We start from the raw sequence: 115,343 nt of genomic DNA on the forward strand, positions 1-115,343 counted from the left end.
CCGCAACTTTTTCCTGCGCCGACTTCCGGTCCAAGGACCATGCAACGAGCGAGAGAAAGGGGCCAGACGCCCCTTTCCGGATCGTCCGGTCAGGCCTGGTCGAGCCAGACCTTACCGTAGTCGCGCTCGAAGGTCGGGTGCATCTTGTAGTTCTGCACCGCCTTGACCGAATGGCTGTAGAGCTTGCGCCAATAAGGCTGGATGATAATGCCGGAATCCTGCAGGATCTGCTCGATATCCTTCATCATTTCCTTGCGCTTGGCGGCGTCGGCAACTGCCAGCGCAGCGTTGAGCTTGGCATCCCACTCGGGATTCGACCAAGCCGTCTCGTTCCAGGCTTCACCTGTACGATAGCCGATCGCCAGAACCTGGACGCCGAGCGGCCGCATGTTCCAGTTGGTCATCGACAGCGGATACTTCGTCCAGTCGTTCCAGAAGGTCGAACCCGGCAGCACCGTACGCTTTACCTTGATGCCGGCGTCGCGCATCTGCGCGGCGATCGCATCGCCGGTGTTCTTGTGCCAGTCTTCGTCGACCGTGATCAGCTCGTGCTCGAAATCGGCTTGGCCGGCTTCCGCCATCAGCGCCTTTGCCTTGGCCGGGTCGCGAGCAACCTTCGGCAATTCGTAGTATTCCGGATGGATCGGGGCGACATGGTGGTTCTCGGCAACCGTGCCGGCATTGCCGTAGCCGAGCTGGAGGACGACAGCGTTGTCGACCGCGAGCTGCAGGGCGTTGCGAACCTTCTGGTCGCCGTAAGGCTTGTTGGTCACATTGGTGCGGCAGACGATCGTCGAGGCGGTGACGACCTCGGACTTCGCCAGGTCCATGCCGTCGAGGATCGACACATAGTCGGCCGAGGTTTCGAAATTGGTGTGCACTTCGCCAGCTTCGAAAGCGCTGACCATCGCCGCCGGATCGGTGCCGTAGTCGATGAACTCGATGCCGTCGAGGAAGACCTCGCCATCCCACCACTTGTTGTCTTCACGACGCTTGTAGACCACTTTCTGGCCGACATCGTAAGAGACCAGCTCGAACGGCCCAGTGCCGATCGGGCAGGACTTGAAGTCGCCGCCTTTTTCGTCGAACGTCTTGTGGACGATGAGGCCGGGATAGTCGCACACGTTGGGAATGAGGGCGATATCGGGCTTGCTGAGCGTCAGCTTGATCGTGTGGTCGTCGACCTTGGTTACCGCGCTCTCATCCAGCTTGTCGTCCTTGACCAGCGAACCGAGGCGACCGGGCATAGAATTGCCTTCGGCCTTCTTGTCGGCCCAACGCTTGAGGTTGAAGATGACGTCGTCTGCGGTGAACGGATCGCCGTTGTTCCAGGTGACGCCTTTGCGCACATGCAGCGTGTATTCGGTAGCGTCGTCATTCACGTCCCAGCTCTCCAGCAGATAGGGGCGGAATGTGTATTCGGTGGTATATTTGACCAGCGGCTCGAGCGCCTGACGCTCGGCATTGGCGATTTCCGACCAGTCGGACTTGCGCGGATCCTTCGGATCCTTGATCCACTGCGCGACCTTCAATACGCCGCCTTTCTTGCCCTGGACCTCTTCCGCCTTGGCCGGCGTGGGGTCTGCAAGGCCAAGTATGCCATATGCCATCGCCGTCGACGCACCGAAGACGCTGGCGAGAGCCAGAAATTCGCGACGATCCATCTTGCCTGCCTTGGCGTCTTCGGCCATGGCCAGGATGTGATCGGGAACGCGGTCGCCGTTACTCTTGTAGATCGTCATGACTAACTCCCATTGTTGGCTTTCTGCCTTTTAACATTCCGCATTCGCGCCATGATGTCAAAGACGGCACGGATTGGGAACATGCCAAGGAATGTGCAACTTTGAAAGCAGGGCGGTTCGCGCGATAACGACAGTCTTGGCGCAAATTTGCTACTGCGCCAGGGATTTCGCGCGAAATCTCCACGGACAATTAAACCGGGACATTTGCTGCTGCGCCGCTCGTTCTTCGGGCAACCAACTGTTCTGCGCGAACAGCCGTTTCAATATTCCCGTTCATAGAAAACACCGCCTTTGGCTTCGCCGGCGTCGGTTGCCTCACCACGCAGCTTGACGCCGCGCCCGACGTCGAGATCGACGGTTGCCTTGCCCGAGCCGGGCCTATCGCCCTTCTGGATCGTCACGTAAGTGCGGTCGTTGAGATACTTGCCCGCCGAGACGGCGGTGCCGCCCTCTTCGTCGGTGATTACGTCGAGATCGTCGACGCCGATCGCGCTGCGCAGGTTCTGCAGCAGGGAGGTCGAGCCGCCGACGCCGGCCAGTTGTCCGGCAGCCTCGGCAAGCTGCGCGATCTGCAGCGGCGACAGGTTCGACATCGAACGGCCGAAGATCAGCTGCGCCAGCACCTCGTCCTCCGGCAGCGCGGGTACCGAGGAGAAGGTGAATTTCGGGTTGGTCGCCTCGCCCGACACCACGATGGTCACGGTGGCGCTGGTTGTCTTGGATTGCGCCGTAAGGTTGAGGTAGGGCACCAGAGAGCCCGAGAAGCCGACCGTGCCTTCGGTGAAGGTCAGCCGCTTGGCAAGGATCGTCAGCCGCCCGCGCCGCAAGGTGAAGGTGCCGACCGCCTGGGGTGACGATGCCGGACCGGTCAGCCGCAGCGAACCGCCGAGCTCGGCGTCGACGCCCCTGCCCTGGATGAAGATCTGGCTCGGCGCATTGATCGTGACGTCGAGGTTGAGGCCACTGCCGCCGCCACCGCTGCTTGCAGCGGCCGGGCGCAACGCCTTGTCCTGCGCACGCACGGCTGCCGGCGCATTCTTGTGCTTGACGTTGAGCTCGGCCAGCGAGCCGGGCAGCTTTTCGGGTACGGTGATGACGGTCTTGGCCAGGTTGACGGTACCGGAAATCACCGGCCCGGAGGTGAGCGGTCCCTTGATGGTCAGGTCGCCGCCGAGGTTAGCAGTGACCACCTTGCCGTCGGTATAACGGCCGTCGACCAGTTTGACCGACAGGTCGGCTGGGAAACCCTTAGCCGGATCGATGCCGACGGTGCCGCTGGCCGAAAGGCTGCCACGCGTCGACAGCGTGCCGGTCAGGCGGTTGATCCTGGCCACGCCACCACCGATAGCGACATCGGCGGTGATGTCGTTGATCGCAAGCCCCGAGCGCGCGTCGACCAGGCGGGCGCCTGACGTACGGACCGTGCCTGAGATCACCGGCGACGTCGCCGGGCCGCGCACCTGCACATCGACGTCGGCCGTGCCGCTCAAGGACAGGCCTTGCGCGGCGAGTGTCCTGGTGAGGAAGGCGAACGGCACCTTGCCGGAAAAGTTGAGATCAAGGGTGGGCGCGCCTGATGTCGTCATCGTGCCGCCGCCCTTGAGGCCAAGGCCGGCGGCATCGCTCATGTTGGCGTCGAAGGTCAGTCTGTTGCCCGAATACGTACCTGAAGACGAAACGCCCATGCCGCCGAAACCTGCACCGCGGGTCTGCGACGTCTGAACGCCTGCGGCGTCGATCTTGAAGGCGACGGCCGGATTGGCCGGCGCGCCCGTCACCTTCACCGTGCCCGAGACGGAGCCGGCGGCATCGAGGCCAGGCGAAAAACTGTTGGCTATCGAGATCGGGACGCGGGCCAGCGTCGCGTTGAGGTCGAGCGCCTGCCCAGCCGTGCCCGTGACCGTCGCCGTTCCGCCGCCGAGGTTGAGCACCAGCCTGTCGAGGCTGATCACTCCATTGGCGATGTTGATGGTCGAGGCCTGGGCGATAGCCGCCTTGATGCCGCGAATGGTCGCCTCGCCGGAGGCAAGTTCGACCGTCGTCGTGCCCTTGACCGCCCTGACCCGGCCGCCGGCCTTCAGCGGAATATCCTTCACGGTGGCGCCACCGGAGAAACCGGTCCATTCGCCGTCGCGCTTGAGATCGACGTCGACACCACGGATAACCGTGCCGCCGGAAGTGACGCTGTCGGCACGGATTTTTCCGGAGATCACCGGTGCCGCCAGGTAGTTGGCGATCAGCGCATCGATGGTCACGGCCTTGGCCGAGACATCGCCGCGCGAGATCGAGCCCGTCGTCGCCTTGATGGCGACCTGCGGCACGGCGCCAGCCTTGGAGAAGGCGATCGTGCCGCGCACATCGCCATCGGCCTTTTCCAGTGCCAGGGCAGCAAGCGGACCGATATCGGGCAGGTCCAGTGCTACCGTACCGACCGGCACGAAGGCATCGTCGAGCGCCAGGTCGCCGGAAATACGGTTCTTGCCCAGCGACAGCAAAAGCCCGTTGATGGCGCGTTTGCCGTCCGATGTCGCCAGCACGGCACTACCCTGCAGCGACTGGCCCGCGACATTTCCGGTGAGTTGTACATTCGCCGCCGGGTTGGCGGCATCAGCCTTGCCGGTGGCGGTGAGCTTCAGTCCGGTGATCTCACGCGCCGCCACCGAAAGCCTATCGCTGTTGACAGTCAGCGACAGATCCGGCGCGGTGCTGGCGCCTTGCGCATTCAGCGCGAAAGAAATAGCGCCTTTGGCATCCTTGGATAGCAGCGAGACGTCGCCCAGCGCGCCTTTGACGTCGGCGCTCAGCTTGTTATCGGCAAGGCTCGCCTGCCCGTCTGCGGTCAGCGCGCCTGATGACAGCCTGATCGCGTTGGCGGTGACATTGCCGTTGGCGTCTCGCTTCAGCGCGGCACTGAGTTGCGTCCGCTCGGCGAGCATGCCACGCGCCGCTACTGGCAGCGCCGCCGACGCGGCATCCGCCTTGAGATTTAGATCGATGGCGCCGTCGGCCAGCGAGACCCGCCCGTTGAAGCCGCTGTTCAACGCGTCGCTGGTCACGGTGCCGCTATCGATGATGACAGCGTCGGCGGCAAGGCTGCCGGCGACTTTGGCAGTGACCTTGCCGGCGATCAGCGGCGCGACGGTCGGATTGTCGAGGCCGATTTTTTCGGCGGTCACCGAGCCGGAGATCGGCCCGCTCCGGGCTTTCACGTCGAAGCGGTCGGAGTGCAGCGCAAGCGTGATGCCCTCGATCTTAGCTAGATTGGTGGCGGCCGATGGCAGCGTCGCGGAGATGTCGAGCTTCGGCTGGGTGCCCTGCCCGGCCGCCTTTAGCGACAGCGTCTGCAGCTCGAGCTTGATCGGGCTCTCCTTGCTGCCGAGCGAAAGCGGCAGGCTCGGGCCGGTGGATGCGAGGTCGAGCGAGAAATCGCTGGCACCGTTCGGATTGATGGTGCCGGCTGCCTTGCCGGAGATTTTCTCGCCGGCAAGCGTCGCATGCTCGATGGCGACGCCGCTGGCCGACGAGAAACGGCCAGCCGCATCGAGATTGAGCGGCCCGAGCCCGGCCCGCCGGGTCTGGCTGGTTTCGCCGCCGCTGAGCCGGGCGTTGAAGCGAATGTCTGGGGCAGCCGACGATCCCGTGACTTGCGCGGTGCCGCTGAGCGTGCCCGCGGCATCGAGGCCCGGTGAAAAATCATTGGCAAGTGCTGCCGGCACCGCCGACAAGGTGGCAGCGAGATCGAGCGTCTGGCCAGCCGTACCCGACACGGCAACCGAACCACCGCCGACACCGAGCGCCAGTTTCTCTATGCTCACCATGCCATTGGCGATTGTCAGCGCCGATGGCTGCGCGACCGCTGCCTTGATGCCGCGGATGGTCGCCTCGCCGGAGGCAAGCTCGATGCTGGTGATGCCGTTCGCAACCCTGACCCGCCCGGCCGCGCTGGCCGGAATGCCGGCGACCGTGGCGCCGCCGCTAAAGCCGGTCCAGTCGCCATCGCGCTTCAGGTCGACGTCGATGCCGCTGATCACCGTGGTTCCGGAGGTGATCGTGTCGGCCTTGATCTTGCCGGAGATCGCCGGGGCTTTGAGATAATTGGCGACCAGAGCGTTGACGGCGATTGTCTTCGCCGCCAGTTCGCCGCGCGAAATCGCGGCGCTCGTCGCATCGATCGCGACCGTCGGCGCACCATTGTCATTCGCGAAACGGATCGTGCCACGCACGTCGCCGGCTACCGTTTGGCCGGCAAGTCTGGCCAGCGGAGCAATATCCGCGGCATCGAGGTTCAACGTGCCGAGCGGCAGCAGGTTGTCGTCGAGCCCGAGGTCGCCGGAGACCTTGTTGTCGGCCAGTGAGACGGCAAGTCCATTGATGGAGCGCTTGCCGTCGGTGGTGACCAGCGATGCCTTGAGGTCGAGCGGCTGGTCGTCGACCGAGCCGGTCAGCGAGACATCGGCGGCAGGGCTGGCAATGTCGGCCTTGCCGCTCGCGCTCAACTTGATCTGCTTCACCGCATGGCCGGACGCCGTCAGGCTGTCGCTGTTGGCCGAAACCGAGAAATCCGGTGCGCTGCGCGCGCCGCTTGCCGTCAGCGCGAAACCGACGGCGCCGCCGACCTTCGCGCCGACCAGCGGCGACAGTACCGACACGTCGCCGAGCGTGCCCTTGATATCGGCCCGGATATCGGTGCCTTGCGCACTGGCGGTGCCGCTGGCACTAAGCGTACCGGAGGTGAGCTGCAATGCGTTGGCGGCGAACGCACCGTCCGGGTCGCGTGTCGCGGTTGCGGAAAACTGCACACGCTCGCCGAGAACCGAGCTGATCTGCGGCGGCAGCGCCGCCGAAGCCGCGTCGGCATTCATCTTGAGCGTCATCGACAGATCGGCCAGCGCCACAGTGGCCGTCACGGACGCATTGAGCGCGTCGCTGCGCAGCGTGCCTTGGTCGACAACGACCTGTTCCTTGCTGACCGAGCCGGCGAGACCGGCGCTGACCCTTCCCGTTATCAGCGGCGCCAATGTCGCAACGTCGGTGTTCAGGCCGGCCGCCGTCAGCTTGATGGTGACGGGCCCGCTACGGTTCTGGATGTCGAAGCCATCAGAATGCACTTGCCCGATCAGGTCGTCCACCCGCGTGCCGCCCGCCACCACGGAGACCAGCGACGCGCCGATATCCACCATCGGCGCCTTGCCATCGCCGAAAGCGCGGGCCGTGGCGTCCTTGATCGCCACGGTTATCGGCTGTGCCTCGCTGCCGAGGCTAAGCACGATCGGCGGTCCTTTCGCGGCGAGTTTCACAGAAAGATCGCTGACGCCGTTCGGATCGACAATGCCGGCGGCGGTCGCGTGCACGGCGCCGCTGTCGATATTGGCGCGCTCGACATCGACGCCGCCGGCCGCGGTCGCTGTGCCGGCGAGGTCGAAGCTGGTCTTGCCGGCAAACAGCGGTTTCAGGGTTTCGGGCAGGAAGCGCTCGAATTCGCCATCGCCGTTGGCCTCGACATAATGACCCTTGTCGGTGAGCTGATGGCGACCGGTCAGTTGAGTGACGATCCGGCCGTCGACAACGAAGGTCCCAATACCATTCCAGTTGGCGAGCGGTCCTGTGCCGGAAACGACAATGTCGACTGGCGGCGTGCCCGGCAGCTTGAGCAGGTTGGCGATGATGCCGCCGGCCGGCTCGGATGCCTTGAGGTCGAGGTCGAGCTTGTTGTCGGCCGGCGCGAAATGGGCTTTGGCGTCGACTGTGCCTTGCTTGCCGTCGTGGCGAACGATGTTGAGATTGGTCTCGATAGCCAGCGGCGAGGCATCCGCCTTGAGCGCTCCCTTGGCTGCCAGCTCGGCGACACCGCTGCCGGCCAGAGCCTGCCCGAGTGCGATTTCGGGAAGGTCGAGCTGCTTGACGTCGATGGAAACCGGCAGCGTGGTCGCCCCGCTTTGGCTCGGCTGTGTGCTGGCCACCGGCAGCCGTGCCAACTCGACCCGTTCGGCCCCAATGCGATCGGCGTTGAAGCTCTTCGACAGGAGTGCCAGCGGCGACCAGTCGACGGCCACCTTGCGCGCCACCATCCAGGCGCCTTCGCGATCCTCCAGAACGACATGATCGACCCTCAGCGCGCCCGACCAGATACCGTCGATGCCGACGACAGTGACCTTGCGATCGCCGGTCGAGGCCATGGTCGAGATGATGCCGGCAAGGTTTTCGCGACCGCGCTCGGTTTTGGTCAGCACGACGAGCGCCCCCACCGCCGCTGCCACGACGATGAGCAGCGTGTAGAAAAGGATACGAAGGATGCGCCTGAATATTGCCATCAGAATGCCTGGCCGATGCCGGCATAAATGCCGAAATGAGGATCGTCGGGGCCGCGGTTGAGCGGCACTGCCGCGTCGATCCGCAGCGGCCCGAACGCCGTCAGATAGCGCAAGCCTACACCCGCGCCGACCTTCATGTCCGAAAAATCGGGGACCTGCCTGGTGGACACCGTGCCGGCATCGACGAACGGCACGACGCCGATCTTGTCGGTGACGGCGATGCGCATCTCGACCGAGGTCTCGAAGAAGGAAAGCCCGCCGATCGGCTCTCCGTTGCTGTCCTTCGGGCCGATGCCCTGATAGGCATAGCCGCGCACCGAGCCGCCGCCGCCGGAGTAGAAGCGGCGGTCGGCCGGAACATCCTGAAGACCGGCGCCGATGATCGAGCCGATGGCGACACGTTCGGCGAAAACGAATTTCGAGGCCGAATCGAGCGACTGGTAGGCCAACCCCTCGCCCTTCAGCTTGACGAACGCAGCCCCGCTCAAAATGTCGTAGCTCGGCTCGGCATAGGCCAGCACCCTGAAGCCCCTGGTCGGATTGAGCTTGCTGTCGCGATTATCGTAGACATATTGCAGCGGAATGCTGGCGATCAGATAGGTGTGCTTGCCGAAAGCGTCGTGGATCCTGGAATAGTCAAGCGCGACTTGCGCGGAAACCGTCTGCTTCTTGTCGAGTTCGTAGGACAGGCCGGTGCTGCCCTTGACCGAGAAATGGTCGTAGGCGTCGGGGTGCTCCAGCACGGTGTTGACACTGGCAATGAATTTCGACGCCGGCCCGACCACGCCCGGCTTTTCGAACATGACGCCGGCATTGTAATTGAGCTGGGTCAAGTCGTTGCTGCCGATGCCGCTGATCTTGCCGTCGATGCGCAGCTTTTCGGCGCGGCCAAACAGATTGCGGTGGCCCCAATAGCCTTCGAGGCCCAGCCCTTCGGTGTTTGAGAAGCTGCCGCCAATGCCGAAATAGCGCGGCTTACGTTCGCTTACCTGGACACCGATCGGGATGTTGCCCTCGACGTCGAGGGCGTCGGCTTCCTTCACCGTCACGCTGTTGAAGACCTCGAGCCCGAGCAGCCGGTCGCGCGCATCGTCGATCTCATCGGGCGAATATTGGCGACCGCGCTTCAGGCCGGTCATATATTCGGTGAAGTCGCGGTCGACCTTTTCGGTGCCCTCGACAGTGGTGTCGCCATAGCCGGCGACCGGCCCGGCCGCGACGGTGAGCCTCACGTCGAGCGTCGACCCGGCGTGCTCGGCGACGATCTCGCGGCCCGTCACCTTGGCCAACGGCCTGCCTTGTTGCTTGAGTGCCCGCACGATCGCCGCCTCGGCCTTGAGCACGGCGCCCGAACCGGCGTCACCGCCGGCGATCAGGCCGAAATCGGCACTTGCCAGCCCCGCTGCATCGCCTTTCAGTCTGATGTTGCCAAGCGTGAATTTCGGCCCGGCTGCTATGCTTATCACCACCGGAATCGGCTGCGGGCCGGAAAACTCGGCATCGGGCGGCAGATCGTCGAGCGGCTTGCCCTGAATAGTGATGGTGACGACACCCTCGTAGCGCGCGTCCGCGTAGAGCGCGGCGACAAGTTGCTCACGGTCGCTGCGCGCCTTGGCCAAAAGACCCAGCGAACCTGATACCGGGTGTTCCTCGTCGGCTTTCAGCGCCGAGGCGTTTTCGAGCTTCTCGGCGAGATCCTCGTCGGCGTCGGGCGCTTCTATCGTCACGGCATAGCGCAGTGGGTCGACGATGTCGGCATCTTCGTCCTTTGACGACCCCCAGAGCTTGATGCCGAAAATCTCGAAGGCTGCCGCACTTCCGGTTTCGGCAACAAGTGCCGTCGAGCACAACAAAGCGAAAAGCAGGGCGCGCGAAAGCGCGCGCTGTGGCGCGGTTCCTCCCGACATCTGCCTTTCATACGCCGGCATTATGCTCCTAGCCTAGCTCGCAAACCTAAAATTGGAATGAAGTTCTGAAGCACTCGTAAAGGGGCCACAATCCAATTGCTGAAATAGACAGGGCTTGGAACTCACACCTTCTGCGTCGCCGCAAGAAAGCGTGATCCCCTGTCCTATGGAGCTACTACCGGTCACCGACCGGAAAGCAAACCGTTGGCAGGCGGATCCTGCCGCGTCCTGATGTTGACAAGCGCGACTGAAGCTTGAAGATTTCTGGACGTAAGCACTTGTCTGGAGGGGTTTATGGCAATGCGCGCGGCTCGTGGTCTATCGATTCTTTTCCTTCTCTTTTTCGCCTGGAGCGGTGTCGCGCAAGCGGCCGAAGCCCGGCGGGTGGTGACATCGGATAATTCCGACTATTTTGGTTTCGATCTCAGATCCGACCAGAATGTCAGCCTCGATCAGTGCAAGACCACCTGCCTCGGCGACCCGGCCTGCCGTGCCTTCACCTACAACCTCAAGGCCAAATGGTGCTTCCTTAAATCCGATTACAACTCGTTGAAACCCTTCGGCGGCGCCGTCGCCGGCAAGGTCGTCAACATCGATGGCGATCCCGACATCGGCGCGCCACCCGAACTCGCCTTCTTCCCCAACTGGATGGCCGACCAGGCCCAGCAATACCGCAACAAGCTCACCGGCCCGACCTACACCAAGCCGACAGAGGGGCTGACGGCGCTGAGGGCCGCCGCCGAACAGTCGGCGCTGACGGGCGATCATCGCTCGGCCATGCACAAATACGAAGCGGCGGTTTCGGTGCTGCCGGACGATGGCCAGCTCTGGCTCGAGCTGGCGCGCGAAACGCTTGCCGTCCATCCGACCGCCAACAGTTCGGAGCCGTCGACCCTACCGGCGAACGCCACTTCCGCCGCCTTCAACGCCTACAAATTGCTGCGCACCACCAAGACGCGCGCCGACGTGCTGGCGCTGCTCGGCGACGGCCTTGACCGCCGCGACCTCTACAGGCCGGCCCTGCAGGCCTACGAGGCGAGCCTCGCTTTGGTCAATTCGCCGGCGGTCAGGGCCGCCTATCAGGATCTCAAGGCCCGCAAGGGCTTCCGCGTCATCGATCATACCGTCGATGCCGACACCAGCGCGCCGCGTATCTGCGCGCAGTTCTCCGAGGAGTTGGTCAAGACCGGCGTCGATTATTCCCAGTTCGTCACCGTCGACAACGCCGCTCCCAAGGGCGTCGAAGCCAAGGACAAGCAGATCTGCGTCGAAGGGCTCGAGCACGGCCAGCATTATGACGTGACCTTCCGCGCCGGCCTGCCGGCCGCCATTGGCGAGGTCACCGCGGCACCGGTGGTACTGTCGATCTACGTGCAGGACCGCGCGCCTTCGGCCCGCTTCACCGGCGACAGCTTCGTGCTGCCCGCCGGCGCACGCCGCGGCATACCGGTCGTCACCGTCAACATGAATGCCGCCGAAATGAAGCTCTTCCGCATCGGCGACCGCTCGCTGGCCCAGCTTCTGTCGGGGTATCAGTTCCTGCGCCAACTTGACGGCTACGACATTTCGAACATCTCCGAACAGATGGGCGAGCCGGTCTGGCAAGGCCAGCTCGACATCGCCAACGACCTCAACAAGGAAGTCACCACCTCCTTCCCCATCGACGAGGCGTTGCCGAAGCGCAAGCCCGGCGTCTATGTGCTGACCGCACAAGCCGTCAACGATCGCAGCGACGACTATGATTCGCACGCCACGCAATGGTTCGTCGTCTCCGACATCGGCCTGTCGACCTATACCGGACAGGATGGGCTGAACGTCTTTGCCCGTTCGCTCGCAACCGCCAAGCCGATTGCCCGCGCCGAGCTGACGCTGCTGGCCAGGAACAACGAGATCCTTGGCACCGCGACCACCGACGCGGAAGGGCGGGCGGTGTTCAATCCCGGCCTGACGCGCGGCGACAGCGGCATGGCACCGGCGGTGCTGATGGCCAAGCAGGGCGACGACGACTTCGTCTTCCTCGATATGGGCCGCGCCGGGTTCGACCTGTCCGACCGCGGCGTCGCCGGACGTGCGGCGCCGGGCGCGCTCGACGTCTATGCCTGGACCGAGCGCGGCATCTACCGCGCCGGCGAGGACGTCCACGTCTCGGCTCTTGCCCGCGACAGTGCCGCCAAGGCGGTCGAGAACCTGCCGCTCACCTTCATCTTCTCGCGGCCCGACGGCGTCGAGGACCGCCGCATCGTCAGCGACGGAGCATCGGCCGGCGGCCACGCCGTCGACCTGCCGCTGGAACCCAACGCCATGCGCGGCACCTGGACAGTGGCGATCCACACCGATCCCAAGCAGGCGGCGGTTGCCAGCCAGATGTTCCTGGTCGAGGACTTCGTCCCGGATCGCATCGAGTTCGACCTGTCCGCCGACAAGCAGGAGATCGCCCAGGGCGAGACCGCCAACATCACCGTCGACGGCCGCTTTCTCTATGGCGCGCCGGCCGCGGGCCTCGCGCTCGAAGGCGAATTGACGCTGTCGACCGCCCGCGACTGGGACCGCTTCAAAGGCTATTCCTTCGGTCTGGCCGACGAACAGTCGGCCGAACCAACGGTGACGCCCTTCACCGGCCTGCCGGTGGTCGGCGACGACGGCAAGGCGACCTTCCCGGTTTCCGTCGATCAATTGCCATCCACCACCAAGCTGGTCGATGCCAAGGTCACGGTCCGGTTGCGCGAGACCGGCGGCCGTGCGATCGAGCGCTCGCTGAATATCGGCATCCGCCCGCAGGGCCACATGATCGGCATCCGCCCCGATTTCGACGGCGACGAGGTGCCGCAAGGCGGCACGGCCAAGTTCAGCCTGATCGCCGTCGACCCCGACGGCAAGCGTGAGGCGCTCAAGGGTGCGCAGTGGTCGCTGGTCAAGGTCGAGCGCAGCTACCAGTGGTACCGCTCGAGCAATTCCTGGAACTATGAGCCGGTCATCTTCACCAAGGCGGTGGCCAACGGCCAGGTCGACCTGAGCGCCGATGGCGAGGCTACCATGTCGCTGCCGGTCGACTGGGGCCGCTACCGGCTCGATATCGAGACAGCCGATCCGGAAGGCCCGGCGACCAGCTATGAGTTCGACGCCGGCTGGTATGTCAGCTCGACGACCACCGAAACGCCTGACGGGCTCGAGATAGCGCTCGACAAGGACACCTATGCGGCGGGCGAAGTAGCCAAGCTCAAAGTGTCGCCGCACTTTGCCGGCGAATTGCTCGTCACCATCGGCGCCGACAAGCTCTTGAGGACGGTCACCGCCAGCGTGCCGGCCGGCGGCAGCACCGTCGACATCCCGGTCGGCGACGATTGGGGTGCCGGCGCCTACGTCACGGCAACGCTGTTCAGGCCGGGCGATGCGCAAGAGACGCGCATGCCGGCGCGCGCCATCGGCGTCAAATGGCTGAAGCTCGATCCCGGCTCGCGGAAGCTTGCCGTCAGCTTGGCGCCGCCGGACAAGACCATGCCGCGCCAGCAGCTGTCGATCCCGGTCGCCGTCGCCGGCGTGCAGCCCGGCACCAACGCCTATGTCATGGTCGCGGCCGTCGACGTCGGCATCCTCAACGTGACCAACTACAAGGTACCGGATCCGGAGAACTGGTTCTTCGGCCAGCGCATGCTCGGTCTCGAGGTTCGCGACATCTATGGCCGGCTGATCGACGGCTCGCTGGGCACGACCGGCAAGCTGCGCACTGGCGGCGATGGCGCCAACATGCAGTCGCAAGGCAGTCCGCCGACCGAAAAGCTGGTCGCCTTCTTCTCCGGCCCGGTCCAGCTCGACGCCGACGGCAAGGCGCGGATCGACTTCGACATACCACAGTTCAACGGCACCGTGCGCGTCATGGCCGTCGCCTGGACCAAGGAAGCGGTCGGCCATGCCCAGTCAGACGTCATCGTGCGCGATCCGGTGGTGATCACCGCCGGCCTGCCGCGCTTCCTGGCGCCCGGCGATTCCGCCGTCATGCGGCTCGACGTCGCCGACACCGATGGCCCCGCTGGCGACTACAAGCTGACCATCGACACGACGGGCGACCTGTCTACCGGCAGTGCCGCCTTGCCTGAAAAGCTGACGCTGGCCAAAGGCAAGCGGCAGACACTGACCGTGCCGTTGATTGCGCAGACCGCGGGCAACGCCTCGATCACCATCAAGCTTGCGCATGCCGATGGCACCGCCGTCGAGCAGACGCTCTATGTGCCGGTGCGCCCGGCGCAACTGCCGGTGACCACCCGCATGGTCGTCGACCTCAAGGGCAATGGCGGCGCGCTGCGCGTCGACAAGGAACTGTTGGCGGCAAGCCTGCTCGATGGCGCTTCGGTGAGCGTCGGCGTTTCGCAGTCAGCTGCCTTCGATGTGCCGTCGCTGCTGATGACGCTCGACCGCTATCCCTATGGTTGCGCTGAGCAGACCACCAGCCGTGCCATGCCGCTTCTATACGTCAACGAGATGGCTTCCGGCATCGGCATGGCCAGCGACCCCGATCTGCATGGCCGCGTCCAGGACGCCATCTACAAGGTGCTGAGCTACCAGGCCTCGGCCGGCAGCTTCGGTCTGTGGGGTCCGGGTTCCGGCGATCTGTGGCTCGACGCCTATGTCACCGATTTCCTGACCCGGGCGCGCGAGCAGAAATACGACGTGCCGGCCCTGGCGATGAACCAAGCGCTGAGCAATCTGCAGAACGCGATCGGCTACGACCAGGACGTCCAGGATCGCGGCAGTGAGATCGCTTATGCGCTCTATGTGCTTGCCCGCAACAAGAAGGCCTCGGTCGGCGATCTGCGTTATTACGCCGACACCCAGCTCGAAGCCTTTACCAGCCCGATGGCCGTCGCCCAACTGGCGGCCTCTCTCGCGCTCTACGGTGACACGCAGCGCTCGGAGGCAACCTTCCAGGCCGCGTTGCAACTGGCCAAGTCGACGCCGGAATATGACTATTACCGGTCCGACTATGGCTCGCCGCTGCGTGACGGTGCGGCGATCCTGGCGCTTGCCGCGGAAAGCAAGCCGGTGCCGACCATCGTGCCGGCGCTGATCCAGCTGGTGACCAGGGAACGCGCCGACGCCAGGTGGACCAGCACCCAGGACGAGTCCTGGATGCTGCTGGCGGCCCGCGCGCTGAAGGCCGGCAATGATTCGATCGCGCTGACCATCAACGGCGCACCGCATGCCGGCGGCTATTCGGACCAGATCGCCGGTGGCGAACTGGCCGACAGTCCGCTGACCATCGTCAACACCGGCAGAAATCCGCTGCAGGCGGTCGTCACCACCGTGGCCTCGCCGATCCAGCCTCTGCCGGCCGGCGGCAACGGCTTTACCATCAGCCGTACCTACTACAAGCTCGACGGCACAGAGGCCAACGTGACGGAGGTCAAGCAGAACGAACGCTATGTCGTCGTGCTCAAGGTTTACGAGCAGAACACCTGGCCTTCGCGGCTGCTGATCACCGACCTGTTGCCGGCCGGCTTCGAGATCGACAATCCGGGCCTGGTCTCCAGCGCCCAATTGACGAACTTCTCCTGGCTGGCGCAGACCGATGCTGCCCATCTCGAATTCCGCAACGACCGTTTCGTCGCGGCCTTCAATCCGAACGACGGCGACGGCGACCGCAACATCACGCTCGCCTACGTCGTGCGCGCGGTGACGCCGGGCATCTACGCCCACCCGGCGGCAACGATCGAGGACATGTACCGGCCGCAATATTCGGCCCGCACCGCCACCGGCATGATGGAGGTCAAGGCGCCGTAACGATGGAGAGGGACGCAGACCGGTTGACTGCAGGTAACGACGTGATGCCGCGCCGCCCCTCACCCTTACCCTCTCCCCGTGAAGGACGGGGAGAGGGGGTCGCCAGCGTTGCGGCCATTCACCTTCTCCCCGTCCTCCACGGGGAGAAGGTGCCGGCAGGCGGATGAGGGGCGGCGCCGTGCTCTCCAAAAGATTCCTCCGCCGAGCGGCCATTGCGGGCATTTCCTTCGCCGCAATCACCGCTGTCGCCCTCTGGCAGCTCGACCGCGCTTTTCCGCCGCCGCTGCCGGCTGCGCTGACGGTCTCGACCGAGGTGCAGGACCGTGACGGCCAGCTGTTGCGGGCCTTCGCCACGCCGGATGGCTATTGGCGGCTTGCGACCAACCTGGACCAGGTCGACAACCAGTTCGTCGACATGCTGGTCACCTATGAGGACAAGCGCTTCTGGGATCATCAAGGCGTCGACGTGCTGGCACTGGCGCGTGCGGCCGGACAGTTCGCGACCAGCGGCCATATCGTCTCCGGTGGTTCGACGCTCTCGATGCAGCTCGCCCGGCTGATCGAACCGCGCGACAGCCGCAGCCTCGGCTCGAAGATCAAACAGATGCTGCGCGCCGTCCAGATAGAACGGCGGCTGTCCAAGCGCGAGATCCTCGAACGCTACCTGACGCTGGCGCCCTATGGCGGCAATCTCGAAGGCGTGCGCGCCGCTTCGCTCGCCTATTTCGGCAAGGAGCCGAAGCGGCTGACGGTCTCTGAGGCGGCCCTGCTCGTCGCTTTGCCGCAATTGCCGGAAAAGCGACGCCCTGACCGCAACCTCGAAGTCGCTCATGCCGCCCGCGACCGCGTGCTGACCCGCATGGTGTCGGCAGGCCTGCTCGGCGAACGCGAGGCCGCGCGAGCCGCGCTCGACGATGTGTCGGGGCTGCGGCGGACCTTGCCGGCGCTCGCTGCTCATGCTGCCTATGCAACGCTGCCCAAGGCCATTCCCGGCCAGAAGCTGCAACTAACGATCCGCAAGAGTGTCCAGGAAGGGCTGGAGCAGGTGGCCAAGGATGCCGCCGCCAAGCTCGGCCCTCGCCTCTCGGTGGCCATGGTGCTGGCCGATGCCCGCACCGGCGATATTCTTGGCGAGGTCGGCTCTGCCGATTTCTTCGATGCCAGCCGTTCGGGCTGGATCGACATGACCAAGGTCGTTCGCTCGCCTGGCTCGACGCTGAAGCCGTTCATCTACGGCCTCGCCTTCGAGCAAGGCCTGGTGGCGCAGGAGATGCTGATTGAGGACAGCCCGGCCGATTTCTCCGGTTACCGGCCGAAGAACTTCGACATGGGCTATCAGGGCGATGTCAGCATCAGGCAGGCGCTGCAATTGTCGCTCAACGTGCCGGCGATCCGCGTGCTCGACGCGGTCGGCCCGGCCCGGCTGATGGCGCGCTTTCGCCAGGCAGGCGTGATGCCGATACTGCCCGTCAACGAAGCGCCTGGCCTGGCGATCGGCCTCGGTGGCGTCGGAGTGACGCTGCGCGACCTCGTCCAACTCTATGCCGGCCTTGCCAATGGCGGCAAGGCACACACGCTGCATGACGGCACGGAGCCGGCGAACACCGAACGCTCGACCACCACCATCCTCGATGGTCAGGCGAATTGGCAGATCACGGACATCCTGTCGGGCGTCAAGCCGCCCCAGGGTGCCGCCCAACGCGGCATCGCCTACAAGACCGGCACCTCCTACGGCTATCGCGACGCCTGGTCGGTCGGCTTCGACGGCCGTTATGTGCTCGGCGTCTGGGTCGGCCGCCCCGATGCCGGCGCGGTGCCCGGTCTGTCCGGCTATGTCTCGGCCGCGCCCATTCTGTTCGAAGGCTTTGTCCGTTCCAGCCTAGCCGCCGTGCCGCTGCCAAGCCAACCGTCCGGCGTCCGCCGGCCAAAGCGTGAAGAATTGCCGGTGACGCTGACGCGCTTCGGCGCCGGCGTCGACGGGCTGGTGCAGGCGACGCCGACCGAACCTGCACCAACCATCGTCTTTCCGCCTGACGGCGCCCGTGTCGATCTCGGCACTTCCTCGGCCGACGCCTCGCCGCTGGTGCTCAAGCTGCAAGGCGGCCGCGCACCGTTCCGCTGGCTGGCCAACGGCAAGCCGCTGGTCGGCATCGACCGGCGGCGCACCGCGACCTGGCAGCCGGACGGCGCCGGCTATTCCACCCTGACCGTAATCGATGCGGCGGGGCGCGCGGCCAGTGTGAAGGTTTTTGTCGAGTGAAAGTTTCCCTTGAATAGTTTCCGGCAGGTGATTCAGCGGATTGGGTTTTACGCCTTGCTTTCGGCCGCCGGTATTTCCTCGGCCTCTGCTGACGCCCTCCCCGCCGGCTTTGTTCGGCTGGCCGACATCGATCCCGGTATCCGGCAGGATATCCGCTATGCCGGCCTCGAAAACTTCCTGCATCGCAAGGTAAGCGGTTACGATGCGCCGGTATGCGTCCTCACCAGCCAAGCGGCGCAAGCGCTTTCCGCAGTGCAGAAAGCGATTGCTGCCGGAGGGCTGACGCTGGTCGTGTTCGACTGCTACCGCCCTGCGCGTGCTGTCTCCGACATGGGTGACTGGACAAAAACGAGCGGACCACCGGACCCGCAATGGTACCCAAAGGTCAAGCGCAAGGATCTCATCGCCAAGGGCTATATCGGCGAACTGTCCACCCATTCGCGCGGATCGACGGTCGATGTCGCCATCACGCGAGCGGACCGCAAGAGCGCTCCGAAACCGGCCTGCGGCGCGACCGATGCCGACACGCTGGATTTCGGCACCGGTTTCGACTGTTTCGATCCGACGAGCGAAACGGCTCACCGACCGATCGCCAGTGAAGCGGCGGCAAACCGCAAAAAACTTGTCGAGGCGATGCGCGCCGGCGGCTTCAAGAATTACGCACGCGAATGGTGGCACTTCACGCTGGAAAACGAGCCGTTTCCAAGAGAGCGCTTCAACTTTCCCGTCACCGCCGAATAGTCCGCCAAAACCTCGTTCGGACGCGACGCCGCCATTGCCGAAGAGCTAGCCGTCTCTAGATAATCGCGTCGGGAGCGCAGGTCCCGTGCAAGGGAAAATAGTTCCTCCCATCGCCGAAAGTAGGCGAAAAATTGCTTCAATAGGCCAAAAAAGGCAACATTGAATGCATCTAAATTCTATCAATTCGGTAGATTTGGCGCGAGTTCAACGGAGGCGGAAATGACCAAACCTCATTTCAGGAAACTGCTCGGCGCACTGGTCGCCACATCGGTCCAGTTCGGCACGCTCGGTTTCGCGTTTGCCGACACCACCATTCTCAACGTGTCCTATGACCCGACGCGTGAGCTCTACAAGCAATTCGATGAGGCCTTTGTCGCCCACTGGAAGGCCGAGACAGGCGAGACGGTGACCATCCAGCAGTCGCATGGCGGATCCGGCGCCCAGGCGCGCGCCGTGATCGACGGGCTCGACGCCGACGTGGTGACGCTGGCGCTCGAAGGCGATATCAACGCCATTGTCTCGAAAACGAAGAAGATCAATCCCGACTGGCGGACGAAATTCGAAAACAATTCGGCGCCTTACACCTCGACCATCATCTTCCTCGTCCGCAAGGGAAACCCCAAGGGCATTCATGATTGGGGCGATCTGGTCAAGGATGACGTCCAGGTGATCACGCCCAATCCGAAGACCTCCGGCGGCGCGCGCTGGAATTATCTTGCCGCCTGGGCCTATGCCAGCGCCAAGGATGGCGGCGACGAGGCCAAGACCAAGGGATTCGTTGGCAATCTCTATGCGCATGTCCCGGTTCTCGACACCGGTGCGCGCGGCGCCACCGTGACCTTTGCGCAAAAAGGGCTAGGCGACGTGCTGCTCGCCTGGGAAAACGAGGCCTATCTGGCGCTCGACGAGTTCGGCGCTGACAATTTCGATATCGTCTACCCGCCGACCTCGATCCTGGCCGAGCCGCCGGTCGCAGTGGTCGACGCCAATGTCGACGCCAAAGGCACACGCAAAGTTGCCGAAGCCTATCTGAGCTACCTCTATTCCAAGGAAGGCCAGACGATCATCGCCAAGAACCATTATCGCCCTTCGAAGCCCGACCTGGTGCCGGCGGAGGACCTGGCCAAGCAGCCTGAGATCAAGCTGGTCACCATCGACGACCCACTTTTTGGCGGCTGGAAGAAGGCACAGCCTTATCATTTCGGCGACGGTGGTATATTCGACCAGATCTATAAGCCGGCCCAGTAGCATTTAGATCAGGACGACATGACCACAGCACCCGCCAAGGCGGGGTGGCGGTTCAGGCAGCCGAGCGTCATTCCGGGTTTCGGATTGACGCTCGGCTTCTCGCTTGCCTACCTCACCCTCATCATCCTCATTCCCCTGTCCGGGTTGATCTGGCGCTCGGCGGCGCTCGGCTGGACCGACTTCTGGGCGATCGTCACCGACCGCCGCACCATCAACGCGCTTGAAATCAGCTTCGGCACCGCCTTCATTGCCGCCGCCGTCAACGTCGTCTTCGGCACGATCGTCGCCTGGGTGCTGGTGCGCTACAGCTTTCCCGGCCGCCGCATCGTCGATGCCATGGTCGACCTGCCCTTTGCGCTGCCGACGGCGGTTGCCGGCATCGCGCTGACCACGCTTTACGCACCGAACGGCTGGATCGGCAGCCTGCTGACGCCGCTCGGCATCAAAGTCGCTTATACGCCACTCGGCATTGTCATTGCGCTGATCTTCATCGGGCTGCCCTTCGTCGTGCGCACCGTGCAGCCGATCATGGAGGAGATCGACAAGGAGGTCGAGGAAGTGGCCGCAACGCTCGGCGCCAATCGCTTCCAGATCATCAGCCGCGTCCTGCTTCCCGGACTGGCGCCGGCCATCGTCACCGGTTTCGCGCTGGCCTTCGCGCGCGGCGTCGGCGAGTACGGCTCAGTCATCTTCATCGCCGGCAACCTGCCCTATAAATCCGAGATCGCACCGCTTCTGATTGTCATCAGGCTCGAGGAATATAATTACGCTGCGGCGACAGCGATCGCGGCGATCATGCTGGCGCTGTCCTTCGTGATGCTGCTGGTCATCAACCTGGTGCAGACGTGGAGCCGCAAGCGCTATGGCTGACCCGGAGATCAAATCCTACGCGCCGCACCACGAAAGCCAGTCGCCGGCGGTGACCGAAAGCCGCACGGCGAGAACCGTGCTGATGATCGTGACCTTTGCCTTCCTCGGCATTTTCCTGCTCTTGCCGCTGATCATCGTCTTCAAGGAAGCTTTCGCCAAAGGCATCGAGGCCTACACACAGGCGCTGTCGGAACCGGATACGCGCTCGGCGATCCGCCTGACGCTTCTGGTCGCGGCGATCTCGGTGCCGCTCAACGTCGTCTTCGGCATTTCCGCCGCCTGGGCGATTGCCAAGTTCGAGTTCAAGGGCAAGGCGTTCCTGACCACGCTGATCGACCTGCCGTTTTCGGTCTCCCCGGTCATTTCCGGCCTGGTCTATGTACTCCTCTTCGGCGCGCAAGGCCTGCTCGGTGCCTGGCTCAAGGCGCATGGCATCGTCATCCTGTTTGCCGTGCCGGGCATCGTGCTGGCCACCATCTTCGTCACCTTCCCCTTCGTCGCCCGCGAATTGATCCCGCTGATGCAGGAGCAGGGCAATGGCGACGAGGAGGCGGCCCTGTCGCTCGGCGCCAATGGCTGGCAGGCGTTCTGGTACGTGACGTTGCCTAACGTCAAATGGGGATTGCTCTACGGCGTACTGTTGTGCAATGCCCGCGCCATGGGTGAGTTCGGCGCGGTCTCGGTGGTGTCCGGCCACATACGCGGGTTGACCAACACCATGCCGCTGCATGTCGAAATCCTTTATAACGAGTACAATGCCGCCGCCGCCTTTGCCGTCGCTTCGCTGCTTGCCGGCCTGGCGCTCGTCACACTGGTCTTGAAAACACTTCTCGAGATGCGCTACGGCGCCGAGATCGCCGCGACGCGCGGACACTGACAAAATGCATGTCGCCCAAAAGTGGGAACCGGTTTTGGGATAACGACATGCATCAACTACAAAAGGGATTTGTATGGAAGTTCGCGTTGCCAACGTGCGCAAGGAGTTTGAGCGGTTTCCGGCCCTTCACGACGTTTCGCTCGACATCAAGTCGGGTGAGTTGATCGCGTTGCTGGGGCCATCCGGTTCCGGCAAGACGACGCTGCTCAGGCTGATTGCCGGGTTGGAGCGGCCGACCCGCGGAAAGATCTTCTTCGGCGAAGAGGATGCCTCGCAAAAGTCGATCCAGGAGCGCAATGTCGGCTTCGTCTTTCAGCATTACGCGCTGTTTCGCCATATGACGGTCGCCGACAATATCGGCTTCGGACTCAAGGTCCGGCACGGGCCGTCACGCCCGTCGGCGAAGGAAATCCGCCGCCGCGCCTCGGAACTCCTCAACCTCGTTCAGCTTTCCGGTCTGGAAAAACGCTATCCGGCGCAGCTTTCGGGCGGCCAGCGCCAGCGCGTGGCGCTGGCCCGCGCCATGGCGATCGAACCGGCCGTGCTTTTGCTCGACGAGCCGTTCGGCGCGCTCGATGCCCAGGTGCGCCGCGAACTGCGCCGCTGGCTGCGCGACATCCACGACGCCACCGGCCACACCACGGTCTTCGTCACCCATGACCAGGAAGAGGCGCTGGAGCTTGCCGACCGCGTCGTGGTGATGAGCCAGGGCCGCATCGAGCAGGTTGGCACCGCCGACGAGATCTACGACACGCCGAACTCGCCCTTCGTCTATGGCTTCATCGGCGAATCGAGCTCGATCCCGGTCAAGGTCGAGGACGGCCAGGTCTGGATCGCCGACCGGCCGATCGGGCTTTCCGCGCCGCACGCACCGCAAGGTGAAGCGACGCTGTTCTTCCGCCCGCACGACGTCGATCTGGTGGAAGAATGCAACGGCTGCATCGCCGGCACGGTTGTCGCCAGCCGCCGCGTCGCCGGCACCAGGCGGGTCGAGCTCGAAATCGGCGGCGAACGCCAGCGGGTCGAGATCGAGTTGCCAGTCGACCATCCGGCGGCGCAGAAAAGCCGGGTGGCTTTCAGGCCGCGGCGCTGGAAGCTTTTTCCGGCTGCTTGATCCTCTTTTAGGCGCTACACCAGCCAGTTCTCGACCTTCAGGCCTTTGATCCGGTTGAACTCGCCGGTGTTGGCGGTCACCAGGGTAGTTCCCAGTGCATAGGCGTGGGCAGCAATAAAAAGGTCGTTTTGGCCGATGGTCTGGCCCCTGCCTTCCAGCTCTGCGCGAATCGCGCCGTACTCGGCATCTACCGGCACATCGAGCGGCAAGACAGGAATCTCAGCCAGCAATTCCTCGACCTTCTTGAGCAACTTGGCCGACTCTTTCCTGGCGCAGCCATATCGCAGTTCCGAGGCGACCACGATGCTGGTACACACGGCGGCGTCTCCCACGCGCAGGGCGGCGGCGGCGGCTTTCCCGGCCGGATTTCGGATCATGTCGCTGATAATGTTCGTGTCCAGCATGAACCGCATCAAAAAAATTCCTCGGATTTGACAGGCATATCCTCGACTTCGGGAAAGTCCTCCTCGGAACCGGGGGGCGGCTCTTTCGCCCATTGCGCGAGCAGCGCCGTGAGGCCGGGTTTGCGAACCGGCTCGATGATCAGGCGGTCGCCTTCACGACTGATCAAGACCTTTTCGCCGGGAAGTTCGAACTCGACAGGAATGCGCACCGCCTGACTGCGATTGTTACGAAACAGCTTCGCCTCTTTCGGCGGGGTTGTCGAATGGCGGCGTTGAGGCATGACGATAGCTCCTTGTATATACCATTTGTATATGCCAGACCGCGCGGCGATGCAATCGCCATCGCGTTGGCCGGCCGGGAACCATCGTGCACGCCGACGGCATCGGCACCGCTGCCAAGCTGCCCGGAAGACTCTGCCTGAAAGAAAAAACTAGAAATCCTCCACAGCGGGAATATTTCTTCCATCGACAACGTGGAGCGGCCGCTCTGCCTGCCTCGTCGCGCACAATGCCTTGCCGCTATAGTCCGGCAATAAGCGCACGCATTGGAGCCTTGTTTTCATGAAGCGATTTTTGCTTGGCGTCGCCACATTGGCCGGCCTGTTCCTCGCATCCTCCCAAGCCTGGTCGGCCGACAAATTGCTGAACGCTTCTTACGATGTCGGCCGCGAGCTGTTTGCGCAGGTCAACAAGGCGTTCGTCGCCGGCCACCCAGGCGTCACCATCGATCAGTCGCATGCCGGGACGTCTGCGCAGGCACGTGCCATCGCCGAGGGCCTCGGCGCCGATGTGGTCACCTTCAACCAGGTCCTCGACATCGACTTCCTGGTCAGGAAGGGTCTCATCTCCGCGGATTGGCAGAAAGATTTTCCCGACAACGCCTCGCCCTTCTATTCGCTGCCCTCCTTCCTGGTGCGCGCCGGCAATCCGAAGCACATCAAGGATTGGAACGATCTCGTGCGCGACGACGTCCAGGTGATCTTCCCCAATCCGAAAACCTCCGGCAATGCCCGGTACACCTACCTTGCGGCCACCGCCTACGCCAAGGAAGCCTTCAAGGGCGACGACGCCAAGGTGAAGGAATTCGTCACCAAGCTGTTCAACAACGTACCGATCTTCGACAGCGGCGGACGCGCCGCGACCACCACTTTCGTGCAGCGCGAGATCGGCGACGTGCTGATCACCTTTGAGTCGGAAACGCGCGGCGTCCGCAAGGAGTATGGCGAGGACAAATTCGAGCAGGTGACGCCCTCGGTCAGCCTTTTGGCCGAGTTTCCGGTGGCGATCGTCGACACGATCGCCGACGAGCATGGCACGCGCGACCTCGCCAAGACCTATCTCGACTTCCTTTATACGCTGGAGGGCCAGGACATCGCCGCCCGCAACGGCCTGCGGACCCGCGACGCGACGGTCGCCGCCAAGTACAAGGCTGAGTTTCCCGATGTCCGCCTATTGACGGTGGAGGATGTCTTCGGCGGCTGGGCCAAGGTCCAGGCCGAGCATTTCGCCGCTGGCGGCCTGCTCGACCAGACTTACGGCAGCCGCTGACGTCTGCAACCTCGTGAACTGATTGAAAGCGGGCGTTTGCCGGCTTTCTTCATTTGCTCGCCGAAAACGTGGCCTCCGCCCGTTCCGGACGCCCGCCCTCCAAAACGTTACGAAGAATCAACGCGTTTGCGCGCAATATGTCTTCGGGCGGCCTGTCTGCGCGAACGGCATCGCACGGCCAAACCGTCATTATTTGCACACAAACAGCCGCCAGATGCGGGTGGTTGGGGCTTAATGGGTTGACTCGGGCATGCTTACCAAAAAAGGCAAATACGGCCTCAAGGCTCTCGTGCATCTGTCCGGCCTGCCGGTCGGCCAGCTCGCATTCGTCAACGACATTGCGGTCGCCAACAACATCCCCAAGAAATTCCTGGATGCCATCCTGGGCGAGTTGCGCAATGCCGGCTTCGTCCAGAGCCGCAAGGGCAAGGAAGGCGGTTACCGCCTCGCCCGTCCCGCTTCCGAAATCAAGATCGGCCATGTCGTGCGTGTCCTCGACGGGCCGCTGGCGCCGATCCCTTGCGCCAGCCGCACACAATACCAGCGCTGCGAGGATTGCGACGAGGCGACCTGCCAGGTCCGGCACATGATGCTGGAGGTGCGTCAGGCGATCGCAGAGGTGCTGGACAACCGCAGCCTCGCCGCCATGCGCGACGCCGACAATGACGATTTCCCGGTCGAGCTGACGTCGCAGATTTAAATCTAGCATCAGGCCGGGCGCTTCACCGCCCCTAGCGGCGAGCGTGCCACTACCGGCGTCGACTGGATGATCGCCGTATTGGTCATCGCATGGGGAATGATCCGGTCGATCACCCGCTCGAGCTCGGCGACCGAGCCGACATGCGCCAGCGCGATGAAACAGTCTTCGCCGGTGACCCGGTCGCATTGGGCGATTTCCGGCAGGTCGCGGATGATTTCGGCCACGACGGCGAGTTGCCCCGGCACCGGCCTGATGCGCAGCCATGCCGACAGCTTCATGCCGAGCGCGGCCGGATTAATCCGCACCGTATAGGCCTCGATCACGCCGCTTTCCTGCAGCCGCTTGATGCGCTCGGCGACGCTCGGCGCCGACAGGCCGACTGAGCGCGCCAGTTCGGCAATACTGGTGCGCGCATCCTCCTCCAGCAGGCGCAGGATTTTTAGATCCGCCGGATCCAGATCGGTATTTTCATTTCGAAGGCGTTTCAGCGGAATACTCCTTGCTTTCGAAAAGGGAATAGCCGCAATGCCCGGCCATCATCCATATCAACGGCAAAAATCGCCTGCGATACTGACCCCATGGAAGATCGGACGCAAGCCCCAGCAGCAAGTCCGGCACTCGCCGGCCCGGCTTTTACCTTGGCAAGCTCGGTGCCGCCCCATCTGTGGTTCGGCGTCAGCGCCGTGTTCCACTATCTCGGCCCCGCTTTCGCAGTCCTGCTTTTCTCGCATGTCGGCGTGCTCGGCATGGCGTGGCTGCGCATCGCCACCGCGGCACTGGTTTTTGCCCCGCTGACCCGACCATGGGCGGTCTTCGCCCGCGCCGATCGCTCGACGCGGTTGTTGCTTGTGGGTTTCGGCGTCTGCCTTGGGGTGATGAATTGCTCGTTTTACCTGGCGCTCGACCGGCTGCCGATCTCGCTGGTAGCGGCGATCGAATTCGTCGGCACCATCGGCGTCGCGCTTGTCGGCCTCAGAAGCCCGCGCAATCTCGCCGCCCTTGCAATCGCCGTCGCCGGCACCTTGCTGCTCATCGACGTCAAATGGTCGAGCGATCCTGTCGGCCTGTTCTGGGCCTTCCTCAATGGCGCGCTGTTCGTCTTCTATATCGTGCTCGGCCACCGCGTCGCGCGCGCCGACGCTGGCGATGGCATCGCCGGGCTGGGTGCCGCCATGGCGGTCGCCCTTCTCGTCGTTCTGCCGATCGGTCTTGCCGATGCGCTGCCGGCGTTCTCGACGCCGCCGCTGCTGCTTGCGGCGGTCGGTGTCGGCATCTGCTCGTCGGTCATTCCCTATATTTGCGACCAGCTTGCCATGTCGCGGCTGCCGCGCTCCAGTTTCGCGCTGATGCTGTCATTGCTTCCGGTTACCGCGACGTTTATCGGCGTCATCGTGCTGCGGCAGGTGCCGAGCCTCACTGACTGCCTCGGCATCGCGCTGGTGGTGGCCGGCGTCGCCCTTCACAAACCGGCGCTGGCGCCCGCCTGATCAGGCCAACTTCTCCTTGAGGAAAGCGATCGTCCGCCCCCAGGCGAGGTCAGCCGCCTTCTTGTCGTAACGGGCCGCCGATGTGTCGTTGTTGAAGGCATGGTTGGCGCCTTCATAGACATAGACCGAATATTCGATATGGGCCGCGTCGAGTTCCTTCTTGAAGGCGTCGATGCCGGCATTGGTGCGGGTGTCGAGCCCGGCATAATGCAGCATGAGCGGCGCCTTGATCTTCGGCACGTCCTCGGCCTTCGGCTGCATGCCGTAATAGGCAACGGCGGCTGCAAGATCCGGCGCGTTGACGGCCAGCATGTTCACCGTGCCGCCGCCCCAGCAGAAGCCGACGGCGCCGACCTTGCCGTTGCCGTCCTTGTGGCCTTTGAGGTAGGCGACCGTTGCGACGGCATTGGTGGCGACCTGTGCTGGATCGAGCTGGGAAAACAGGTCACGTGCCCTGTTTTCATCGGCCGGCGTGCCGCCGAGCGGTGTCATGAAGTCCGGGGCAAGCGCCACGAACCCCTCCAGCGCCACGCGCCGCGCCACGTCGCGAATATGCGGGTTGAGCCCCCGGTTTTCGTGCACGACGATGACCGTGCCCAGCTTGCCGGCCTGACCCGCCGGCTTGACCAGATAACCCTTCATCTCGCCGCCGCTGCCTGTATAGCTGATGTCCTCGCCTTTCACGCGCGGATCGTTTTCCGCGACGATTGCCGCCTGGGCCGAATTCGCCGCCAGCAGCGGCGAGATCGCGGCCGCTGCCGCACCCGACCCGGCAAGCCTGGTCAACTGCTCCATGAAGCGCCGCCGGTCGAGCGTCAGATGCGTGTATTCATCATAGGCATCGATCATCGCCTGGGTAATGACAGGCTTGGCGGGGCCGGCAGGTGTTGTCATGGCGCGCTCCTAGGTCTTCGGCCCCCGGCAGCAACATAGGGTCGAAGCCTGGCTGGTCCAGTCACGGCTGAGTGAGGGCTGCCATAAGTCTCTGCACGATGGCCTTGATGCCGCGTTGGTCCAGCAGGCCGAGACAGCCGCCGGCCCGCAGCTGACCAACGAGGTACTTGCATCGGTACCCGACCTGAAAGGGCATCTCGGGCTCTGAGGAACTTCTCTATTTCGGCAGCGTATAGGCCATCACATAATCGCCCGGCTTGGTGCCGACCGAGCCGTGGCCGCCGGCAACGATGACGACGAACTGGCGTCCGTCGGCTACCGTGTAGGTCATCGGTGTCGACTGCCCGCCGGCAGGCAGCCGCGCCTGCCAGAGCTGTTTGCCGGTCGTCAGGTCATAAGCGCGCACATAGTCGTCGACCGCCGCACCGAGAAAGGCGACGCCGCCGGCAGTGATCATCGGCCCGCCAATGCCCGGCACGCCGACCTTGAACGGCAGCGGCAGCGGCGTCATGTCGTAGACGGTGCCGTTGCGATGCTTGTAGACGATCTTGCCGGTCCGAAGGTCGGCGCCGGCCACATAGCCCCACGGAGGCGCCTGGCAGGGAATGCCGAGCGGCGACAGGAATGGCTTCAATATCACTGCGTAAGGCGCACCGTCATTGCGGTTCAGGCCTTGTTCGCTGCCCTTGGTATCGCCCGGCGGCGGCACGTCGGCGCGCGGCACCAATTTGGAGATGAACGCCAGGTATGTCGGCATGCCGAACATCACCTGCCGGACCGGATCGACTGCCACGCCGCCCCAGTTGAAGGTGCCGAAATTGCCAGGATAGATCAGCGAGCCTTGCAGCGACGGCGGCGTATAGCGGCCCTCATACCGCAGCTTCCGAAGCTCGATCCGGCAGGCCAGCTGGTCGAACATGGTGATGCCCCACATATCCGCGCCGGTCAGTGGCTTCGGACTGAAGCTGAGGTCCGAGACCGGCTGCGTCGGCGAGGTATGGTCGCCTTCGATCGCGCCGCCCGGCGCCGGCACTTCCTTGACCGGAACGATCGGCTCGCCGCTGCGCCGGTCGAGCACATAGAGGTCGCCCTGCTTGGTCGGCCCGACCAGCGCCGGCACCACACCACTGGCCGTGGTTATGTCGACCAGCGTCGGCTGCGCCGGCACGTCCATGTCCCAGAGATCGTGATGCACGGTCTGCCGCACCCAGCGCAATTGTCCGGTGTTGAGATCGAGCGCGGTGATCGAGGAAGAGAATTTCTCGTCATTGGCGCTGCGTCCGGCGCCGAGCTGGTCCGGCGTCTTGTTGCCGAGCGGCACATAGAGCAGGCCGAGCTTCTCGTCGGCGCTCGCCGTCGACCACATATTGGGCGAGTTGTTGGTGTAGGTCTGGCCCGGCGGCAGCGGCGTCGTCTGGTCCGGATTGCCGGAATCCCAATTCCATAACAGCGCGCCGGTGTCGGCATCGTAGGCACGGATGACCCCGGACGGCTCCTGCGTCGAATAATTGTCGTTGACCGCGCCGCCGACGATGATCTTGTTGGCGACGATCAGCGGCGCGGAAGTCGAATAGTAATAGCCCGGCTTCGGATATGGCATGTTGGCGAGCAGGTTCAGCGTGCCGCCCTCGGCAAATGTCGGACAGACCTGGCCATTCGCCGCGTCGAGCGCGATCAGCCGGGCGTCCGATGTCGGCAGATAGATGCGCGTGGCGCAGGGCTGGCCGGCGGCGATCTTGGCATCGGCATAGTAAGCCACGCCGCGGCAGGTCTGGTGCTGGCGGTCCTTGTTGAGCTTGACCTGCGGATCGAAACGCCATTTCTCCTTGCCGCTCGCGGCATCGATGGCGATGGCGAAATTATGCGGCGTGCAGATGTAGAGCGTGTCGGCGATTTTCAGCGGCGTCACCTGATAGGTCGTCTCGCCGATGTCGTCGGGCCCTTTCACGTCGCCGGTGCGATAGGTCCAGGCCGGCTGCAGATTGGCAACGTTTTCGGGGGTGATCTGGTCGAGCGGCGAATAGCGCTGGCCATATTGCGTGCGACCGTAATAGTGCCATTCGCCGGCCGGCACATTGCCGCCGAGTTCGGCCGTCGGCGTCACCTTGTCGGTGTTGAGTTGGCCGGCAATATCCTTTGGGTCCGTCGTCATCGAATAACCGGCGACGCCGAGCGATGCCAGCACCGCGAGGATCAGCGGCGCTCGTCCGTCGGGACCGGTAAGCCCGCGCCGCGCCCATGGCGTCAATAGCCACAGCGCGACAAGCACGATGATGCCGCCGCGCGGGCCGAGCTCCCACCAGTCGAAGCCGGTTTCCCAGACAGCCCAGGCGAGCGTGCCGAGCACGATCGCCGCGTAGAGCCACAGCGCCGTGGATCTGCGCCTGTAGAGCAGCCAGGCAGCGATCAGGAAAGCTATGCCGGCGATGACGTAATACCAGCTGCCGCCCAGCGTCACGAGCCAGATGCCGCCGCCGCCAAGCGCCAGGCCGATGAGGAAAAGGATCAGGGAGGTGATGACCACAGCCAAGACGGTGCTCCTTCGACTGGTGCGCTCCGCGACGCGTCCATGGGCAACCCCGCATTGCGTGCCTGCCCCCACGCAACTTTCTCCGGCCCGCTTCCCCTGTCAAGCAAGCTCGGCGTTTTACGGCGTCGACCCACGGCAAGCTCGGCGTTTTGGTTAGCGGACCCATTCAGATTGTGAGTCTACCGACTGGACAGAGAACAAAACGGAGACACTTCTGGCCTTTCGCTGCCGAATCACTACATTCGGGGAGAGATGTCCGGCTTTTCGGAAGACATGCCCTTTTTTGACGAACCGAACGCGCGGCCCGTGGCCCCGTCGGGCATCGCCGCGCGCGCCATGGCTGCCCGCAGCAATCAAAACAACGCGCCCGATTATCTCAACGGCCTCAACCCCGAGCAGCGGCTGGCGGTGGAAACCACCGAAGGCCCGGTGCTGGTGCTGGCCGGCGCCGGCACCGGCAAGACGCGCGTCTTGACCACCCGCATCGCCCACATCCTTGCCACCGGCAAGGCCTTCCCTTCGCAGATCCTCGCCGTCACCTTCACCAACAAGGCGGCGCGCGAGATGAAGCAGCGCATCGGCCTGTTGATCGGCGAAGGCAATGTCGAGGGCATGCCGTGGCTCGGCACCTTCCACTCGATTGGCGTGAAGCTGCTGCGCCGACATGCCGAGCTGGCCGGGCTCAAATCCGACTTCACCATTCTCGACACCGACGATGTCGTGCGGCTGATCAAACAGCTCATCCAGGCGGAAGGGCTGGACGACAAGCGCTGGCCGGCCAAGCAGTTCGCCCAGATGATCGACGGCTGGAAGAACAAGGGCCTCGGTCCCGCCGACATCCCCGAGGGCGATGCCCGTGCCTTCGCCAACGGCAAGGGCCGCGAACTCTACAAGGCCTATCAGGAGCGGCTGCAGACGCTGAATGCCTGTGACTTCGGCGATCTCCTATGTCACCCGATCCGCATCTTCCGCGCCAATCCGGACGTGCTGAAGGAATACCACAAGCGCTTCCGCTACATCCTCGTCGACGAGTACCAGGACACCAACACCGCACAGTACATGTGGCTGCGCCTGCTGGCCCAGCGGCCTCAAGGCAAGCCAATCTCCCCCCTCGCGGGGGAGATGTCCGGCAGGACAGAGGGGGGCGCGAAGGATCGCGACGCTTCCAATGGTCCTGGCGGAAACGCTGGCGGGACAGCGCCCCCCTCTGTCGGCTCCGCCGACATCTCCCCCACGAGGGGGGAGATTGGGCGCTCTTCGGCCGAAGGCCGCAAGCCCGACCGGGCGTCGGCCGGCCAGGCCGCCCCCGCGGAGGCCAGCGAGCGAAGCTCGCGCGCGGCCGTGAGCGAAAGCAAAGTTAACATCTGCTGCGTCGGCGACGACGACCAGTCGATCTATGGCTGGCGCGGCGCCGAAGTCGACAACATCCTGCGCTTCGACAAGGATTTCCCCGGCGCCACCATCATCCGGCTGGAGCGCAACTACCGCTCGACCGCGCACATCCTCGGCACCGCCTCGCATCTCATCGCCCACAATGAGGGCCGCTTCGGCAAGACGCTGTTTACCGAGAAGATCGCCGAGGACGACGAGAAGGTGCATGTCCACGCCGCCTGGGATTCCGAGGAGGAGGCCCGCGCCGTCGGCGAGACCATCGAGGCCTACCAGCGCCAGAAGCACAATTTGAACGATATGGCGATTCTCGTCCGCGCGTCTTTCCAGATGCGCGAATTCGAGGACCGCTTCGTCACGCTCGGGCTCAATTACCGCGTCATCGGCGGCCCGCGCTTCTATGAGCGGCTCGAGATTCGCGACGCATTGGCCTTCTTCCGCGTCGTCGCACAAGGCGCCGACGACCTCGCCTTCGAGCGCATCGTCAACGTGCCGAAACGCGGGTTGGGCGAGGCCACCATCCGCCAGGTCCACGACACCGCACGCGCGCTGCGCATCCCGATGCTGGAGGCGGCGGCAAAACTGGCCGAAAGCGACGAGCTGAAGCCGAAGCCGCGTGCCGCACTCCGCGAGGTATCAGCCAATTTCGAGCGCTGGCAAAAGGCTCTCGAAACCACCCCGCACACCGAACTCGCCGAGACCATTTTGGAGGAGAGCGGCTACACCGACATGTGGAAGAACGACCGCTCGGTCGAAGCGCCCGGCCGGCTGGAGAACCTAAAGGAGCTGATACGCTCCATGGAGGAGTATGAATCGCTGCGCTCCTTCCTCGAACATGTCGCGCTGGTGATGGACGCCGAGCAGAACGCTGAGCTCGACGCCGTCAACATCATGACGCTGCATTCGGCCAAGGGCCTCGAATTCGAAACCGTGTTCCTGCCCGGCTGGGAGGAAGGCCTGTTCCCGCACCAGCGTTCCCTCGACGAGGGTGGCCGCTCCGGCCTGGAGGAAGAGCGCCGCCTTGCCTATGTCGGCCTGACCCGCGCCAAGAAGAACCTGCATCTCTGGTTTGTCTCCAACCGCCGCATCCACGGCCTCTGGCAATCGACCATCCCGTCGCGCTTCCTCGACGAGCTGCCGGAAGCCCATGTCGAGGTCGCCGAGAGCGGCAACTCCTATGGCGGCTACGGCAATGCCTATGGTGGCGGCTCGTTCGCTCCCGGTCGTGGCGGCCAGGGGGCTGGAAGACAGAATCCTTATGGGGCGTCGCGCTTCGATAACATCGGTGGCAACAACGGCGCCGAGAAATCCGGCGCCTTCTCCAGCACCTATGCGACACCGGGCTGGCAACGTGCTCAGGCCAACCGCACCGAAGCGACCGACCGCAATTGGGGCACGCGCTCCGGCCACCAGGTCGAGCGCATCGGCTATGGCGAAACCGACTCGGGCTACGGTGCCGGCCGCACCTCGATCAAGGGCCGCACCATCGACGGCGAGCTGGTCGCCAAATCCGTCGCCGACACGCCCTCCCCCTTCAGCGTTGGCGACCGCGTCTTCCACCAGAAATTCGGCAACGGCAACATCTCGGCCATCGAAGGCAACAAGCTGACCATCGACTTCGACAAGGCCGGCCAGAAACGCGTGCTGGACGGGTTTGTCACGGGGGTTTGAGGCCGCCGGTCACCGATACCGCGCTTGGTTCCACTTATGGCCGAGCAGCGACAGGATGATGATCAGCCCGTTGAAGAACTGGACGTAGAAGCCGCTCAGTCCCGCCGCGACGACGCCGGTCTGGATGAAGGACACCGTAACCGCGCCGATCGCGCCGCCGACGACGGTGCCGATGCCGCCCCAGGTCGGCGTGCCTCCGACGAACACCGATGCCAGCACCGGCAGCAGGTATCCGTCGCCCGCCGTCGGCCACCAGGTGAAGTTGATCATTACCGAGAACGTGCCGGCGATCGCCGCGCCGATACCGACGAAGACGAACACTTTCACCCTGACGCGCTTGACATCGATGCCCATCTGCTGGGCGCTGTCGGGATTGTCGCCGACCACCTTGACCTGGGCACCGAAGCGATGGCGGTTGTAGAGCAGCGCCGACAGCACGACGAAGGCGATGGCCCAGAATATCTGCACCGGGATGCCGTAAAGCTGGCTGGAGAAGATCTTGTAGGCCCAGCTGTCGGCAAGGCCGGTCAGCGCGGTCGACCTGCCCTCGTTGATGATCTGGATCAGGCCGCGCAGCAGGAAATTCATGCCGAGCGTGGCGATCAGCGACGACAGCCCGCCATAGACGACCAGCGAGCCGACCAGGAAGCCGAGCAGCATGCCGGTGACGATTGCGGCGGCGATGCCGACGAACGGGTCGTAGCCGGCCTGCACGACCAGCGCGAAGACCCACGAGGCGAAGCCCATCGTCGCCGGAAACGACAGGTCGATCTCGCCACAGGTGACGACGAAGACGAGCGGCACCACCACGAACAGCGCCACAGGCAGCGTGGTCAGCACGGAACTATAGAGATACCAGCTGGTGAAGACCGTCGGATTGGCGATCATGAACACCGCCATCATCACGATGAACACGGCAAGCGTGCCGAGTGCGGCGCGGTTGTCGAGGACAAAGCCGCGCAGCCAGTTATCGGACGGGTGTTTCCATGCCTTTCGGGCGGCATCGCTGCTGCCTAGAGGGGTCTGCAGATCGGGATCCATGGTCTTGCTCATCGCGCTATCTGCTCCCCGGCGTCGCGAAGTCCCGGCAATCCGCCGGGATGTGCCACGTCTTCCATGAAATTGATGAGGTCTTCGGCCGACTTGACCTCGCTGCGGTCGGCGCTGAGCGTGACCTTGCCGCGGTCGAGCACCACGAAGCGGTCGGCGATATCGAAGACGTGGTGGATGTTGTGGCCGATGAACAGGATCGAGCGGCCGCTCGCCCGCACCTGGCGCACGAAATGAAAAACCTTCGCGGTTTCGGTCAGCGACAGCGCCGTCGTCGGCTCGTCGAGGATGATCAGGTCGGCCTGCTTGTAGATGGCGCGGGCGATCGCCACGCCCTGGCGTTCGCCGCCCGACAGCTGGCCGACGATCGACTGCGGCGTGAACACCTTCGAGGTGAAGCCGATCTCGCGCATCAGCCGGCTCGCCTCGGCGATCTCCTTGTTGACCTTCAGCCATCCAAGCCAGCCGGTGAGCTCGCGGCCCATGAAGATGTTGCGCACGATCGTCTGCTGCACGGCGAGCGCCCGGTCCTGGAACACCGTTTCGATGCCGGCGTCGCGCGAGCGCGCAGCACTCCACCCGGTCACCGGTTTGCCGCGAATGAGGATTTCGCCGCTGGTCGGCTTGACCACGCCGGAAAGGATCTTGATCAGCGTCGATTTGCCGGCGCCGTTGTCGCCGATCAGGCCGACGACCTCGCCGCGGTCGACGCTGAGATTGACGCCGCCAAGCGCATAGACCTGGCCGTAGGACTTGCTGATTTCACGCAGTTCGATGAGGCGTTCGGCCATGGCGGTCCTCGCTTGTTTGTCGGTCGTCGCCGGCCGGGATTCAACCCGGCCGGCAGATCGGGCGATCAGCGCAACGCCTGCTTGGCGAGTTCGGAAACGATCTCATAATTCTGCGGCGTGACGAAGCCGGCACCGGTGTCGACATTCATCGGCGCCAGACCCAACACCACCTGCTGGCAGAGGCTGAGGATTGGTAGGTAGCCTTGCATGAACGGCTGCTGGTCGGCCGTCAGCTGCACCCAGCCGCCCTTGAAGCCCTCGACGATCTGCGGGCTGGTGTCGAAGCCGAAGTTGAAGATGTCGCCCGGCTTCCTGCCCGCCGCCTGCATGTAAGTCGGCACATTGCCTAGCAGCTGCCCGCCGGGATAGCCGACCGCCTTGACGTCGGGATTGTTGAGCAGTGCTGCCGTGATCACCGGAATGGCCAGATTGGGATCGGCTGCCCACTCGGTTTGAGAATTGATTTGAACGACGTCGATGCCGGCCTCTTTCAGTGCGGCGACCGTGCCGCGTTCGCGCGCGCCGCGGCTCTCGTTCTCGAACGGGCCGATCATGATCGCCTTGTCGCCGGCCTTCAGCCCGGCCAGCTTGAACGCCTCGGCGCCGAGCGCGCGGCCCTGCTGCTCCTGCTGGGCGCCGACATAGCCGCCGCCGAACGCCGCCGTGACCGTCGGCACCGGCACGTTCTGGTACATCATCTTGATGCCGTCCTTGTGCGCCTGTTCGGCCAGCGGCATGATGGCGGCGTCGCCCGGGTGGCCCATCATGGCGATGCCTTGGGGCTTGACCGCAACAGCCTCGCGCAATTGCTGGACCATCTTCTCCACGTCCCACCCAGAGAAGATATAGTCGACCTTGGGCCCGAGATCGGCGGCCGCCTGCTTGGCGCCATTATAGACGATGGTGCCGAACGCATCGCCCTCCGCCCCGCCGGCGAAGAAACGGATATGGACATCCTTGCACCACTGGGCATCGAGCGCCTGCGCCGGCAAGGTCGAGAGTGCGGCGGCGAACGCCATCGCGGCCGCCGCGACGGTCGAGCGCAGAACTGTCCTTCTCATCGTAATGCTCATGCACGTTCCTCCCTTTGTTCCCTCGCTAGCCGAGGGGTTTTGACGATCGCTTCGGCAACGCGCCGCAATCTTTCGCTGGCCGGCACCTCCCGCCGGCCGAGTTCTCACACCGGGTTCGGCAGGTAGCTCGCGCCTCCCCGGCATTGTTGGAGATAATCCAGCGCACGCGCCTGGCCGGTGATCTCGAGATCGCCGCGATAGACCGGGTCGTGCCAGCCCTCGATGTCGATGGCGCCTTTGTAGCCGGCCAGCCGCAGCTCGCTGATCACTCGCGTCCAGTCGCTGTCGCCGAAGCCCGGCGTGCGCATCTGCACGAACGGCAGGCGACCGAACACGCCATGTTCGCGGATCACGTCCCAGCGCACCGTCGCGTCCTTGCCGTGGACGTGGAAGATGCGCGGCGCCCATTTGCGGATCTGCGGGATCGGGTCGATCAGGTAGACCAGCTGGTGGCAGGGCTCCCACTCCAGGCCGAGATTGTCGTCCGGCAGTTCGTTGAACATCAGCTCCCAGGCGTCTGGATTGTGGGCGATGTTCCAGTCGCCGCTGGCCCAGTTGCCGTCCATGGCGCAGTTCTCGAAGGCGATGCGCACGCCCTTGTCGGCAGCCCGTTTTGCCAACTTCCCCCATACCTCGCGGAAACGCGGCAGGCTGTCTGGCAGCGGCTTGCCGCGAATGCGGCCGGTGAAGCCGCTGACCATGTTGGTGCCGAATAGATGCGCGTTGTCGATGATCGTTTCCCACGCCTGGAGCACGCCGCGATCGATCTCGCCGCTCTCCAGCGGATTGCCGAACACCCCGATCGACGAGATGACGACATCGGCATCGCCGATCGCCTCGCGGATCTCGCCCGCCAGCCGTGGAATGTCCTTGCCGCCCAGCGTCTGCCAGAAGAACGGCTGGATGCTCTCGAAGCCGAGCGGCAGGATCTGCCTGACATAGGCGGCCGGGTCGTCGAGATTGGCCCGCACCATTGTGCCGATCCTGATGTCGAGCAGCGGGTTTGGCATCATGATCCTTCCTGTGCAGCGATGGCGACCCGGCGCCCGGTCTCGGCGCTCTCGATCGCAGCGAAAACCATGGCCAGGCTCTTGATGTTGTCGGCGCCGCGCGTCTCCGGCTCGGTGCCGGTTTCGACGGCGCGGACGAAATCCTGGATGATGCCGAGATGGCCGCCGACGCGATCGGCCGGGTCGAGCGGCGGCACGGCTATCGGTTCGGTGCGGTGGAACAGGCCTTCACGGACCGGCTGCACGATTTCCGCCTTCAGCCCGTCCTCGCCGTCCCAGACAATGCTGCCGCGCTCGGCGACAATACGCCATGTACTGTCCCAACTGGTACGGAAGCCGGCCGCGCACCAGCTGCCGGCATAGGTGAACAGCTTGCCGCCGCCGAGGTCGAAGCTTGCGGTTGCCGACGACCCTTGCCGATACCAGGAATTGGCCGGCTCCCACTCCTGGCAATAGACACCGGTCGGTTCGCCGGCCACCATGTAGCGGGCCGCGTCGAATGTGTGGATCGCCATGTCGAGCAGCAGCACATGGCGCATCTCTTCGCGAAAACCGCCGAAATGCGGCGCAACGAAGAAATCGGCGTGGATGCTGGTCGCAGCACCAATGACGCCGGAAGCGAGAAAGCGCCGGATGCGCCTGACATTGGCGACATAGCGGCGGTTCTGCACGACGGCATGGATGCGCCCGGCGCTGCGGGCGGCCTCGACAATGGCACGCGCATTGCCCGGGCTGTCGGCCAGCGGCTTTTCGGTCAAGAGGTGGCAATGATGGGCAAAGGCGGAAAACGCGACCTCGCGGCGGGCGGCGGGAACCACCACGTCGAATACCGCGTCGGGCCTGGTCTGGTCGAGCACGGCGTCGAGGTCGGTTCCGATGACAGCGCCGGAAAGCTCGTATTCGCGCGCCCTCGCCCGCGCCCTTTCGGCGTCGATATCAACCAGGCCTACAATGGCGAGCCCGTCGATCTGCCTGGCCGCATCGAGCCAGGCCTTGCTCATCGCTCCGCAGCCGACCAGGACGACATTGATCATCCAGTGTTCCTCCCTCTCGGCCCCTCCAGACCGATCTTCACGGCATTCACGGCAGGGCCGTGAATGTTTTTCCGTAAACGTTTACGAGAACACACCCGATGGCGTAGAATGTCAATTGGCCGGTTGCGAAAAATCGTGGTGTCGGCTTGGCCCGGAGAGCAGCCGGTGCTAGCCAAGCAAGGGGGAGAACTGTCCTTTGGCGTCCAGCATTCACGACCTTGCGCGTCACCTGAACATTTCGATCGGCACGGTGTCGCGCGCGCTCAACGGTCGCGCCGACGTCAATGCCGACACACGCCAGCGCGTGCTCGATGCGGCCAAGAAACTGAACTATTCACCGAACCAGTCCGGCCGCAGCCTGCGGCGCGGCGCCACCCATTCGATCGCCTTCATGCTGCAGCCGCATCCGGGCGACCAGGAGTATGGCGAGCCGTTCTTCATTCCATTCCTGACCGGGCTGCAGGCCAAGCTCGCCGAAAGCGGGCTCGACCTGATCGTGGTGATGGGCGCGCCGGGCGACTATCAGCAGGAGCGCCTGCGCCGTGTCGTCGAGACCCGCCGGGCCGATGCCGTGGTGCTGGCCTGGACGCGGCGCGAAGACGAGCGCATCGACTATTTGACCCAGGCCGGTTTCCCGTTCGCGACGCTCGGCCGCAGCCGTTCCGGCGGCGATGCCTACCCCTCGCTCGACCTCGACTTCGAAAAAGCCGGAGCTGACGCCGTCGATCGTCTCGTCGCGCGCGGCCACCGGCGCATCGCCGCCATCCGCCCGTCGCTCGACCTCAATTTCGGCTATCTGTTCCTCGCCGGCTATCGCAAGGCGTTGCGGCGGCACGGCATTGAGTTCGACCCCGAGCTGATCGCCGACGGTTTCATCAACGAGGCTGGCGGCTACGCTGTGACGCCGAAGGTCATGCGCTCCAAGGACCCGCCGACCGCCATCATCTTCAACAACGACGCGATGGCGCTTGGCGGCTGCAAGGCTCTGGCCGAGGCGGGCATCAGGCCCGGCCACGACATCGCGGTGATCGTCATCGTCGACACGCCGCTCTGCCGCTATTTTTCGCCGGCGCTGACCGGCTTCCGCCCGGCGCTTGAGCCGATGGGCGAGCGGCTGGCCGAAATGCTGCTGGCATCGATCCCGGCCTTCGCCGGTACCGAAGGCGCCCGCATCATCCGTGAAGTCTGGCCGCTGGAGCTGATCGCGCGCGACAGCGATTGACGATGGCGGTCACTGAGCAGGCTCAGCTTGATCAAGGCCCGCTACGCTCGCGCTCCGGCGTTGCGACCAGCAAGGCCGCTGCGGCATTGGCCGCGGCAAGTGCCGGCTTGACAGGCTCTCCACGTGCAAGCCCCGCCGCGAAGGCGCCGACGAATTCGTCGCCGGCACCGTGAGTGCTGATGACCTTCACCGGCATCGCCGGCAAGGCGAACGCCTGGCCGTCGCGGTCGCGATAGGCGACCCCCTCGCCGCCGGCGGTGACGATGGCAGCCGGATAGGAACCGACGAGCATACCAGCCGCCTTCGCAGCACCCTCGAGCGTGTCGACGACAGGAACGCCGGCCAGGAACTCCGCCTCGATGGCGTTGACGATCACGATGTCGGTGAGCGCGATCAGCTCGGCCGAGAGTTTGCGGGCGGGTGCGGCGTTGAGGAGGACGCGGCCGCCTTGCGCCTTCACCGCCCGCGCCGCGGCGATATTGGCGGCTTCCGGCACCTCGTTTTGCAGCAGCAGCACCGCCGTTTGCGCGATCAGCTCGGCCGCCTCCGCAATGTCCTTTTCGCTGAGAGTGAGGTTGCTGCCCGAGACGATCACCGCGCCATAGTCGCCGCTGTCGTCGAAAATCGCTACGCTCATGCCCGAGCCGGCGCCGGAAGCCTCCCGCACGGAGCGCCGGTCAACGCCCCAGCGATCGAGATTGTCGAGAAGCGTGCGGCCGAAATCGTCATCGCCGACAGCTCCGATCATTGCCGCACGCACGCCGGCCCGCGCTGCCGATACCGCCTGGTTGCCGCCCTTGCCACCGCATTTTGGATGCCAGGCATGACCGGTCACCGTTTCGCCCTTGCGTGGGCGATCGGGGGCTTCGACCATGATGTCGTAATGCAGGCTGCCGAATACGGTGACCAGCGGCGGGGAAGCCGTCATGTGCCCCTGACTTTCACGAGCCGCTGCCTTTCATGAGTTCTTGTCTTTCCGTTTCGACGTCACCGCGGACATGGTGCGGCCGAGATTGCGCTCCGCCGCCTGGTAGTCGCGTTGCGCCACCGCGACGAACAGCGCGTCGAGGATGTTGAGCTGGGCAATGCGCGCCGCGGCGTTCTCACCCATCAACGGCGAGCCTTGCGCGGTCGAGCAGAGCACGATGTCGGCGACGGCTGCCAATGGCGAGTTATCGTAGTTGGTGATGGCCAGCGTGCGTGCGCCGCTTTTGCGCGCAAGCTGTATAGCGTCGATGACGGCGCTGGTGTTGCCGGAATGCGAAAAGCCGACGGCGATGTCGTCGGCGCCGAGCAACGAGGCCGACATCAGCATCATGTGCGAATCGTCGTAGACAGAGGTGCGGATGCCGATCCGAAGGAATTTGTGCGAGACGTCGCGTGCGATCTGCGCCGAACCGCCGACGCCGTAGAAATCGCGGTTCCTGGCGCGGTAAAGCAGATCGGCGGCGCGGTCGAAATCGTCCATGTCGAGGATGGCGAGCGTCTCCTCCAGCGCCTGGATGGAGGTGCGGAACACCTTCTGCACGATTTCCGCCGAACTGTCGTCCACCGACAGCTCCTGATGCATCTCGGCGGTCGGCAGGCGGCTGTATTCATAGACCGCCGTGCGAAAGTCACGATAGCCGGAAAAACCCAGCTTCTTCGCGATCTTGACCACCATCGCCTCTGAGACGCCGGCCTCCTCTGCGATCTGCTTGAGCGGGATAGTCTCGTCGAAGCCGCGCCTGCCGAAGACGGTTTCCACCACCTTCGCCTCGAGCGGCGTCAGATGCGGCATCATCATGCGGATGCGCGGCCCTACTGCTTTCAGATCCAGCCCGGTCAATGTCATCCACGTCCCCTCGTCACGCGATCGATAAGCATCGCGGCGAGGATTATAAGGCCAGTTGCCAGGAGCTGATAGAAGGACTGCACGTTCATCAGCGTCAGGCCATTGCGCATGCTGCCAAGGATGACGGCACCCAGGATTGTGCCGACGACGCTGCCCTTGCCGCCCATCAGCGAGGCACCGCCGATCGCCGCCGCTGCTATGGCGTCGAGCTCCCAGAGATTGCCGAGAATGGGTTCGGCCGCACCCAACCGGCCGATCAGGATCTGTGCGGCAAGCGCCGCCAGCAGGCCCGAGATCATATACGCGGCGATCTTGGTGCGGGCGATCGGCACGCCGGCTATATAGGCCGCTTCCTCATTGCCGCCGACGGCGAGCAGATATTCGCCGAACGGCGTCTTCTTGAGGATGATCCAGGCAATCAGCGCGACCACGGCCACGATAATGACCGCCAACGGCAATCCGAACAGCGAGCCATTGAAGATGGCACGGAAGCCGGCAGGCAGGCCGAGCACCGGATTGCCGCCGGTATAGATCAGCGCCAGCGCCCGGTAGGTGCTGAGGGTTCCCAGCGTGACGATGAAGGGCTGCAGCCCGACATAGGCGACCAGCACGCCATTGAGCAGGCCGCAGGCGAGGCCGATGGCGAAGCCGGCGGCGATGGCCAGCGGAAACGGCACGCCGGCAACCAGCATCGAGGCCGAGATGACGGCCGAAAGAGCTGCCGTCGGCCCGACGGACAGATCGATGCCGCCCGAGATGATGACCAGCGTCATGCCCAACGCCAGGCAGGCATTGATGCTCGACTGCTGCAGGATGTTGATCAGGTTACGCTCGGCAAAGAAGCCGGGGACCAGCGCCCCGAAGACAGCGAGGATCACCACCAGGCCGATCAGCGTGCCAGCGTCGCGCACCGAAAACCGGTGCAGGAAATCTGCGCTTGGGCGCGCTGCTGTGTGTTCGGCTATATCGGTCATCCGATGGTCCTGTCCGTTATGCACCGGCCCGACGGCCTTGCGCCTTGCCGGCCTCAATCTCCGTTTGGGGTATGGCGTGCGCGGCGATCGCCTGTTCGCTGAGACTTGCGCGGCCCAGTTCGGCGGCGACCGTGCCGTCGCGCATGACCAGCACCCGGTCGGCGAGCCGGATCACCTCGGGCAACTCGGACGAAACGACGATTGCCGAATGGCCTTCGGCGGCGAGCTCCTCGATCAAGTGATAGATCTCCGCCTTGGCGCCGACATCGATGCCGCGCGTCGGCTCGTCGAACAGAAGGATCCGCGTTCCCGCCGCCAGCCAGCGGCCGATGATCGCCTTCTGCTGGTTGCCGCCGCTGAATAGGCGGATCGGCCGGTCGAGCAGGAACGGTCTGAGATTGACGCGTTTCATCTTCTCGGCTGCCACGCGCTTCAGCCGGCGGTGGTCGATGACGCCGCGCGGCGCGAACACGCCCATCGACGCCAGCGCGATGTTGCTGGAGATCGACCGCAACGGCACGATGCCTTCGCGCTTGCGCTCCTCCGGCACCAGGCCGATGCCGGCGGCGATGCCGTCGCGCGGACTGGAAAGTTTTGTCGCCTTGCCGTCGATCTCCATTGTGCCTGATGACGCCCGGTCGGCGCCGGCCAGCAATCGCAGCAGCTCGGTGCGGCCCGAGCCGACCAGGCCGGCAATGCCCAGCACCTCGCCGCGATGCAGGTCGAACGAAACGTCACGGACCTTGGTCGCCGAGGCGAGGCCACGCACGCTCAGCCTGATCTCGCCGGAAGCATGCGGGCGGTGTTGTTCCTGCGCAAGCTCGCGGCCAACCATCATCGAAACGACGGCCTTTTCCGACACCTGCGCGAGATCAACGGTTTCCACCACGGCGCCGTCGCGCATGATGGTGGCGCGCTGGCAGATGCCGAACATCTCGTCCAGCTTGTGCGAGACGTAAACGACGGCGACACCGTCGCGCGCCAGACCGGCAATGACTTCCGCCAGCCGTTCGAACTCGCTCGGCGTGAGGCTCGACGTCGGCTCGTCCATCGCCACGATCCTGGCGCAGTCGAGCAGCGCCCGGGCGATCTCGACGATCTGCCGCTGCGCCACCTTCAGGCTGCCGAGCGGGGCTGCCGGGTCGATGGTCGGATCGATGGCGGCGAGGGCTTCCGCAGCGCGGCGTTCCTGCTCGCGCCGGTCGACGAAGACGCCGCCGCGCGTCAGCGGATGGCCCAGGAACATGTTCTGGGCAACGCTGAGACGTGGCACCTGCTGTAATTCCTGATGGATCATCGCGACGCCCGCGGCGCGCGCCTGGACCGGGTTGTTCAGCGTCACCGGCCTGCCGTCGATGAGCACGCTTCCCGCCGTCGGCCGGTAGACGCCCGACAGGATGCGCAGCAGGGTCGACTTGCCGGCGCCGTTCTCGCCAAGCAGACCATGGATTTCGCCGGCGCCGACCGAAAAGGACACATCGCTCAGCGCCCGCACGGCCGGAAACACCTTGGAAATGCCCTCGAATTGCAGCCGCGCTGACATTGCTTCAGTTCTCCAGGCAAGGGTGCCGACCCAAGGCCGGCACCCGCCGCCCCTGCTCTATTGGCCCGCTGCCGCGTCCTCGAGCAGCGCTTTGCGCACGGCGTCGCCGCCGCCCGAGTAACGGTCGGCATTGTCCTTGGTGATCAGCGCCTGCGGCGTGGCAACGACACGCGGCAGCTTCTGCCCGGCCACCAGCCGCAGCGCCGATTCCAGCGCCACCTCGCCGGTCAGCACCGGAAAGCTGTCGACGGTACCGGTCAGCTCGCCGGCTCGGATCGAGGCATAAGCGTCGGAAATCCCGTCGGTGCCGAAGACAGCCACCTTGTCCTGCAGACCGGCCGCCTTGACTGCTTCGACGATGCCCAGCGCCATGCCGTCATTGTTGGCATAGAAGCCGATCAGGTCGGGGTGCTGCTGCAGGATATTGGTGGCCGCGTCGTAGGAGGTCTGGCGATCCCAGTTGCCCGGCACGCTGGCGACGACCTCGAACTTGCCGGCTTCAGTGATCGTGCTCTTGAAGCCGTCGGTGCGCTGGACGGCGGCGTAGACGCCGGCCTGGCCTTCGACGATGGCAACCTTGCCGCCATCCGGCCGGTTTTTGATGAACCATTTGGCGACGCGCACGCCATTGTCGCGCTGGACATTGCCGACATAGTACTCGGCCTGCGGGATGACCGCGTCGTTGACGTTGACCACCGGCACGTTGGCGGCCTTGGCCTGTTCCATGATCGGCTGCAAATTGGAGTCGGTCTGCGGCGAGACGAGCAGCACGTTGTAGCCTTGCGTGACCAGGCCTTCGGCGATGGTGAGCTGGCCGAGTTGGTCGCCCTCGCTCTGCGCCGCCTGGTAGACGACGGGCACGCCGATGCGGTCGCCGAACGACTTGTAGCCCTCACCCAGCGAGCGCCAGTATTCGTTGGTCAGCGTCTTGGAGACCGCACCCGCTTTGGTGCCCTCGGGCAGCTTGGGGAAAGCCCCGAACTTGGCCTCGAGCTGCGACCAGTCGATGCGATCCTTCTCGGTGTCGGAATTGAGCGGCGCGAGATCCGCGGAAAACACCGAGCCGATGGACAGCGTCATCAGGGCAGCGGTAGCGGTGACGAGCAGACATTTCATGGTCTTTCCTCCCTTGTTGAAAAACGGTGATGGCGCCGGCCTCAGCTGTCCGGCCCGAGCATGGCTTCCTGGATGATGGCCTGCGACGCGACCGCGTCCTGACGATCGACGGCGGCTGACAGGCGGTTGTCCTTTTCCAGCCGCTCGACGACGCGCAGCATGCGCTTGACGGTGGCGATGTTGACTTCGCATTCGTGGACGGGATCGAGCCCGGTCATGTCGGGGAACGTGTCGAAGTAGATGGCCCCGGCATAGCCGTCGCGGCGGATCTGCCTGAGCAGCTCGATCGTCTGCAGCGTGTGCACGGCACCGACCATCAAGCCGTCGTCGCGCTTGGCGTAGCCGTCGTTGAGGTGCACGCCGAGCAGCTTGCTGTGCCGTGCTATGAGGGCGGCAGCGAAAGCCGGCTGCTCGTCGGCATAGAGCACGTGAGCGAAATCGAGCGTCACGCCGAGATTGGGCAGGCCGATCTCGCGGATCGCCAGCAATGTCGTCGCCGCATCGGGCATCAGGCTGTAGGAGCGCGGCTCGTTGGGTTTGTATTCAAGGCTAATCTGGCAGCCCGGATCATGCGCCGCTACTTCACGAATGCCATCGATTTCGTGTTGCCAGAGTGTTGCGTAGTCAGCCTGGAAGGCGTAGTCGAAGCCATCCTGCCCGAGCCACAATGTCATCAGGCTGGCGCCGGCCTCGCGCGCGGCGTCGATGCCGGCCTTGGTCAGGTCGATGGCCTCGCGGCGAACGGAAGGATCCGGATTGGTGAAGGCGCCGAGCTTGAAGGCCGGATTAGAGTAGTAGCGCATGGCGAAGCCATTGATGGAAAGCCCGAGATCGCCGAGTTTGCGCGCCATTTCCGCAGGTTTTTCATCGACATGATCGGGGAAGTTGAGGTCGAGATCGGTCAATTCCGCAACCTTCGCCGCACGCGCCGCCATTTGCAGCATGGACGGTTTACCAACAAGATCAGGCCACTCGGCCTGTGGCCGCGAGGCAAAGGAATTGAGGCGGGTGGCGAAACGACAGACTGTCATCGGTGATCTTTCATTGTCATAACTTCACACAAGAATGGTTATTTGTAAAGTTATTAATTGCTCTTTCGATAGCAACGATTCGCCATGCACAGGCCAGTTGCGACCACACGAGGCCAGGCAAGCGCAGCACTGTCACGCAAGTATCATGTTCGCGTCCTAGATCGCTTCTCCGAAGGCTTTCGCGGCATTCTCGATGCGACGCGGCGCTTTTCAGATCCCGGCAGCTTTGTCTCAAAGAGGATATCCATGAAAAACCTGCACCGAACCGCGCCCCTCGCTGTCGCGCTCGCGATGTTCACCGCCTTGAGTCCGGCCTTGGCGGAAAACGCCGCGACCGTCGGCGGCGCCAACTTCGTCAACAAGGGCCTGGTCGGCGTCGGCCGCATCCCGGCCAGCCAGAAAGACAGGTTCGGCGAGACATTTGGCTCCGGCTCGGGCATGGCGATTGACGCTGCCGGCTGGACGCATGGCGCCGATGGCTACAAGGGCTCGCTATGGCTGCTGCCGGACCGCGGCTACAATGTCGTCGGCACCACCGATTACCGTCCGCGCCTCAACACGATCGCCCTCGAGTTCGCCCCGATCGCGCCGGGTGCAGTGCCAGCCGCCGGCCAGGAACAGTCGGGCCTCAAGGCAACGCTAGCCGACACCATGCTTTTGACCGACGACAAGGGCATCGATGCAACCGGCCTAGATCCGCTCAACGGCGTGCGCGCAGCGACCGACGACATGCCGATCCTGCCCGAAGCCAACGGCAAGCTCGCGCTCGATAACGAGGCGATCGTGCGGCTGCCCGACGGCACCATGTTCATCTCGGACGAATATGGTCCGAACATCTACCACTTCTCCGCCGATGGGCGTCTGATGTCGGCAACGCAGCCACCGGCGGCGCTTGTCCCGATGCGTCATGGAACGCCGAACTTCGCGTCCAACAATCCGGGACCTGGCGCGGCAGACCCAGATCCGAAGGATCCCGAAACCGGCCGCCAGAACAACCAGGGCCTCGAAGGCATGGCACTGACGCCCGACGGCAAGTTCCTGATCGCGGTGCTGCAATCGGCCCCCAGGCAGGATGGCGGCGATTCCGCTTCGACGCGCCAGAACACGCGCGCGCTGGTCTACGATGCCTCGGATCCGGCCCAACTCAAGCTTGCGCATGAATATGTTGTGCCGCTGCCGGTGTTCACCGATGCCAAGGGCAAGACCAAGATTGCCGCGCAGAGCGAAATCGTGGCTCTGTCGGACAAGACCTTCCTGATGCTGGCGCGCGACAGCGGCAACGGCCAGGGGGTGAAGGGCGACACCTCGCTCTATCGCGAGATCAGCGTCGTCGATGTGTCGGTGGCAACCGACATCGCCGGCACCGAGTTCGACAAGGACAAGCCGGTTGCGCCCAAAGGTGAGCTCGATCCCTCGGTGACGCCGGCCAAGCTGACGCCGTTCATCGACATCAACGACAAGACCGAGCTCGGCCGCTTCGGGCTGCACAATGGCGCGCCCAATGACCGCAACAACCTTTCGGAGAAGTGGGAGGCGATGTCGGTGGTGAGCGTCCTCGATCCAACACGGCCCGACGACTATTTCCTGTTCGTCGCCAACGACAATGACTTTCTCACCCAGGACGGCTTCCAGGTCGGCGCGGCCTACAAGGCCGAAGATGGCGCCGATGTCGACACGATGTTCCTGGTCTATCAGGTCACGCTTCCAGGCCTCGCCGGGAAGTAGCGACACCCCCAGGCAGGCGGATGCGCCGAACGCGTCCGCCTGCCTGGCACGATCGAACGGTCGGGCCCTTCAGTTGCGGCTCGCCGGCACAAGGATTGTGTTCTAGTGGGTTTGCAAAACCTAAGACTGATGATCCGTCGAAGGCACTTACCTCAACATCTCCGCGTCCTTTGGCACGCCCGCATCGATCGGCTCGGCCGTCCTGTCCGACACGGCGGCGATCTTCCCGGCGGCCGACAGGTTCGGGCGCACGAAGACCGGCGCGACGCCGTCGACGCGGCTGTAGAGGTCGATAATGTCCTGATTCATGAAGCGCACACAGCCGGAGGAAGCGTTCTTCCCGATGGAATCCCACTCCGGCGTGCCGTGCAGCCGGTACATCGTGTCCTTGCCGTCGCGGAAGAGATATAGCGCGCGTGCGCCCAGCGGGCTGTGCGGGCCGGGCGGCATGCCGTCCTTGTATTTCGCCAGTTCCGGCCGGCGCTGGATCATCTCCGGCGGCGGCGTCCAGACCGGCCACTTCTTCCTCGCCTGAACCACGGCGCTGCCGGTCCATCCGAAACCGGCCTTGCCGAGGCTGACGCCATAGCGAATTGCCTTGCCGCCGTCGCGCACCAGATAGAGGAAGTGCTCGGAGGTATCGACGACGATCGTGCCGGGTTTTTCTCCGGTCGGATCGGACACGATTTGGCGCACGAATTTCGGATCGACCTTGGCTACCGGGATTGCCGGCAGTTGATAGCCCTCGTCGACGCGCGCCGCATACATACTTGCGGCATCGCCGAAAGCCGGATCGCTTGGCGCCGCGGTCACTGGCGGCGCCGCTACGTCCGTCGTGGTGCACGCCGAAAGAGCCACGGAGGCCGCGCCCAAAGCGGATGCACCAAGAAACGCACGCCGGTTCAGGCGCTCAAAAAACAGCGGAATATCGGACATGAACCCCCGGCTTGCCCATGAGATCCAGGAAAGATGCGGCCCCACGCGTGCAGGATCAATATACGATTCCGGAAGCTGGCACGCCAGGCGGAATTCGCAACGCTGCGTCGACCTGTCTCGTTAAATCGGCAATCATTGCGGACCGGACTCAAGATAAGCCTTCGCCGAGTTGCCTGCCATGGACGACAAGATGCCCGCACGCCGGCGGACCAGCGACCTCACCAGTGGACCTATCCCGCGTACATTGCTGCTGTTCGCCCTGCCGGTGCTCGGCTCCAATGTTCTGCAGTCGCTCAACGGCTCAATCAATGCCGTCTGGGTCGGTCGTTTCCTCGGCGAAGCGGCGCTGACCGCCACGTCCAATGCCAACCTCGTGCTGTTTCTCATCCTCGGCACCGTCTTCGGCATCGGCATGGCGGCGACCATCCTGGTCGCGCAATCGGTCGGCGCCCGCGATCTGCCCGAAGCCCGCCGCATCGTCGGCACCAGCGCCACCTTCTTCTTCCTTGTCTCGGTGGTGTTCGCGGTCTGCGGCTGGATCTGGGTCGATACAATCCTCAATGCGCTCGGCACGCCGGCCGATGCGTTGCCGCTGGCGCGCTCCTATCTGCGTATCATTTTTCTCGCCGTACCGATGATGAACCTGCTGTCCTTCGTCATGACGGTGCTGCGCGGCGCCGGCGATTCGCGCACGCCTTTCCTATTCATGGCGCTGGCCGTCGTGCTCGACGTCATTTTGAACCCGTTGCTTATTCTCGGCATCGGCCCGTTCCCCGAACTCGGCATCGCCGGCTCGGCCACCTCGACGCTGATCGGCCAGACGGTAAGCGTGCTTGCCATCCTGATCGTGCTTTATGCGCGCAAGCACCCGCTGCGGCTGGCCGGCGCCAATCTTGCTCTGCTGCGGCCGGACCCGGCGCTGCTGCGCATTGTCGTCTTCAAGGGCGTGCCGATGGGCCTGCAGATGATCGTCGTCTCGTCCGCGGCGCTGACTGTGATGGGCATGGTCAATGCCTACGGCTCGCAGGTCGCGGCTGCCTACGGCATAGCCGCCCAGCTCTGGACCTATATCCAGATGCCGGCGCTCGCCATCGGCGCCGCGGTCTCGTCCATGGCGGCGCAAAATGTCGGCGCCGGGCGCTGGGACCGGATCGGCCGCATCGCCGCGTCCGGCGTCGGCTTCAACCTTGTGCTTACCGGCGTGCTTGTCGCGCTGCTGTTCGTATTCGATCGCGCGGTGCTCAGCCTCTTCCTCAGCAGCGACAGTGCAGCGATCGACATCGCCACTCACATCAACAAGGTCGCATCCTGGTCCTTCATCCTGTTCGGCATCACCATCGTGCTCTTCGCCACTGTGCGTGCCACGGGCGCGGTGATGCCGCCGCTGATCATCCTGGTGATCTCGGTACTTCTGGTGCGCACCAGCTTCGCCTATTTCTTTCGAAGTGCGATCGGTGAGGAAGCGTTGTGGTGGAGCTTTCCGGCCGGCTCGATAACCTCGCTCGTGCTGGCCACGGCCTATTATCGCTTCGGCGGTTGGCGCAGCGTGCACATGATCGAGAGCCGGCCGGCTGCCGGCGAACCGCCGGATACCGGCCTCGGCGTGCCGCGCCAGCGCGCGCATCTTTCGCCCGAGACGCCGAACGGCTGAAAGGCCGGCTCAGCGCGCGTATTTCGCGCCAAACCCGAGCGCCACCAGGGAAAAGACGACAATCATGCCGGCAAAGGCCAGGCTCGCCACGGTCGCGCTTGCCACGGTCGACAGGATGCCGATGCCGATGACCGGCAGCGCGTTGCCGCAAAAACAGCAGATGAAGAAGGCCGAGACCACTTCGGCGCGCCGGTCCGCCGGCGCGATCTCGTTCACCACTTGCAAGCCGCCGCGATAGCCGAGCGCTGCCGACACGCCACACAGAGCACTTGCGGCGACCATGATGGCCATCGAGGCGAAGACCTGCGCCGCAACGATCAGTGCGACGCTGGGGATCATCAGCGCAAGTGCCGCAAACATCGCGGCCCGGCTCGAAAGACGCGTCGTCGCCACAATGGTGCCGGCCGCCACGATCGACAATTCAAAGAACAGAGCGCCGGCTACCGCATGGTTGGCTACCTGCAGTTGCTGCGCCAGGACGCTCGGCGCGAGTGCCGCATAAAAGCCGACGAGCGCCATCGCGCCAAAGCCGGTCACCGCCGGCGCAACAAAATTTGCGCGGATGTCATCAGGCACGGAAAGCCGCGGCCGCATCGAGACGTCAGCCAGTTTTCCCGGCCGCGAAACGGTTTCCTGCGTACGCCAGATCAGCAGGGTTACGATCGCTAGCATCGCCAGGTGGACGACGAATATCAGCCTGAGCGGCCAAGGTGCGTATTCTGCGAGCAACCCGGCCCCCAGCGCACCAATGCCGAGGCCGAGAAAATTGGTGCTGGTGGCAATCGTCGCCGCCTGTGACTTGTCGTTGGCCGAGAGCAATTCGGCGAGCCAGGCCGTCCCAGTCCCGGCGCCGACGCCAATTCCCAATCCGCTCAAAATCCGGGCGATGTCGAGCCACGCGACATTTTCTGCGAACAGGAAAAACACCGCGCTGACGACGGCCACCGCCATCCCGGCCAATGCCATCGGACGGCGCCCGATAACATCGGACACACGGCCCAACATCAGCAGCGCTGCCAGATTGCCGATGACATAGACGGCGTAGACCAGCGTCAAAGTGATCTGCGAGAAGCCGAAGACCTGCTTGTAGATGATGTAAAGCGGCGTCAGCGCCGTGCTGCCGGCGAAAAGAGCCGCGATCATGGCAGCCACGGCAGCCGCTGCGGCGCTGCCGCCGAGTTCGTGATCGCGCGTCATGACTTGAGCGTGAGCTGTCATTTTTCGACCTTTTGCTGTTCGGGATCTGACACCAAACGCCTTTTTCGCGTCAGCCGTTCCCCCTTCCCGACTTGCTCCTGACAAGTTTGGCAGCTTTGCCGATGGCGCTGAGCGAGATCCTCTTTTAACCTCAGCGGATTGTCAGGGGAGATTCATGGGCAAAGGACGGGTCGAGGCATTCACCGATGGCGTGGTCGCCATCATCATCACCATCATGGTGCTGGAATTGAAGGTGCCGCATGGCGAGGATTTTTCCGCGCTGGCACCACTCTGGCCGATATTCCTCAGCTATGTGCTGTCCTTTATCAATGTCGGCATCTACTGGAACAATTTGCACAACATGTTCCATACCGTGCAGCGGGTTGACGGCCGCGTGCTGTGGGCGAACCTCAACCTGCTGTTCTGGCTATCGCTGATGCCGGCGACGACAGCCTTCATGGGTGAGAACCATTTCGCGCCCGTGCCGGTCGCCGTCTATGGCGTCGACCTGGCGCTCTGCGCCATCGGCTTCAACATCCTCACCATGGCCCTGCATCGACTGCACAGCAGCGAAACCCTTTTCGCCAGGGCATTGGGCAATGACCTCAAGGGAAAGATCTCGCTGGCCCTCTATATCGCCGCCGTCGCACTGACCTTCGTCAATCACTGGATCGGTGTCTCGATCTATGTCCTGGTAGCGCTGATCTGGTTAGTGCCGGACAGGCGCTTCGAGCGGCTAATCGAGAAATAGACAGACCATGATCCCGAACCGAAGGACCGCGTCAGCGAAAAGAGGATGCCGGTTTTCGGAAAAGATCATGGTCCAACGAGAAGATAGAGCCCATCCCGAATTTTATCGGGATGGAACAGGCTCTAGCCTCGCATTTCCTTCAGCTTTTCCGCTACCGAGGCGGCAAGGTCGGCGTAGCGCTCCTCCAGCCGCTCGGCCGCCTTGATCACTGAAAAATCATGGCCGAACTTTTCCAGCGCCATACGCAGCTTTTCGACGAACTCCGCCTGTTTTTCGAGCGCCGAAAAAAGCGTTTTCACTTGCGCTTCGCTGATGTCGGGATTGGCAAGCATTTGCGGCACTTCGCGGCTCATCTGGTCGCCGGTTGCGGTCTGTTCTTTCAGGATCTCGATCCAGTCGGTCAATCGTCAGTCTCCTTTTTCGATATCAGCATGCGCAGCGCCCGCCGACGCGGTCAACCCGAAGATACCGGCATCGGCTTGCGCGAGCCTCGTTCCGCGCTAAGTTCGCCGCGGCCAGAACAGGAGAAAATCATGACCACCAACGCCGAGATCCAGACCGCCCTGCCCGCACTTGCCTCCGGTAATGTCGCCGTCATCACCGGCGCGGCCAGCGGCATCGGCCTTGCCGCGGCCAAACGGCTAGCGGCGATGGGCATGAAGATCGTGCTGGCCGACATCGGCGGCGCACGCCTCGATGAGGCCCGACACGCCGTCGCCGCCATCGCCGGCGAGAGCGCCGTGCTTGCTGTTGCAACTGACGTCTCGAAAGCCGACGAGCTCGACCGACTGGCCGAACGGACATTCGGCGCCTTCGGCGACGTCTCGCTGCTGATGAACAATGCCGGCGTCGGCAACAACCCCGGCAAGCCCTGGGAGAACCGCGAGGCCTGGAAGCAGTTGCTGGACATCAATTTCTGGGGTGTCATCCATGGCGTCGAGGCCTTTGCGCCGCGCATGCTGGCGGCGGGAAAGCCGGGTCTGATCGTCAACACCGGCTCCAAGCAAGGCATCACCACGCCGCCCGGCAACCTCGCCTACAACGTCTCCAAGGCTGGCGTGAAGACCTATACCGAGGGCCTTGCACACGCGCTGCGCAACGAGCCCGGCGCCAATGTCGCGGCGCATTTGCTCATTCCCGGGTTTACCTTTACCGGCCTGACCGAAGGTGCGACCGAAAAGCCGGCCGGCGCCTGGACCGGCGAGCAGGTCATCGACTTCATGCTGGCCTCGGTGCTGCGTGGCGATTTCTACATCCTGTGTCCCGATAACGAGGCGACCCGGTCCATGGACGAAAAGCGCATGGCTTGGGCGATTGGCGACATCATCGAGAACCGCCCTGCCCTGTCGCGCTGGCACCCGGACTACAAGGAAGCCTTTGCAGCATTCATGAAATGATCCGGCGAACGTCGCGCAGGAACCCGGACAACAGGCTCCCTCACGCCGAAGCGTGCTTCTTCGCGTTGCGCTTCTTGGCCACGGCTTTGGGTGCGGCCATGTCGGCAACCTGTTCGTCGTGCCGCTTCGCCGCGCGTTCACATTTGGCCCGGATTTCCTCGACTTCGGATTCGGTCAGGTGCTCGATGCCGATAAAGGTATTCTTGGCTTTGCTGACGCGGATCAACTCGTCGAGCTTGGCCTGGATCGCTGCACTGTCGCGGTTCTGGGTGTTCTGGATGAGAAACACCATCAGGAAGGTGACGATCGTGGTGCCGGTATTGATGACGAGCTGCCACGTGTCGGAAAAGCCGAAGACCGGACCGCTTGCCGCCCAGACCACAATGATCAGGAAACAGACGGCAAACGTCGGCGGCAGACCGGCAAGATGGGCGATATGGTTGGCGATCCTGGTGAACAGCTTTTCGATCATGGCAGGGAGAAACAATCGGCAACTGCTTCGAGTTCCCTGCGAGGAGGAATTCACGGTCAAACAGCGCACGCGCCGCGCTCGCAACGATCAGGCGGCGTCGTTTTCCCAGCGGTCGAGGAAAGCCTCGATAGGCAAGGCCTGCATGTCGGGGACTGCCCTGGCCAGTTTCTCGACCGGCCAGTCCCACCAGGCAAGACGTTCGATCCGTGCCGCAGTTTCCGCGCTGAAGCGCTGGTACAATGGCTTGGCCGGAACGCCGGCGACGATTGCATAGGCCGGCACGTCGCGCGTCACCACCGCGTTGGCACCGACGATCGCGCCATTGCCGATCACTATGCCAGGCATGATCACCGCGCCATGGCCGATCCAGACATCATGGCCAATGCTGACGGCTTTCGCCCGCCGCCGGTCGCGGAACGCCTGATCGACACCCAGCCAGCGGAAGTACTCGTTGGGCCGGTAGCTGATCTTGTGTTGCGTCAGCCGCTCGACCGGATGCTCCAGCGCATTGATGCGGCTGTTGGCGGCGATCGAGCAGAACTTGCCGATCGTCGTGTAGATCGCCTCGGCGTGGCGCTCGAAGTAGGAGAAGTCGCCGACCACCACCTCGCGCAGGATGACCCGCTCGCCGATCGACGCATAGCGTCCAAGCTTGCAAGCCTTCAGCTCCGCCGTCGGATGGATGCGCGGCTCGGGATCTTTCAGGACAAGGTGTTCGGGACGGTCCATGCGCGCGCTTTACGCCGGCACGCATAGTCTCGCAAGCCGAGTGCAGCGCCGCGCATCCGTTTGGATGCGCCAAGGACCCTGTAGCACCTTCAGTCTCTATTTCGGCTTGCCGCTGGTCCACACCACGTTCTGGCCGTAGAGCGGCACGGTGGTGACCGACATTTTTGCCGAGCCATCCTGCACTTGGCGCGAATGCGAGAGGTAGATCAGCGTCTCGTTGGCCTTGTCGTAGATCCGGTTCACCACCTGCTTTTTCCAGATCAGGCTGATGCCTTGCTTGAACACCTCCTCGCCGGCCTCGCTCATGTCGATATCGCCAATGGTGATCGGCCCGGTCTGGCGGCAGGAGATCGAAGAATCGGACGGGTCCTCGAACCAGTTGCCTTTCTGCAGGCGGTCGATCATGCCACGGTCGAAATAGGAGACGTGGCAGGTCACGCCCTCGACCTTCGGATCCTTGATCGCCTCGACGATGATGTCGTTGCCGAGCCAATCGACGCCGACCTTGCCGACTTCCTCGGCGACGGCCGCGCCGGCACCAATGACCAGGCATGCGGCCAACGCGCCGCCAATCAATTTTCGCAAAGAGGCCTCCTGCGGTTCGAATTTTGCCGACCTCAGGTGGGACGAACGGCAGCGCTTTGCAAGCAGATCGCCTTCCCACTGGATTGCCGGTTGCGGCAACGCGACATCTTTGCGTCGGCGCGACCGAACCGCTAAGAGTGTTCGCCAAGCCAGGGCCTTCACGGCGCCAATATGGCGGCCGATGGAAATCACGACGGACTTTCACTGATGATGCGTTCAATTCTGGTCGGCATTCTGCTCTTGATGGCCGCAGGCATCGGCTGGCTCACCTTCGACTGGTACCGCGGACATTATGGCGGCGAGCCGTTCGGAGCGCCGTTTACGCTGGTCGACCAGAAGGGCGCGCCGGTCACCGAAGCCGCCTTTCGCGGCCACCCCAGCGTCGTTTTCTTCGGCTTCACGCATTGTCCGGAAGTCTGCCCGACCACGCTTTTCGAGTTGGCCGGCTGGCTGAAGACGATGGGCGACGACGGCAAGAATCTGCGCGCCTATTTCGTTACGGTCGACCCGGAGCGCGACACGCCCGAAATCATGAACACCTATGTCAGCAATTTCTCCGATCGCATCCTCGGCATCACCGGCGATCCCGACAAGGTCCACGCCATGGCCAAGTCCTTCGGTATCTACTGGAAGAAAGTCGACACGAACGACGGCGACTACACGATGGACCACACCGCTTCGGTGCTGCTGCTCAATGCCAAGGGCGATTTCGCCGGCACCATTGCCTATGGCGAAAGCCCGGACGCCGCCATCGCCAAGCTCAAACGGCTGGCGGCGGAAGGTTGACATATCCGGTAATGACGCAGACGCGTTTGTATTTCACCGCGGGCAAGATCGAGGCTGATCGCATCTTCGCGGCGCTCGGTGCGGCGTTCGACGATGAGGGCCTGCCGGTTGCGGTGCTCGAGGTCGACGAGGACCGCGACATCCACGAAGTATCGCTCTATGCGGACGACAACGTCGATGCGGTCGAGGCGCGGCTTAGGGACATCCTTGCCGGACTGTCGCTGTCGAAATCGATAGAGCGCGAAGCGCTGCCCGACATCGACTGGGTGGCGCGCTCGCTGGAGGGGTTGAAGCCGGTGCGGGCCGGGCGCTTCTTCGTCCATGGCGCGCATGACCGCAGGAAGCGCCACAGCGGTGAGCTCGCCATCGAGATCGAGGCCGGCCTTGCCTTCGGCACCGGCCATCACGGCACCACCGCCGGCTGCCTCGAAATGCTGGAGCAGGTCATAGAGCGCGAGCATCCGCGCAACGCGCTCGACCTTGGCACCGGCAGCGCGGTGCTCGCCATCGCGGTGGCCAAGCTCGCTCATATTCCAGTGCTGGCGACCGACATCGACCCGGTCGCCGTCAAGGTGGCCGCCGCCAATGCGCGGCTGAACCATGTCAAGGCGCTCATTGAAACGGTGGCTGCACCCGGTTTTCATCATCCGATCTTTGCCGCGCGTGCGCCCTTCGACCTGATAATTGCCAATATATTGGCGCGGCCGCTGATGCGGCTGGCGCCGCAAATGGCCGGGCATATCGCGCGCGGTGGCTCGATCGTTTTGTCAGGCATTCTCGAGCGCCAGCGCGACGCGGTGATCGCGGCCTATGTCGGCCAGAAATTCCGGCACGTCCGCACCTTGCACCGCGAAGGCTGGGTGACGATCCATCTCAAGCGCTGAGGCGCCGCGCCTTCAACGCATCCGCTCGGACCTAGCGAGAGTTCGCCGCTTTCTTCAGCTCTTCGCGATCGTAGCCGTGAGCTTTCAGCGTTTCGTCATCAAAGCCAAGCAAAACGCCGCTCACATACCGGCTCGCTTCGCGCTGGCGAGCTTCGATCAGCGCGTTCACAGCGCTTATGAAAAATCCGCGTCTGGCTGAAATCGTGGACATGATGGTCTCCTTTGCAGGCAATAAGACACGTTCCTCCACGTTAAGAAGGTAAGCCTTGCTGACGCTTTTTGAAATCGCCGATTCTGCATGGCCTCCATGCGCAAAAAGAGGCTGTCGCGACCAGGCATGATCGTTCCGAAAATCGATTCCGATTTTCGAGGCCATGCGCTACGGTCGCGCCAGCATTCGAGGAGAGCCCACATGTTCCAGACCTTCGATTCCGCCGGCGATCCGGCCGTTGGCAAGCCGCGCGTGGCAATGCTACGCCAATGGTTGGCGGCGAATGGGCTGGACGGCTTCATCGTGCCCCGCGCCGACGAGCACCAGGGCGAATATGTCGCCGACCGCTCGGCACGGCTGAAATGGCTGACCGGCTTCAGCGGCTCGGCCGGCGTCGCCATTGTGCTTGGCAAGCGCGCCGCCATGTTTGTCGACGGGCGCTACACGCTGCAGGTGCGCCAGGAGGTCGATCTCGACATCTTTTCGATCGAGAGCCTTGTCGACAACCCGCCGGCCAACTGGATCAAGGACAATCTCGGCAAGGGCGTGCGGTTGGGCTTCGATCCATGGCTGCATACGATCAGCGACGTCAAGGCGCTGAGGGCCTCGGCCGTGAAGTCCGGCGCGATACTGGTGCCGCTCGAACAAAATCCGATCGACGCCATTTGGCAGGACCAGCCCGGGCCGCCACTGGCGCCGGTCGAGATCCACCCGATCGGCTTTGCCGGCGAACTGGCCAAGGACAAGTTGGTCCGGCTGGCGGCAGCCATCGAGAAGGAGGGCGCCACCCATGCCGTATTGACCGACCCCTCCTCCATCGCCTGGGCCTTCGACATCCGTGGTGGCGACGTGCCGCACACACCGCTGGCGCTCGGCTTTGCCGTGCTCGCCGCCGACGGATCGCATCTGCTTTTCATGGACCAGCGCAAGTTCTCACGCACCGTCGCAGCCTATCTGACGCAGCTCGCCGAATTGCACGAACCCGGTGAATTCGAAACAGCGATCGTCACCCTGGCCAAGGGCGGTGCAAAAATCGCGCTGGACCCCGCTCTGGCGGCGGAGAAGCTCAGCATGCTGGTCGAGGACAATGGCGGCACCGTCACTGCCGCACCGGATCCGGCCCGCATCCCACGCGCAACGAAGAACAAAGCCGAGATCGCCGGCGCCCGCGCCGCGCATCGCCGTGACGGAGCCGCCGTCGCCAAGCTGCTGTGCTGGCTCGACCGTCAGGAACCCGGCACGCTCGACGAGATCACCGTTGTCACCAGGCTCGAGGAGACGCGCCGGCAAACCGGCGACGAAACACAGATGCCGCTGCGCGACGTCTCGTTCGACACAATCTCCGGCGCTGGTCCCAACGGCGCCATCATGCACTATCGCGTCTCCCGCGCCACCAATCGCAAACTGGAGCATGGCGAGCTGTTCCTGCTCGATTCCGGCGGACAGTACCAGGACGGCACCACCGACATCACCCGCACAGTGCCGATTGGCGCGCCGACGGAAGAGATGCGCGAGCGCTTCACGCTGGTGCTGAAAGGCATGATCGGCATCTCCATGCTGCGCTTTCCACTGGGCACGCGCGGCTCCGAACTCGATGCCGTAGCGCGCCTGGCGCTATGGAGACACGGCTGCGATTTCGCCCATGGCACCGGGCACGGTGTCGGCTCCTATCTTGCCGTACATGAGGGCCCGCAGCGTATCGCCAAGACCGGCACCGAAAAGTTGCTGGCCGGCATGATCGTCTCCAATGAGCCCGGCTATTACAAGGAAGGTTCTTACGGCATCCGCATCGAAAATCTCGTCCTGGTCACTCCGGCTGAGATGGTCGAAGGCGGTGACATCGCCATGCATGGCTTCGAGACGCTGACGCTGGCGCCGATCGACAAGCGGCTGATCCGGTCGGATCTGTTGACGCGTGACGAGTTGCATTGGCTCGACGAATACCACGCGCGGGTGCTGGCCGAGATCGGACCGATGCTCGACGGCGAGACGCTGGCCTGGCTGGAAAAGGCAACCGCCCCGCTGCCGCACGACTTCAAGCAATAGCGGCGGCGGCAACGCCGGTTGACAGGCTTTGCTCCGCAAGCAGTTCTTGCAAAGCCGTGACGTTGGGAGAACCGGCTCCCTTGCGCCAGAACAACACCGTGACGGCGTTGTCTTCGTCAGAGGGCAGTTCGTGCAGCTTTAGCCAGCGGCTCTCCGGGAAACCCGAAAGCACACTTTTCGGCATCAGCGCTATGCCCATGCCAGCCACCACGCAACTAAGGATGGCATGGTATGAACCAAGCTCGATGGTTTTCTCGGCCATGAACCCTCTGCGCGCGTACCATTGTTCCAGCCGCTTGCGGTGCGGGCAGCCGTGCTCGAAGGCTATCATGGTTTTGGGCATGTCCAGGCGGTCGTCGATCGAAACGCGCGATGCCGCCGAGACAATGATCAGCTGCTCCTGGAATGCGGGCAGCTTTTCGAACGGAGCGTCGGCGATGGGCTCGGCGGCGAACGCCGCATCGAGCTCGCCGGCAAGCATGGCGGTCGCGAGAACCTGAGGATTGCCGGTGCGCAACTGGATTTCCACTTCGGGATAACGTGCGTGATAGTCGGCGAGCAGACTTGGAAGCCGGGCCGCGGCGGTGCTCTCCATGGCACCTAGGCGAAGCGTGCCGCGCGGGCGTGGATCGAGCATCGCCGTTCGCTCCTCCTCCGCAAGCGCCAGCAGCCGATCCGCATAGCCGACCAATTTGTGACCGGCCGGCGATACGTGCAGGCGCTTGCCCTCCCGGATAAACAGCTGCACGCCGAGATCCTCCTCGAGCTGCCGGATGCGTGTGGTCACGTTCGATTGCACGCGAAACAGTTTTTCCGCTGCCCTGGTGATTCCGCCCTCGCGCACCACCGTGCGGAAGATGCGCAGATCGGCCAAATCCATACATCTCTCCTGGAGAACGTAACGATCTTAATTATTCATTTTAGCTAATTAGCCCTTTCCCGTAAATCGTCGGTGTAGCTGCCTATCAACACGGCAAACCAGGGGGAGATGGAAATGTCGCCCGAGCCCTTCGGCATCCAGCCGATCGATCTAAGCGCATTGACGCCAAAGCAGCGTGAAGCGCTCTATAGCGGCGCCGTGCGGCGCGCCCACCAGGAGAGAGCGGAGGCGATCCGGCTGAGCCTGTCGCAGGTCGCGTCGATATTCAAGAAACCTGCTGGCTGGGCAGGAGCTATTACATGGTTTGCAGCGCAGATGAGCGCTGCGGCGAAGCCGCACGATCAGAAGTGGTGATTTTCGCAATGGCGGTGGGTCGGCTATCGACCGGACCCCAGCATCACCCTGAGTGCGAAGCCGACCTGGCTTGTGCTGCCCAACAACTGCGTGACCGACATCACACAGACGACGCCAATCTGCAGGGGGTTGACCGCAGCCTTACTGCTGCCAACCGGCTTTCTTCAACAGATCCGCCATCTGGTCTGCCCAATGTGGATTGCGCAGCCTGAGCGGCGCCAAGGCATCGCCTGTAGGGTTCTCCATCTCCCGCATCAGTTCGACGCAAGATCTTGCCTCCGGCAGACGGCCAAGCGAGACGTAGCAGCAGGCGAGTGTTTCATAGGTGGGTCGCCACGTGGGACCGACCTTGCGAGCCTCAATCGCCGCGACGAGCCCCTCGTTTGCCTGCCCCGCAAATAGATAAGCGAGCGCCAGGACATTAAACCAGACGAAGTTCTGCGGATCGTACCGGTTCAACATAAGGCCGTGTTCGAGCGGCGCTATCGCTTCGGATGCGCTGCCGCGGAAAAGCTGCCCCATTCCCATAGCCAGATGACCAAGGGCGAAACTTGGGCTGATCTCGATCGCTCTTTCCGCAGCAAGAACGGCTTGTTCCTGCGCATTGGCATAGATGCTGCAGATGGCGAGCGCATAATGCGAATAGGGATTTTTCTCGTCGAGCCGAACCGCCTTCAGGGCTGCATCCAGGCCTTCTCGGATATCCTGTGCCGGCTTGTCGCTCCAGCCGTAAGCGACGATGCCGGCGCTCACCCGACCGAGCCAGAGATGGGCCTCTGCGAGTTCAGGATCGAGCTTGCACGCCAGCCGAAATAACTCGCGGCCACGCAAGTGAGTTTGACGGCCGACGTGGTGAAAATGCCAGGTACCTTGCCGCACCAGGTCCCAGGCCGTCGCATTTCCGCTGTTGCGTCCAACGGCTGGGAGCGACTCCGTCTTGAGCAGTTCGGGTTCGATCGCACCAGCCACCCGCTCGGCTATGGCATCCTGGACGGCGAACGCCTCCGTCAGTTCCATCTCGTATCGTTCGGCCCAGATCTGATTGGCCGAGGCGGCATCGACCAGTTGCGTCGAGACCCGGATCTGCTGGCCGGACCGGCGCACACTTCCTTCCAAGACATAACGGGCGCCAAGCTCGCGGGCCACCTGTTTGGAGTCGACCGACTTGTCCTTATAGACGAAGCTGGAATTGCGCCCGATCACCCGGAACCATCGGAACCTTGTCAGCGCGGTGATGATGTCCTCGGTGATGCCGTCAGCCAGATAGGCCTGTTCCCTGTCGCCGCTGACATTGGCGAACGGCAACACCGCAATGGACGCCCTTTCGGAGAGACCCGCCAGTTGGCTCGGAAGCGCATCGTCTGCAGCGGGGTCAAGCACATGAACACTGCCGGCGAAGCGATATCCGGTGCGGGGGACGGTGGCGATCCATTCGCTGCCGTCCGGCTGCGGGCCGAGTAGCTTGCGCAGGGCGGCAATCTGCACCGAAAGATTGCTTTCCTCGACGACGGCATCGGACCAGGCGGCCTCCATGAGGGCCGTCCTGCTCAGCGCCTGCGTCGGTGCCTCCACCAGGGCCTGAAGCAACGACAAGCCTTTTTGCCCGACCGCAACTGGCTTGCCCTCGCGAACAAGCGTCCCGCGCAGCAGGTCGAGCACGAACGGCCCGAACGCGAAGCGTCGCGGTGCTGAAGCATCTCGCTTTCCGGCTTCGGAAGAATTCGGAACTTTCGCCTCCTGTTAAGGACTTCGGACGGGGGACTGATCATTCTGGCCGTCCTTCGCACAGACTAACACAAACGGAGGTTCAAGATGATGATGTTGAAACAGCCGGCCGCAATGGACAGTGCTGCGCCCAGCGAGGGAAAGGCTTTGGTTGTTAGGGGCGGCGAGGCTTATCGGGCCGAACAGGGGTCGGACTATCTGCCGGGAATAAGTGCTGAGACCGTCGGAGCGAAGGCCCTTTGGCTGGGCGTCGCCTCAATCCCGCCGGGCAAGCGGACCAAAGCCCATGTCCATGCGCGCCACGAAACAGCATTCTATATGCTGAGCGGAGACGAGTTGGAGATGTGGAGCGGGGACGAACTGCAGTTTCGCGACCCTCGTGCATCCCGGCGACTATCTCTACATTCCCGCCAACGTGCTTCACGTTGCCGTGAACCGGGCAAGCACGCCGGCCGCCTTTATTGGCGCCCGCAACGAACCGACCGCACAGGAGAGTGTCGTTCTGTTCCCGAAGATGGACGGCAAAATACCGTGAAGCGGCGATCTGGCAGGAAGACAGGCGTACTCCGTCGGTCCACTACCCGACGAGCTGCCGCGCGAGGATCAGCACGGCAGCACCCGCCAGGAACATCGCCATCAGGCCGCCGCGCAGTGAGACAAGGCCGGCAACGATCAAGGCTGCCCATTCCGCCGGTCCGGCGCTGAGCGCCGCCGGCGCCACCAGCGTGGTCAGCACCGCCGCCGGCACGGCGCTGAGCCCGGCCTCGACGCGCGGATGGATATGGTCGAAGCGTGAGATCACCAGATGACCGCCGATGCGGGTCAGATAGGTCGCGATCGAAGCGGCGACGATGATCCACAAGGTCGTGCTCATGGCCGTGTCTCCACGCCGCTGTGGCGGGGCGGCAGGATGACGGCGAGCAGCACGCCGGCCAGCGCACCTATGGAGACATGCCAGGGCGAGCCGACGGTTTTGTACGCAATGATGGAGGCGGCAGCGCTGGCGATGACCACCGGCAGCCACAGCGGCCGCTTGCGGAAGCTCATGACCAGGCCGAGAAAATAGATCGGCAGCAGGAAGTCGATGCCCAGCACATGGGTGTCGGGAATAAGCTTGCCGAACATCGCGCCGAGGGCGCTTTCGATGACCCAGAACACATAGACCGGCAGCCCAAGCCCCATATACCAGGTAAACCCGACGGTTTCGCCGGCCTCCGCCTTGCGCTCGGCCATCGCGAACTGCGGATCAGTGAGCACGAAATAGCCTATCGCCTGCTGGATCAGTGGCCAATGCGCGATGCGCCGGCCGATACCGGCCGAATAGAGCACGTGGCGAAAATTCACCGCGAAGATCGACAGCACGATCAGCCACGGCGCGACATGCTGGCCGAACAGCTCGATGCCGACCATCTGGCTGGCGCCGCCGAACACCGTTGCGCTCATCAGGAACGCTTCGAGGACGGAAAACCCGTTGTCGACTGCGAGCGCCCCGAACAGCAATGCAAACGGCGCCGATGCCACCACGACGGGCATGCTGAGCCGCACGCCGTCCCAGAAATCGCTTTTCGCACTGTTTTCGGAGATTGCTTCCGCCGACATCAATCGCCTCCTCGGGACGGTCGTATGTAGGGAGGGCCGCCCTGCTTGTCACACCAATTCGATTGAGGCAAATGATCAGCGGAAGTGATGGCTGAGGCGGGCGGCAAGGCGCTCCAGTGCCAGTGGATAAAAATCAGACGCTTGGCACCTGGGAGGGCATATCCGTTTGCGCCCATCGGTCCTTGCCAAAAGTGGCGGCCACAGACCCAAGGCCAGAGGTGCTTCCCCAGAGGTGGTTGCAATGAGCGAATTTTTCATCGATCCAAAATTCGGCCGCCTGGCCTTCGGCGCCGATCCCGGCAGCTATCACGCGACGCGGCCTGGCTATCCTGATTGGGTATTCGAAATTCTATGTGAACGGTGCCGTCTCGCCCCTGGCACGGCGACGTTCGAGATTGGCGCAGGTACAGGAACTGCTACGCGCCGCTTACTCGAACTGGGCGCGAGCCCGATGCTCGCCATCGAGCCGGATTCTCGCCTCGCGACTTTCCTTTGCGAGACTATTCAGGACAAGGCGCTCTCGGTGAGCGTCTCTGCGTTTGAGGATGCCGTCCTTGAGAAGGCCGGTTTTGATCTCGGCGTCAGCGCCACTGCCTTTCATTGGCTGGATGAGGACACCGCGCTGGTCAAGGTCGCCGAGCTGCTTCGGCCGGGCGGCTGGTGGGCAATGGTCTGGAATGTATTCGGCGACAACAGTCGCCCCGATCCCTTTCATGATGCGACGAAGGCACTGCTTGAAGGGCCTTCGAGCCCTTCGGCGGGCTCAAATGGTATTCCGTTCGCCCTTGATGCCGAGGCCCGCGTGGCGGCGCTGGAGCGAACCGGCGCGTTCGATTCCATCGAACATGGGACAAGTGTCTGGTCGCTCGTCCTCGATCCTGACCAGACGGTCGCCCTCTATGCCACTTTTTCCAACATCAACATCCGCAGCGACCGCGAAGCAATCCTGGCGGAGCTGGGTCGCATCGTCCGCGACGAGTTCCAAGGCTCCATAACCCGCAACATGACCACCAGCCTCTACACTGCGCGGCGCATTTGACTGTCTGATTTATCCGCTAGCGCGGCGAAGCCTTGCCTTCGATCGCCCTGCCCCAGTCGAGCAGCGGTTTTGCCCGCATGACGAAGTCGACGAGTTCGTCGACCAATCCAGCTCCATAAATATCCGCCGGCTCGACTGCGTGCCGGACGGCAAAATGCCGATTGCGGATCGCGGCAGCGAGATCGGGCTCGGCGATATGCTCGAAGCCGCGCGGCGTGCGCTTCATGCAGCCGTCCGGGTCGAGCTCGAGGCCGTTCTTCTTCAGCGCCGCGACGAGGGTGCGGAATTCAGCCGGCCGCTTCGCGATCGCGTTGCGCAGCGCCAGCAATAGCTCCGGTCCGGGCTGCCACCAGGCAACGGCGGCAAAGCAGCGATCGAGCCCGATATGGACGTAAAACACGCCCTGTTCCATCTTGGTGCCGTCAGGCGAAAGGATCGCCGACAAATGCCGGTTATAAGGCCGTTTGTCCTTGGCGAAACGCACATCGCGATTAATCCGGAACAGCGACTTCTTGCGGTCGCCGCGCAGGCCGAGCCCCGCGGCCGTGAAGCGCTCGGAGAGCGTTTCGACCAGATCGCCGAAGGGGTCGCGCAGATCCCGTTCGAAAAGGTCGCGGTTTTCCAAAAACCACTCCCGGCTCTGATGAAAATCCAGCGCCTTGAGGAAGGGAATGGCCTTTTGCCCAAAACCGTTGAACGCAGCCGCCATCACGCGCCCTTGCCGATCCGCTGCAACCAGGTGTCCTCGTCGATCACCTCGATGCCGAATTTGGTCGCGTCCTTCAGCTTGGAACCGGCGCCCGGCCCCGCTACCAGGAGATCGGTCTTCGCAGAAACCGAGCCGGCGACCTTCGCGCCGAGACGTTCGGCCATCGCCTTGGCCTCGGGGCGCGTCATCTTTTCCAGCGTGCCTGTAAACACGATTGTCTTGCCGGCGACCGCACTATCGGCTGAGACGTTCACGATGTATGGCTTCGGGTGGACCTGTGTGAGCAGCGCTTCAAGCACGGCGTCGTTGCGTTCATTGCCGAAGAAATCGCGAAGCGCACCTATCACCGTATCGCCGATGCCGTTGATCGAAGGAAAAACGGTGTGTGGATCGGCTGCCGCTGCTGTCTCCTTGCCAATGCGGATCAACTCCTCGATCGTCGAGAAGGTTCGGGCAAGCACAGCGGCCGTCGTTTCGCCGATATGGCGGATGCCCAGCGCAAAGATGAAGCGATCGAGTTCCGGTTCGCGGCGAGCGTCGATGGCAGCGAAGAGCTTGTCGAGGCCGTCGTAGTTGCGTTCCTCGACACTGCGTACATTCTTGCGCGTCTTGCCCGACGCGGCCTCACGCTGCCTGGCCTGCTCTTCCCGCCGCTCGGCCAGCGCCTTGGTAACGGCGGGACGACGATCCCTGAGCGTAAAGATATCGGCGGCTGTCTTGATCAACCCGGCGTTGAAGAACAGATCTATGTTTTCAGCGCCCAGGCCTTCGATATCCATGGCGCCGCGTGACACGAAATGGCGCAATCCTTCCACGGCCTGCGCAGGGCAGATCAGTTCGCCGGTGCAGCGGCGGCGGGAATCCTCCTTGCCGGTCTTCTCGTTGATCTCGCGCGTTGCGGGTGAGCCGCAGATCGGACATTTGTGCGGGAATTCGTAGGGCACGGCATCTGGCGGACGCTTATCGGCTACGACGCTGACGATCTGCGGAATGACGTCCCCTGCCCGCTGGATGACCACTGTGTCGCCGATACGCACGTCATAGCCGTCGCGGATCGGCTGGCCGTTGCTGTCCAGACCCTTGATGTAATCTTCGTTGTGAAGCGTGACGTTTTCGACCACTACGCCGCCGACCGTGACGGGTGCAAGCCGGGCAACGGGCGCCAGCGTACCGGTACGGCCCACCTGAATGTCGATCCTGAGCACGGTTGTCATCGCCTGTTCGGCCGGAAATTTGTGGGCGATGGCCCAGCGCGGTTCGCCAGTGACGAAACCCCATCTGCGCTGCAATTCCAGCTGGTCGACCTTGTAGACGACGCCGTCGATGTCGTAGCCCAGTGATGAGCGCTGGGTCTCGATCAGGTGATAATGCGCGACCAGTTCCTCGACCGATCTTGCCCGGACCATCAGCGGGCTGACCTTGAACCCCCACTCCGCGAATTTCTGCACGGAATCGTACTGGGTCGGAGCCGGATCCTTTGTGGTAAAGCCCCAGGCGTAGGCAAAGAACTTGAGGTTGCGGCTGGCGGTAATAGACGGGTCCTTCTGACGGAGCGACCCGGCCGCGGTATTGCGCGGATTGAGGTAATCCTGGCCGCCGATCGCCGCCGAGCGCTGCTTCAACGCCTCGAATTCCGCATAGGTCATATAGACCTCACCGCGTATTTCGATGACCTCGGGCCAGCCCGATCCCTTCAAGGTCTTGGGAATGTCGGCGATGGTCCTCAGATTGGCGGTGATGTCCTCGCCAACGGCGCCGTCGCCGCGCGTTGCCCCCTGCACGAACACACCACCTTCATAACGCAGCGAAGCCGACAGCCCGTCGATCTTCGGCTCAGCCGTGAAGGCGATGTCCAGATCCTTGTCGCGATCAAAGAACCGCCGGCCACGTACGATGAAATCGGCGACATCCTGGTCGGTATAGGCCTTGGCGAGGCTGAGCATCGGCACCGCATGACGCACCTTGGCAAAGCCTTCCGCCGGTGGCGCGCCGACCCTGCGTGAGGGGGAATCCTCACGCAGCAAAGCAGGGAAGCGCTGTTCGATGGCGAGATTGCGCCGCGTCAGCGCGTCATATTCCGCGTCCGTGATTATCGGCGCGTCCTCGCCATGGTAGCGCCGGTCGTGCTCGGCGATCTCCTGCGCCAACCGCTTCAACTCGCTTGCCGCCTCGCTTTCGCTGAGCGAATCGACTGGTTTTTCGTCCATACACTGCTCCCTCCACGGTGGCGCGACACAATAGAACAGGATTCTCTCATGAGGGAGAGATCAGACACGGAAATCATTCCTGAACAGCAGGATGGAGCCAGACCCTGACTCAGGTCACGAGCGCCGGAAACGAACTCGTCTAGAGCAATTCCAGGAAAAGTGTGAAACGGTTTTCCGTCCGGAATTGCGCAAAACAAAGAGGTAGAGCGGTTCGGCGTGATGAACCGCTCTACGCTGCCGCGATGTTCTCCCGCAGCAAGCGCTCGGCCGCCGCGCGCGCCTCGTCGGTGATGGTGGCGCCGGCGAGCATGCGCGCGATCTCCTCCTGCCGCGCCGCCCGGTCCATCTCGGCGATGCCGGTCGACACCCGGTCGGCCCCGCCTGACTTGGAGATCAGGAAATGCGTCGCGGCGCGCGCCGCCACTTGCGGCGCGTGCGTGACCGAAAGCACCTGCACGCGCTTTGCCAGCCGCGCCAGCCGCTGGCCGATGGCGTCGGCAACCGCGCCGCCTACCCCGGTGTCGATTTCGTCGAAGACCAGGGTCGGCGCCGAGCCGCGATCGGCCAGCGCCACCTTGAGTGCCAGCAGAAAGCGCGAAAGCTCGCCGCCGGAAGCGACCTTCATCATTGGGCCGGGCCGGGTGCCGGGGTTGGTGCGCACCCAGAACTCGACCTGGTCGATGCCTTCTTCCATGCGGCTCCCGGCATCGCTTGCGATCTCGACGATGAACTCAGCCCGTTCGAGCTTCAGCGCCGGCAGTTCGGCCATTACCGCCTTGGTCAGCCCTGCGGCCGCCGCATGGCGAAGCGACGACAGCTGGGCCGCCGTAATGTCATAGGCCTGACGCGCAGCTGCAGCCTGTCTCTCCAGCGCATGCAGGCGCTCTTCGCCAGCGTCGAGATCGGTAAGGTCGGCCGCCATGGTGTCGCGCAGTTGCGCCAGATCGTCGACAGCGACGCTGTGCTTGCGCGAGGCGGCACGCAGCGCAAACAGCCGCTCCTCGGTCTTCTCCAGCCGCTGCGGATCATATTCAGTGGCGCGAAGTGCTGCTTCTACGCCCGACTGCGCCGCGTCGAGCGACAGCATCGCCTCGTCGAGCGATTTGACGACCTCTTCAAGCAAGCCGGGCGCTTCCGTCACCTTGCGCTGCAGCCGCCTGAGCAGGCTGGCCAACTGCGGCAAGGGTGAGGACGGGCCCGAGAGCACATCCTGCGCATCGTGGATTTCCGAGGCGATCTTTTCGGCACGCATCATCGAGGCGCGCAGTTCGGCGAGCTCGGTCTCTTCACCCGGTTGCGGATCGAGCCTGGTCAATTCGGCGACCGCCGCACGCAGATAATCGGCCTCGCGGGAAGCCGCCTCGACTTTGGCCCGGTGCCGTGAAAATTCCTGCTCGCAGGCGCGCCAGTGCCGCCACGCCTCGCCTGTTGCACGCGCGGCGCCCAGATGACCGCCGAAGCTGTCCAGCAATTCCCGATGCGCACCGGGATCGACCAAAGCGCGCTCGTCGTGCTGGCCGTGGATCTCGACCAGCGCATGGCCGACGTCGCGCATCAGCGTCACGCTGGACGGCTGGTCGTTGACGAAAACGCGCGTGCGGCCGTCCGCCGTCTGGACGCGGCGCAGGATGATGTCGCCGTCGTCCTCGATGGCGTTCTCGGCGAGCAGCATACGGGCCGGGTGGTTGCGCGGCACGTCGAACACAGCGATGACCTGGCCTTGTGCCGCGCCATGCCGCACCAGCGAGGCGTCGCCGCGGGCGCCAAGCGCCAGCGACAAGGCGTCGAGCAGGATGGACTTTCCGGCGCCGGTTTCGCCGGTCAGCACCGAAAGGCCGGACGAGAAGTCGATGTCCAGCTTCTCGATCAGAACGATATCGCGGATCGACAGCCTGGAGAGCATGGTGACGCGCCGCTCAGGCGCCGGTGATCAGCTTCCCGGCCTTGGAGATCCACGATCCGGCATTCTCGCGCGGCTCGAGCCCACCACTCTGCAGGAGCTTATAGGAGTCCTTGTACCACTGGCTGTCGGGATAGTTGGTGCCGAGCACGGCCGCGGCGGTCTGCGCTTCCGACGTCAGCCCCATCGCGTAGTAGCTCTCGGTCAGACGCGCCAGCGCCTCCTCGACATGGCGTGTGTTGGAATAGTTCTCCACCACGTTGCGGAATCGTTTGACGGCTGCGATGTACTCGCGGCGCTCGAGATAATAGCGGCCGATCTGCATCTCTTTGCCGGCGAGCTGATCGTTGGCGAAGCGGATCTTCTCCTTGGCGTCGTCGGCATATTCGGACGTGGGCCAGCGCGTCACCAGGTCCTGCATCGTCTGCACGGTAAGACGCGCTTCCTTCTGGTCCTGGGTGACGTCCTTGATCTGGCGGTAGTAGCTCAGCCCGATAATATATTGGGCATAGGCTGCATCGTCGGTCGACGGGTAAAGGGTCAGGTAGCGCTTGGCCGAACCGATCGCCTCGTCGTAATTGCCCTGACGGTAGTCGGCAAAGGCGCCCATCACCATCGATTTGCGGGCGAATTCCGAATACGGATGCTGGCGGTCGACGGCATCGAATTTGCGGCTTGCCTCCTGCAGGCGCCCGGCATTCAGATTGGCGAGACCCTGATTATAGAGCACGTCGGCCGGCTCGGTCTGATCGACATAGGTCGATAGATCGACGTCCTTCTCGGACGACATGCAGGCCGACAGAAACAGCGATGGAACGACGACCGAAAGCGCCAGGAAAACAGCCCGCCGCGGCGCCTTCGATTGACCAACTCGCTTGAAAAACATGATTGGATTCCGCCCTTTCGGCGTCATTTCAGTCGACGGCAGCAGCCATAAACCATAACCGCCTTGCCCGGCAACGCTATCCCCGGCCAATCGCACATTTTTGTGGCGGTTTGGCGCCACCTGGAAAGCTGTGCGATTTGGCCGGCCAGTGATGCATCCTTGCAACACAGCTGATCGCAATAAGAGCCGCAAAAACGTTAAGAATCAGATCATCCAGGGCGCAAAGAGGGGGGCATTGACAGCGCTCATCTCGGCGGCACGGCCGCGCTCGCGGCGCGTCGTCTCGACGATCTCGAAAGCCGAACGGTCGGACAAGAGACGGCGCAGCGCCGCGGCGTTCAGCCTGTGGCCACCACGATAGGAGCGGAAGCAGCCGATAAACCGGGCACCGGCGAGCGCCAGGTCGCCCATTGCATCCATCGTCTTGTGCCGCGCGAACTCGTTGGGATAGCGCAGGCCTCCCATGTTGATCACGCGGTTGTCATCGCCGATCACCAGCGAGTTCTCCAGCGAGGAGCCGAGCGCGTAGCCAGCTGCCCATAGCCGCTCGACGTCCTTCATGAACCCGAAAGTGCGGGCCCGCGCGACGTCGCGGCGGAAAATGTCGGCATTCATATCGGATGCGAAAAGCTGGCGGCCGATCGCCGGGCTTTCGAAATCGATCTCGATCTCGAAGCGCGTGCCATCATAGGGCCTGAACTCCGCCCAGCAGGCGCCGTTCTCGATGCGAACCGGCTTGACCACCCTGATGTAGCGACGCTTGACCGGCAGCGTTTCGATGCCTGCCTGGTCCATGGCCTCGATGAACATGACCGCGCTGCCGTCGAGGATAGGCACCTCACGGCCGTCGATTTCAATGACGAGATTGTCGATCCCAAGCCCAAAGAGCGTCGCCATCAGATGCTCGACCGTGGCAATGTGCTCGCCTTGCGGATCGCCAAGCATGGTGCAGAGGTCGGTGGCACCGACCTCGGAAACGAGCGCGCGAAATTCGTGGCTTCCGCTTGCATTCGAAAGCTGGAAGACGATACCCGTATCGGCATCTGCCGGCAGGAAATGGACGGTGACCGGATTGCCGCTATGGACGCCGATACCAGTCAGCGTCGCACGCGATTTAAGTGTCGTCTGATAGTCGTGCAAAACAATCCCCATAGCCCGTACTGCCTAGGTCCGCTTCATCTGCCCTGAGGGCGCGGCTCTTGATTGATCGGCAGGCAGGGCCACTTCCCCGAGACTCCCAGCAAACCGACTTTGGTCGGTGGCGAAGATAATGGTCCCACAGGGAGACTCCAAATCACGGTTTCTTACTCTTTGTAACTGCGGTCCAGCGCGGGATTGCCCCATAAGTCCTTGTTTTAAAATCGCTTTTAATATTAACAGGCGAACAGTTTCCTGCTCGCCTGTTAACAACTGTTACGAACCGTCAACAGATCAATTGGCCTGCCGGCGCAGGAAGGCGGGAATCTCCAGCTGATCGTCTTCCTGGACAGCCCGGCTCTGCGGCGTCAGTCGGCCCTGCTCGTCCAGCTGGCCGCGGCGCGGCGCGTAAAGCTGCGGATCCTGGCTGGCTAGGCGGCGCACTTCCGCCGGCGCCTGGCGCAGTTTCGGTTCGCGCGGCTGCGCCGGCTGCAGCCGTGCAGGTTCCTCTTCGCGGCGGGTTAGGCCGTTGGTCAGGCGCTTGAGCAAGCCCATCGGGCCGCTGTTCTCGTGGTCGGCCGGGCGGGCCTTGGCTTCCACTTCAGCCTTCACCTGCGGCGGGAAATCCTCTACCCGCGGCATGCGCTGGGGTGCCGCGGCAATCGGCTGCGGCATTTCACGATGCGGAGCCGGCTGCATCGCTTGCTGAACCACTGGCTGCATCATCGGCTGCGGCTGAGCGGGAGGCGCCTGGAAGATCTTGCTCTGCGGACGGAAGTCTTCCGAATGCGCGACCGGTGCCGGGCGGGCCTGCGCCATCGCTGCCGCATTCGCCTCGGCGAGCTGAATGGCCTCGGCGACCGGATCGGCAGCACGTGGTTCATAGATCGGCTGCTGGACAGGCGCCGGGCGCATTTCCGTGACCTGAGCCGCCGGGCGGCTGACCGGCTTCGGCGGAGCCGTGCGGATGGCGATCGGCGCTGCAGCGATTTCGGCCGCCGATTTGTCGATGCCGGTGGCGACCACCGACACGCGGATAACGCCTTCGAGTTCCTCATCGAAGGTGGCGCCCAGAATGATGTTGGCGTCCTGGTCGACCTCTTCGCGAATGCGGGTTGCGGCCTCGTCGACTTCGAACAGTGTCAGGTCGCGGCCGCCGGTGATCGAGATCAGCAGGCCCTTGGCGCCCTTCATCGAGGTCTCGTCGAGCAGCGGGTTGGCGATGGCGGCTTCCGCGGCGGCCATTGCGCGGCCCTCGCCCGAAGCCTCGCCGGTTCCCATCATCGCCTTGCCCATTTCGCGCATGACCGAGCGGACGTCGGCGAAGTCGAGATTGATCAGGCCTTCCTTGACCATCAGGTCGGTGATGCAGGCGACACCCGAATAGAGCACCTGGTCGGCCATGGCGAAGGCGTCGGCGAAGGTCGTCTTGTCATTGGCCAGCCGGAACAGGTTCTGGTTGGGAATGACGATCAGCGTATCGACACATTTCTGCAGTTCCTCGATACCCATGTCGGCCGTCTTCATGCGGCGCTGGCCTTCGAAGTGGAACGGCTTGGTGACGACGCCGACGGTAAGGATGCCCTTTTCGCGGGCAGCGCGCGCGACCACGGGCGCCGCCCCGGTGCCGGTGCCGCCGCCCATGCCGGCGGTAACGAAGCACATATGCGTGTTCGAGAGATGATCGATGATCTCGTCGATGCACTCTTCCGCCGCCGCGCGCCCGACTTCAGGCTGCGATCCGGCGCCGAGACCCTCGGTGACATGCGCACCGAGCTGGATCAGCCGCTCGGCCTTCGACATCGTCAGTGCCTGCGCGTCGGTGTTGGCCACCACGAACTCGACGCCGCGCAAGCCGGCGGTGATCATGTTGTTGACGGCATTGCCGCCGCCGCCGCCGACACCAAACACGGTGATGCGCGGCTTGAGCTCGGTGATGTCCGGCTTCTGCAGATTGATGGTCATTGTCTTCGTCCTTTGCCTTTCCCGCCGCTTCGCCGCCGCGGCCGCCTATGGGGCTGTCCCCGTCAAATTAAAAACTGTCTCTCAACCACTGACTCATTCGATGCAGTTTTCCGCCTGTTCCGGTCATCCGAAGACCGGAAATTCCCTTCGCCGGGCGGCTCTCGAAGCTCGCCATCTGCGGGTAGATCAGAAGTCCGACCGGGGTCGAGAAAGCCGGCCCCTTGGCCGCCTCGGGCAGGCCTGCCACGCCGAGCGGGCGGCCAATGCGCACATTGCGGCCGAGAATGCGGCGTGCGGCTTCGGGCAGGCCGGCAAGCTGGCTGGCGCCGCCGGTCAGCACCACCCGCTTGCCGACGGCATTGCCGTAGCCGGACTTGTTCAGCCGGTCGCGCAGCAGTTCCAGCGTCTCGTCGATGCGGGCGCGGATGATGCGCGTCATCACCGAGCGCGGGATCTGCAACGGCACCTCGCCGTCTTCGCCGATCGGATGGATCGAGACCAGGTCGCGGTCGTCGGCGCTTCCTGGCAGCGCCGAGCCATGCATCACTTTCAGCCTTTCAGCGGCATCGAGCGAGGTCGACAGGCCCTTGGCCATATCCAGCGTGACGTGGTTGCCGCCAATCGCGATGGCGTCGCCGTGGACGAACTTGCCTTCCGAAAATACCGAGATCGTCGTCGTGCCGCCGCCCATGTCGATGCAGGCCGCGCCCATTTCGAGCTCGTCGTCGACCAGGGCGGCTAGCCCGCTGGCATAGGGTGTCGCCACCATGCGCTCGACCGAGAGATGCGAGCGGTTGATGCAGAGCTCCAGATTGCGCAGAGGCGCCGCGTCGCCTGTCAGCACGTGCATGTCGACGCCAAGCTGGTCGCCAACCATGCCGCGCGGATCGCGCACACCGCGCTCGGCATCCAGCGAAAAGGCCACGGGAAGCGAATGGATCACCTCGCGCTCAGCCCGCAGCGCCTGCTTGGCGCCGGCGGCAAGCACGCGTTTGATGTCGGCCTCGTCTGCTTCATGACCGCCGAGATTGATGGTGGCCGAAAAAGCCTCGCTCTTCAGCCGGCCGGCGGTCATGTTGACGATCAGCGAATCGACCGTCAGTCCCGCCATGCGTTCGGCGGCGTCGACGGCAAGACGGATGGCGTGCTCGGCACGGTCGAGATCGATGACGACGCCCGATTTCACGCCTTGCGATTTCTGGTGGCCGATGCCGATCACCTGGATGCGATGCGAGCGTCCGCGCAGCAGCTTGCCATCGTCGCGCGGCTTGAGCTTGGCCACCACGCAGCAGACCTTGCTGGAACCGACATCCAGCACCGTCAGGATGCCGGACCGGCGCGACGAGGCATCGCTGTTGCCGCCAAGCCAGCTCATATCTTCGTCTCCGGCTTGCGCTTCAGCATCTTGGGCTTTTCGTTAAGCGCAGCCTCGCGCTGCGTCGCCGCTTCCGGCGTCAACTGGACGACCAGACGGTCGGAAAGGCGCATGTCGACGGCTGCGATGTCGCGCGTCAAAAGCCCGTTCTCGTGGTCCATCCTGACCAGGTCGGCAATCGCCTGGTCCTCACCGTCTTCGGGAAGCTTGACGGTGATGCCATTCTCAAGCTTGAGATCCCAGCGCCGTTCGCCGATGCGGATATAGCCTTTGATCCGCGCGGCAAGCTCCGGATAATTCTTGATCCTGGCCAGGAAATCCGGCGCCTTGGCCGGTGCGCCGGTGCCGATGATCAGCGGCAGCAATATCTGCTTGCCGCCGGAGAACGGCGCGATCACGGTGCCGGATTTCTCGATGACCGAAAGCGCGCTCCCTTGCTGCCACAGCGCGAACGGCTCGCGCTCCTCGACGCGCACTTCCAGCGTATGCGGGTAGACTTTGCGCACTGCCGCGGCTTCGACCCAGGGCAGCGTGGTGATGCGTTCGCGCGCAGCTTCGGCATCGAAGCCGATCAGCGAGGTCCAGCCGTCGAGTTCCAGCCTGTCGAGAATATCGATCTCGGAGGTTTCGCGGTTGCCGACGACCTTGACCTGGTCGACGGCAAAACCGGTGCGGGCGGTGACACTCTGGACGATGGCGTCGGCATGCCCGCCGAGATAGGCGCCATAGGCGCTGCTCGAAATAAGCAGTGCCGCCGACAGGATGGCAGCGCAATAGGGCGGCGCTTCGAAATCGCCCTCGCCGAGGCGCGCCAGCACACGCACCGGCCGGCGGAGCAGGCGTGGCAGCACGAAATGGTCGAACGACAACGGCATGCCGAACAGCACCGGCCCGGCCGCGCCCTTCCCCTTGCCCTGTCCCCACTTCAACGCAGACACGAAGCGTCCTCCACCATCCAACTCAACAAATCGCCGAACGAGTGTCCCGCTTGCGCGGCGATTTCCGGCACCAAAGACGTCGGCGTCATACCCGGCTGGGTGTTGACCTCGAGCCAGACAATTTCACCGTTTTCGGAGTGACGATCGTCATAACGGAAGTCCGACCGGGAAACGCCCCGACAGCCGATAGCTTGGTGAGCCTTGAGCGTCAGTGTCTGTATTTTTTGGTAAATATTCGGTGAAAGTTTTGCCGGGCATTCGTGTTTTGATCCGCCCGCGACGTATTTTGAATCATAGTCGTAGAAGGAATGGCCGGTCGGGATGATCTCGCAGACACCGAGCGCCACATCGCCCATCACCGCGCACGTCAATTCTCGCCCGTGCACATAACGCTCGACCATCACCGTATCGCCATATCTCCACTCGGACGAGCCGATGATCTGCGGTGGATGCGACTGGCCTTCATGCACGATGACGACGCCGAAGCTCGATCCTTCGTTGACCGGCTTGACCACATAGGGCGGCTTCATCGGGTGCTTGTTCTGGATGGCGAAGCGATTGGCCACCTTCGATTCCGCTACCGGAATGCCGGCCGCTTTGGCGACCTTCTTGGCCTGTTCCTTGTTCATCGCGAGCGCCGAGGCAAGCACGCCGGAATGGGTGTACGGAATGGCCAGATACTCGAGGATGCCCTGGATGGTGCCGTCCTCGCCGAAGGGGCCGTGCAGCGCGTTGAAGACGACGTCGGGCTTGAGCTCGGCGAGCACCGAGTTGATGTCGCGCGAGACGTCGACCCGGGTGACCTGGTAGCCCTCCCCCTCGAGTGTATCGGCGCAGGCTTTGCCCGACGACAGGGACACGGGCCGCTCGGACGAGAATCCCCCCAGAAGGACGGCCACGTGCTTGCTTGTCATTCCCCGTCATTTCCTCTCACAGCAGGCCTGCACCATCGTGCATGGCCCGAAAAGCATCGCGCGCACTCAAATACGCCGAGCAGCTTTGCTCCCGTGTTTCCGCAACATTGAGTCCGAGTCTCCCGGCAGGTTGCCCCCCAGACGGAAACGCGAGTAACGCGTCGAAACGACTCAAATCAGGAAACGCTTCAGGGCAGAGAATCAGAGAGTTGATTCGCTGGCAAGTGCTTACGATTCCGATGGATTCACTTTCCGCAAAAACGGCAGCAAAATGTGAATTCATGAGGTCCGGAGGCAACGGTCTTCGGCTTGCGCTAAAGCAGCTGCCCGAGAAATTCCTGGACGGCATGGCCCGGCCGAAAATTGCCGATGCGCTTGATCTCCCACTGCAGCCGGATGCCCGATCTTTCGAGCACGCGCGCACGCACCGTCTCACCGAGATATTCAAGCTCGTAGCCTGTGGCGGTCCCGGTGTTGATCATGAAGTTGCAATGCATCGGCGACATCTGTGCCCCGCCGACCATCAGGCCGCGGCAGCCGGCCTTGTCGATTTCCTTCCAGGCCGAGGTGCCCTCGGGATTCTTGAAGGTCGAGCCACCGGTCTTTTCGCGGATCGGCTGCACGGTCTCGCGATGGTTCTGGACAGCATCCATTGCGGCCTTGATCGCCGCCTTGTCCTCCGGAACGCCTTCGAACAGCGCCGACGTGAAGATCAGCCCGGACGGCGCAGCTGAATGGCGATAGGCATAGCCCATGTCGGCGTTGCTCAGCACATGCACATTGCCCTTGCGGTCGAGCGCCCGCACCTCGACCACGCGCTCGCGCGTCTCGACACCGTTGGCGCCGGCGTTCATCCTCAGCGCTCCGCCGATGGCGCCGGGAATGCCGTGGTAGAAATGAAAGCCGCCGATGCCGGCCTCGTAGGCAACGGCCGCAACGCGCTTGTCGGGTGTCGCGGCCCCCGCCGTGATCGTGGTCGGCGCTATCACTTCGGTCTCGCCAAAGCCTTTGGCCGAAAGCCGGATGACGAAGCCCGCAATGCCGCCGTCACGGACAAGCAGGTTTGAGCCGACGCCGACGATAGTCAGCGGTATTTCCTCGGGCACCGCCTTCAGGAACGCGGCAAGATCGTCCTCGTCGGCCGGCTGGAACAATGCCTCCGCGAGCCCGCCGGCTCGAAACCAGGTGATCTTGTCCATCTCGGCATTGGGCGTGATGCGGCCGCGCAGTCCGGCAAGCCGGTCGCCAAGCTTGTCGATCAACGCCTGGCCGCGCATCATGAGATAGTCCCGCCGAGTTCTTTGGGCAGCGCATAGGCCCATTGGGTGATGTTGCCAGCACCGAGGAAGACGACGAAATCGCCCGGCTTCGCCACCTCGCGCACGATCGGCGCAATCGCCGCCGGACCTTCGATGTAGCGTGCGTCGCGATGGCCGCCGGAGCGGATGCGCGACACCAGTGCGTCGGACGTAACGCCGTCGATCGGTTCCTCGCCGGCCGCATAGACGGGCGCCACCATTACCGTATCGGCGTCGTTGAAGCAGACGGAAAACTCGTCGAACAGATCGCGCAGCCGAGTGAAGCGATGCGGTTGGGTAACGGCGATGATGCGGCCCTTGGTGGCGCTGCGCGCCGCCTTCAGTACCGCCGTGATCTCGACCGGATGATGACCGTAATCGTCGAACACATCGACACCGTTCCACGAACCGGTATGGGTGAAGCGCCGCTTGACGCCGGCGAAGGACGACAGGCCCTTCTTGATCGCCTCGGCCGAAAGGCCGAGCTCATGCGCGACGGCAATCGCCGCCGTCGCATTGGAAACGTTGTGGCGTCCGGGCATCGGCAGCCGCAAACCGGCAATCGTTATCTGGCCGTGCGTCTTGCGGTCGCGGATCACCACGTCGAATTCCGAGGTTGGGCCGTCCATGCGGTGATTGGTGAAGCGCACGTCGGCCTGCGCATTTTCGCCATAGGTGATGACGCGCCGGTCCTCGATGCGGCCGACCAGCGCCTGCACCTCGGGATGGTCGGTGCACATCACGCCGAAGCCGTAGAACGGTACATTCTCGACGAACTGGCGAAACGCCTCGCGCACTTTATCGAAGGAGCCGTAATGGTCGAGGTGCTCGGGGTCGATATTGGTGACGACGGCAATCTCGGCCGGCAGCTTGAGGAAGGTGCCGTCGCTCTCGTCGGCCTCGACCACCATCCATTCGCCGTCGCCCATGCGGGCGTTGGTGCCATAGGCATTGATGATGCCGCCATTGATCACCGTCGGGTCGAGCCCGCCGGCATCGAGTAGCGTCGCCACCATCGAAGTCGTCGTTGTCTTGCCGTGCGTGCCGCCGATCGCGACCGCCTGCCGGAAGCGCATCAGCTCGGCTAGCATTTCGGCGCGCCGCACGATCGGCAGCAACTTCTCTCTCGCCGCCTTCAGCTCCGGGTTGGATTTCTTGATTGCGGTGGAGACGACGACCACTTCGGCCTCGCCGAGGTTCTCGGCCTGGTGGCCGACGAAGCATTCGATGCCCTTGTCGCGCAGCCGCTGCACATTGGCGCTGTCGGCCTGATCGGATCCCTGCACCTTGTAGCCGAGATTGTGCAGCACCTCGGCGATGCCGCTCATGCCGATGCCGCCAATGCCGATGAAATGCACGAGGCCGATCGTCTGTGGCATCTTCATCAATGCGTCTCCTTCCTGAATTCCGAAACGGATTTCCTGGACGCAATAGCCTCTGTCAGATCGGCGAGCAACCGCGCGGCATCCGGTTTACCGGACGATTTCGCCGCCGCAGCCATTGTCGCCGCCCTGCCTGGATCATCCATTAGCCCGCCGACAAGCGCAGCGATCCGCTCCGCCGAAAGCGTGGATTGCGGATGCACCTCGGCGCCACCCGCTGCGGCAAGGGCGGCCGCATTCGCCGCCTGGTCGTGGTCGAGCGCGTGCGGATAAGGCACCAGCAGCGCCGGCCTGCCGATCACCGCGATTTCCGATACGGTCGACGCGCCGGAGCGCGACATCACCAGATGCGCCGCCGCGAGCCGCGCCGCCATGTCGGTGAAGAAGGGCGACACCTCGGCCTCGATGCCAAGCGCGGCATAGGCGGCTTCCACCCGCGCCACATCGTCGGCGCGGGCCTGCTGCGTGATCGCCAGTCGCCTACGCTGTGCATCGGAAAACCGGGCGATCGCCGCCGGCACCGCATCGGAAAAGAACTGCGCGCCCTGGCTGCCGCCAAACACCAGAAACCGGAACGGCTCTTCGCCGGCCGATGCAGCATAGGGTGTATTCGCTGCTTCCAACACTTGCGGCCTGACCGGATTGCCGGTGGTCACCGTCTTGGCGCCAGTGGCACTGATGTCTTCCGGCAGGAACCCGCCGGCAACGGCGTCGACGCGGCCGGCGAGCGCCCGATTGGCGCGGCCCATCACCGCATTCTGCTCGTGGATCAGCGTCGGCACCTTGCGCCGGGTCGCCGCGTAAAGCGGCGGCAGTGTCGGATAGCCGCCGAAGCCGACCACGATGGCGGGCTTGATGCTGGCGATGACGGCCGACGCCTGCCGCACCCCGCGCCAGATTTTCCAAAACGCGGCGAGCATGGCAAAAGGATTCTTCGAGCCCATCGTCGCCGACTGGATCGGATGGATGGCGGTCGCCGGGAACTGCCCGGCAAAGCGCTCGGCGCGGTCGTCGGTGGCCAGATGTACCGCCCAGCCGCGCGCCTTGAGCTCATGTGCCAGCGCCTCGGCCGGGAACAGATGTCCGCCCGTTCCGCCAGCAGCTAGAAGGATGACCCCCTTCGCCATCTCACTCCGCCGGCATCGCACGCGGCGACGGCATGAAGCCCAGCTGCTTGCGCTTTTCCGGGCGCTTGCGCGTCAGCGCCAGCACCATGCCCATCGAGATGGCGATCGCGATCTGGGAGGAACCGCCATAGGAGATGAACGGCAGCGTCATGCCCTTGGCCGGCATCAGTTGCAGATTGACGGCCATGTTGATGACCGACTGCAGGCCGAAGACGGTGACCAGGCCGCCAACCGCGTAGCGCGTGAAATCGTCCTGCTCCTTGAGTGCCGTGTTGAGGCCGCGCAGCACGATGAAGCCGAAGATGGACATGATGAAGAAACACATGATCAGCCCGAATTCCTCGCCAGCGACCGAGAAGACGAAATCGGCATGGCTGTCGGGGATGACCCGCTTGACGGTGCCCTCGCCCGGCCCGACGCCGAACCAGCCGCCATTGATCAGCGCCTCGCGGCCCATGTCGACCTGGAACGTGTCGCCCTCGCCGGTCATGAAGCGGTCGATGCGGCCGGCAACGTGCGGGAACACCGCATAGGCGGCGAACACGCCGCCGACGCCGGCAGCACCCAGCGCGACGATCCACAGCCACGGCAGCCCGGCCATGAAGAACATCACCCCCCAGGTGCCGAGCACCAGCATGGTCTGCCCCAGGTCAGGCTGCGCCACTAGCAGCGAGATGACCAGCGCAAGCAGCAACATGGCGAACAGATTGCCCGGAATGTCGGGCTGGCGCTTGTGCTCGGCGAACAGCCAGGCGCAGATGATGACGAAGCCCGGTTTCAGGAACTCGGACGGCTGTATCGACAGGCCGGCAAGCGATACCCAGCGCCGCGCGCCTTTCACCTCGACGCCGATATAGAGCACCGCCACCATCAAAAACAGCGTGATGCACAGCATGACCAGCGCCATGCGCCGGATCTGCCTGGATTCAAGGAACGAGACGGCAAGCATCACTCCAAGTGCCGGAATGGTGAAGATGATCTGGCGTGTGGCGAAGTGGAAACTGTCTAGTCCGATGCGTTCGGCCACCGCCGGGCTTGCGGCGAAGGACAAAACGATGCCGAGGCCCATCAGCGACAGGAACGCCGCCAGGAACCAGCGATCGATCGTCCACCACCAGGTCGCCACGGGGCTTTTGTCGAGACGGCTTTGCATTATCGTGTCCCTCCGATGGGCTTCACGCCATCAATGGCGGTTGCGGCTTGCCTGAACGCCTCACCGCGGACTTCGAAATTCTTGAACTGGTCGAAACTGGCGCAGGCCGGCGACAGCAGCACCACCGCCTCGCCGCTACTATCCTTGGCCGCATCGCGGGCGGCGTGTTCGACCGCCGCAGCCAACGTGCCTGATATCTCGTAGGGCACCGCTTCGCCCAGCGTCGCCGAAAAGGCCGGTGCGGCTTCGCCGATCAGATAGGCCTTGGCGATACGCGGGAAGAAGCCGCGCAACGGCTCGATGCCACCCTCTTTCGGCAGACCTCCGGCAATCCAGTAGATACGCGCAAAGCTCGACAGCGCCGGTGCCGCGGCATCGGCATTGGTCGCCTTGGAATCGTTGACGAACAGCACATGCCCTTTGCGGCCGACCTGCTCCATGCGGTGCGCCAGCCCCGGGAAACTCTCCAGTCCGGATTGGATCTCGCCGAGCTCGAGCCCGACCTTGAGGCAGGCGGCGGCGGCGGCCAGCGCATTCTGCGCGTTGTGCTGGCCGCGCAACGAGCCGATGCCTTCGAGAAAGGCGACCCGGCTGTAGCGGCCGTGCACGGCTTCCATCAGATTGGTGCCTTCGGCGAAATAGCCGTCGGTCAGCGGCAGGCGCTTGGAGATGCGAATGATCTGCCGGCCCGCTCGCTCCAGCCGGTCGGCGATCTGGGCGCACCAGGAATCGTCGACACCGATGATTGCCGTCTCGCTGCCGGCCACCAGCCGCTCCTTGATCGAGGCGTAGTGTTGCATCGTGCCATGGCGATCGAGATGGTCCGGCGTCAGGTTGAGCAGGATGCCGGCCGTCGGATTGATCGAAGGGGCAAGATCGATCTGATAGGACGAGCACTCAACCACATAGTGCCGCTCGGGCTGCGGCGGATCGAGCGTCATCACCGCGCGGCCGATATTGCCGCCCATCTGCGTGTCGCGCCCGGCCGATTTGAGGATGTGCGCCGTCAATGCCGTGGTCGTCGACTTGCCGTTGGTGCCGGTGATGGCGATGAAGGCTGCTGCCGGCGCCCGCGCCGTCCGCTCGCGGCAGAAAAGCTCGATATCGCCGATGATCTCCACGCCTGAGCCCCGCGCGAGCTCGACGGTCCAGTGTGGCTTGGGATGCGTCAGCGGCACGCCGGGCGACAGCACGAAGGCGGAAAACCTCGCCCAGTCCGCGCCGCGCAGGTCTGCGGTGGCGATGCCGACCGCGCCGGCCTTGGCAACGCTGTCGGGATTGTCGTCCCAGGCGAGGACGTCCGCGCCGCCCTCGATCAGCGCGCGCGCCGTGGCAATCCCCGAGCCGCCGAGCCCGAAGAGCGAAACGCGCTTGCCTGAAAAGGATGCGGCGGGGATCAAGCGGCCTCCTATCTGAGCTTCAGGGTCGACAGCCCGACCAGCGCCAGAATGACGGCGATAATCCAGAAGCGGATCACCACCTGGCTTTCGGTCCAGCCGAGCTTTTCGAAATGATGGTGGATCGGCGCCATCAGAAAGACGCGCTTGCCGGTCATCTTGAAATAGCCGACCTGGATGATGACCGAGAATATCTCGACGACGAACAGGCCGCCGACGATGACCAGCACGATCTCGTGCTTGGTCGCCACCGCGACCGTGCCGATCAGCCCACCCAGCGCCAGCGAGCCGGTATCGCCCATGAAGATTGCCGCCGGCGGCGCATTGAACCACAGGAAACCGAGACCGGCACCGATCACCGCTCCGAGGACCACGGCAAGCTCACCGGTGCCGGGAACGAAATGGATCTGCAGATATTCAGCGAACACCGCATTGCCGGAGAGATAGGCGATGACGCCGAAGGACGCCGCCGCGATCATGATCGGCACGATCGCCAGCCCGTCGAGGCCGTCGGTCAGGTTCACCGCATTGCCGGCGCCGACGATGACGAAGCACGAGAACGGGATGAAAAACCAGCCGAGATTGACGAGAAACTCCTTGGCGAAAGGGAATGTCAACGATGACGAGAACGGCACCTGGCCGTTATGCATGATCACCCAGGCGGCGATGCCGGCAATGACGAATTCGAGCCCGAGCCGCGCCTTGCCGGAAAAGCCGAGATGCGATTGCTTCGTCACCTTGAGATAATCGTCGTAGAAGCCGATCGAGCCGAACCCCAGCGTCACCAGCAGCACCACCCAGACGTAGATGCTCGACAGGTTCGCCCACAGCAGCGACGAACCGACGATGCCGGACAGGATCATCAGTCCGCCCATTGTCGGCGTTCCCGCCTTCTTGAAATGCGTCTGCGGCCCGTCGGCGCGGATCGGCTGGCCCTTGCCTTGCCGCAGCCTCAGCGAATTGATGATGGTCGGTCCGAAGATGAACACGATCAGCGCCGCTGTGATCAGCGCTCCGCCGGTGCGGAAAGTTATGTAGCGGAAGACGTTGAAGACCGAGATCTTGTCCGCAAATTCGACGAGCAGTGTTAGCATGCGCTTGCGTCCCCCGGACCGATCCTAGGTCTGTCTGCTGGTTGTGGCTTCCGCCGGAAACTTGCCGAGCAACGCCTCGACCAGCTTTGAAAAGCCTATGCCCTTCGACGATTTGATCATGACCACGTCGCCGGGCTTCAATTCCGACAGAAGCACCGGTTTCAGATCTTCCGCGCCGGCGCGGTATTCCGTCTTGATCTCGCCCGGCAGCACCTCGGCCAGCGCCCGCATTTCCGGGCCGCCGAGGAAAACCGTGCGCGTATCGGTGCCGACGATCAGGTCGGCAAGCGCGGCATGCAATTTCGCCGAATGGCTGCCGAGCTCGAGCATGTCGCCAAGCACGGCAATGCGCCTGCCCTCGCCCGACACCGGTGTGGTGTTGAGCAGTGCCATTGCAGCGGTCATCGACGCCGGATTGGCGTTGTAGCTCTCGTCGATCAGTGTGATCGGCCCCTTGGGATGGCGCAACACATAGCGTTTGCCGCGTCCGCGTTCGGGCGAAAGATCGGCCAGCGCCTGCGCAACCCTGGTGACGTCGGCGCCGACCAGATGCGCGGCACCCAGCACGGCCAGCACATTCTGCACCATATGGCGGCCCGGCGCGCCGATCCTGGCGACAATCTCGTGTCCGCCAATCTTGGCGGCTATCACGGAGTGATCGGCATTGAGCTCGCATTTGATCAGTTTGAAGGTCGCCCGTGCATTCTCGCCGAACCCGTAGACATGCTCGACGCCCGCCTCTTTCGCCATCTTCTCCAGCAGCTTCCAGCGCTGGTCGTCGCGGTTGAGAAGGGCGGCGCCACCGGGCTCCAGTCCCTCGAAAACCTCTGCCTTGGCCTTGGCGATCTCGTCCAGGTTGCGGAAGAAGCCGAGATGAGCGGCCGCGATCAGCGTAATGATGGCGACATGCGGCCGGACCATTTTGACGAGGGGCCGGATCTCGTCCGGATGGTTCATGCCGATCTCGAAGACGGCATAGTCGCAATCCTGCGGCATGCGCGCCAGTGTCAGCGGCACGCCCCAGTGATTGTTGAACGACTGAGCCGATGCATGCACCGTACCGACCGCGGACAGAGCGTGGCGCAGTGCTTCCTTGGTGGTGGTTTTGCCCGCCGAACCGGTCACGGCAATCACCCTCGCCTTCGAGCGTGCGCGCGCCGCAACGCCGAGCTTTTCCAGCGCGACGAGCACGTCCTCCACGACGATCATCGGTGCCGTCAGCCGCCCCAGCGACGGCAGCTTGCCCTCGGCGACGACAAGCACGCCGGCGCCCGCCTTGATGGCGGCGGTGACGAAATCATGGCCGTCCATCACCTCGCCCTTGATGGCGAAGAAGGCGTCTCCCGGCTGCAGGCTGCGACTGTCGATGGAAATGCCGGCGATGCCTTCAGGCATCGGACCGAGCGGCCGGCCATCCATGGCGGCAACCAGCGCCTCGGAGGTCCACAGATAGCTCACGCCGCTTGCTCCCTGAGCGCCGAGCGAACTTCCTCATGATCGGAAAAATGCAGCGTCTCGGTGCCGATGGTCTGGCCTTCCTCATGGCCCTTGCCGGCCACGATCAGCGTGTCGCCAGCGTGAAGCATCCCGACTGCCTCGTGGATGGCCTTGCGCCGGTCGCCGATCTCGATGGCGCCAGGTGCGGCCTCCAGGATCGCGGCGCGGATCGTCTCGGGAACTTCCGAGCGGGGATTGTCGTCGGTGACGATGACGACATCGGCCAGCCTTGTGGCGATCTCGCCCATGATCGGCCGCTTGCCCCGGTCACGGTCGCCGCCGCAACCGAATACGACGATGACGCGGCCGGTGGTAAAGGGACGCACCGAAGCCAGCACGTTTTCCAGCGCGTCCGGCTTGTGCGCGTAGTCGACATAGACCGGTGCGCCATTGGCGGCCGTTCCAACGAGGTCGAGCCGCCCCGGCGCACCCTTCAATTTCTCTAGCGCCATCAACGCCTTGGCAACAGATGTTCCAGTCGAAATGGCGAGGCCCGCCGACACCAGCGCATTGGCGATCTGGAAGTCGCCCGCCAACGGCAGGTCGACTTCATGGAGAACGCCGTCAACTTCGACCTCGGCGCGTTGGCGGTGGCGCTCGTGCTCGACCCGCTTCAGCCGCAGGAAATCGCCGTGGCGGCCGACCGTCAGCACGTTCAGTCCCGCTGCCCGCGCCGCCTTGATTGTCGGCTCCGACCACGGGTCGTCGGCAAAGATGACGGCCGGCGCGCCCTTCGGCAGCAGCGCATCGAACAGACGCAATTTGGCGCGATGATAGTCCTCGACCGTCGGATGATAGTCCATATGGTCGCGGCCGAGATTGGTGAAGCCGCCGGCCGCAAGCCTGACGCCATCGAGCCGGCGCTGGTCGAGGCCATGGCTGGACGCTTCCATCGAGGCGTGGGTGACGCCGGCCTCCGCCAACTCCTTGAGCAGCCTGTGCAGTGCCACCGGATCCGGCGTGGTCAGCGAGCCATATTCATTGCGGCCCGGCGCCACCACGCCGGTCGTGCCGATCGAAGCGGCGACCAAACCCGCCTGCTCCCATATCTGTCGGGTGAATGCGGCGACGGAGGTCTTGCCGCTGGTGCCGGTCACCGCGACCATGGTTTGCGGTTGCTTGCCGAAAATACGGGCAGCACTCAGCGCCAGCGCAAGGCGCGGATCGTCTACGACAAGAACCGGAACTGGCAGCCCGGCGACCGCACTGCCCTTGCCGACAACAATCGCGGCAGCGCCGCGGCTCGCGGCATCGGCGGCATAGGCTGCGCCATCCGCCTTGGAGCCGGTGAGCGCGAAAAAGACAACACCCGGTGTTACCTGGCGGGAGTCCGACGAAATCCCTGTAACCTCCATGTCGAAGGAAGCTGTCCCCTCGACAGGCAGGATACCGGCTAGATTTTTCAGCTTCATCGAACCCCGTTCATCGCAACAAAATAGCGCGCAGTTGCCGGCGCGCCCCAAGAATCACTGATAGGAAACCAGCGTTGCACCATTTTCATGGCTGAAATCTGGCTTCACGCCAAGCATGGAAGCCGCACGTCGGATGATGTTTGCAGCCATGATGCCCGCATTCGAGGCAGCCGTGGCACCCATGCCGGGCTTTTCCGGCTTCGGTTCGTCGGCGATCGTAAGCACTATGTATTGCGGATCGTCCATTGGGAAAGCCGCAACGAAAGCGTTGAAATTCTTTTCCTTCGAGTAGCGGCCGTTGACGACCTTCTCCGCCGTTCCCGTCTTGCCGCCCACCCGGTATCCTGGCACCCGGGCATTGCGGCCGGATCCCTTTTCGGCATTGAGGGCATAGAGATAGCGCATGCCCTCGACGGTCTTGTCGCTGACCACTTTCTTGGCCACCGCCATCGCCTGCTCCTGGGTGCGCGGCAGGAAGGTCGGGTCCATCAGATAGCCGCCATTCATCAGCGCGGCGCAGCCGACCGCCGTCTGCAGCGGGGTCGTCGACACGCCGTGGCCGAAGGCGATGGTAATCGAATTGACCTGCTTCCAGACCTTGGGCTCGGTCGGCCGGGCGACTTCCGGCAGTTCGGTCTGCATCTTCTCGAGGATTCCCAGGCGATGCAGGAATTCGCGGTGTCCGTCAATGCCAACCGCTTCGGCTTCCTTGGCAGAGCCGATATTGGATGAGTAGATGAACACTTCCGGCACCGACAGCACCCGGCCCTTGCCATGGAAATCATGGATGGTCTGATGGCCGATCCTGATCGGGCGCGATGCGTCGAAGCGGCTTTGCAGCGTTATCTTGCCGGAATCGAGCGCCATGGCGGTGGTGAAGCTCTTGAAGGTCGACCCCATTTCGTACAGGCCGGCGGACATACGGTTGAGCCGGTCCTTGTCCTGCGCGTTATAGGGGTTGTTCGGATCGAAATCTGGAACCGACGCCATCGCCAGCACCTCACCGGTCTTGACGTTGAGCACGACGGCACCCGCCGCGATCGCATGGTACTTTTCCATGCCGGTGGCGACCTCGTCACGTACGATATGCTGGACGCGCAGATCGATCGAGAGCTGGACCGGCTTCAAATCCTTGGCCACCGCCAGGCCCGACGCCTGAAGATCGCTCAAGCCCTGTTCGTCGATGTATTTCTCCATGCCGGAGATGCCCTGATTGTCGATGTTGGTGAGGCCGACAATGTAGGACGAGGTTTCGCCGGCCGGATAGAACCGGCGCTTTTCGGTGCGGAAGCCGAAGCCGGGGATGCCGAGCTGCATGATATCGGCCTGCTGCTTCGGCGTCAGTTGCCGCTGCAGCCAGACGAAGCCGGCGCCGCTCTTCAGCTTGTTGTATGTCTGCTCGTAGTCGATCTCGGGAAGCACCGTCGACAGCTTTTCGATCGCCTCGTCGGCATCGACGATGCGGCGCGGTTCGGCAAACAGCGACGCCGTCTTGATGTCGGTCGCCAGCACTTCGCCGTTACGGTCGACGATGTCGGGCCGCGATGCCGTCACCCGGCTCTGCGGCCCGCCCGACAGGTCGGGCTTCTGGAAACCCAGATAGACCAGCCGCCCGGCAATGGTCGAATAGATACCGAAGAACACCGCCATCGTCATGACAATGCGGGTCCTGCCCTTGCCACCGGTTGCCTTGCGGGCACCTTCGACCACGATCGATCCGCCCGCGCCGGGCTTCGAACCGCGCTTCAGCAGCCTGCCAACCTGTGGAAATCTGGCGGCCATTGGAAATCCGGTGATCATTGGACGATGCCTCCGGTCACCACCGGATCCTTGCCGCCAATATCAGCCATGCCGCCCAGCCGCTGCGATGAAAGGTCCTCGATGTTGACGGGTTTGGCCGGCAGATCGTCCAGCCCGACGATCTGGCGCGCATTGACCGGCTCGAGTCCGAGTTGCGATTTGTAGATTTCGGTGAGCTTCTGCAGGCGCGACGGCTGGGTAAGCAGGCTCCAGTCCGCCTTGAGCAGGTCGATCGTGTCCTCTTCATAACGGATCTGCGCCTGGATCTTGTGCACTGCCGCCAGTTGCTCCTCGGCCTCGCGCTTGGTCTTGTAGGTCAAGGCAGCCGCCGAAACCATGACGGCGATCAGGACTATGTCGCTGGTACGAAACACGTGTTCACCTCTCTCCCGGTCGATCGGCACCGGGAAGCTTTGGGCCAGGCAGTTTTGGCAGGCCGAAAATCGAAAAATCACCAGCGCGCGCCGGCGCCTCTGTACGGATCGCAGCGCGCAGCCTTGCCGAGCGCGCCCGCGGATTGGCCGAAATCTCGGCATCGCCAGGCGTCACGCCGCTGCCCTTCTTGGTGAAGGTGGCGGTGCGCGCCTGCGCCTCGGGCAGGTGCCGCGATCCGGTCGCTGAATCAGCTCTGTCGGCGATAAAGCGCTTGACCATGCGGTCCTCCAACGAATGGAAGGTCACCACGGCAAGCCGCCCGCCCGGTTTCAGCACGCGCTCGGCGGCAAACAGCGCCTTTGCCAGCTCGCCGAGCTCGTCGTTGACGAAGATGCGCAGCGCCTGGAAAACCCGAGTGGCTGGATGGATCTTGTCTTTCGGCGCGCGGCCGATATGCGTCTCGATGGCATCGGCAAGGTCGAGCGTGCGCTCAAAGGGGCGTTTTTCGCGACGGCTCTCGATCATACGGGCGATGCGCCCAGCATGGCGTTCTTCGCCGAGAAAACCGAAGATGCGGGCAAGATCGCCCACCTTGAAAGTGTTGACGACGTCGGCGGCGCTCAGGCCCGCCTGCGCCATGCGCATGTCGAGCGGTCCATCGGCGCGGAATGAAAAGCCGCGCTCCGGCTGGTCGATCTGCATGGAGGAGATGCCGATGTCGAGCACGACGCCATCGGCACTTTCAACCTGCTCGTCGAGCGTTGAGAACGGTGCCTGGACAAGCCTGAGCCTGCCGCCGGACTGCTGTTCAAGGGTCCGCCCCGCCGCGATCGCATCCGGATCGCGGTCAATGGCGACGACCGAGGCTCCGCTTGCCAGAATGGCCTTCGTGTAGCCGCCAGCACCGAACGTGCCGTCGACGAGCACCTCGCCTTTTGTCGGCGCCAGCGCCTCCAGAACTTCGGCAAGGAGGACCGGAATGTGACGGGCTGGTCCGCCAACGGCATGAACTTCATCGCCGTCGCCCGCCATCATTCCGGCCGCTCCCCGGGCTTCGTCCCCTGCCGAAGCTGCAAAAGCCGGGCGCGAGCTTCCGTCCCATAGGCGCTGAGCCGTCCCGGCTCCCAGATCTGAAAGAAATTGCCGCGGCCAACGAAGGCCACTTCCGCTGAAATGCCGGTATGCTCGCGAATGAAATCGCTCATCGTGATACGGCCGTCCTGGTCGAGCTTCAGAAACGTTCCATCGCCATGGCAGAAGAACGACATGTCGTCCGCCGCCTGCAGGAACGGGTCTTCCTGCGCGATGCGCTGCTCGTAGCGATCGAGCAGGTCGAGCCCACCGACATCCATCGCCGGGCGATCCAGGCAGCGTAGCGCATAAAGTTCCGAATAGCCGCGTTTCTGCACAACGGCACGGAAATGCGCCGGCACGGACACCCGTCCCTTCGCATCGATCCTGTTCACCGCATTCGACAGAAACCGGTCCATTACGCCTTACGGCCGCTTGCGCCGCCGCACCCCTCTGCATCTTCCTGTCCGCGCCGCCCCGGCCCGGTCGCCGTCCAAAACCCACTTCATTATGACGGGCGAACGCAGGCAAACGCGCAGCCGCCGCGGCTGCCCGATTGGCGTACGCTTCACCCTGACACGGAACGAAGGCTTGAGTATCGGAATGGGATATCATGGGGTGTTATGGGCGTCAACGGGAACAGTCTTCAAAACGCGCCTGCCACGACTGGGGAGAGCAGCTTTGACGGCACTCCGGTCTTTATCCTCCATTAAGCCTAACGAAGGGTTTAGAGCCGTGTGGTCCAACCGGACGCGGCTTGCTGCGGATCGTTGCCGCGCATAGCCTCGGCATCTCCTTTTCCGGTCAGTAACGAGGTTTGAAGCCATGTCTGAAACAGCCAAGTCGCGCGCCGCGGCACTTCCTCATCTGCGTCGCGCCGGGCTGGCCAAGGGCGACCCAATTCCCTTGCCCTTGACCATGGCCGCCATTTTCCACGCGCCGGGTGACGCCACCGGCTACGATCAATATGGCCGCTTCAGCAATCCGACCTGGGATGCAGTCGAGCACATGCTGGCGCATCTGGAAGACGCCCCATGCGTCGCCTTTCCCTCGGGAATGGCTGCCATCTCGGCGGTGTTTTTCGGCCTGCTCAAAGCCGGCGACCGTATCCTGCTGCCGTCCGACGGCTACCATACAACGAGAGCGCTGGCAGACCGTTTCCTGAAGTCCTTCGGCGTCGCGTACGATGTCCGGCCGACATCGAGCTTCCTCGACGGCGGCTTTGACGGATACCGGCTTGCCTTCGTCGAAACGCCCGCCAATCCAGGACTGGACATATGCGACATCGCAGCCGTCGCCGAAGCCGTGCACAAAGCGGGTGCGATGCTTGTGGTCGACAACACGACGATGACGCCTTTCGGCCAGCGCCCGCTCGATCTCGGCGCCGATATCGTCATTGCTGCCGACACCAAGGCGCCGAACGGCCATTCCGATGTGCTGTTCGGCCATGTCGCCAGCCGCAACGCAGATATTATCTCGAGGGTGACCGACTGGCGCGAGACGTCGGGCGCCATCCCCGGGCCGTTCGAGGCATGGCTGGTACATCGCGGCCTCGAAACGCTGGACGTGCGCTTCGACCGCATGTGCGCTTCCGCCGAAATGATAGCGCGACGGCTGAAAGACCATCGCGCAATCAGCGGCTTGCGCTTTCCGGGACTGGAGAGCGACCCATCACACAATCTTGCCCGCGCCCAGATGGAGCGCTTCGGATTTCTCATCTCGTTCGTGCTCGCCTCGGAGGACAAGGCCGAGGATTTCATCAACAACTGCGCGTTGATGCAGGCAGCGACATCGTTCGGCGGCGTACACACTTCGGCCGAACGGCGATCAAAAAGGGGAGATGCCGTTCCGCCCGGCTTCGTTCGCTTGTCGATCGGCTGCGAGCCGGTGGAAGAGCTTTGGCAGGCGATCGAGACGTCGCTAGACCGCATCGGCACCTGAGCAGCGCGACTACGAATTCAGATCGCCGGCGTCGATCTTGCGCCGGCCGTGGAGAACGCGAACGATTTCGATCGCCTCTTCGCGGACACGATACAAAGTGAGGTATTCGCCGACGATCAGGTGACGGATGCCGGGCGCAATGTCTTCGCGCGGTGCACCTGAGAAGGGATGCAGGGTCAGCAAATCCACCGCCTTTGCAAGAGATCCACGAGGCGAACCGCCGCATTTGGATTCTGTTCGGCAATGTAGTCGACGATGGCTTCGAGGTCGATCAATGCCTGAGGAAGCAGGCGATATTTCACTCCTCAAGGCCTTTGGCCTCGGCCATTTTCAGATATTTGGCGCGCAGCCGTTCCATGATTGGCGGCCCGTCCAGCGCCGGTCCGCTGTCGATCCCCTCCTGCGCCATCTTGCGCAATTCCTCGACCGTGTAGCCGAGCAGGTCGCGCCTGTCCTTCCATTGCCTCAGTGCGTCGCGGATCACCTCGCTCGCCGAGGCATATTCGCCGGCGGCGACCACGTCGTCGACTGCCGCGGCCAACTCCGGCGACAGCGTGATGCTACGTTTATCGACCTGTCCCATGACGCGCTCCTGAATATCGTCATCAACTGGTACGATTTAATCGCACCATTTTCAAGGAATGTCGCGCTCGATTGCGGGTCGAAAAGTGAATCAACGGCTGCGCCCGAAGACGTAACCTGCTGATATCAGGAGATTTCCTTTTATCGGGGAAACTGCCAGCTGGCCTGTAAGCCGGGTTCTGTATGGCCCTCGCCCCGTACGGGGCGAGAACGTGGCGGCCATTCATCTTGGGCGCATGTTGCCATGCGCCTCACGCAACCTACCCGGACGGTGAGCCGGAAACAGCCCTCGAGGGTTTCCCCTCGCACCGCCCCTATTCGGTCTTGCTCCCGGTGGGGTTTACCGTGCCGCTCCTGTTGCCAGTCGCGCGGTGGGCTCTTACCCCACCCTTTCACCCTTGCCACGATTAGATCGTGGCGGTTTGCTTTCTGTGGCACTTTCCCTGGGGTCGCCCCCGCCGGCCATTAACCGGCACCGTGTCTCCATGGAGCCCGGACTTTCCTCACCCGCAGCCTTTCGGCTTCGCGGGTGCGGCCGCCCGGCCAGCTGGCAAGGCGTATAAAGGGGTTCAGGCCCGAAAACGCAAACGAAAAAGCAAGTTATCGCTTGTCAGGCGGGCGCTCCAAGTGCTGCCAGCTGCACCTTGACCTTGCCGCAATAGGCTGCGGACACCGGGTTCATCCGTGTGGCGCCGTGGCCGGCATTGTATTTCAGGATCGTGCCGCAGGTCGTGCCGCCGCCGAGATCCCGCGCCATGGCAAGGTACTTCATGCCGTATTTGATGTTGGTATCGGGATCGTAGAGACCCTGAACCGAACCGCTATAGCCCATCATTCTTGCCGTCGCCGGCTTGATCTGCATCAGGCCGATCTCGCCGGCGCTGCCGACCTGGTTCGGCTGGTAGTTGCTCTCGATCTTGATGACGGCATTGGCGAGCGACACCGGCACGCCGTAGCTGGCGGCATATCGCGCAATGATCGCCGAATACTGTCCGCTGCCGCCGACAACCGCCGCCTGGGGCGCTGGCCTGCTCTTCGGAGCGACTGACGCCGTTGCCATACGGTCGATGCGTTTGCGGTTACGCTTCACATGCTGTTTGGAGATTGTCTTTCTCGCAGCGGTCGGCCTTTTCGCGGAGACTGGCTTTTTCGTTCTTACCGCGGCCGCTTTTTCCACTTTTGCGGTGGTGGTCTTCTCTACTTTTGCACCACCTTTCGGCATGGCGGTTTTGCCGGCTGCGGCACTGAAGCCCTGATCGGCCCGTTGGCTCAGCGGTGCGCCGTTCGCCGCGCTGAAGGCAAAAGTCATTACGCCGGCAGCAATGGCTGCCGTTAAAACGGTCAATTTCTGCATGTGATCCTGTTCTGTTTGATCTGCACAAAGAACTTCGCGCAGATACCCTCAATCAACATCGGAACATTTGGGGGGATAGAGGTCCGACAATCTGTACGGATCGCCTTTGACGACGGAATTGGCGCCAAAGAAGGCGGCGCAAGTCACTTTAGGTAACAGATTGTAACTTTTAATCTGGGAAAAGATTATTTGAGAGAGGCTATCCTTGCGGAAGCGAGCAGCCTTTCCAGCGTGCGGATCGTCGATCCGTCAGCCATGCCATCGACCAGGCGCTGCCGGAAATGCCGCTGAAAGGCCTCGACCACGATTTCGGTCTGCCGGTCGAAAGCGCCGGTGATCTCGACGCCATAACCATAGAGCGACAGCATCGACTGCAGCGCCTCGACCTCGGCGCCGGTATCATCTGGCTTCAGTACGGCGCCGCGCCGGATCGGTGCTGCCGGCACAACATGGCCGACACCGGCGGCAAACAAGGCTTTCCATGGAAATTTCTCGCCCGGATCGACCTTGCGCCCCGGTGCCACGTCGGAATGGGCGAGCACCCGCTGCGCCAGAATGGAATGGCGCTCGACAATGCCGACGCACAGGCCGATCACCGCGTCGATCTGCGGTTTTGGAAAATTGCGATAGCCGAGAGTATGCCCCGGATTGACGATCTCGATGCCGATCGAACAGGAGTTGATGTCGCTCTGTCCGAACCACCAGCTCTTGCCGGCATGCCAGGCGCGATCGCTTTCCCTTACCATCTGAACAATGCGGCCGTCCTCATGGACCAGATAGTGCGACGAGACCTCGCTTGCCGGATCGCACAACCATGCCTCGGCGCCGGCGCCGGTCGCCATGCCGGTGTAGTGCAGCACGATCATATCGGGTCTAAGCGTGCCGCGCCGCGGTCCGAAATTCGGCGATACCCTAACCTCGGCGCTCGGCTCGTCGGGCGGAAAGCCGCTCATGCGTGCCGCAGGCCTCGCTCGATCATCTCATAGGCCGCGTTGATCGCCGCCAGCCTGGTCGTCGCGATCTTGATGAATTCCTGCGGCAGGCCGCGTGCGATCAGCCGGTCCGGATGATTGTCGGAGACCAACTTGCGGTAGCGCCTGCGGACCTCCTCGAACGGCTTCCCACGCTCGATGCCGAGCACAACATAAGGATCGGCGGCGCCCAGATCGACATGCCGCGCCAGGATGCTCTGGTAGTGCGCCTCATCGATGCGGAAGATCTCGGCGATGCGATGCAGGAATTGGCGCTCGCGCTCATGCACCAGCCCGTCGGCCTTGGCGATGTGGAACAGCCCGTCGAGTATGTCCTCCAGCATCAGGCAATTCGAATGGCCCGAACCGCAAAGCTGCGCCATCCGCTCGGCATAGGTTTCGAAACCGGCAATGTCGCGTTTGGCCAAATCGTAGAGCCGCGCCACATTGCGCCTCTGTTCCTTCGGCACCTCGAATATTTCCTGGAAGGCGCGCACCTCGTCTTGGGTGACGATGCCGTCTGCCTTGGCCATCTTGGCCGACAGCGCGATCATCGCCACCGAGAAGGCGACGCGCCGGCGCAGATCGGCATCGCCGGAGAAAACCGTGCGCACGGCTTCGACCACTTCGGCGACGCCTGACGACGCTGAAGATGAAACGCGTGTGACGAAGTCGCCGAGGCGGTCCCAAATCGACATGAGGGTTTCATAGGGCCAACCGCCCATCGCTATCAAGCCAAGACAGTGCCGCAGGGGCTGGCCCAATCGATTTGGCGGAATGCCTGAGGCGGCTGGCGCTAGCGCTCACCCATGGAAAATCCGCAGACGGCAGCCTCGCCGCGCAAACGGCGAGCCTGGCGATTGGCGCCTTGGGTCGTCGTTTCGGCGCAAGTAAGGGGCGAGGCGTACTTTTCGCGTTGCGGTTACCTGCGTCGGCGCACTCGGCCGCAAAGCGCGGGTATCGTAAGCAGCAGAAAGGCCGGCGTGTGAGGCCGGCCTCTCTTGGTTGTCACATCAATTATTGCGCCGGGGCAGCCGGCGCAGGAGCGGGGGCCGGGGCCGGCTCGGCAGGTTTGTTGGCGTCAGGAGCAGCCGGCTTCATCGTCTGGTCGGATGCCGGCGGGTTAGTGCTCTGCGTCGTAGTGTTGTCGGTGCCGCTGTCGCTGCAGGCCGCAACGCCAAGCAAGGCAAGCGCCGAGACCGACGCAAGAATGAGTTTCTTCATGATATCTCTCCTCTAATCACGCCACCGTTACCGGCGACGATCGAGGACACAATGCATCAGGTCATGATGAGTTTCGTAACGTTGCGTTTCCGCGTGTAACATCAAGCGCTTGGCCGTACAAAGCGTTGAGCACTAACAGGATGCGTAAAATGAAAATGCCGGAGGCGCTGCCATGACCGCAAGATGGGATTTCTGGATCGACCGCGGCGGTACCTTCACCGACATCATCGGCCGGGACCCGGAAGGCGGGCTGCATCCCAGGAAACTCCTTTCGGAAAATCCCGAAGCCTATGCCGACGCTGCCATCCAGGGCATTCGCGAACTGCTCGGCGTCCAGCCCGGCGCCCCAATCCCTTCCGCTCTGATCGGCGACGTCAAAATGGGCACCACGGTCGCCACCAATGCGCTTCTCGAGCGCAAGGGCGACCGCGTGCTGCTGCTCATCACCAAGGGCTTCCGCGATGCGCTGAGGATTGCCTATCAGGCCAGGCCCGATATCTTTGCCAAGCAGATCATCCTTCCCGAACAGCTCTACGAGCACGTCATCGAGATAGACGAACGCGTGCGCGCCGACGGTCGTGTCGAACGCCTGCTCGACATCGCCTCCGTGCGTCCTGCCATCGAACAGGCCAAGGCTGACGGTATCGATGCGGTCGCGATCGTCTTCATGCATGCCTGGAAACATCCCGATCACGAAAAGGCGGTCGCCAAAGTCTGTCGAAAGCTCGGATTCTCGCAGGTCTCGGTCAGCCACGAGGTCTCGCCGCTGATCAAGCTGGTCGGCCGCGGCGACACCACGGTGGTCGACGCGTATCTGTCGCCGATCCTGGCAAGGTATGTGCAAAGGGTTGCGGCGGAACTGGGTGCCGCGCCAATCTCCCCCCTTGTGGGGGAGATGTCGGCGAAGCCGACAGAGGGGGGCGCTGTCCCGCCAACATCTCAGTCTGTCACGCCCCCCTCTGCCCTGCCCCCTTTGCCGCCACTTGGCATCTCCCCCACAACGGGGGAGATTGGCCAATCCCCCCGCCTTATGTTCATGATGTCGTCGGGCGGCCTCACCGCCGCCGACATGTTCCAGGGCAAGGATGCGCTGTTGTCCGGCCCGGCCGGCGGCGTCGTCGGCATGGTCGAGACGGCAAAACTCGCCGGTTTCGGCAAAGTCATCGGCTTCGACATGGGCGGCACCTCCACCGATGTCGCCCACTATGATGGCGACTACGAGCGCGCCTTCGACACCGAGGTCGCCGGCGTGCGCATCCGCGCGCCGATGATGCGCATCCACACCGTCGCCGCCGGCGGCGGCTCGATCCTGCACTATGAGGCCGGCCGCTTTCGCGCCGGGCCGGATTCGGCCGGCGCCAATCCCGGCCCGGCCGCCTACCGGCGCGGCGGTCCGCTTGCGGTCACCGACGCCAATGTCATGCTGGGAAAGCTGCAGCCCGACTTCTTTCCGGCCATTTTTGGGCCGGGCCAGGACGAACCGCTCGACGTGCGGACAGTTCGCGAGACGTTCACCGCACTTGCCGCCGAAATCGGCGACGGCCGCTCGCCGGAAGCCGTTGCCGAAGGGTTCGTCACCATCGCCGTCGAAAACATGGCCAATGCCATCAAGAAGATTTCGGTGCAGCGCGGCTACGACGTCACCGAATACCTGCTGAATTGTTTCGGCGGCGCCGGCGGCCAGCACGCTTGCCTCGTCGCCGATGCGCTCGGCATGGAGGCTGTGCTGATCCATCCCTTTTCCGGCCTGCTCTCGGCATACGGCATCGGCCTGTCCTCGGTGTTTGCGTCACGCCAGCAGGCGCTGCTGAAGCCGCTGGCGGACGATTCCGGGCCGGCGATCAACGAGCTCATCGCAACGCTGCGCAAAGCCGTCATCGACGAACTCGCCGCGCAAGGCATCACCGAAGACGCGGTCGCCTCGAAGCCGGTGCTGCAGATCCGCTATGACGGCACCGATACCGCGCTGCCTGTGAACTTTGGGCACGGCTCGATTGCGCAGGCCAAGGCGGACTTCGAACTGGCGCACAAGGCGCAGTTCGGCTTCGTCTATGACGACAAGCCGATGATCGTCGAATCGGTCGGCGTCGAAGGTACCGATACCGGCAGCACCGGCCGCGACGAAAGCGATTCATTTCTTGAACACAAGGCCGCAAGTCCTTCCGGGACGCGGAAAATTTTCGTCGACGGCATCTGGCGCGACGCTGGCATCTTCCCTCGCGAAACGCTGAAGCCCGGTAACAAGATCGCCGGCCCCGCTTTGATCATCGAGCCGAACCAGACCATCGTCGTCGAGCCCGGCTGGCAGGCCGAGATCACCGCCAAGGACCATGTACTGATGCGCCGCATCGAGAAGAAGCACCGGCAGGCCGCACTCGGCACCGAAGCCGATCCGGTGATGCTGGAGGTCTTCAATAATCTGTTCATGTCGATCGCCGAGCAGATGGGCGTAACGCTGCAGAACACCGCCTATTCGGTCAATATCAAGGAGCGGCTCGACTTCTCCTGTGCCGTTTTCGACCGGAATGGCGCGCTGGTCGCCAACGCGCCGCATATGCCGGTGCATCTCGGCTCGATGGACCGCTCGGTGGAGACCATCATCCGGCTCAATTCCGGCGACATTCACCCCGGCGACGTCTTTGCCCTGAACGCCCCTTACAATGGCGGCACGCATCTGCCTGATATCACCGTGGTGACACCGGTGTTTTCCCTCCCCCTCGAGGGGAGGGTGGCCGCGAAGCGGCCGGGTGGGGTCCTCTCAGAAGGCACCACAAATGCGTCGAGCACTGCCGCAACGACCCCCTCCGGCGGCTTCGCCGCCACCTCCCCCTCGAGGGGGGAGGAGATCCTCTTCTACGTAGCCTCGCGTGGCCACCATGCCGACATCGGCGGCACGGCGCCCGGCTCGATGACGCCGCTTGCCACTACCGTCGATGAGGAAGGTGTGCTGTTTGACAATTTCCGCATCGTCGATCGCGGCAGGTTCCGCGAGAAGGACCTGGAGACGCTGCTGACCGACCACCCCTACCCGGCGCGCAATCCGCACCAGAACATCGCCGACCTCAAGGCGCAGATCGCCGCGAACGAAAAGGGCGTCGCCGAGCTGCGCAAGATGGTCGCGCATTTCGGCCTTGGCGTCGTCGAAGCCTATATGGGCCATGTCCAGGACAATGCCGCCGAAAGCGTGCGTCGCGTACTGGAGCGGCTGCCCGACAGTTCCGAATACGAATATCCGACCGACACCGGCCAAATGATCAAGGTGAAGATATCGGTCGACCGGCGCAAGCGCGAAGCGACCGTCGACTTCACCGGCACGTCGCCAGTGATGAAGAACAATTTCAACGCGCCAGAGCCGGTCGCCCGTGCCGCGGTGCTTTATGCCTTCCGCGTCATGGTCGAAGACAACATCCCGATGAATGCCGGATGTCTGCGGCCGATCAACATCGTCATTCCCGACGGCTCGATGCTGAAGCCCGCCTATCCCGCGGCAGTCGTCGCCGGCAATGTCGAGACCTCGCAGCACGTCACCAACGCGCTGTTCGGCGCGATGAGGGCAATGGCCAATGCGCAAGGCACGATGAATAATCTCACCTTCGGCAACAAGCAGTACCAGTATTATGAGACGATCTGCTCCGGTTCGCCGGCCGGCCGCATGAACGACGGCCGCGGCTTTCACGGCACCTCCGGCGTCCACACCCACATGACCAATTCGCGCCTGACCGATCCGGAAGTGCTGGAACTGCGTTTCCCGGTATTGCTCGAAGATTTCCATATCCGCGAAGGTTCCGGCGGCAAAGGCAAATGGAATGCCGGCGACGGCACCAAGCGCACCATCCGCTTCCTCGAAAAAATGGAATGCGCGATCCTGTCCTCGCATCGCAACCGCCCGCCGCAAGGCCTGGACGGCGGCGGCGATGGCGAGGTTGGCTCGACCAAGATCCGCCGCAAGGATGGCCGCGTCGAGGTCCTGAAGGCCTGCGATCAGACCATCCTCGACGCCGGCGAGGCAGTCATCGTGACGACGCCGACGCCTGGTGGATTTGGCAAGGCCTGAACTCGCGTCAACAGGCTGTCACCGGCCTGTCATGACCCTGCGCTACCCGCTTGCGGCAAAGCAAACGGGGAATCGCCTTGCCATGACGGACATTTCTGGAGAACTGGTTTTTCGCCGCGGCAAGGAAGTTGGCAAAGCCGTCTACCAGAACCGCCCGCTGTCGAAAGCCGGCATCTCCGAGCGCTTGTTCGCCTTCCTGTTCTCCGGCCTTGTCTACCCGCAGATCTGGGAAGACCCCGAAATCGACATGGACGCGATGCAGCTCGGCAAGGGTCACCGCATCGTCACCATTGCCTCGGGCGGCTGCAACATCCTCGCCTATCTCACCCGGTCGCCGGAAAGGATCGATGCCGTCGACCTCAACACCGCCCACATCGCGCTGAACCGTATGAAGCTCGAAGCCGTCCGTCACCTGCCGTCGCAGGGCGACCTGTTCCGTTTCTTCGGCGCGGCTGAGACCGGGCACAATTCGCAGGCCTACGACCGCTTCATCGCACCGCATCTCGACCCGGTCAGCCGCCATTATTGGGAGCGCCGCAGCTGGCGCGGCCGTCGCCGCATCGCTGTCTTCGACCGCAATTTCTACCAGACCGGCCTGCTTGGCCTGTTCATCGCCATGGGCCATCGCACCGCAAAATTCTTCGGCATCGACCCGGCCGACATCATGGACGCCAAGAGCATCGCCGATCAGCGCCGCTTCTTCGACGAAGAGCTGGCGCCGGTCTTCGAAAAACCGCTGCTGAAATGGGCGACTTCGCGAAAAGCTTCGCTGTTCGGCCTCGGCATTCCGCCGGCCCAGTACGATTCGCTGATCACCTCGGGTGACGGCACCATGGCCAGCGTGCTCAAGGCGCGGCTGGAAAAGCTCGCCTGCGATTTTCCGCTGAAGACCAACTATTTCGCCTGGCAGGCTTTTGCCCGCCGCTATCCCAATCCCGGCGAGGCCGCCCTGCCCGCCTATCTCGAAAAGCGCAACTACAAGACGATCCGCAACAATGTCGATCGCGTGGCAATCCACCATGCCAATCTGATCGAGTTCCTTGCCGGCAAGGATGCCGGTTCGGTCGACCGCTTCGTGCTGCTCGACGCACAGGACTGGATGACGGACGACCAGCTCAACGGGTTGTGGGCCGAGATCACCCGAACCGCCTCCACCGGCGCCCGCGTCATCTTCCGCACCGCAGCGGAACCCAGCCTGCTGCCCGGCCGCGTCTCGAATTCGCTGCTCGACCAGTGGCGCTACGAGAACGACGCCTCGCGCGAGTTTTCGGCGCGCGACCGCTCGGCGATCTATGGCGGCTTTCATCTCTACGTGAAGCAGGGCGCATGAGCACGACCGAGTTGCCGGCCAGCCATGCCGAGCTGATGGACGGCGTTTACCGCTGGCAGCGTCATATCTACGACCTGACCCGCAAATATTATTTGCTCGGTCGCGACCGGCTTATCGCCGGCCTGGATGTGCCGGCCGGCGGCACCGTGCTCGAGCTCGGCTGCGGCACCGGCCGCAACATCATCCTTGCCGCCCGCCGCTATCCCGGCGCGCGCTTCTTCGGCCTCGATATTTCGGCCGAGATGCTGGAGACGGCCACCGCCGCCCTTGCCCGCGAAGGCCTCTCCGGCCGCGTCACGCTGGCGCGCGGCGATGCCACGGATTTCGACGCAAAGGCGCTGTTCGGCGTCGAAAATTTCGACCGCGTCTTTGTCTCGTATTCGCTGTCGATGATCCCCGGCTGGGAGAAGACGGTATCCGCGGCTCTTGCTGCCCTGTCATCTGGCGGCTCGCTGCATATCGTCGATTTCGGCCAGCAGGAGGCCCTGCCCCGCTGGTTCCGCACGCTGCTGCGCGGCTGGCTGAAAAAATTCCATGTCGAGCCACGTCAATCGCTGCGCGCGGTTCTGGATTCGGAATCTGCAAGAACCGGTGCAAGCTTCCGTTTCCAAGCGCTTTATCGCGGCTATGCGTGGCTCGCTGTGATCGGCCTAGGTCGATAGCCAGGGTGTGTTGAGATTCAGGTCAGGCCGAGTCGAAAACGGTGGGCTCCGAGAACCGGCGCGGGGTGTACTTTTGGGTACGTGAGCACCGGCCTACGCCGGCCGTAGCCTTAACTGCCACGACCGCTCATGAGTGCTTTGGCCGGCGAAGGCCGGAAGCGCAGGAAACCGCCGTTTGCAGGCCGGTATCACCTGAGTATCGATACAGCCTAATGCAGCGCCTTGACCAGCGCCGCCACCATTACCTGCGGCCGGTAGCCGAGCCTGGCCGGCGTCAGCCCGAGCCGCACCACAACCAGCTGCTCGGAGGGAATGATGGCGACCGTTTGCCCATCATGCCCCTCCATCCAGTAGGTGTCCTTGGGCAGGCCGGCGGCAATGCCGGCGCCGGGATTTTCCTCGTCGCCCGGCCCTTCGATCCATAATTGCCCCTTGCCGTAGACCTTCGAGGCAGTTGCCGGTTCCCGCATCCAGTCGACGAAGCCGGCGGGCAGGATCGCCTTGCCGTTCCAGACGCCACCCTGCAGCAGGAATTGGCCGAAGCGCGCCCAGTCGCGTGCCGTGGCATAGAGATAGGACGAGCCGACGAAGGTGCCGTGCTCGTCGGCCTCTAGCACCGCGCTCCGCATGCCGAGCGGATCGAACAGCGCGACCCTCGGCCACGCCAGCGCCTTGTCCTTGTCGCCGATCGCGTCCTGCCACAATCGGGACAGCATCACCGCCGTGCCGCTCGAATAGGAAAACACCTTGCCGACCTCGCCGGTCAGCGGCTTGGATCCGGCAAAGCCTGCCATGTCCGGTTCGAGATAGAGCATGCGCGTCACATCGGCGACGTCGCCATAATCCTCGTTGAATTCCAGTCCGCTCGACATTGCCATCATGTCGGCGAGGCTGATCACGGCACGGCCATCTGCTTGCCAGGGTCGAAACAGGCCCTGGTTGGTGATCGCCAGCTTGCCGTCCTTCATCAGCGTGCCGACGATCGCCGCATTCACCGTCTTGGTCATTGACCAGCCCAGTAGCGGGGTCTTTTCGGAAAAGCCGTCGCCATAGCGCTCTGCGACGATGCGGCCGTTCTTGACCACCACCACCGCCCGCATGCCAGCACCGGTCAATGCCGGATCGTCGAGGATTGCCGTGACCTCGGGATCCTGCGAGGCATCGGCCTTGTCGCCCTCCGGCCAGATCGCATCGGGCAGCGGCGCCGGCGTCGGTGCAACTCCCGCGACAGCCTTGGCGGCGGCAATATCGCTGTCGGGAACCGAGGCGCAGCCGAGCCCGTCGCGGGCGACCGCGACACTCTTGCCGAGCCCGCCGAACAGGCCCGCCGAAACCGTTCCCTTCTCCTTGTCCACCGACACTCTCATCAGCTTCAGCAGCGGATGGCCCGGCGCCTGCACATCGACGGCGAGCACGTCGTCGGCGTCTCGCCCTGCGATGAAGACGTTCGAACAGACGATCTTGGCCGAATAGCCGGAACCGACGCGGATCAGTTCCGGCGGCGCGAAATACAGCCAGCCGGCGAGCATCGCAGCGGCCAGCACAGCCAGGCCCAGCAGCCATTTGACGAACTTCAGAAGGATCTGCATTTTTTTCGAATTCCCCCCGAGCGCGATCTATGTCATCGATTTGCCGCCATTGTTTCGGCAAAATCGCGGCTCTTGTCGAGCGCCGTCAACCGAATATCAACCATGATCGGCGATCACGAGGGACTGGGCGATTCTGTGGGGTGATCGTCCGGCTGGGCTTGCATGCATGTGTCCCAAACTGCGCAACGGTTTGGGAATGCATGAAACGAAGATCCAGGCGCTTCGCGTAAGTCAGTTTCAAACGCGTCGCGCCCGGTCGAGGGGCCACCCGCGGAAAGACCCATCAGCGGCCGGCTGAAACCGGCTCGGGAAGTAGCGATGCGCCGTTTCGCGGTCCTCATCACGCTGATGCTGCTTGGTGCCTGCTCGACGGTCGATGATCTGACGCCATCGCTGTCGTCGTCCAGCGCCCCGACGGTTGCGGTACGCGCGCCCCGTTTTGCCGATTCCGACCCGCATGAATGGGATAGCGGCGCACCGTGGAGCTACGCCGTCCACGGCACCGACGTCTCCAAATACCAGACATCGATCGACTGGCCGGCGGCCAGGGCCAGCGGCATCTCCTTTGCCTTTATCAAGGCTACCGAAGGCGGAGACCGGTTCGATGAAGCTTTCAACGAGCATTGGAGCCGCACGAAGGCCTCGGGTATCCCCCGTGCCGCCTATCATTTCTTCTACTTTTGCACGCCGGCCGCTACCCAGGCGCGCTGGTTCATCCAGAACGTGCCCAAAGACAGTTCGGCGATGCCGCCCGTTCTCGACATGGAATGGAACCCGAAATCGCCGACCTGCAAGCTGCGGCCAGATTCCGCCACGGTACGCAGCGAGATGAGCACATTCCTCAAAATCGTCGAAAAACACTACGGCAAGAAGCCGATCATCTACACGTCGGTCGACTTCTTCGAAGATAATGGTCTATCGGGTTTCCGGGGCTACCCCTACTGGCTGCGCTCCGTCGCCGGGCACCCGCGCCAGAAATACGGCAGCCATCCATTCACCTTCTGGCAGTATACCGGAACGGGCGTCGTGCCGGGCATGGCCGGAAACGCCGACATCAACGTCTTCAACGGCTCCGAAGCCGCCTGGAAGAAGTGGTTGCGGCAGAACACCCGTTGACACCAGGCCTGCCGCCTGCTTTTCGACACAGCCAATGACGAATACCCGCAACCGCTGGTAATCTTCTCGGAAGGATGGCGATGCGATCGCGCTTTGGAATTCTCGCGGCGCTGCTCCTGACCGCCGTGCCGGCCGCGGCACAGCAATGCGGCGGCGATTTCGAGGCATGGAAGCAGGGCGTGGCGGCGGAGGCCAGGGCGGCCGGCGTCGGCGCTGCCGGCCTTGATGCGCTGGAAAACGCCACCCTCGATGAGAAGGCGCTGGCACGCGACCGCGCCCAGGGCGTCTTCACCCAGACCTTCATCGAATTCTCGAACCGCATGATCTCGTCGCATCGACTGAAGCAAGGCGCGGCCAATCTGCAAAAATATGCCGAGATCTTTGCCCGCGCCGATCGCGAATTCGGCGTCCAGGCGCCGGTCATCGCTGCTTTCTGGGCCCTGGAAACCGATTTTGGCGCCGTGCAAGGCGATTTCCACACACTGAACGCACTGGTCAGCCTCTCGCATGACTGCCGCCGCCCGCAGTTGTTCCGGCCGCAGATCGTGCCGCTGCTGATGCTGATCGATCGCGGCGTGGTGCCGGCCGACGTGACCGGTGCCTGGGCCGGCGAGATCGGCCAGACGCAGATGTTGCCTTCCGACTATCTCGGCCACGGCGTGGACGGCGACGGCAATGGCCTGGTCGACCTGCGCGGCAGCGCGCCTGATGTGATCATGAGCACGGCCAGCAAGATCCAGTCGCGCGGCTGGAAGCGCGACCAGCCCTGGATCGAGGAAGTCCGTGTGCCCGACGATTTGCCGTGGGAGCAGACGGGACGCACCAACAAGCTGCCGTTGATGCAATGGACCCAGTGGGGCGTTACCAGGCCCGACGGTACGCCGCTTCTCGACAACGGCCTGAAGGCCGGCCTGGCGCTGCCCATGGGTCGCAAGGGGCCAGCCTTCCTGACCTACGACAATTTCGACGTCTATCTCGAGTGGAACCAATCCTTCACCTATGCCCTGACCGCGGCAAATCTTGCCGCCCGGCTGGGGGGCGCGCCGCGATTCGATCCGCGCAACCCGGAACCCGGCCTCAACGGCGACCAGATGAAGGCGCTACAGACCAAGCTCGAGGCGAAAGGCTATGACGTCGGCACCGTCGACGGCATTCTAGGCACCAACACCCGCGAAGCGATCCGCAAGGAGCAGATGCGGCTGGGCCTGCCGGTCGACGGCTGGCCGACGCTCGAGCTGCTGGCGGGGCTGTGAGGGCGGTGAATGGTGAATGGTGAATGGTGAAAAGAATAGCACCGGAGCCGCACTGAACACCAGAGCTACTACTATTCACTATTCACTATTCACATCACCGCCTGGCAAGCAAGAAATCGATGAAGGCTCGCAGCGGCGCGGGAACCTGCCGGGAACTTGCGTGATATAGATAAAAACCCGGAAATCTCGGCGACCAGGCTTCGAGAAAGCGGATGAGCTTTCCCGCTTCGATCCACGGCCGGACCTGGTATTCCAGCATGTACGCCACGCCGACCCCATCCAGAACCGCCCCGATCATCAGGTCCGTATCGTTGACCGTCAGGCCACCGCTGACGGCCACTTCCAGGGCACGTTGGCCTCGGGCGAACTCCCACCGGTAGAGATTGCCGCCGCTCGGCCACTGGAAATTGATGCACTGGTGCTGATGCAGGTCCGCGGGGTGACGGGGTATCGGGTGATGCTGCAGATACCTCGGCGCCGCCACTGCAGCCATCTCGAGCTCCTCGCTGAGCTTCACAGCCACCATATCCTTGTGCAGCCGCTCACCCAGTCTGATTCCAGCATCGAAGCGGCCCTCGACGATGTCGGTGAGCATGTCGTCGACAATGATTGTGAGGGCGATATCGGGATAGGCGCGGCGGAAATCGCCGAGGATCGGCGCGATGAAACGCGTGGCGGCGATGCGCGGAACATTGATGCGCAGCGAGCCTGCTGGCCGGCCGCGTGATGCATGCGCGTCCGCGACGGCGCCTTCCAGTTCGCCGAATGCCGGTGCGATGCGGGCAAACAGCTTCTCGCCCTCAGCGGTCGGCGACATGCTGCGCGTGGTGCGGTTAAGCAGGCGGACACCGAGACGCTCTTCCAGCCCACGTATCGTCTGGCTGAGTGCTGGAGGCGAAATCCTGAGCTTGGCCGCGGCGCGGACAAAGCTTCCCTCTTCGATGATTGCTGCAAATGCCGTGAGTTCGGAAAACTCGCTTCCTCGCATTATGTACCTCAGGCTTAACAAGTCAGTTAGATAATAGGCTATTCTCTGAGCAATAGCATGCCCCTAGCTTTTCCCCGGAACGCCGCTCGATCGAGGCGGCCGTAGCCAGACGAAGGAACAGCCATGCATCGTCCACTCGAAGGCAAGACCGCACTTGTGACCGGCAGCTCGCGCGGCATCGGACGCGCCATCGCCGAGGGGCTCGCGGCCAAGGGTGCTGCCGTGGTCGTCAACTATGTCGGCAACGAGAAAGCAGCCAGGGAAGTCGTTGCCGCCATTGAAGGGATTGGCGGAAAAGCCGTCGCCATCCAGGCGGACGTCTCCAGCATCCCCGACATTCGCAAGTTGTTCGACGAAACCGAACGGCAGATGGGGCCGATTGACATCGTCGTAGCCAATGTCGGCGTCGCCGTCATAAAGCCGCTCGTCGAGGCCACCGAAGCGGACTTCGATCATGTGTTCGGGGCCAATGCCAAGGGCACCTTCTTCACGCTTCAGGAAGCGGCGCGCCGCGTTCGCGACGGTGGCCGCATCATTGCCGTCTCCACCGGTGGAACGAAGATGTTCTTCACGCACACGGCGCTTTATCTCGGCAGTAAGGGAGCCGTCGAGCAGTTCGTCCGCGTCCTCTCGCGCGAACTCGGCCCGCGCGCCGTTACCGTGAATGCGCTTTCGCCAGGCTTCACCGACACCGACCTGCTTCCGGAGCGAGACCGGGCCGTGGCCGCCGGCATGTCGCCCTTCGGCCGGATCGGAGGGCCGCGCGACGTCGCCGATGTCGCGGTTTTCCTGGCTTCGGACGAAGCTCGCTGGCTGACCGGCGAGAACATCCAGGCCGGCGGCGGAGTAGCCTGACTGAATGGTGAATGGTGAATGGTGAATGGTGAATGGTGAATGGTGAATGGTGAATGGTGAATGGTGAATGGTGAATGGTGAATGGTGAAAAGAACAACACCTGAGCCGCGCAGAGCACAAGAGCTACTACTATTCACTATTCACTATTCACTAATCCGCCATCGTCTCGAGGCTGGCGAACCCTTGCGGCGCGTCGCCTTCGTCGAATGGCGTTGCCACCTCGACGAAGGTGTCGGGATAGAAGCCGTTGAACCGTGTCCTGAGCGACAGCGAGTAGGCGCCGATATGGCCGATCTCTATCCAGTCGCCGGTATCGACGGTTTCGGGCAGCCAGAACGGCCGCGACAATATATCGACGGAATCGCAGGTCGCGCCGCAGACCTTGAAGGGCACGATGGTCTTGTCCTCGCCATTGCGCGAGCGGATCGCCGGATCGGGGATGAAGCGCGCCGGCAGCGTGATCTTGCCGGTCCATGAATCCGACAGCGACGCCCAGATGCCGTCATTGATGTAGAGCCTTTTGCCCTTGCGCAGCAGCACGCGCACGATCAGCGACAGGCAGCGCGCCACGATCACCCGGCCGGGCTCGGCCACCAGCGGCATCTGGTCGAATTGGTACTCCTGGAGGTCGCCCGATAATCGCGACATGATCTGGCCGAGCGACGGCATCTCCGGCTTGCGGCTGTTCGGGTCATGGCCATATTCGGCCGGAAAGCCGCCGCCGACATCGAGCCCGGCAATGTCGAAACCGACGCGGTTGCGCACCCAGTCGGCCGAAGCCAGCGCCCGCTCATAGGTGTCGGGATCCTCGATCTGGCTGCCGACGTGAAAGCACAGCCCGACCTTGTAGCCGGTTCGGTTCAGCCGTTCGGCGAGTTCCACCGCATTGGCCGGTCCGGCGCCGAACTTCTTCGACAGTTCGTAGGCCGCCGAGCCTTTCGTCTGGATGCGCACGAACACGGTGATCGCGCCCGGATCGATGTCGAGCGCCCGCACCACCCTGGTCAGCTTGGTGATCTCGTCCTCATGGTCGAGCGAAATGACGCGAATGGCGTACTTTTCCAGCGCCAGCCTGATGTCCGACTGCGCCTTGACCGGGTGCATGTAGAGCATCTCGGCGTCCGGCGAGACGGCGCGCACGGCAGCGAATTCGCCGGGCGAGGCCACATCGAAGGCGCTGACGCCGGCCTCGACCAGTGCGTTGAGCACGATCTGCTCGCCATTGGTCTTGACCGCATAGGCGGTCTTGCCGGGAAACATGCCCATGAACTGTTTGGCGTCCGCCTTCAGCACCTGCGGGCGGAAGCAATAGATCGGATCGTCCGGGCGCAGCGCCAGCGCTGCCTCGCGGGCATTTTCGAATCGCTGCATGGACGAATCCCTTGACTGAGGCTGCGCACAATTAATCCAAGCTAGCGGCTAATGAAAACAATTCTATGTCTCGCCGCCCCGGCTTCGCGGCGCTACGCCTTTCTGTACGCCGGTTATGGGCGAGCTAGGCCATCGCTCAGGTTTCGGGTGGCCCTTGCGGCCGGATCGGGTATGGCGTGAACAGACGCCTGAAGAGCAAGGCATCTCGTCTGGGAGGACGACCAATGGCGATAGCTGCCACCACCACGATGCGCGGGCCGATGGTGCTCAAGGACTGGGCGCAGCTTCTGCTGCTCGGCGCCATCTGGGGCGGTTCGTTCTTCTTTGCCCGCATTGCGGTGGCGGAACTTCCTCCGCTGGTGCTGGTGCTGTTCCGCGTCACCATCGCGGCGGCGGCACTTCAGCTCTATCTTGCGGTTCGCGGCCCATCCTTTCGCCTCGCTTTGCCGCATGCCGGCCTGTTCTTCCTGCTGGCGCTCGCCAACAATGTCATCCCTTTCTCGCTGATCTTTGCCGGCCAGACCGAGCTTGGCGCCGGCGTCGCCTCGGTGCTCAATTCGACGACGCCGTTCTGGACGCTGATCCTCGCCAACGCCCTGACCAGCGACGAAAAGCTGTCGTGGAACAAGCTTGCCGGCATCGCCCTCGGTATCGCGGGAACGGCGGTGATGATCGGTCCCGGCCTCGTCGCCGGGCTCGGCGGCCCGGTCTGGGCGAAATTCGCGCTCATCGGAGCGTCACTATCCTATGCGGTTGCGCTGATGATTGCCCGCCGCTTCAAGGGTGTGCCGTCACCGGTCATTGCCACCGGACAATTGACTTGCTCGACCATCATCATGATCCCGGTCGTTCTGTTCACCTACGGGACCGCCAATCTGTTCTCGGCTTCGCCGCCGGTCTGGGCGGCGGTGCTGGCGCTGGCGCTGCTGTCGACCGCCTTCGCCTATATCCTCTATTTCAACCTTGTCGCCTCGGCCGGCGCCACCAACGCCTCGCTGGTCACGCTCATCGTGCCGGCCAGTGCCATCCTGCTCGGCTTCCTGTTCCTGGGCGAGTGGCTCGAACTGTTCGAATTGGGCGGCATGGCGCTGATTGCGCTTGGCCTCGTCACCATCGACGGTCGCCTGTTCGGGCGGCGTTAGAGATGGCGCTATATGGGCGTGATCGCCGGAACAGATGAACCCTGCCATTCCAGACGCCAGATACCGCCTTGCCGGAGATTCTGAACGAGATCTGGATGGAAGGCGGCAAGGCAGGTCCCGCCAACATGTCTCACGGAAGGATAGATAAAACCGGTCGCGGCGTCTTGCTTGCGGAGTTGCTTCGCCAGCGCCTGCCCGGCAGGATAGGCTAAGGCAGTATCCGGATCGAGCACCGGGTCCTTGCTGAACTCAGCGCCGCGCAGATCGTGAAACGAGCCTATGAAGTCGGCAACGAGCTCCGCATAGTCGGTGACGTTTTCGAACCGTTCGATCGCGGCAAGCTCGCGCGTCAGATGAAACGAGACCTCGCCGAGCGCGGTTTCCGCATCGAACGCACAGTACCAGACGCCCCTGGCATCATCGTTGAAACGATTGCCGCCCGGACGGGTGTAAGCGAACGCCGCATTGATGAAGGTGTAGCCCGGTCTCCCGAAAACCAGTTCGCGCGGATCGAGGTCGGGCAATCCCCCTTGCTGCGCCTGAAGACGGCCGCTGGTGGCCCCTTCGAGTTCCGCAAGGTCCTCCAAATCTCCATGATTCCTGGCCAACGGCATCAGGACCGGTTCCTTGAGCCTGCCTGTCGAAATGAGCCGGATCGGGTCGCGCTGGGAAATGTCAGCGCGCGGCGGGATCGGCATTCAAAGTCCACCGCGCAAAGCGTCGATATGTTGGCGAACCTGCAGCAGCTTCGGAATGCCGCCCTCGATCATTACGTCCAGGGGGCGCCGGCCACCATAAAGCGGCCCTTTGTTCGGCAACCGCACCCATTCATCGGCAAGCGCTTCGGAGAACAGAAGCCGCAGTCCCTTGAAGATGCCGATCAGGGCGCTGATGCGTGTCAGCGAATCCTGGGAGAGAACGCCCTCCCACTCGCCTTTCTTCATGCGGAACCAGGTTCTCTCCGACACGTCGCCGATCAAGGTACAGATCTCGGCGCTGGTCAGATGCCAGATGTCTGCGAGCCTGACGATGCCGGCAACAGCCGCTGGCGTGAGCCGCGCCCGTGCCGAGGCATCCGCCAGATTTGCCGGCAAAGCCTGATTTGCAGGATCGCGAACCGCATAAGCGACACTCATTCCGACCTCCATCACTTGGCAGTCAATATACTGCCAATTGGCAGAAAATTCAAGTCCTGGCTATCTCACAACGCTGCCGATTGCCCACCGCATTCGTATAGCGTGCGTATAGCGTGCAGCATCCGGTTGGATGCGCAAAGGATGCGTCGAATCTTCAGTCGGTCCGAAAATCGATTCCGATTTCCGCCGCGGTAGCGCTGCCATTCTCGTTGCTGCCCCGGCTTTGCCACAAATTATTCACAGGTCCCGGGCCGGCTTTTGACAAAGAGTTTCAATGCCTAACGGCAAACGGCAGGTCGCAAATTCCACAATCTCGTCGCATTGCAGCAAAGTTTCTGCTTGCCTGTGGCACAAATGACCCTAGACTCTCGCCATAGCTCTTTAAGAGGAGGCTATGACATGGGACTGACGAGGCCGATCAACGCATTGATGATTTGTGCTGCGTTTGCATTCATCGGCGCCCTCATTATGGGCGTCCTTCCATAAGGCCGCTGAGCGGGGGAAGACCAGCACAGAATATTCCAAACCATTGAAAAGGCCGGGCATTTTGCCCGGCCCTTTTGCATTCCCCCGATCTTTGACATTTCAAAAAGTGCCTGCCGCCTTACGCCGCGGCTGATCCCGCCGCCTCGACTTCGTGCGACCTGATGCCGATCATGTGGCAAATGGCAAAGACCAGATCGGCCCGGTTCATCGTGTAGAAGTGGAAATCGCCGACGCCGCGCTCGACAAGGTCCAGCACCTGCTCGGCCGCAACCGCGGACGCCACCAGCGCATGCGTTTGCGGGTCGTTCTGCAGCCCATCGAAGCGCTCGGCCAGCCATGCCGGCACCAAGGCGCCGCAACGCGCCGAGAAGTTGGCGACCTGGGTGAAATTGTGCACCGGCAATATGCCCGGCACGATCGGTATGTAGATGCCGGCCCGCCGTGCCCGCTCGACATAGCGTTCATAAAGATCGTTGTCGAAGAAGAACTGGGTGATCGCCCGCGTCGCTCCATTGTCGGCCTTGCGCTTCAGCATGTCGAAGTCGGTGGCGAAATCCGGGCTTTCCGGATGCTTTTCCGGATAGGCCGAGACCGATATGTCGAAATCGCCGGCGCCCTTCAACGCGTCGACCAGCTCGGCGCCATTGGCATAGCCTTCCGGATGCGGCCGGTAGGCCGCGCCGACGCCCTCGGCCGGATCGCCGCGCAGGGCGACGAAACGCTTGACGCCCATATCGGCGAACTCTCGGATCACCGCATCGACCTCGTGACGCGCCGCATCGACGCAAGTCATGTGCGCCGCCGGCGTCAGCGTCGTTTCGTTGAGGATGCGCTTGACGGTGCGGGCCGTGCGCTCGCGGGTCGAACCACCGGCGCCATAAGTGACGGAGACGAATTTGGGCTTGAGCGGCTCCAGCCGGGTGACCGTATCCCACAGCCTTGCTTCCATCTCGTCGTTTTTCGGCGGAAAGAACTCGAACGAAACCCTGACCTTGTCGCCGATGTCGGGGCGGCGGGAGAAGCGGAACTGGTTCATCAGGCGGTTTCCCCTATCGGATACGCATTGGCCGGTTGTCTGTCGTTGGAAGGCTCGGCAATCAGCATGCGCCGATCGCGGCCGAGCCAGAGTTTGACGGTGAGCTTGGCCTCGTTGCCGCCGTGCGGCTCGAATTCCTGGCTGTCCTCGAGATTGAGGCCAGCCTCGGAAAACCAGTCGCCGATTTGCCGGTCGGAAAAGCCGAGACGCATATGCGCGTGCTCCTCGCGCAAGAACTCCAGCGTGTGCGGCGCGAAATCGACGATCACCAGCCGGCCGGCCGGGCGCAACAGCCGTGCCGCCTCGCGGATGGCGCGGGCAGGATCGTCGAGATAATGCAGCACCTGATGGATGGTAACGAGATCGAAGGCGTCGCGCTCGACCGGCGGCGCAAAAATATCGCCCTGCCGCACCTGCGCATTCGAAACGCCGGCCTTGTCGAGATTGGCGCGCGCCACCGTCAGCATCTCGCGCGACATATCGATGCCGACACCGCGCCGATAGAGCGGCGAAAAGATCTCGAGCAGGCGCCCGGTGCCGGTGCCGAGATCGAGCATCGACTGGAACGGCCGCTTGCCGACGAGCTTTACGAGTGCTGCTTCGACCGCGCGGTCCGGCACGTGCAGCGAACGGATATGGTCCCAGCTTGCGGCGTTGACCGAGAAGTATTGGGCGGCCCGGTCCTGCCGCTTGCGCTTGACCGCGGCCAGCCGTTCGAGATCACGCTCGACCTGTGGATCGGCGCCGCGGATGCCGGAGACCAGCCTGAGCACGAAATCGCGCGACGTGTCGGAATCCGAAAGCCGGAAGAAGGCCCACGAGCCCTCCTGGTAGCGGCCGATCAGCCCGGCCTCCAGCAGCAATTTCAAATGGCGCGAGACGCGGGGCTGCGACTGGCCGAGGATTTCGGTGAGATCGGAAACGGTTAGATCGCCGCGCGACAGCAGCGCCAATATACGCAGCCGGCTGGATTCGGCTGCCGCCTTCAACGTATCTACCATCGTGTCGAGAGCGACATGCATGCGAGCATTCTCTTTGAAAAGATATAAACATATGTTTATGTCGATTTTGATAGGCTTGCAAGCGCTATGTCGCTTCCGGACAAGAAAATGACGCATGCGTGGCGGATCGCGCAAAGCCGCAAGCATCGAGGCGAGAACCATGTTCGAAACGCGCAGCGGCGAAAAGCTTCTGGAAACCGACCCGGAAACGATGCCGCCGGATGGCCATGTCGTCTTCATCGGCCGCATCGCTTCGCCTTGGACGACACGGGAAACCTGCCCCAAAAACATGAGGGCCGCGCGGGAGACAGGACAGCCGGCGCACTTGGTCATCGACCCGCTCTACCGGGATGGCCTGCTTGGGCTGGAACGCGCCAGCCACGTGATCATCCTGTCCTGGCTGCACCATGCGCCGCGGCAACTGATTGTCCAGAAACCCCGCCATGCAGTTGAACCGAAGGGCGTCTTTTCACTGCGCTCCCCTGCCCGGCCGAACCCAATT

At 63.4% G+C, this 115,343-nt stretch carries 94 protein-coding genes, 1 other RNA gene and 1 pseudogene (1 of these 96 running past the window's edge); 31 read left to right on the plus strand and 65 right to left on the minus strand.

The features are described from left to right. Window positions 1–89: 89 nt before the first annotated feature. The 3 genes from NKJ09_RS14160 to NKJ09_RS14170 form a co-directional block, all read right to left on the minus strand. Window positions 90–1,742 (minus strand): ABC transporter substrate-binding protein, encoded by a 1,653-nt coding sequence (locus NKJ09_RS14160; protein ID WP_352495141.1) that lies wholly within the window; start codon window positions 1,740–1,742, stop codon window positions 90–92. A gap of 260 nt (window positions 1,743–2,002) precedes the next feature. Continuing rightward, a complete protein-coding gene (locus NKJ09_RS14165; protein WP_352495140.1) occupies window positions 2,003–8,053 on the minus strand; it encodes a translocation/assembly module TamB domain-containing protein in 6,051 nt (2,016 codons plus the stop codon). Next, the gene (locus NKJ09_RS14170; protein WP_352495139.1) at window positions 8,053–9,981 is read right to left on the minus strand and encodes an autotransporter assembly complex protein TamA; all 1,929 of its coding nucleotides are present in this window, start codon (window positions 9,979–9,981) and stop codon (window positions 8,053–8,055) included. Before NKJ09_RS14170 ends, NKJ09_RS14165 begins: the two co-directional genes overlap by 1 nt. A 273-nt stretch (window positions 9,982–10,254) precedes the next feature. Here NKJ09_RS14170 and NKJ09_RS14175 point away from each other — a divergent pair, with 273 nt between their 5' ends. The 7 genes from NKJ09_RS14175 (at window position 10,255) to NKJ09_RS14205 (ending at window position 22,845) form a co-directional block, all read left to right on the plus strand. Beyond that, a complete protein-coding gene (locus NKJ09_RS14175) occupies window positions 10,255–15,735 on the plus strand; it encodes an alpha-2-macroglobulin family protein (protein ID WP_352495138.1) in 5,481 nt (1,826 codons plus the stop codon). 163 nt (window positions 15,736–15,898) lie between these two features. Further along, window positions 15,899–17,995 (plus strand): penicillin-binding protein 1C, encoded by a 2,097-nt coding sequence (gene pbpC, locus NKJ09_RS14180; protein WP_352762918.1) that lies wholly within the window; start codon window positions 15,899–15,901, stop codon window positions 17,993–17,995. A gap of 27 nt (window positions 17,996–18,022) precedes the next feature. Continuing rightward, on the plus strand, window positions 18,023–18,736 hold the full coding sequence (locus tag NKJ09_RS14185; RefSeq protein ID WP_036245347.1) for a M15 family metallopeptidase: 714 nt from the start codon (window positions 18,023–18,025) through the stop codon (window positions 18,734–18,736). 219 nt (window positions 18,737–18,955) lie between these two features. Beyond that, entirely contained in the window at window positions 18,956–19,984 is a 1,029-nt protein-coding gene (locus NKJ09_RS14190) for a sulfate ABC transporter substrate-binding protein (protein WP_023720879.1), read from the plus strand. Window positions 19,985–20,002: 18 nt separating this feature from the next. Next, window positions 20,003–20,854 (plus strand): sulfate ABC transporter permease subunit CysT, encoded by an 852-nt coding sequence (gene cysT / locus NKJ09_RS14195; RefSeq protein ID WP_023720880.1) that lies wholly within the window; start codon window positions 20,003–20,005, stop codon window positions 20,852–20,854. Beyond that, window positions 20,847–21,731: a sulfate ABC transporter permease subunit CysW gene (gene cysW / locus NKJ09_RS14200; protein ID WP_023720881.1), complete on the plus strand. Its 885-nt coding sequence runs from the start codon at window positions 20,847–20,849 to the stop codon at window positions 21,729–21,731. The genes cysT and cysW overlap by 8 nt, the downstream gene beginning before the upstream one ends. Window positions 21,732–21,804: 73 nt before the next feature. Next, window positions 21,805–22,845 (plus strand): sulfate/molybdate ABC transporter ATP-binding protein, encoded by a 1,041-nt coding sequence (locus tag NKJ09_RS14205; RefSeq protein ID WP_352482922.1) that lies wholly within the window; start codon window positions 21,805–21,807, stop codon window positions 22,843–22,845. 14 nt (window positions 22,846–22,859) lie between these two features. Here the strand turns inward: NKJ09_RS14205 and NKJ09_RS14210 are convergent, their stop codons facing one another. Both NKJ09_RS14210 and NKJ09_RS14215 read right to left on the minus strand, forming a co-directional pair. Continuing rightward, a complete protein-coding gene (locus tag NKJ09_RS14210) occupies window positions 22,860–23,258 on the minus strand; it encodes a type II toxin-antitoxin system VapC family toxin (RefSeq protein ID WP_023721147.1) in 399 nt (132 codons plus the stop codon). Beyond that, window positions 23,258–23,530: an AbrB/MazE/SpoVT family DNA-binding domain-containing protein gene (locus tag NKJ09_RS14215; RefSeq protein WP_023721148.1), complete on the minus strand. Its 273-nt coding sequence runs from the start codon at window positions 23,528–23,530 to the stop codon at window positions 23,258–23,260. Before NKJ09_RS14215 ends, NKJ09_RS14210 begins: the two co-directional genes overlap by 1 nt. 280 nt (window positions 23,531–23,810) lie before the next feature. On the opposite strand from NKJ09_RS14215, the gene NKJ09_RS14220 reads away from it, so the two are divergent. Further along, window positions 23,811–24,797 (plus strand): sulfate ABC transporter substrate-binding protein, encoded by a 987-nt coding sequence (locus NKJ09_RS14220; RefSeq protein ID WP_023721149.1) that lies wholly within the window; start codon window positions 23,811–23,813, stop codon window positions 24,795–24,797. Between the two features lie 250 nt (window positions 24,798–25,047). Next, on the plus strand, window positions 25,048–25,497 hold the full coding sequence (locus tag NKJ09_RS14225; RefSeq protein ID WP_006202816.1) for an RrF2 family transcriptional regulator: 450 nt from the start codon (window positions 25,048–25,050) through the stop codon (window positions 25,495–25,497). 8 nt (window positions 25,498–25,505) lie between these two features. Here the strand turns inward: NKJ09_RS14225 and NKJ09_RS14230 are convergent, their stop codons facing one another. Next, window positions 25,506–25,985 carry an Lrp/AsnC family transcriptional regulator gene (locus NKJ09_RS14230; protein WP_352483074.1) on the minus strand — a complete coding sequence of 160 codons (480 nt, stop codon included), beginning with the start codon at window positions 25,983–25,985 and terminating at the stop codon, window positions 25,506–25,508. A 90-nt stretch (window positions 25,986–26,075) separates the two neighbouring features. Between NKJ09_RS14230 and NKJ09_RS14235 the strand changes: the two genes are divergently transcribed. Continuing rightward, window positions 26,076–26,984, plus strand: a complete 909-nt coding sequence (locus NKJ09_RS14235) for an EamA family transporter (RefSeq protein ID WP_352482917.1) — start codon at window positions 26,076–26,078, stop codon at window positions 26,982–26,984. Here NKJ09_RS14235 and NKJ09_RS14240 read toward each other — a convergent pair whose 3' ends face one another. Next, the gene (locus tag NKJ09_RS14240) at window positions 26,985–27,878 is read right to left on the minus strand and encodes a dienelactone hydrolase family protein (protein ID WP_352482916.1); all 894 of its coding nucleotides are present in this window, start codon (window positions 27,876–27,878) and stop codon (window positions 26,985–26,987) included. A 217-nt stretch (window positions 27,879–28,095) separates the two neighbouring features. Then, window positions 28,096–30,408, minus strand: coding sequence for a glucose/quinate/shikimate family membrane-bound PQQ-dependent dehydrogenase (locus NKJ09_RS14245; protein ID WP_352495137.1), 2,313 nt, complete (start codon window positions 30,406–30,408; stop codon window positions 28,096–28,098). Window positions 30,409–30,660: 252 nt separating this feature from the next. Here NKJ09_RS14245 and NKJ09_RS14250 point away from each other — a divergent pair, with 252 nt between their 5' ends. Further along, a complete protein-coding gene (locus NKJ09_RS14250; protein ID WP_352482914.1) occupies window positions 30,661–33,468 on the plus strand; it encodes an ATP-dependent helicase in 2,808 nt (935 codons plus the stop codon). A 9-nt stretch (window positions 33,469–33,477) separates the two neighbouring features. Here the strand turns inward: NKJ09_RS14250 and NKJ09_RS14255 are convergent, their stop codons facing one another. From NKJ09_RS14255 to NKJ09_RS14275, 5 genes are all read right to left on the minus strand, one after another. Next, window positions 33,478–34,521 carry an ABC transporter permease gene (locus NKJ09_RS14255; protein ID WP_352482912.1) on the minus strand — a complete coding sequence of 348 codons (1,044 nt, stop codon included), beginning with the start codon at window positions 34,519–34,521 and terminating at the stop codon, window positions 33,478–33,480. Then, entirely contained in the window at window positions 34,518–35,309 is a 792-nt protein-coding gene (locus tag NKJ09_RS14260) for an ATP-binding cassette domain-containing protein (RefSeq protein ID WP_352762923.1), read from the minus strand. Before NKJ09_RS14260 ends, NKJ09_RS14255 begins: the two co-directional genes overlap by 4 nt. 65 nt (window positions 35,310–35,374) lie before the next feature. After that, the gene (locus NKJ09_RS14265; protein WP_352482909.1) at window positions 35,375–36,382 is read right to left on the minus strand and encodes a substrate-binding domain-containing protein; all 1,008 of its coding nucleotides are present in this window, start codon (window positions 36,380–36,382) and stop codon (window positions 35,375–35,377) included. Window positions 36,383–36,486: 104 nt separating this feature from the next. Beyond that, window positions 36,487–37,392: a sugar phosphate isomerase/epimerase family protein gene (locus NKJ09_RS14270; protein WP_352495196.1), complete on the minus strand. Its 906-nt coding sequence runs from the start codon at window positions 37,390–37,392 to the stop codon at window positions 36,487–36,489. Then, entirely contained in the window at window positions 37,392–38,426 is a 1,035-nt protein-coding gene (locus tag NKJ09_RS14275; RefSeq protein WP_352495136.1) for a Gfo/Idh/MocA family protein, read from the minus strand. The genes NKJ09_RS14270 and NKJ09_RS14275 overlap by 1 nt, the downstream gene beginning before the upstream one ends. 196 nt (window positions 38,427–38,622) lie before the next feature. On the opposite strand from NKJ09_RS14275, the gene NKJ09_RS14280 reads away from it, so the two are divergent. Further along, window positions 38,623–39,648, plus strand: a complete 1,026-nt coding sequence (locus tag NKJ09_RS14280) for a LacI family DNA-binding transcriptional regulator (RefSeq protein ID WP_352495135.1) — start codon at window positions 38,623–38,625, stop codon at window positions 39,646–39,648. A 31-nt stretch (window positions 39,649–39,679) separates the two neighbouring features. On the opposite strand, the gene NKJ09_RS14285 is transcribed toward NKJ09_RS14280, so the two are convergent. From NKJ09_RS14285 to NKJ09_RS14310, 6 genes are read right to left on the minus strand one after another with little or no spacing between them, the layout of a single operon-like run. After that, a complete protein-coding gene (locus NKJ09_RS14285) occupies window positions 39,680–40,576 on the minus strand; it encodes a ribokinase (RefSeq protein WP_352495134.1) in 897 nt (298 codons plus the stop codon). 30 nt (window positions 40,577–40,606) lie between these two features. Then, complete coding sequence (locus tag NKJ09_RS14290; protein WP_023721163.1) at window positions 40,607–41,482, minus strand: MurR/RpiR family transcriptional regulator; 876 nt, start codon at window positions 41,480–41,482, stop codon at window positions 40,607–40,609. Beyond that, entirely contained in the window at window positions 41,479–42,456 is a 978-nt protein-coding gene (locus tag NKJ09_RS14295) for an ABC transporter permease (RefSeq protein WP_352482903.1), read from the minus strand. Before NKJ09_RS14295 ends, NKJ09_RS14290 begins: the two co-directional genes overlap by 4 nt. 16 nt (window positions 42,457–42,472) lie before the next feature. Next, window positions 42,473–43,999: a sugar ABC transporter ATP-binding protein gene (locus NKJ09_RS14300; RefSeq protein ID WP_352495133.1), complete on the minus strand. Its 1,527-nt coding sequence runs from the start codon at window positions 43,997–43,999 to the stop codon at window positions 42,473–42,475. A 57-nt stretch (window positions 44,000–44,056) separates the two neighbouring features. Further along, window positions 44,057–45,115, minus strand: a complete 1,059-nt coding sequence (locus tag NKJ09_RS14305; RefSeq protein ID WP_352495132.1) for a sugar ABC transporter substrate-binding protein — start codon at window positions 45,113–45,115, stop codon at window positions 44,057–44,059. Window positions 45,116–45,156: 41 nt separating this feature from the next. Then, complete coding sequence (locus NKJ09_RS14310) at window positions 45,157–46,146, minus strand: TIM barrel protein (protein ID WP_352495131.1); 990 nt, start codon at window positions 46,144–46,146, stop codon at window positions 45,157–45,159. Between the two features lie 246 nt (window positions 46,147–46,392). On the opposite strand from NKJ09_RS14310, the gene NKJ09_RS14315 reads away from it, so the two are divergent. Beyond that, window positions 46,393–47,871 (plus strand): esterase-like activity of phytase family protein, encoded by a 1,479-nt coding sequence (locus NKJ09_RS14315; RefSeq protein WP_352482897.1) that lies wholly within the window; start codon window positions 46,393–46,395, stop codon window positions 47,869–47,871. Window positions 47,872–48,018: 147 nt separating this feature from the next. Here NKJ09_RS14315 and NKJ09_RS14320 read toward each other — a convergent pair whose 3' ends face one another. Continuing rightward, on the minus strand, window positions 48,019–48,807 hold the full coding sequence (locus NKJ09_RS14320; RefSeq protein ID WP_352481524.1) for a L,D-transpeptidase: 789 nt from the start codon (window positions 48,805–48,807) through the stop codon (window positions 48,019–48,021). Window positions 48,808–48,985: 178 nt separating this feature from the next. On the opposite strand from NKJ09_RS14320, the gene NKJ09_RS14325 reads away from it, so the two are divergent. Next, entirely contained in the window at window positions 48,986–50,458 is a 1,473-nt protein-coding gene (locus tag NKJ09_RS14325) for an MATE family efflux transporter (RefSeq protein ID WP_352481525.1), read from the plus strand. 9 nt (window positions 50,459–50,467) lie between these two features. Here the strand turns inward: NKJ09_RS14325 and NKJ09_RS14330 are convergent, their stop codons facing one another. Further along, window positions 50,468–51,676, minus strand: a complete 1,209-nt coding sequence (locus NKJ09_RS14330; RefSeq protein ID WP_352536413.1) for an MFS transporter — start codon at window positions 51,674–51,676, stop codon at window positions 50,468–50,470. Between the two features lie 154 nt (window positions 51,677–51,830). On the opposite strand from NKJ09_RS14330, the gene NKJ09_RS14335 reads away from it, so the two are divergent. After that, entirely contained in the window at window positions 51,831–52,406 is a 576-nt protein-coding gene (locus NKJ09_RS14335; protein ID WP_023721173.1) for a TMEM175 family protein, read from the plus strand. A gap of 122 nt (window positions 52,407–52,528) precedes the next feature. On the opposite strand, the gene NKJ09_RS14340 is transcribed toward NKJ09_RS14335, so the two are convergent. Beyond that, entirely contained in the window at window positions 52,529–52,810 is a 282-nt protein-coding gene (locus tag NKJ09_RS14340) for a hypothetical protein (RefSeq protein WP_023721174.1), read from the minus strand. Window positions 52,811–52,939: 129 nt separating this feature from the next. Here NKJ09_RS14340 and NKJ09_RS14345 point away from each other — a divergent pair, with 129 nt between their 5' ends. After that, entirely contained in the window at window positions 52,940–53,803 is an 864-nt protein-coding gene (locus tag NKJ09_RS14345) for an SDR family NAD(P)-dependent oxidoreductase (RefSeq protein ID WP_023721175.1), read from the plus strand. 40 nt (window positions 53,804–53,843) lie between these two features. Here NKJ09_RS14345 and NKJ09_RS14350 read toward each other — a convergent pair whose 3' ends face one another. The 3 genes from NKJ09_RS14350 to NKJ09_RS14360 form a co-directional block, all read right to left on the minus strand. Then, a complete protein-coding gene (locus tag NKJ09_RS14350; RefSeq protein ID WP_031194582.1) occupies window positions 53,844–54,275 on the minus strand; it encodes a low affinity iron permease family protein in 432 nt (143 codons plus the stop codon). An 87-nt stretch (window positions 54,276–54,362) separates the two neighbouring features. Next, the gene (locus NKJ09_RS14355) at window positions 54,363–55,004 is read right to left on the minus strand and encodes a DapH/DapD/GlmU-related protein (RefSeq protein ID WP_023721177.1); all 642 of its coding nucleotides are present in this window, start codon (window positions 55,002–55,004) and stop codon (window positions 54,363–54,365) included. Between the two features lie 96 nt (window positions 55,005–55,100). Then, window positions 55,101–55,589 (minus strand): CreA family protein, encoded by a 489-nt coding sequence (locus NKJ09_RS14360; protein ID WP_023721178.1) that lies wholly within the window; start codon window positions 55,587–55,589, stop codon window positions 55,101–55,103. Window positions 55,590–55,796: 207 nt separating this feature from the next. On the opposite strand from NKJ09_RS14360, the gene NKJ09_RS14365 reads away from it, so the two are divergent. Both NKJ09_RS14365 and NKJ09_RS14370 read left to right on the plus strand, forming a co-directional pair. Continuing rightward, window positions 55,797–56,375 carry an SCO family protein gene (locus NKJ09_RS14365; protein ID WP_352495129.1) on the plus strand — a complete coding sequence of 193 codons (579 nt, stop codon included), beginning with the start codon at window positions 55,797–55,799 and terminating at the stop codon, window positions 56,373–56,375. Window positions 56,376–56,386: 11 nt separating this feature from the next. Next, a complete protein-coding gene (locus NKJ09_RS14370; RefSeq protein WP_023721180.1) occupies window positions 56,387–57,259 on the plus strand; it encodes a 50S ribosomal protein L11 methyltransferase in 873 nt (290 codons plus the stop codon). A gap of 31 nt (window positions 57,260–57,290) precedes the next feature. On the opposite strand, the gene NKJ09_RS14375 is transcribed toward NKJ09_RS14370, so the two are convergent. Beyond that, window positions 57,291–57,635: a hypothetical protein gene (locus tag NKJ09_RS14375; RefSeq protein WP_352495128.1), complete on the minus strand. Its 345-nt coding sequence runs from the start codon at window positions 57,633–57,635 to the stop codon at window positions 57,291–57,293. A gap of 36 nt (window positions 57,636–57,671) precedes the next feature. On the opposite strand from NKJ09_RS14375, the gene NKJ09_RS14380 reads away from it, so the two are divergent. Next, window positions 57,672–59,516: an aminopeptidase P family protein gene (locus NKJ09_RS14380; protein WP_023721182.1), complete on the plus strand. Its 1,845-nt coding sequence runs from the start codon at window positions 57,672–57,674 to the stop codon at window positions 59,514–59,516. Here the strand turns inward: NKJ09_RS14380 and NKJ09_RS14385 are convergent. Further along, window positions 59,506–60,390 carry a LysR family transcriptional regulator gene (locus NKJ09_RS14385; protein WP_352495127.1) on the minus strand — a complete coding sequence of 295 codons (885 nt, stop codon included), beginning with the start codon at window positions 60,388–60,390 and terminating at the stop codon, window positions 59,506–59,508. The two genes, NKJ09_RS14380 and NKJ09_RS14385, sit on opposite strands and share 11 nt — an antisense overlap. A 120-nt stretch (window positions 60,391–60,510) precedes the next feature. On the opposite strand from NKJ09_RS14385, the gene NKJ09_RS14390 reads away from it, so the two are divergent. After that, window positions 60,511–60,750: a hypothetical protein gene (locus NKJ09_RS14390; RefSeq protein ID WP_352481531.1), complete on the plus strand. Its 240-nt coding sequence runs from the start codon at window positions 60,511–60,513 to the stop codon at window positions 60,748–60,750. Window positions 60,751–60,891: 141 nt separating this feature from the next. Here NKJ09_RS14390 and NKJ09_RS14395 read toward each other — a convergent pair whose 3' ends face one another. Continuing rightward, a complete protein-coding gene (locus NKJ09_RS14395) occupies window positions 60,892–62,409 on the minus strand; it encodes a winged helix-turn-helix domain-containing tetratricopeptide repeat protein (RefSeq protein ID WP_023721185.1) in 1,518 nt (505 codons plus the stop codon). Window positions 62,410–62,854: 445 nt separating this feature from the next. Here NKJ09_RS14395 and NKJ09_RS14400 point away from each other — a divergent pair, with 445 nt between their 5' ends. After that, window positions 62,855–63,010: a hypothetical protein gene (locus tag NKJ09_RS14400; RefSeq protein ID WP_352495126.1), complete on the plus strand. Its 156-nt coding sequence runs from the start codon at window positions 62,855–62,857 to the stop codon at window positions 63,008–63,010. A gap of 42 nt (window positions 63,011–63,052) precedes the next feature. On the opposite strand, the gene NKJ09_RS14405 is transcribed toward NKJ09_RS14400, so the two are convergent. Then, window positions 63,053–63,349, minus strand: a complete 297-nt coding sequence (locus NKJ09_RS14405) for an AzlD family protein (RefSeq protein ID WP_023721187.1) — start codon at window positions 63,347–63,349, stop codon at window positions 63,053–63,055. Beyond that, on the minus strand, window positions 63,346–64,074 hold the full coding sequence (locus NKJ09_RS14410; protein WP_023721188.1) for an AzlC family ABC transporter permease: 729 nt from the start codon (window positions 64,072–64,074) through the stop codon (window positions 63,346–63,348). The genes NKJ09_RS14405 and NKJ09_RS14410 overlap by 4 nt, the downstream gene beginning before the upstream one ends. A gap of 241 nt (window positions 64,075–64,315) precedes the next feature. Between NKJ09_RS14410 and NKJ09_RS14415 the strand changes: the two genes are divergently transcribed. Next, window positions 64,316–65,113: a class I SAM-dependent methyltransferase gene (locus tag NKJ09_RS14415; RefSeq protein WP_352495125.1), complete on the plus strand. Its 798-nt coding sequence runs from the start codon at window positions 64,316–64,318 to the stop codon at window positions 65,111–65,113. A gap of 16 nt (window positions 65,114–65,129) precedes the next feature. Here NKJ09_RS14415 and NKJ09_RS14420 read toward each other — a convergent pair whose 3' ends face one another. From NKJ09_RS14420 to mraZ, 21 genes are all read right to left on the minus strand, one after another. Continuing rightward, complete coding sequence (locus NKJ09_RS14420) at window positions 65,130–65,822, minus strand: DUF2461 domain-containing protein (protein WP_023721190.1); 693 nt, start codon at window positions 65,820–65,822, stop codon at window positions 65,130–65,132. Then, window positions 65,822–68,029, minus strand: a complete 2,208-nt coding sequence (gene ligA / locus NKJ09_RS14425) for an NAD-dependent DNA ligase LigA (protein ID WP_352495124.1) — start codon at window positions 68,027–68,029, stop codon at window positions 65,822–65,824. Before ligA ends, NKJ09_RS14420 begins: the two co-directional genes overlap by 1 nt. 229 nt (window positions 68,030–68,258) lie before the next feature. Then, complete coding sequence (recN, locus tag NKJ09_RS14430; RefSeq protein ID WP_352762933.1) at window positions 68,259–69,932, minus strand: DNA repair protein RecN; 1,674 nt, start codon at window positions 69,930–69,932, stop codon at window positions 68,259–68,261. Window positions 69,933–69,945: 13 nt separating this feature from the next. Next, window positions 69,946–70,815, minus strand: a complete 870-nt coding sequence (locus NKJ09_RS14435) for an outer membrane protein assembly factor BamD (protein WP_352456160.1) — start codon at window positions 70,813–70,815, stop codon at window positions 69,946–69,948. A gap of 204 nt (window positions 70,816–71,019) precedes the next feature. Then, entirely contained in the window at window positions 71,020–71,967 is a 948-nt protein-coding gene (gene lpxC, locus NKJ09_RS14440; RefSeq protein WP_352481535.1) for a UDP-3-O-acyl-N-acetylglucosamine deacetylase, read from the minus strand. A 279-nt stretch (window positions 71,968–72,246) separates the two neighbouring features. After that, window positions 72,247–73,917, minus strand: coding sequence for a cell division protein FtsZ (gene ftsZ / locus NKJ09_RS14445; RefSeq protein WP_023721195.1), 1,671 nt, complete (start codon window positions 73,915–73,917; stop codon window positions 72,247–72,249). 67 nt (window positions 73,918–73,984) lie between these two features. Then, window positions 73,985–75,292 carry a cell division protein FtsA gene (gene ftsA / locus NKJ09_RS14450; RefSeq protein ID WP_023721196.1) on the minus strand — a complete coding sequence of 436 codons (1,308 nt, stop codon included), beginning with the start codon at window positions 75,290–75,292 and terminating at the stop codon, window positions 73,985–73,987. Continuing rightward, a complete protein-coding gene (locus NKJ09_RS14455) occupies window positions 75,289–76,230 on the minus strand; it encodes a cell division protein FtsQ/DivIB (RefSeq protein WP_023721197.1) in 942 nt (313 codons plus the stop codon). Before NKJ09_RS14455 ends, ftsA begins: the two co-directional genes overlap by 4 nt. Then, window positions 76,218–77,144, minus strand: coding sequence for a D-alanine--D-alanine ligase (locus NKJ09_RS14460; RefSeq protein ID WP_352495122.1), 927 nt, complete (start codon window positions 77,142–77,144; stop codon window positions 76,218–76,220). The genes NKJ09_RS14455 and NKJ09_RS14460 overlap by 13 nt, the downstream gene beginning before the upstream one ends. Window positions 77,145–77,458: 314 nt before the next feature. After that, window positions 77,459–78,424, minus strand: a complete 966-nt coding sequence (gene murB, locus NKJ09_RS14465) for a UDP-N-acetylmuramate dehydrogenase (RefSeq protein ID WP_352762935.1) — start codon at window positions 78,422–78,424, stop codon at window positions 77,459–77,461. Continuing rightward, window positions 78,421–79,827, minus strand: a complete 1,407-nt coding sequence (gene murC, locus NKJ09_RS14470; RefSeq protein ID WP_023721200.1) for a UDP-N-acetylmuramate--L-alanine ligase — start codon at window positions 79,825–79,827, stop codon at window positions 78,421–78,423. The genes murB and murC overlap by 4 nt, the downstream gene beginning before the upstream one ends. Continuing rightward, window positions 79,827–80,951 (minus strand): undecaprenyldiphospho-muramoylpentapeptide beta-N-acetylglucosaminyltransferase, encoded by a 1,125-nt coding sequence (gene murG, locus NKJ09_RS14475; RefSeq protein ID WP_023721201.1) that lies wholly within the window; start codon window positions 80,949–80,951, stop codon window positions 79,827–79,829. The genes murC and murG overlap by 1 nt, the downstream gene beginning before the upstream one ends. A 1-nt stretch (window position 80,952) precedes the next feature. Next, window positions 80,953–82,104: a putative lipid II flippase FtsW gene (gene ftsW / locus NKJ09_RS14480; protein WP_023721202.1), complete on the minus strand. Its 1,152-nt coding sequence runs from the start codon at window positions 82,102–82,104 to the stop codon at window positions 80,953–80,955. Further along, complete coding sequence (gene murD, locus NKJ09_RS14485; RefSeq protein ID WP_023721203.1) at window positions 82,104–83,504, minus strand: UDP-N-acetylmuramoyl-L-alanine--D-glutamate ligase; 1,401 nt, start codon at window positions 83,502–83,504, stop codon at window positions 82,104–82,106. Before murD ends, ftsW begins: the two co-directional genes overlap by 1 nt. Before the next feature lie 8 nt (window positions 83,505–83,512). Continuing rightward, the gene (gene mraY / locus NKJ09_RS14490; RefSeq protein ID WP_023721204.1) at window positions 83,513–84,595 is read right to left on the minus strand and encodes a phospho-N-acetylmuramoyl-pentapeptide-transferase; all 1,083 of its coding nucleotides are present in this window, start codon (window positions 84,593–84,595) and stop codon (window positions 83,513–83,515) included. A gap of 24 nt (window positions 84,596–84,619) precedes the next feature. Beyond that, complete coding sequence (locus tag NKJ09_RS14495) at window positions 84,620–86,053, minus strand: UDP-N-acetylmuramoylalanyl-D-glutamyl-2,6-diaminopimelate--D-alanyl-D-alanine ligase (protein ID WP_352495120.1); 1,434 nt, start codon at window positions 86,051–86,053, stop codon at window positions 84,620–84,622. Further along, window positions 86,050–87,504 (minus strand): UDP-N-acetylmuramoyl-L-alanyl-D-glutamate--2,6-diaminopimelate ligase, encoded by a 1,455-nt coding sequence (locus tag NKJ09_RS14500; protein WP_023721206.1) that lies wholly within the window; start codon window positions 87,502–87,504, stop codon window positions 86,050–86,052. The genes NKJ09_RS14495 and NKJ09_RS14500 overlap by 4 nt, the downstream gene beginning before the upstream one ends. 54 nt (window positions 87,505–87,558) lie before the next feature. Next, window positions 87,559–89,304 (minus strand): peptidoglycan D,D-transpeptidase FtsI family protein, encoded by a 1,746-nt coding sequence (locus NKJ09_RS14505; RefSeq protein WP_352762938.1) that lies wholly within the window; start codon window positions 89,302–89,304, stop codon window positions 87,559–87,561. Continuing rightward, entirely contained in the window at window positions 89,301–89,678 is a 378-nt protein-coding gene (ftsL, locus tag NKJ09_RS14510) for a cell division protein FtsL (RefSeq protein ID WP_023676771.1), read from the minus strand. The genes NKJ09_RS14505 and ftsL overlap by 4 nt, the downstream gene beginning before the upstream one ends. A 4-nt stretch (window positions 89,679–89,682) precedes the next feature. Beyond that, window positions 89,683–90,714 carry a 16S rRNA (cytosine(1402)-N(4))-methyltransferase RsmH gene (gene rsmH, locus NKJ09_RS14515; protein ID WP_023721208.1) on the minus strand — a complete coding sequence of 344 codons (1,032 nt, stop codon included), beginning with the start codon at window positions 90,712–90,714 and terminating at the stop codon, window positions 89,683–89,685. Next, on the minus strand, window positions 90,711–91,169 hold the full coding sequence (gene mraZ, locus NKJ09_RS14520) for a division/cell wall cluster transcriptional repressor MraZ (protein ID WP_352481541.1): 459 nt from the start codon (window positions 91,167–91,169) through the stop codon (window positions 90,711–90,713). The genes rsmH and mraZ overlap by 4 nt, the downstream gene beginning before the upstream one ends. A gap of 406 nt (window positions 91,170–91,575) precedes the next feature. On the opposite strand from mraZ, the gene NKJ09_RS14525 reads away from it, so the two are divergent. Beyond that, complete coding sequence (locus tag NKJ09_RS14525; RefSeq protein ID WP_352495118.1) at window positions 91,576–92,691, plus strand: cystathionine gamma-lyase; 1,116 nt, start codon at window positions 91,576–91,578, stop codon at window positions 92,689–92,691. A gap of 9 nt (window positions 92,692–92,700) precedes the next feature. On the opposite strand, the pseudogene NKJ09_RS14530 reads toward NKJ09_RS14525, so the two are convergent. From NKJ09_RS14530 to NKJ09_RS14560, 7 genes and pseudogenes are all read right to left on the minus strand, one after another. Next, window positions 92,701–92,993: pseudogene (locus NKJ09_RS14530) on the minus strand (type II toxin-antitoxin system RelE/ParE family toxin). After that, a complete protein-coding gene (locus tag NKJ09_RS14535) occupies window positions 92,990–93,274 on the minus strand; it encodes a type II toxin-antitoxin system ParD family antitoxin (protein WP_352481543.1) in 285 nt (94 codons plus the stop codon). The pseudogene NKJ09_RS14530 and the gene NKJ09_RS14535 overlap by 4 nt, the downstream one beginning before the upstream one ends. Before the next feature lie 151 nt (window positions 93,275–93,425). Then, an RNA gene (gene rnpB, locus NKJ09_RS14540) (RNase P RNA component class A) lies at window positions 93,426–93,824 on the minus strand. A gap of 59 nt (window positions 93,825–93,883) precedes the next feature. Next, window positions 93,884–94,627 carry a lytic transglycosylase domain-containing protein gene (locus NKJ09_RS14545; protein WP_352481544.1) on the minus strand — a complete coding sequence of 248 codons (744 nt, stop codon included), beginning with the start codon at window positions 94,625–94,627 and terminating at the stop codon, window positions 93,884–93,886. Between the two features lie 185 nt (window positions 94,628–94,812). Further along, window positions 94,813–95,580: an N-acetylmuramoyl-L-alanine amidase gene (locus tag NKJ09_RS14550; protein ID WP_352481545.1), complete on the minus strand. Its 768-nt coding sequence runs from the start codon at window positions 95,578–95,580 to the stop codon at window positions 94,813–94,815. Beyond that, entirely contained in the window at window positions 95,577–96,296 is a 720-nt protein-coding gene (locus tag NKJ09_RS14555) for a J domain-containing protein (protein WP_023721214.1), read from the minus strand. Before NKJ09_RS14555 ends, NKJ09_RS14550 begins: the two co-directional genes overlap by 4 nt. Window positions 96,297–96,615: 319 nt before the next feature. Then, window positions 96,616–96,822 carry a hypothetical protein gene (locus NKJ09_RS14560; protein WP_023721215.1) on the minus strand — a complete coding sequence of 69 codons (207 nt, stop codon included), beginning with the start codon at window positions 96,820–96,822 and terminating at the stop codon, window positions 96,616–96,618. A 172-nt stretch (window positions 96,823–96,994) separates the two neighbouring features. Here NKJ09_RS14560 and NKJ09_RS14565 point away from each other — a divergent pair, with 172 nt between their 5' ends. The 3 genes from NKJ09_RS14565 to NKJ09_RS14575 are packed head-to-tail and all read left to right on the plus strand — an operon-like array spanning window position 96,995 to window position 102,868. Further along, window positions 96,995–100,876: a hydantoinase B/oxoprolinase family protein gene (locus tag NKJ09_RS14565; protein ID WP_352536414.1), complete on the plus strand. Its 3,882-nt coding sequence runs from the start codon at window positions 96,995–96,997 to the stop codon at window positions 100,874–100,876. Window positions 100,877–100,907: 31 nt separating this feature from the next. Then, window positions 100,908–102,206 (plus strand): BtaA family protein, encoded by a 1,299-nt coding sequence (locus NKJ09_RS14570; protein WP_352495786.1) that lies wholly within the window; start codon window positions 100,908–100,910, stop codon window positions 102,204–102,206. Next, window positions 102,203–102,868: a class I SAM-dependent methyltransferase gene (locus NKJ09_RS14575; RefSeq protein WP_023721217.1), complete on the plus strand. Its 666-nt coding sequence runs from the start codon at window positions 102,203–102,205 to the stop codon at window positions 102,866–102,868. Before NKJ09_RS14570 ends, NKJ09_RS14575 begins: the two co-directional genes overlap by 4 nt. Before the next feature lie 209 nt (window positions 102,869–103,077). Here the strand turns inward: NKJ09_RS14575 and NKJ09_RS14580 are convergent, their stop codons facing one another. Then, entirely contained in the window at window positions 103,078–104,457 is a 1,380-nt protein-coding gene (locus NKJ09_RS14580) for a serine hydrolase domain-containing protein (RefSeq protein WP_023721218.1), read from the minus strand. Window positions 104,458–104,775: 318 nt separating this feature from the next. On the opposite strand from NKJ09_RS14580, the gene NKJ09_RS14585 reads away from it, so the two are divergent. After that, window positions 104,776–105,573: a glycoside hydrolase family 25 protein gene (locus tag NKJ09_RS14585; RefSeq protein ID WP_352481550.1), complete on the plus strand. Its 798-nt coding sequence runs from the start codon at window positions 104,776–104,778 to the stop codon at window positions 105,571–105,573. 80 nt (window positions 105,574–105,653) lie between these two features. Continuing rightward, window positions 105,654–106,826 (plus strand): lytic murein transglycosylase, encoded by a 1,173-nt coding sequence (locus tag NKJ09_RS14590; RefSeq protein WP_023721220.1) that lies wholly within the window; start codon window positions 105,654–105,656, stop codon window positions 106,824–106,826. A 94-nt stretch (window positions 106,827–106,920) separates the two neighbouring features. Here the strand turns inward: NKJ09_RS14590 and NKJ09_RS14595 are convergent, their stop codons facing one another. Next, window positions 106,921–107,814: a LysR family transcriptional regulator gene (locus NKJ09_RS14595; RefSeq protein ID WP_023721221.1), complete on the minus strand. Its 894-nt coding sequence runs from the start codon at window positions 107,812–107,814 to the stop codon at window positions 106,921–106,923. Between the two features lie 123 nt (window positions 107,815–107,937). Between NKJ09_RS14595 and NKJ09_RS14600 the strand changes: the two genes are divergently transcribed. Further along, window positions 107,938–108,669: an SDR family oxidoreductase gene (locus NKJ09_RS14600; protein ID WP_023721222.1), complete on the plus strand. Its 732-nt coding sequence runs from the start codon at window positions 107,938–107,940 to the stop codon at window positions 108,667–108,669. Window positions 108,670–108,819: 150 nt separating this feature from the next. On the opposite strand, the gene NKJ09_RS14605 is transcribed toward NKJ09_RS14600, so the two are convergent. After that, window positions 108,820–110,040 carry an alanine racemase gene (locus NKJ09_RS14605; protein WP_023721223.1) on the minus strand — a complete coding sequence of 407 codons (1,221 nt, stop codon included), beginning with the start codon at window positions 110,038–110,040 and terminating at the stop codon, window positions 108,820–108,822. Between the two features lie 224 nt (window positions 110,041–110,264). Here NKJ09_RS14605 and NKJ09_RS14610 point away from each other — a divergent pair, with 224 nt between their 5' ends. After that, window positions 110,265–111,182: a DMT family transporter gene (locus NKJ09_RS14610; protein WP_352495785.1), complete on the plus strand. Its 918-nt coding sequence runs from the start codon at window positions 110,265–110,267 to the stop codon at window positions 111,180–111,182. Between the two features lie 8 nt (window positions 111,183–111,190). Here the strand turns inward: NKJ09_RS14610 and NKJ09_RS14615 are convergent, their stop codons facing one another. The 4 genes from NKJ09_RS14615 to NKJ09_RS14630 all read right to left on the minus strand — a co-directional run bounded on the left by NKJ09_RS14615 (window position 111,191) and on the right by NKJ09_RS14630 (window position 114,862). After that, complete coding sequence (locus NKJ09_RS14615; RefSeq protein ID WP_352609101.1) at window positions 111,191–111,880, minus strand: RES family NAD+ phosphorylase; 690 nt, start codon at window positions 111,878–111,880, stop codon at window positions 111,191–111,193. After that, window positions 111,881–112,318, minus strand: coding sequence for an antitoxin Xre/MbcA/ParS toxin-binding domain-containing protein (locus tag NKJ09_RS14620; RefSeq protein WP_352495783.1), 438 nt, complete (start codon window positions 112,316–112,318; stop codon window positions 111,881–111,883). A 604-nt stretch (window positions 112,319–112,922) separates the two neighbouring features. Next, window positions 112,923–113,840 (minus strand): methylenetetrahydrofolate reductase [NAD(P)H], encoded by a 918-nt coding sequence (metF, locus tag NKJ09_RS14625; protein ID WP_023676795.1) that lies wholly within the window; start codon window positions 113,838–113,840, stop codon window positions 112,923–112,925. After that, the gene (locus NKJ09_RS14630; protein WP_352495782.1) at window positions 113,840–114,862 is read right to left on the minus strand and encodes an ArsR/SmtB family transcription factor; all 1,023 of its coding nucleotides are present in this window, start codon (window positions 114,860–114,862) and stop codon (window positions 113,840–113,842) included. Before NKJ09_RS14630 ends, metF begins: the two co-directional genes overlap by 1 nt. 139 nt (window positions 114,863–115,001) lie before the next feature. Between NKJ09_RS14630 and tsaA the strand changes: the two genes are divergently transcribed. Beyond that, window positions 115,002–115,343, plus strand: the 5' portion of a protein-coding gene (gene tsaA, locus NKJ09_RS14635; RefSeq protein WP_352495781.1) for a tRNA (N6-threonylcarbamoyladenosine(37)-N6)-methyltransferase TrmO. It continues 183 nt past the right edge of the window; 342 of the gene's 525 nt are visible here — the first part of the coding sequence; it begins with the start codon at window positions 115,002–115,004; its stop codon lies off the right edge, out of view.

It is taken from the genome of Mesorhizobium sp. M0189 (assembly GCF_040322135.1).
Lineage (GTDB): Bacteria > Pseudomonadota > Alphaproteobacteria > Rhizobiales > Rhizobiaceae > Mesorhizobium.

Coding starts and splice junctions, on each gene's coding strand:
- metF (WP_023676795.1), bottom strand. CDS start 113,840: ATGAACCAGTTCCGCTTCTCCCGCCGCCCCGACATCGGCGACAAGGTC.
- NKJ09_RS14500 (WP_023721206.1), bottom strand. CDS start 87,504: ATGAAGCTGAAAAATCTAGCCGGTATCCTGCCTGTCGAGGGGACAGCT.
- NKJ09_RS14590 (WP_023721220.1), top strand. CDS start 105,654: ATGCGATCGCGCTTTGGAATTCTCGCGGCGCTGCTCCTGACCGCCGTG.
- NKJ09_RS14595 (WP_023721221.1), bottom strand. CDS start 107,814: ATGCGAGGAAGCGAGTTTTCCGAACTCACGGCATTTGCAGCAATCATC.
- NKJ09_RS14235 (WP_352482917.1), top strand. CDS start 26,076: ATGGAAGATCGGACGCAAGCCCCAGCAGCAAGTCCGGCACTCGCCGGC.
- NKJ09_RS14610 (WP_352495785.1), top strand. CDS start 110,265: ATGGCGATAGCTGCCACCACCACGATGCGCGGGCCGATGGTGCTCAAG.
- NKJ09_RS14605 (WP_023721223.1), bottom strand. CDS start 110,040: ATGCAGCGATTCGAAAATGCCCGCGAGGCAGCGCTGGCGCTGCGCCCG.
- murG (WP_023721201.1), bottom strand. CDS start 80,951: ATGGCGAAGGGGGTCATCCTTCTAGCTGCTGGCGGAACGGGCGGACAT.
- cysW (WP_023720881.1), top strand. CDS start 20,847: ATGGCTGACCCGGAGATCAAATCCTACGCGCCGCACCACGAAAGCCAG.
- murB (WP_352762935.1), bottom strand. CDS start 78,424: ATGATGCGCGGCCAGGCGTTGATCGACAAGCTTGGCGACCGGCTTGCC.
- NKJ09_RS14270 (WP_352495196.1), bottom strand. CDS start 37,392: ATGCCAAACCCGCTGCTCGACATCAGGATCGGCACAATGGTGCGGGCC.
- NKJ09_RS14320 (WP_352481524.1), bottom strand. CDS start 48,807: ATGTCCGATATTCCGCTGTTTTTTGAGCGCCTGAACCGGCGTGCGTTT.
- NKJ09_RS14460 (WP_352495122.1), bottom strand. CDS start 77,144: ATGACAAGCAAGCACGTGGCCGTCCTTCTGGGGGGATTCTCGTCCGAG.
- NKJ09_RS14345 (WP_023721175.1), top strand. CDS start 52,940: ATGACCACCAACGCCGAGATCCAGACCGCCCTGCCCGCACTTGCCTCC.
- NKJ09_RS14550 (WP_352481545.1), bottom strand. CDS start 95,580: ATGAGCGGCTTTCCGCCCGACGAGCCGAGCGCCGAGGTTAGGGTATCG.
- NKJ09_RS14220 (WP_023721149.1), top strand. CDS start 23,811: ATGAAGCGATTTTTGCTTGGCGTCGCCACATTGGCCGGCCTGTTCCTC.
- ftsZ (WP_023721195.1), bottom strand. CDS start 73,917: ATGACCATCAATCTGCAGAAGCCGGACATCACCGAGCTCAAGCCGCGC.
- NKJ09_RS14260 (WP_352762923.1), bottom strand. CDS start 35,309: ATGGCCGAACGCCTCATCGAACTGCGTGAAATCAGCAAGTCCTACGGC.
- NKJ09_RS14275 (WP_352495136.1), bottom strand. CDS start 38,426: ATGATCAATGTCGTCCTGGTCGGCTGCGGAGCGATGAGCAAGGCCTGG.
- NKJ09_RS14285 (WP_352495134.1), bottom strand. CDS start 40,576: ATGACGGCTTCCCCGCCGCTGGTCACCGTATTCGGCAGCCTGCATTAC.
- NKJ09_RS14370 (WP_023721180.1), top strand. CDS start 56,387: ATGACGCAGACGCGTTTGTATTTCACCGCGGGCAAGATCGAGGCTGAT.
- NKJ09_RS14545 (WP_352481544.1), bottom strand. CDS start 94,627: ATGCAGAAATTGACCGTTTTAACGGCAGCCATTGCTGCCGGCGTAATG.
- NKJ09_RS14300 (WP_352495133.1), bottom strand. CDS start 43,999: ATGTCAGCGCGGCTGCAATTCGAGGGCATTTCCAAGGTGTTTCCGGCC.
- lpxC (WP_352481535.1), bottom strand. CDS start 71,967: ATGGGGATTGTTTTGCACGACTATCAGACGACACTTAAATCGCGTGCG.
- NKJ09_RS14225 (WP_006202816.1), top strand. CDS start 25,048: ATGCTTACCAAAAAAGGCAAATACGGCCTCAAGGCTCTCGTGCATCTG.
- NKJ09_RS14330 (WP_352536413.1), bottom strand. CDS start 51,676: ATGACAGCTCACGCTCAAGTCATGACGCGCGATCACGAACTCGGCGGC.
- NKJ09_RS14305 (WP_352495132.1), bottom strand. CDS start 45,115: ATGAAATGTCTGCTCGTCACCGCTACCGCTGCCCTGATGACGCTGTCC.
- NKJ09_RS14560 (WP_023721215.1), bottom strand. CDS start 96,822: ATGAAGAAACTCATTCTTGCGTCGGTCTCGGCGCTTGCCTTGCTTGGC.
- NKJ09_RS14265 (WP_352482909.1), bottom strand. CDS start 36,382: ATGAGCATTACGATGAGAAGGACAGTTCTGCGCTCGACCGTCGCGGCG.
- NKJ09_RS14580 (WP_023721218.1), bottom strand. CDS start 104,457: ATGCAGATCCTTCTGAAGTTCGTCAAATGGCTGCTGGGCCTGGCTGTG.
- NKJ09_RS14410 (WP_023721188.1), bottom strand. CDS start 64,074: ATGTCGGCGGAAGCAATCTCCGAAAACAGTGCGAAAAGCGATTTCTGG.
- NKJ09_RS14335 (WP_023721173.1), top strand. CDS start 51,831: ATGGGCAAAGGACGGGTCGAGGCATTCACCGATGGCGTGGTCGCCATC.
- NKJ09_RS14295 (WP_352482903.1), bottom strand. CDS start 42,456: ATGACCGATATAGCCGAACACACAGCAGCGCGCCCAAGCGCAGATTTC.
- NKJ09_RS14375 (WP_352495128.1), bottom strand. CDS start 57,635: ATGGCCTCGAAAATCGGAATCGATTTTCGGAACGATCATGCCTGGTCG.
- NKJ09_RS14535 (WP_352481543.1), bottom strand. CDS start 93,274: ATGGGACAGGTCGATAAACGTAGCATCACGCTGTCGCCGGAGTTGGCC.
- NKJ09_RS14165 (WP_352495140.1), bottom strand. CDS start 8,053: ATGGCAATATTCAGGCGCATCCTTCGTATCCTTTTCTACACGCTGCTC.
- NKJ09_RS14355 (WP_023721177.1), bottom strand. CDS start 55,004: ATGGACCGTCCCGAACACCTTGTCCTGAAAGATCCCGAGCCGCGCATC.
- NKJ09_RS14525 (WP_352495118.1), top strand. CDS start 91,576: ATGTCTGAAACAGCCAAGTCGCGCGCCGCGGCACTTCCTCATCTGCGT.
- NKJ09_RS14160 (WP_352495141.1), bottom strand. CDS start 1,742: ATGACGATCTACAAGAGTAACGGCGACCGCGTTCCCGATCACATCCTG.
- NKJ09_RS14170 (WP_352495139.1), bottom strand. CDS start 9,981: ATGCCGGCGTATGAAAGGCAGATGTCGGGAGGAACCGCGCCACAGCGC.
- NKJ09_RS14570 (WP_352495786.1), top strand. CDS start 100,908: ATGACCCTGCGCTACCCGCTTGCGGCAAAGCAAACGGGGAATCGCCTT.
- NKJ09_RS14600 (WP_023721222.1), top strand. CDS start 107,938: ATGCATCGTCCACTCGAAGGCAAGACCGCACTTGTGACCGGCAGCTCG.
- recN (WP_352762933.1), bottom strand. CDS start 69,932: ATGCTCTCCAGGCTGTCGATCCGCGATATCGTTCTGATCGAGAAGCTG.
- mraZ (WP_352481541.1), bottom strand. CDS start 91,169: ATGGACCGGTTTCTGTCGAATGCGGTGAACAGGATCGATGCGAAGGGA.
- NKJ09_RS14615 (WP_352609101.1), bottom strand. CDS start 111,880: ATGCCGATCCCGCCGCGCGCTGACATTTCCCAGCGCGACCCGATCCGG.
- NKJ09_RS14415 (WP_352495125.1), top strand. CDS start 64,316: ATGAGCGAATTTTTCATCGATCCAAAATTCGGCCGCCTGGCCTTCGGC.
- murC (WP_023721200.1), bottom strand. CDS start 79,827: ATGAAGATGCCACAGACGATCGGCCTCGTGCATTTCATCGGCATTGGC.
- ftsA (WP_023721196.1), bottom strand. CDS start 75,292: ATGAGCTGGCTTGGCGGCAACAGCGATGCCTCGTCGCGCCGGTCCGGC.
- NKJ09_RS14505 (WP_352762938.1), bottom strand. CDS start 89,304: ATGATCACCGGATTTCCAATGGCCGCCAGATTTCCACAGGTTGGCAGG.
- NKJ09_RS14575 (WP_023721217.1), top strand. CDS start 102,203: ATGAGCACGACCGAGTTGCCGGCCAGCCATGCCGAGCTGATGGACGGC.
- NKJ09_RS14565 (WP_352536414.1), top strand. CDS start 96,995: ATGACCGCAAGATGGGATTTCTGGATCGACCGCGGCGGTACCTTCACC.
- NKJ09_RS14555 (WP_023721214.1), bottom strand. CDS start 96,296: ATGTCGATTTGGGACCGCCTCGGCGACTTCGTCACACGCGTTTCATCT.
- ftsW (WP_023721202.1), bottom strand. CDS start 82,104: ATGCAAAGCCGTCTCGACAAAAGCCCCGTGGCGACCTGGTGGTGGACG.
- NKJ09_RS14250 (WP_352482914.1), top strand. CDS start 30,661: ATGTCCGGCTTTTCGGAAGACATGCCCTTTTTTGACGAACCGAACGCG.
- mraY (WP_023721204.1), bottom strand. CDS start 84,595: ATGCTAACACTGCTCGTCGAATTTGCGGACAAGATCTCGGTCTTCAAC.
- NKJ09_RS14435 (WP_352456160.1), bottom strand. CDS start 70,815: ATGTTTTTCAAGCGAGTTGGTCAATCGAAGGCGCCGCGGCGGGCTGTT.
- NKJ09_RS14585 (WP_352481550.1), top strand. CDS start 104,776: ATGCGCCGTTTCGCGGTCCTCATCACGCTGATGCTGCTTGGTGCCTGC.
- NKJ09_RS14310 (WP_352495131.1), bottom strand. CDS start 46,146: ATGACAGTCTGTCGTTTCGCCACCCGCCTCAATTCCTTTGCCTCGCGG.
- NKJ09_RS14620 (WP_352495783.1), bottom strand. CDS start 112,318: ATGAGTGTCGCTTATGCGGTTCGCGATCCTGCAAATCAGGCTTTGCCG.
- NKJ09_RS14205 (WP_352482922.1), top strand. CDS start 21,805: ATGGAAGTTCGCGTTGCCAACGTGCGCAAGGAGTTTGAGCGGTTTCCG.
- NKJ09_RS14420 (WP_023721190.1), bottom strand. CDS start 65,822: ATGGCGGCTGCGTTCAACGGTTTTGGGCAAAAGGCCATTCCCTTCCTC.
- pbpC (WP_352762918.1), top strand. CDS start 15,899: ATGAGGGGCGGCGCCGTGCTCTCCAAAAGATTCCTCCGCCGAGCGGCC.
- NKJ09_RS14315 (WP_352482897.1), top strand. CDS start 46,393: ATGAAAAACCTGCACCGAACCGCGCCCCTCGCTGTCGCGCTCGCGATG.
- NKJ09_RS14240 (WP_352482916.1), bottom strand. CDS start 27,878: ATGACAACACCTGCCGGCCCCGCCAAGCCTGTCATTACCCAGGCGATG.
- NKJ09_RS14190 (WP_023720879.1), top strand. CDS start 18,956: ATGACCAAACCTCATTTCAGGAAACTGCTCGGCGCACTGGTCGCCACA.
- NKJ09_RS14380 (WP_023721182.1), top strand. CDS start 57,672: ATGTTCCAGACCTTCGATTCCGCCGGCGATCCGGCCGTTGGCAAGCCG.
- NKJ09_RS14365 (WP_352495129.1), top strand. CDS start 55,797: ATGATGCGTTCAATTCTGGTCGGCATTCTGCTCTTGATGGCCGCAGGC.
- NKJ09_RS14350 (WP_031194582.1), bottom strand. CDS start 54,275: ATGATCGAAAAGCTGTTCACCAGGATCGCCAACCATATCGCCCATCTT.
- NKJ09_RS14175 (WP_352495138.1), top strand. CDS start 10,255: ATGGCAATGCGCGCGGCTCGTGGTCTATCGATTCTTTTCCTTCTCTTT.
- NKJ09_RS14630 (WP_352495782.1), bottom strand. CDS start 114,862: ATGCATGTCGCTCTCGACACGATGGTAGATACGTTGAAGGCGGCAGCC.
- NKJ09_RS14255 (WP_352482912.1), bottom strand. CDS start 34,521: ATGAGCAAGACCATGGATCCCGATCTGCAGACCCCTCTAGGCAGCAGC.
- NKJ09_RS14405 (WP_023721187.1), bottom strand. CDS start 63,349: ATGAGCACGACCTTGTGGATCATCGTCGCCGCTTCGATCGCGACCTAT.
- NKJ09_RS14290 (WP_023721163.1), bottom strand. CDS start 41,482: ATGACATTGACCGGGCTGGATCTGAAAGCAGTAGGGCCGCGCATCCGC.
- NKJ09_RS14390 (WP_352481531.1), top strand. CDS start 60,511: ATGTCGCCCGAGCCCTTCGGCATCCAGCCGATCGATCTAAGCGCATTG.
- NKJ09_RS14215 (WP_023721148.1), bottom strand. CDS start 23,530: ATGCCTCAACGCCGCCATTCGACAACCCCGCCGAAAGAGGCGAAGCTG.
- rsmH (WP_023721208.1), bottom strand. CDS start 90,714: ATGATGGCGGGCGACGGCGATGAAGTTCATGCCGTTGGCGGACCAGCC.
- cysT (WP_023720880.1), top strand. CDS start 20,003: ATGACCACAGCACCCGCCAAGGCGGGGTGGCGGTTCAGGCAGCCGAGC.
- NKJ09_RS14325 (WP_352481525.1), top strand. CDS start 48,986: ATGGACGACAAGATGCCCGCACGCCGGCGGACCAGCGACCTCACCAGT.
- NKJ09_RS14210 (WP_023721147.1), bottom strand. CDS start 23,258: ATGCGGTTCATGCTGGACACGAACATTATCAGCGACATGATCCGAAAT.
- ligA (WP_352495124.1), bottom strand. CDS start 68,029: ATGGACGAAAAACCAGTCGATTCGCTCAGCGAAAGCGAGGCGGCAAGC.